The following is a 115343-nucleotide window of genomic DNA, read 5'->3' as shown; positions in this document are numbered from 1 at the left end:
AAGGCGCAGCCATATGGGGATTTTTCGGCGGCGGAAAGCGCCTCGGGAACAGGCGCCCAAAACCCGGACCTTCCGGCAACTTACAGCGCGCGGAAGGCCGGGCCAATAATTCGTATCGATGGGCTCAGCCGAAATTGGGTCATGGTTGGCGGTTCATAGGCGCTTTTTGCATGGAAAGAAAGAGGGATCAGCCGCCGCAAGGTATAGAAAAGCCGATCGGAGCTGGCCCAACAGGCTGTGCTGCTGCCCTGCGAACGTGGCGCTCAAGAAAAGGCGATGAACAGGTCGATGTCCCCAAGTGGCCGCACGCCGGCGAGGAGCGCCCTCGCCTCTTCCTCGTCCTTCCTGATCTGGGCGACCAGCGGGTCGAGGCCGTCGAACTTCAGTTCGGGCCGGAGATAGCCGAAGAAGGAGACGGAGCAGACCTGGCCATAGAGATCGCCGCTGAAGTCGAACACGAAGGTTTCGAGCAGCGGCGCGCCATTGTCGGTCACCGTCGGGCGCCGGCCATAGCTGGCTACTGCATCGCGAATGACGCCGTCGGCGGCGCGGAAGCGCACAGCGTAGATGCCGGCCTTTAACTGCACCTCGGGTGGCAACCGCATATTGGCAGTCGGGAAACCAAGCGAGCGGCCGAGTTTTTCGCCGCCGATGACCTCTGCTTCGACTGTGTAGCGATAGCCGAGCAGACCTGCGACCTCCGCCACCTCGCCTTCCGCCAGCAGTTCTCGGATGCGGCTTGACGAGACCACCTCGGCATTTTCATCGCGGTAAGCATCGATCAGCGTGACGCCGAAGCCGTTTTTGCTGCCGGCGTTCATCAGGAAAGCCGGGCCGCCCTGGCGGTCATGGCCGAAATGAAAATCGAAGCCGGTGACCACTTCCGACGCATGCAGCCAGTCGATCAGAATCGAATGGACAAATTCGTCGGCGGAACGCTGCGAAAAGGCACGGTCGAAGGGATATTCGATGACGGCATTGAAGCCGATTGCCTCCAGGAGGCGCGCCTTCAACGGCGCCGGCGTCAGGCGAAAAACAGGCTGATCGGGCTTGAAGACGGTTCGCGGATGCGGCTCGAAGGTCAGAACCAGCGCCGGCACGCCGCGCTCCCTGGCGATTTCCAGCGCGCGATCGAGTACGGATTGATGGCCGCGATGCACGCCGTCGAAATTGCCGATGGCAATGACGCCGCCTTTGAGATTATCCGGCAGCGGTTCGCGGGTCTCATTGCGATGGAAAACCGTCATCGGCTACCACTCTCCTCAGACAAGGCGCGGCATCCACCACTTCGGCGACGCCTGTTCGCGCGCCAGAAAGGCGCCAAGCGCTGCCTCGTCGGTGTGACCGTCGACAACATATTCGCGGGCATGAATGCCATGGCTTATATAAAGAAGATCGAGGCCGTAATCGAGCGCGCCGCGCACATCGGTCGGCATGCCGTCACCGATGGCGACAACGCGCGACAGCGGGAACTCGCCGCGCGCTTCGCGGGCGGCAGCAATCGAGGCATCGTAGATCGGCTGATGCGGTTTGCCGGCAATCCGCGTCTCGCCGCCGAGCCGATCGTAATAAGCGGCCATGGCGCCGGCGCAGGGGATCATGCGGTGGCCACGCTCGACAACGAGATCGGGATTGGCGCAGATCAACGGCACATTACGGGCCGACCAGGCCTTCAGCATGTCGGTATAGTCGTCGGGGGTCTCGGTTTCGTCATCGAAAAAGCCGGTGCAGACGATGCTCTCGGCCTCTTCAGCCTCGACGCGCACGACATCCAGCCCCTCGATGATGGCGATGTCGCGCTCGGGACCGAGCAGAAATACCTTTTTCGGACCCTCGGCAATTAGGCGGCGGGTAACGTCGCCGGAGGTGACGATGCGGTCATAGGCACTGTCGGGAACGCCGATCTCCCGCAGTTGCTGGACCACCTTCGGCGCCACGCGGGGAGAATTGGTGATGAGGACGACCGTCAGTCCTTCGGCCCGTGCAGCTTCCAGCGCAACCGGCGCGTCCTTATAGACGGAGACGCCGTTGTGCAGCACACCCCAGACATCGCAGAGCGCGACGTCATAAAGTTTGCCGATCTCGCGGAAGCTTTCGATACGCTGGCCCATGCAGTCCTCGTGGTCAAAGAAATCACGGGCTGACATCGCAAACCGGCCGGCAAATTACAAGAGCGGAGCTCAGGTTTTTGCATCGCACACAAACTGCGTTCGTTTCATCCCGCGAAGCGCAGCAGGCAACCGACCAAGGCAGATATGCCAAGCACGGTTGCCACCCCTGCCCGCTGACGGAAGACCAGCACAATGGCGAGAATGAAAAGCAAAAGCGCGGAAATATCCAAGGTAACCCAGGCTGGCCAGGCGACGGCAGCGATCGGAACATTCGCATAGTCGCCACCCTGAATCTTCACGCGATGGCTCAAAAGAATGAGCCGCCCGGTATCGGCGAAGAGCACATGCAGGCCGAACCAAACCGACAGATTGGCCATGACGCCGACGATCGCAGCCGTGATCGCGGCAAGAGCCGCCGACAGGCCAGAATGACCGCGCAGCCGCTCGATGAAAGGGGCGCCGGCGAAAATGAAAAGGAAGCTCGGCGTGAAAGTCGCCCATGCCGTGAGGCCGGCGCCGAGGAAGCCAGCGGTCAACGGATCGAAGCCGAAGGGGTTCCGGAAGCCGGCGATGAAGCCAACGAAACAGAGAACCAAGATCAGCGGTCCCGGCGTCGTCTCCGCCAGCGCCAAACCATCCAGCATCTCTCCCGGCCGCAGCCAGGCGTAATGCTGGACGGCGGTCTGCGCGACATAGGCAAGCACGGCATAGGCACCGCCGAAGGTAACGACGGCCATGCGGGAAAAAAAGGAGAAGATGGTGCCGAAGACATTGCTTCCGCCGCTGAGCGTTTCGGCGATGATGTCCCTCGGACCATCTATGGCTTGGATCAGCAACAGCGGCGCCTGCCAGATCACCAGCCAGCATAAGAGTGTGATAATGGCGGTCCGCAGGCGGTCACTTCGCAGCGCTCCAATGCCGATATTGGCGACGGCAGGCCGCGGCAACCGCGGCCGCCAGTGGTCATCCTGGTAAGCCCGATAGAGCACGCGGCTATAGCCCGAGAGGCCGGCCAAAAGCACCACCAACGGAAATGGCAGGTCAAAGACGAAGAGCAGAACGAAGCTTGCGATCGCGACCGCGATATGGAACCGCGTCTTCAAGGCCCGGCTGCTCAGCCGGATCAGCGCCTGCAGCACGATCGCCAGCACGCCGGCCTTGATGCCGAAAAAGACGGTCGCAAGCAGGGTTGTATCGTGAAACACGGCGTAGAAGGCCGATAGCGCCAGGATGACGGCGAAGCCCGGTAGGATGAACAGGAGCCCGGCTATCAGACCGCCGCGGATGCCGTGCTGCAGCCAGCCGATATAGGTGGCGAGCTGCTGTGCCTCGGGGCCCGGTAGCAGCATGCAATAGCTCAGCGCATGTAAAAAGCGCTCTTCATCGATCCAACGCTTCTCATCGACCAGGATGCGATGCATCAACGCGATCTGCCCGGCCGGGCCGCCGAAGCTCAATACGCCGATGCGCGCCCATATGCGTGTGGCCTCGCTGAGGGAGGGAGGCGCGGCGAGAGCGTCAACCAAAACGGTTTCGCTCACGATCTTTTAGCTCCATGCGAGACCCAATCATGCTTTTCCTGCGTCGCGTCGCGCGCCCAGCGATAAAGCGCGTCATAACACAACATGCCTGCATCCAACTGTTCGATGTCGTCAGCGTACATACGCGACAGTCCGAGCGAAATCGCAAGCAAGCCGGCCGCCTGCGGTTCGAGATCGGGCCGGTTGGTATCGGCGCCCCTGACGATGCGGGAAAGATGATGAAGCGCCGGGAGTTCGAGCCGGAATTCCTTGACCATCGTATCGAAAGTGCATTCCTCCTCGCGATGGCTCCAAAATACCCCCTCCACGTCGAAGGGCGTCGCGCCGAAACGTTCGGCAACACCGTCGACTTCCTGCGGCGTGACAAAGAGAAACGACGCGCCGGGATCAATGAAACGGCGGATCAGCCAAGGACAGGCGATGCGATCGATCTTCGGCCGGGCGCGGGTCACCCACACGGTTGCACCCGACGCATTGGCCCCGGGCAGGATCGAAACAGGGATCAATGGCAATCCGGCTGCCCGCCAGGCATCGAGGCCACCATCGAGGATTTCCGCCGCAGCGCCGGCCAACCGCAGCCAGGCGGCGACGCCTTCGCTGAGCTTGCCGCCATGCTGACAGAGGCAGACGACATTTCGGTCGCGAAATTCGGCGGCCCAAGCCTCGACGTTCTCATGATCCCGGCGTCGCGAGGCCGGCAGCAGATAAGGATCGGCATCGAAATCATCGGTGTCGCGAACGTCCAATATGGCGGGCGCTTTCGGCGTACCGAGCAGACGAAGAAGCTTTTCGGGGGTGATGGCGTTGAACGAAGTCATGTTACGTCCCTTCCAAAAGAGATGGACGCGAAACTCCGGCATGACGCCTCGTGGGGTATTCGCAAACCCCATACTTCAGATTTTCCGGCAAAAGCCGCGGCAAGTCAACGAAGAGCTGTCCGAAAAAATTCACGGACACATTCTTGACTCGTTTAGCGGCCAATCCTAAATCACCGTCCGCTAGCACTCGCTAAGGCAGAGTGCTAACAAAGCCCCATACGGATCCCCCGCTGATCCGTGAATGTCATTTGATCGAGGGATTAGACAATGGCAAGCACCAATTTCCGCCCCCTTCATGACCGTGTCGTCGTTCGTCGCGTCGAGTCGGAAGAAAAGACCAAGGGTGGCATCATCATTCCGGACACCGCCAAGGAAAAGCCGCAGGAAGGCGAAATCGTCGCCGTCGGCTCTGGCGCCCGCGATGAATCCGGCAAGGTCGTAGCACTCGACGTCAAGGTTGGCGATCGCGTTCTGTTCGGCAAGTGGTCCGGCACCGAAGTCAAGCTCAACGGCGAAGACCTTCTGATCATGAAGGAAGCCGACATCATGGGCATCATCGGCTAATCCGGCCGATTTCCCCTTTTCCGATAAAGCTGACGGGCCATAAACCCGGACAACGCGAATTCAGGAGTTTCAAACATGGCAGCTAAAGAAGTAAAATTCGGCCGCAGCGCCCGCGAAAAGATGCTTCGTGGCGTCGACATCCTCGCTGACGCAGTGAAGGTCACGCTCGGCCCGAAGGGTCGTAACGTCGTTATCGACAAGTCCTTCGGCGCTCCGCGCATCACCAAGGACGGCGTCACCGTCGCCAAGGAAATCGAACTCGAAGACAAGTTCGAAAACATGGGCGCTCAGATGGTCCGCGAAGTTGCTTCGAAGACCAATGACATCGCCGGCGACGGCACCACGACCGCAACCGTTCTCGCCCAGGCCATCGTTCGCGAAGGCGCCAAGGCTGTTGCAGCCGGCATGAATCCGATGGACCTGAAGCGCGGTATCGACCTCGCCGTTGCTGAAGTCGTCAAGGATCTCCAGGCCAAGGCCAAGAAGATCAACACTTCGGAAGAAGTCGCACAGGTCGGCACGATCTCGGCAAACGGCGAAAAGCAGATCGGTCTCGATATTGCTGAAGCCATGCAGAAGGTCGGCAACGAAGGCGTCATCACGGTTGAAGAAGCCAAGACCGCTGAAACCGAACTCGAAGTCGTCGAAGGCATGCAGTTCGACCGCGGCTACCTCAGCCCCTACTTCGTGACCAACCCGGAAAAGATGATCGCCGACCTCGAGGACGCGTTCATCCTCCTGCACGAGAAGAAGCTCTCGAACCTGCAGGCCATGCTCCCGGTTCTCGAAGCCGTCGTTCAGACCGGCAAGCCGCTGCTCATCATCGCTGAAGACGTCGAAGGCGAAGCTCTCGCAACGCTCGTCGTCAACAAGCTGCGCGGTGGTCTGAAGATTGCTGCCGTCAAGGCTCCGGGCTTCGGCGATCGCCGCAAGGCCATGCTGGAAGACATCGCCATCCTGACGGGCGGCACTGTCATCTCCGAAGATCTCGGCATCAAGCTCGAGTCTGTCACCCTCGACATGCTCGGCCGCGCCAAGAAGGTTTCGATCTCCAAGGAAAACACCACGATCGTCGACGGCGCTGGCGCCAAGTCCGACATCGAAGGCCGCGTTGCCCAGATCAAGGCTCAGATCGAAGAAACCACCTCCGACTACGACCGCGAAAAGCTGCAGGAACGTCTTGCCAAGCTCGCTGGCGGCGTTGCCGTTATCCGCGTTGGCGGTTCGACGGAAGTCGAAGTGAAGGAAAAGAAGGATCGCATCGACGACGCTCTCAACGCGACGCGCGCTGCTGTTCAGGAAGGCATCGTACCGGGCGGCGGCACAGCTCTGCTGCGTTCCTCCGTCAAGATCTCCGTCAAGGGTGAAAACGACGATCAGGAAGCCGGCGTCAACATCGTCCGTCGCGCTCTGCAGGCTCCTTGCCGCCAGATCGCTGAAAACGCTGGTGATGAAGCTTCCATCGTTGTCGGCAAGATCCTCGACAAGAACGAAGACAACTGGGGCTACAACGCTCAGACGGGCGTCTATGGCGACATGATCTCCATGGGCATCGTCGACCCGGTCAAGGTCGTTCGCACGGCTCTGCAGGACGCAGCTTCGGTTGCTTCGCTGCTGATCACCACCGAAGCCATGATCGCCGAGCTGCCGAAGAAGGACGCTCCGGCTATGCCGGGCGGCATGGGCGGCATGGGTGGAATGGACATGATGTGATAAGGCATTAGCCTTATTACGACTGTTCAATCCGGCATCCGGAATTGACGAAGGGCGGCTCTCGGGCCGCCCTTTTCATTTATGTTGAACCGGCTGCCACGCAAGTTTCAAAAGATATTGCAACTATGCAAATTTACGCAAATTGCCCCATTGCCGTTTTTATAAAAGCCCCTATAAATCGCAGCGCAATGATGTTCGAGGGATTGTTGCAGAGCACGTAAATTTTACTTGTTTTTGTTTCGCGTTAGCCGCAACAAAGCGTGATCCTAACCTTTTATATAGATTGCGCGCGTAGCTTCATTACTTGAAATGACTTGATAGATTGAATTGACGATCCGGAAGCACGCCTGGGCGTGAATGGATTCGGCGAAGGTGGGGTTTTGCCGGTCCATAGCTGTGCAACATGCAGAGCGGCGCTCCGCCCCATAATGCATGAAATTCGGTTGAAGCGCGCGCAGGGGAACCCGCGCCTCAGGGTGGGGAATATCTTGTTCAAGATCGCCAAAGCCAATCTTGCCGCGCCTTTCGCTCCGGGGTCGTTGGAGTTTAGCGGACATGGCCCTGATCTTCTGGCGCAGTTCTGCGTTTCCGAAGGTTGGACCGGCGATTTATCGAGCGGCGTCATCAAGCTTGGTCAATGGGGCACCATGCTGCATGGGTTGACCTCGTCCGAATGCGGCCTGTTGAGCCTGATGCATTGCTACGAAGCCCATGACCGCGCCCGCATCCTCGACCTGTTCGAGCAGGCAGCAACCGCATCCTCCAGCTTCTGCTACTCCACCACCGCACTCGGCGTCGGCGGGCATCGCCAACCTATCTTCTGCGTCGGTGAATCTATCGGCGCGGAAGGAAAACATGCCGGTAGCATGGTGGGCGTCTTCCTGTTTCCGCGCTTCAAACTCGAGCCKGGCAGCCAGTTGGCGAGCCGGCAATAGGGCATCGTTGTTGATGACAGTCAGGTGAGGTCTGTCACCGCCTCATCTCTGTGCCTGGCMCCTCACCCCCACCCCCTCCCCGCTCGTGCGGGGAGAGGGAGCCCATCGGCTTCGTATCTGTCGAAGAAACCCTATTGAAAATTCGGATCGATCCCCTCGCCCCGCAAGGCGGGGAGAGGGTTAGGGGCCAGGCACACAAGCGCGGCAAAGTTGGACGCGCCTGACCTGCCTTAAGCCCATCAATCCCGCTTCGGAATATTCAGCCCGCGCTGGCTCGCCGGGCGGGCGATGGCACGTTCAAGCCAATCCATGACCGCGGGGAAACTTGTGAGTTCGAGAACCTCCCGGCCGCCATAAAAGACGTCGACGCCCCGGACCCACGGGAAGGTGGCAATGTCGGCGATGGTGTATTCGTCGCCCATGATCCACTGGCGGCCCTGCAAGCGGCTTTCCAAGACGCTCAGCAGGCGCTTGGCTTCATCGCGATACCGTTCGACCGGATAGGGATTGTTGGCGACCTTGTCGGCGGCGAATTTGAAGAAGTGGCCGAACTGACCGAACATCGGACCAATGCCCGCCATCTGGAAGAATACCCATTGCAGCGTTTCATAACGCCCGGCCGCGTCCCTGGACATCAGCTTGCCGGTCTTTTCGGCGAGATAGACGAGGATCGCACCGGATTCGAACAGGCCGATCGGCTTGCCGTCAGGGCCGTTGGGATCGATGATCGCCGGGATGCGGCCGTTCGGGTTGAGCGAGATGAATTCCGGCGACTTCTGGTCGTTCGTGCTGAAGGAAATCAGATGCGGCTCATAGGGAAGGCCAAGTTCTTCGAGCGCAATCGATACTTTGACGCCGTTTGGTGTTGGCAGCGAGTAAAGCTGGACGATATCCGGATTGCTGGCAGGCCAGCGCTTCGTGATCGGAAATGAAGACAGATCGGCCATAGGGCTTCCTTCTGAAGATCATGATTTGGCGAATAAATTCGCGCCAACATAGCCGATATCGGGCATATGGGAAGAGTGCCAGCCGCAGGAGATTGTTCAACAATTGTGAACTAATCGTACGCTTTTGTTTATCTTTCCAATCTCACGAAAATCGCAAATAAGGGATCCCAGGAATTGTCACTCGGCACCCGCCACCTTTACTGGAGACCGTCATGTCCAACACCAATAACATCATCATCCTCGTGGCGCGCATCCTGCTCGCCTTCATGTTCATCTTCGCTGGCTTCGGCAAGCTGACCGATCCGACTGGCACCGCTGGCATGATCGCCGGCGCCGGCATGCCGGCCGCTACGCTGCTCACCTATCTTGCCGGCGCCTTCGAATTCGTCACCGGCGTCTGCGTTCTCATCGGCTTCCAGATCCGCATCGTCGGCTGGCTGCTCGCCGTTTTCTGTGTCTTCACCGGCATCGTCTTCCATCTGCCGACCGTCAACGTTCCGGATTTCCCGGCGGCCGCCAATGGCTGGATCAATGGCCTGAACTTCGTCAACTTCCTGAAGAACATCACGCTCGCCGGCGCCTACGTCATGCTCGCCACCAACGGCCCGGGCGTCTATTCGCTCGACGCACGCCGCGGTGCCTACGCAGCCGCCTGATTGCGCAAGACCTCCCAAGCATGAAAAGCCCGCCGGTTCCCCGGCGGGCTTTTTCGTATCATTGAACAGAGCAGGAGATATCAGAGCGCGGCGCGCACGGCATCGATGATGCGCTGAACCAAGGGATCGCTCTCGTGGCTCTCCTTGCGCGCGCGGACGAGGCAGGCCTCGGAGCGCAGGATCGTGCCGTCGGAAAGCACCTTCAAATGGTTCGCCTTCAGCGTCGAACCGGTCGAGGTGATATCGACGATGATATCTGCAGAGCCGGCGGCAGGCGCCCCTTCCGTGGCGCCGAGGCTTTCGACGATGCGATAGAGCTGGATACCGTGCTGGCTGGAGAAGAACTGCTGCGTCAGCCGCCAATATTTGGTGGCGATCGTCAGCCTGCGGCCGCGCCGCGCGCGGAAATCGGCAGCGACGTCGCCAAGATCGGCCATGGTATCGACATCGAGCCAGATATCCGGAACGGCAACCACGACGTCGGCATGACCGAAGCCGAGGCGGGCGCAGAACTCGACGCGCCGATCAGCATCGGCCAAGCCCTCACGCACCAGATCCTCGCCGGTGACGCCGAAATCGACGCTGCCATTGCCGATCTCGCGCGAGATTTCGGAAGCAGAGAGGAAAGCGACCTCGACATCGTCCCAGCCTTCGACACGACCGCGATAGGAGCGGTCATTGCCGACGGCAATGATGGGCATGCCGGCGCGTGCGAAGATATCGGAGCAGTCGTCCTTCATGCGACCCTTGGAGGGAAGCGCAATGGTGATGGTCATCAGGCGGCCCTCGCAGTTTCGATCCGGTCGAGCCAGAGCGCGAAGCCGACGGCTGGGATGTGGTCCTTCGCGCCGAGCAGTGTCAGCAATCGGTCAAAACGGCCGCCACCAGCGAGCACTGCCGGCGATCCTTCCACCATCACCTCGAAGACGAGACCGGTGTAATAGTCGAGCGGACGACCGAAGGCGGCGCGATACTCGATCCGGGAAGCATCGACGCCGGCATTGGCAAGAGCCGCGACGCGGGCATCGAAACGCTCAAGCGCCGTGCCCAGTTTCAGCCCGGCCGCATCGGCAAAGCCGGCCAGCGCCGAAGATGCATCGGCGAGCGGCAGGCTGAGCGACAGGAATTCCTCCAGGACACCGAAAGCCGCATCATCGAGATGGGTTTCCGAAAGGACCAGCTTTTCGCGGAGACGGCGAGCGATCTCCAATGGCGAGCGGCTGGCATTGGTGGAATAGCCGGTCGCCTTCATGGTGCTGTCGATATGCGTGACCAGCCCCTGCTCGTCGCCGCGCGTCAGAAAGTCCAGCACATGCGGATCAAGGCCGGTCACCGGCTGCGGGCTTGCGAGCCGTGCCAACAGCGTTTTGAGATGCGTCATATTGCCGAAAGCATGGATCAGCCGTTTCTGCCAGCCGGAGGGCAGACCGAGCGCCTGTACGACCGCCTCGAACACGGCTTGATCGCCGAGCGTCACGGAGAGCGCCTTGCCCGGCACAAGCCGGTTGAGAATGCCGATGGCATCGCCAATGAGGCGGGCGTCGGCGCCGGCGATATCGCGGTCGCCAAGATCCTCTATCCCCGCCTGATAGAATTCATTGCCGCCTTCGCGACGCTGGCGGAAGATTTCGCCGAGATAGGAATAGCGCTTCGGTGTGCCMGTCGCGGTCTCGATATGGCGCAGGCAGACGGGGATCGTAAATTCCGGACGCAGGCAAAGGCTGGCGCCGGTTTCGCTTTCTGTCATGAAGATACGCCGGCGAAGATCTTCGCCCGCCATGTCGAGGAACGGTTCGGCCGGCTGGATGATCGGCGTATCGACCCGTTCGGTCCGGCGGCCGGCAAACTCAGCCAGGAGATCGCCGGCGAAATCGGGGAGGTTGATCAGGGGCATTTATCCCGCCCTCTTCCGATCTTCCGCCTGCGCTGCCAAAATCTCTAGCACCTTGGCCACCAGATCGGCTTCCGGCACGGTCTCCTGCGCAACGCGGGCCTCGCGCCAGCTTGCATTGTCCTCGATCTCGCCGGAGAGACGCTTGCCTTCGATCAAGTCCTTGAGCTGTACGACGCCCTGGGCGCGCTCGTCGCCGCCCTGGATGATGGCAATCGGGCAGCCGCGGCGATCGGCGTATTTCAGTTGGTTGCCGAACTTCTTCCAATTGCCCTGGAACATTTCGGCACGGATGCCGGCGGCGCGCAGTTGCTGCGTGAAGCGCTGGTAGCGGCCCATGGCCTCGACATCGCCATCCATGACGGTGACGAGCACGGGTTCGATCACCTCTTCCGTGCCGAGCTTGCCGAGATTCTTCAGCGCCGTCATCAGGCGCGACACGCCGATGGAGAAGCCAGTGGCCGGCACCGGCTGGCCCATGAAGCGCGAGACGAGCCCGTCATAACKACCGCCGCCACCGACGGAGCCGAAGACGACCTTTTCGCCCTTCTCGTTGGTCACGTCGAACAACAGCTCGGCCTCATAGACCGGGCCGGTGTAATATTCGAGGCCACGCACGACGGACGGGTCGATCTTGATACGATCGGAATGATAGCCAGCGCTGGTGACCAGCGAACCGATCAGGTTCAGCTCCTCGACGCCTTCGCCGCCTTTGGATGTGCCGGCGACAAGCTCAGCGAGCCGGACAGCACTTTCGGCATAATCCTTGATGCCGACGAAGAAGAGCACTTTTTCGATCTGATCCGCGTCCAGCCCGGCACCCTTGGTGAAATCGCCGGACTCGTCCTTGCGCCCCGGTCCAAGCAGCAGTGCAACCCCTTCCGGGCCGAACTTGTCGAGCTTGTCGATGGCGCGCAGAACGTTCAGCCGCTGGGCGGCCTTGTCGTCGCCGCCAAGACCGATCGCTTCGAGCACGCCGTCGAGGACCTTGCGGTTGTTGACGCGGATCACATAGTCGCCGCGCTTGATGCCCAAGGCCTCCAGCGTGTCGGCCATCATCATGCACATTTCGGCATCGGCCTGCACGCCCGGCGCGCCGACCGTATCGGCATCAAACTGCATGAACTGGCGGAAACGGCCGGGACCCGGCTTCTCGTTGCGGAAAACATAGCCGGCACGATAGGTGCGGTAGGGAAGCTGGATCTCGTTGAAATTCTCCGCGACATGACGGGCGAGCGGCGCCGTCAGGTCGTAGCGCAGCGACATCCACTGCTCGTCATCGTCCTGCAGAGAAAACACGCCCTCGTTCGGCCGATCGCTGTCAGGCAGGAATTTGCCGAGCGCATCGGTATATTCAAACAGCGGCGTTTCGACGGGATCGAAACCATAATGCTCGTACACGGCCCGGATCTTGGCGGTCATTTCGTTGACGGCGCGAATATCGCTCGCCGAACGATCGACAAAGCCACGCGGCAGGCGGGCTTTGAGCTTTTGCGGTTTCTTTTGTTTATCGCTCATTTGCAGGATAATCCGGTACGAGAACAGTGGCGGTTAACTAGCGGATAGCGCGGGATGCGGCAAGGATTGTTGTATGCTGCTGTCCGTCAAAACCGACAAAAGCAACAGAAGCAGATGACTGGGACGTGGAAGCCATGCCCTACGCGATCAGCCTGAAATGCACCAACAACACGGCGCTGCCCGTCTTCGATCTGTGGCGGCAAGCCGGCGCCTTCGAAACTGTGCCGTCAATGCAAGGGCTGAGCTATCCTCCGCATCTGACTTTTGTCATCTACGAAGATATCTTGCCTGAGCACCTCTGCGAGGCCGTTGCCAAGGCTTTTCACAATATTCCGGCGATTTCGGTGGAGTTCTCAGGCATCCGGCACTTCAGGAACGATGTGCTGGTGCTTTGGGCGAGTCCGGTCGACGACAGCGCTTTGCGCCACGCCCACCATGCCATTCATCAGGAAATCGATCCCACCCTCTGTGATGAGCACTACCGGCCCGATCATTGGCAGCCTCATTGCACGATCGCGATGAAAATACCGATGGCATCGGCGGAAACAGCGCTGACATGGGCTGCGGAAACGCCGGCGAGATTTACCGTGACTTTCGACGCTGTCGATTGCGTGAGATTTCCTCCCGTCGAAATTCTGAGCGAGATCAAATTGGCGCCACGATATGCTGCCAACCATCGCTAAGCGCGATTTCCGCTTGCCTTTTGCGACCACAAATTTAGATTTTTGCTCATGCGCTTCTTCGCGATCCTGACAATGCTCATTGCCTGGCTGTTCTACGGCGCCATGCCGGCGCTGGCGAAATGTCCCATTTGCGATTCCGCGATGACGATGCCGGCTATTTCCAGCAAGAGCATGCATACCGCCATGGCTGATATGTCCGGCATGACGGATCACGGTTCCATGGCCATGCACACGGACAAGAAACCGGACAATCCCTGTGCCGACGGTATGGCGCATGTGCCTTCCTGCGCCGCCTGCCTTGCGGTCGCGCCGGCGCTTGCTGCGGATAATGGCAAGGCTCTGGCATTCTCCTATCCCGCGCCCACGCATGGCCAACGGCTGCATGATTCCCGACCGGCTCCCACAGCGCCGCCCCCCCCGTTTCGCCTGACGCTCCTGATTTCCATTCAACAACGCAGCGGACTTTTCCGCACACGACTTCAGATGCCGTTCAAAAACGGAAAGGAATTCTCATGCCTGTTTCAAAGTCCATCATTCTCGCCGGCGCTTTTGCTATCGCCCTTGCCATCCCCGCTTTCGCCGACGACATGTCCGGCATGGATATGAGCAAGCCCATGGGTAACCAAGGCGCATCCAGCAAGGCATTCAACGATGCCATGGGCAAGATGCATAAGGATATGATGATCACCTACAGCGGCGACGCCGACGCGGATTTCGTCCGCGGCATGATCCCGCATCATCAAGGCGCCATCGACATGGCCAAGATCGAACTCAAATACGGCAAGGACCCGGAACTGCGCAAATTGGCGGAAGGCGTCATTAAGGCGCAGGAGGCCGAAATCAAGGAGATGAACGCCTGGCTGAAGAAGCACGGTAAATAAGTCGGGTAAAAGCCGAGCCAGAGGCGACATCCATACCGCCTCTCGTCGCGATTAGAGCTTCTTGGACTGTGTCAATCGAGCCGCGATGAATGGCGCCACCGCCTCACCTATGCGAGACGGCGGCGTTTCATTCATGAACCGGCTCAAGCCTTCGGTTCGAAGGGCTGCGGCACGCGCTGGACACCCTGGCGGGCGAGCATCCAACCGGGATATTCCGCAGCCAGCGCGCTAACCTCGTCGAGCTTGGCGAGATCGTCTGCATCGAGCTTCAGCTTGACGGCGGCCAGGTTCTGATCGAGTTGGTMGAGACGCTTGGCGCCGATGATGATGCTGGTGACGAAAGGCTTTGTCAGGATCCAGGCGAGCGCCACGGTGGCGACGCTTGCACCGTGTTTCTCCGCCACGTCGCGCATGGCGGCAACGCAGGCCCAGGCGCGGTCCTTGTCAACCGGCGGGAAGTCGAAGCTGGCGCGGCGCCCCTCGCCATTACCGGGTGCGCCCGGGCCGTACTTGCCGGAAAGCAGACCGCCGGCGAGCGGCGACCAGACCATCAGGCCKAGCTTTTCTTCCGCCATCAGTGGCACGATTTCGCGCTCCAGATCACGGCCGGCGATGGAATAATAGGCCTGCACCGTCTCAAACCGAGCAAAGCCGCGGCGTTCGGAAACGCCAAGCGCCTTGGCGATGCGCCAGGCCTGCCAGTTGGACACGCCGACATACCGCACCAGTCCGCGAGAGACGAGATCGTCAAGCGCACGCAGCGTCTCGTCGATCGGCGTCACTGTGTCCGTGGCATGGATCTGATAGAGGTCGATGTGATCGGTCTGCAGCCGCTCCAGGCTGGCTTGGACCGAGTCCATGATATGGCCGCGCGACGCGCCGCGGTCGTTCGGCTTGTCGCCCATGACGCCATAGACCTTAGTGGCGATGACGACGTCCTTGCGTGGCACGCCGAGGTTCTTCAGGGCCTGGCCGAGCAGCTTTTCCGAATTGCCGAAGGAATAGACGTCGGCGGTGTCGATGAAGTTGACGCCGGCCGCGAGCGAGCCTTCTACGATCTTGTCGGCCAGCGCCTGATCGACGTCTGCTATCGAGCCCCAGAGGCTGTTGCTGGGATTGGCTTCGCCGAAGGTCATCGTACCCAGGCAAAGTTCTGAGACGAACATGCCGGTATTACCGAGTTGGTTATAACGCATTTGAAGAAATCCCTTGTGATCCGCCGGAAGCGGCTTCCGGCCGGTGAATTCTTGTCTCTTGGCTATTGGCCTCGGCATGACAGCCGCTCGTCCGCGCTGCCTTGGGAGGTCCGGAGAAGGTCATCGAAGAGCGATCTTGGCACCGCTTTCATCGAGACAACATCGACATAATGCACCGGAATTCGATTTCAACGCGATACCCGGCACCGATCACGATGCAGTTACCAGCGCTTCACCCTTGCCTCCGTTTCGGCGCGCGATAGACTCTCGCATCCATGCAATCCGCAAGAGCACGAAATGTCCATGACGCAACGCCCCTTGACCACCATCGGCTTCGATGCCGACGATACGCTCTGGCAAAACGAACAATTCTATCGTCTGACGGAACGACAGTTCATCGAACTGCTTGCCGATTATGCCGAGAGCGAGAACATTTCCCAAGGGCTGCTGGAAGCCGAGAAGCGCAACCTGCATCATTACGGCTTCGGCATCAAAGGTTTCACGCTGTCCATGATCGAGACGGCGATCGAGATCACCAAGGGCGAAGTGCCGACGACCGTGATTGCGCAAATTCTCGACATCGGCCGCGATCTGCTTGCCCATCCMGTCGAAACGCTTCCCAATGTACGGCAGACATTGGAAGCTCTGACGGGCAGCTACCTGCTGGTCCTGATCACCAAAGGCGATCTTTTCGATCAGGAGCGCAAGCTTGCGCAATCCGGCCTCGGCGACCTCTTCGATGCCATCGAAATCGTCTCCGACAAGAATGCCTCCACCTATCGCCGCATCTTCTCCAAAGTCGGCGACGGGCCGGAACGGGCGATGATGGTCGGCAACTCGCTGAAGTCAGACATCGTGCCCGCGCTCGCCGCCGGCAGCTACGGCGTCTTCGTACCGCACGAACTCACATGGGCCTTCGAACATGTCGCCGAACCGACCGAGGCGCCGAGATTTCGAAAGATCGAGCATCTGGGGGAGCTGCGAGGGGTAATCGACGGGTTGGGTTGAAGGTCTTCAAAACCTGCGAATGAAAAACTTACTGCGGTTGCGAAGATCTTTTGGGAAATAGCGACGGCGCCTGATCCGCCGGCTGGTTCGATTGCTGTGTGGCCGACGGATTGGGATCGATGAGGATTTCATAGGGTGCGCCGAGGCCGCGGCGGCGGGTGACGCGGGAGTAATAGGGCTTGATCAGCCATGTCGTGTCCTCATTGACGGTGACATCGGCGACCATGCCATCTTCGTCAGTGCCGAAGAAGGATTCGTCATCGTTCGAGGAGAGATCGAAGATCGCCATATAGGCGTATTTGCTCTTTGAGCTGAAGGTGATCCGCACATGCTGCCCCTTCTTGAGCGGCAGCGTGTAGACCTTGCCCTTGCCGAACTTCGTCCAGCCCGTCAATTTCTCCAGGACGGCCGGGAAACCAAGCTTTTCCACGGTCTCGCCGCGATCGACTTGCGGAAGCGCCGTCTGCTGGGCACCCTGGCTGCTGTCATCGTTCTGGGTGTCCTGCGCATGGGCGAACTGACCGCCGAGCAGGGCGAAAGTGAGCAGGGAAAAAGCAAGCACCAGACGTTTCATGGCCGTACCAATGCACTGCGCATCGCCTCCACCTCTTTCCGGCAATAGCAGCCTTCGATGTGATCGTTGACAAGGCCCATGGCCTGCATGAAGGCATAGACCGTGGTGGGGCCGACAAAGGTCCAGCCGCGTTTCTTCAGGTCCTTCGAGATGCGCACCGAGACCGGAGTCGTTGGATTGGCGACGAGGGTCGGATAGTCGACAAAGGCCGGCCGCTCCTCGGCTGATGGCTCGTGGCTCCAGAAATACCGGGCGAGCGAGCCGAATTCCTGGCGCAACTCGATGGCGCGGCGGGCATTGTTGATGGTGGAGACGATCTTGCCGCGATGCCGGATGATGCCGGCATCGCCCAGGCAGCGCTCGATGTCAGCCTCACCGAACTCCGCCACTTTCTCGAAATCGAAATCGGCAAAGGCCGCGCGGAAATTCTCGCGCTTGCGCAGGATCGTCAGCCAGGACAGGCCGGATTGAAATCCCTCCAGGCAGATCTTTTCGAAAAGCCTGATGTCGTCGATGACGGGCCGGCCCCATTCCTGATCGTGGTAGCGCTGATACTCCAGCAGATTGCCGTGCCAGAAGCAGCGGTCCTTGCCATCCTCACCGGTGATGATGCCTGTTCCGGCCATTGTTGCAGTTCGTCCCCTGTTTCAGAACCCAATCCCGAAAACTGGCGGGCAGCTTTCGGATAAGATCATGCCAATCAAATACTTAAGATCGAGAGAACGATTCGAAGGCAAGTCATCCCGATTCAAGGTTTACCACTTGCAAACCGTCTTTCCAAACCAAGCGGTAACCCTGACAAAGGTTTATCGGCTTCGCGGCATTTTGATGAATAGATGTTTACCATTCGCTGGCGCGCAAGTGGCACCATGTTCCTGACCGGGCGCAATTACGCCCATCCTCGGCCCGTTTGTAGAGAGTTTGTCCGATGATGAAACAATGCATTTTATTTGCTGTGGGCGCTTTGAGCCTGCTTGCTTCCAGCGCCTTCGCCGACGATCGTTACCAGTCGCGTCCGCCTGTCATCGTCAGCCCCGATCTGACCGCCCCTTGGGTGATGCAGCTCGGCGGGGCCAGCGTACAGCCGGCCGTCTATCCCGGTCGCCCCATGGCGCGTCAGGCCGTCAACCCGATGAACGATCCGGCGGATAGCCAGGCCGCCAATCCGCAGGTACGGCGGGTGGTCCAGCCGCGCGGCCTGTTTTCGCGTCCCGTCGTGCAGCAGGTCGCTGTCGTCCGGCCGCAATATCCGGCGGTCCACGGCCAAATCGACCCGCAGTTCCTGCCGCAGATCGTCGACTACCAGACAAAAGAGAGGCCGGGCACCATCGTCATCGACACCAACGATCGCTTCCTTTACCTGGTGATGGACGGCGGCAAGGCACGGCGCTACGGCGTCGGCGTCGGCAAACCCGGCTTCGAATGGGCCGGTGCCCATACCATTACCCGCAAGCAGGAATGGCCCGATTGGACGCCGCCATCGGAAATGTTGTCGCGTGAAGCCGCGAAGGGGCACTATCTGCCGGCCCACATGGAAGGCGGCGAAGCCAACCCGCTCGGCGCCCGAGCCATGTATCTCGGCTCTACCCTCTACCGTATCCACGGCACCAATGCGCCCTGGACGATCGGCAACGCCGTGTCTTCCGGCTGCATCCGTCTGCGCAATGAAGACGTGATCGATCTCTACAATCGTGTAAAAGTCGGGACACGCGTTATAGTGATGTGATTGCTACCAAGATTGCTGCGCACGGCATAATCGGGCGCAGCAACCCCATTGTAAGCATTGATATAAATCGACAATAACGCTCTTTTGGACGCGGAACAGACAGCCGCCCAACCGGCTCGATCTTTGTCTTTCAGCGATTTCATCTTGATCCTCTCGCAAGTTTCGTTAGTTTCTCGCCGAGTAAATCGAGAGGGGAATGACGGATGAAATCAATACTACCGGTCGCGGCGGCGGCGGGAATGGTGATGTCGTGCCTTTTGGCGGCATCGGATGCGGCAGCCTTCAGCGCTTCCGCACCTAACGCTGCGCAAGTTGCGCACACCGATGTGGTCCGCGTGGCAATGCAGCCGCAGGGACAGATCAAGCCGCAGTTTCAGCGACGGGTCGTGCGATTGGTGACCAATGAAGCACCAGGCACGATCATCATCGATACCAACAACAAATATCTTTACCTCATTGAAGGCGACGACCGGGCGCGGCGCTACGGCATCGGTGTTGGCCGCGAAGGCTACGGCTGGTCCGGCGTCGTCAAGATCGGCCGCAAGGCGGAATGGCCCGGCTGGACCCCGCCGCCGGAAATGATCGTTCGCGAAGCCAAGAAGGGCCACAAGCTGCCGGCCTATCAGGAAGGCGGTGAGGGCAATCCGCTCGGCGCGCGCGCCATGTATCTCTATCGCAACGGCAACGACACGGCGTTCCGCATCCACGGCACCAACCAGCCCTGGAGCATCGGCCTGAACATGTCGTCCGGCTGCATCCGCATGATGAACAAGGACGTGATCGATCTCTACGATCGCGCGCCCGTCGGCACCAAGGTCATCGTCGTCGGCCCCGGCAACAAGCAGGGTGAGGTCAGCTACCAGGATCGCGGCATCGACGTGCTGCGGACGATATTCGGCGGCTGAGAAACCGCAGGCTTTCCCGACCAGGACGTTCGACCATGACGAACGTCTGATACCTCTCTGTCGCTATCGCACCGTCTCCCCCATCTTGGGGGAGACAGATAATGTATGCCGCCTTCTTTATGGCTGCGGCGCATCTGTCTGACCATGCACTGTGGCGCAGGTGTAACATCTCCAAACTTATCGCATCTGGCGCCCGGCAAACTCCCCGTTTTATTCAGTTTCGTGTCAGCTTTCCCACCTAAGCCAGTCCAAACACGGAACGCTGCAATAGAACTGTCACAAAAGCACGCTTAGATAGCGACACTTTGCCATTTGGGGCCACTTGGGGATTTCATATGCATCGGGCATTTCGCATTAGGCAGCCGGCCGTCGCCGCGCTTGCGGTTTCAGCTTTTGTCTTTGCAGCCGGTTCGGCCTCAGCAGAGATGCAGTTTTCGGTTTACGGCGGCTTCCAGGGCGCGACCGGCGACAACGTCAAGACGTCTGACGGCGCTGACTTCGATCCCAACTGGTCAGGCAAATCCTTCAAGATGCCGCCCTATTTCGGCGTTCGCGGCATCTGGTGGCTGGACCAGTTCGACAAGTCGAACTGGGGCGTCTCGCTCGACTACACCCATGCCAAGGTCTATGGCGATCTTGGCAACACGCCCGGCTGGTCGCATTTCGAGTTCACCGACGGCCTGAATATGCTGACGCTGAATGCGCTCTATCGCTTCCAGGATCCGAGCCGCAAGTGGACGCCCTTTGTCGGCCTCGGCGCCGGCATCAACGTGCCCCACGTCGAAGTAACCCGCGCCTCAGGCCGCACCTTCGATTACGAATTCGGCGGCGCATCGCTGCAGGCGCAGGCTGGTGTCAGCTATCAGTTCAGCCAGCGCTGGTCGACCTTCGTCGAATACAAGGGCAACTACAACTTCGTGAACGTCCCGATCGATAGCGGCGCTAACCTGAAGACCGATGTCTTCACCCATGCCATCGATTTCGGCGTGTCATTCAGCTTCTAAGAGTCGCGGCCATTGTCGTTGCCGGTGCCCCTAAATCAGTTTCGATTTAGGGGGTTAGCCGCAAGACGGAACTGTTTCCTACTTTTCCCCGGACCGGCCTTAAGAGGCTGCCACCTTGAGCCGGCGCACCTTAGCCGGCATCTCGCCGCCATAGGCCCAATCCAGCAATTCGACCGTGTGCAGGATCGGCATGTCGGTTCCTGTCGCGATCTGCGTGATGCAGCCGATATTGCCGGTCGCGATGATATCGGCCTTCGTCGCCTCGAGATTCCTGACCTTACGCGCCCTCAGCTCGCCGGAAATTTCCGGCTGCATGATGTTGTAGGTGCCGGCCGAGCCGCAGCAAAGATGCCCCTCCGCCGGATCGCGCACGGTGAAGCCTGCCGCCTTCAACAGCAGTTTCGGCGCCATGGTGATCCTTTGGCCATGCTGCATCGAGCAGGCGGAATGATAGGCGACGGTGATGCCACGCGGCATATGCGATGGCAGATCGAGGCCGGCGAGATATTCGGTGATGTCCTTGGCGAGCGCCGAGATTTTTGCAGCCTTGTCCGCATAGGCCGGATCGAGCCGCAGCATATGGCCGTAGTCCTTGATCGTCGTGCCGCAACCCGATGCGGTGATAATGATCGCGTCGAGCCCTCCGGCTTCGATCTCGCGCATCCAGACATCGACATTGGCGCGGGCGCTGGCCAGCGCCTGTTCTTCCCTTCCCATGTGATGCACCAGCGAGCCGCAGCAGACCTCGCCTTCCGGCACCACCACTTCGACGCCCAAGCGGGTCAGTAGCCGGATGGTCGCCTCGTTGATGGCGGGATCGAGCACCGGCTGGGCGCAACCGGTCAGGATCGCTACCCGTCCACGCCGCTCCTCCTGCGGCTGATGCCGGCCGGGCTTGGCGAAGGACGACGGCGCCGGGATGGAGCGTGGCGCGAGATCCAGCATGGCAACAAAGGGGTTCAACGCCGGAATGCGCTTCATCAAACCCTTAAAAGGCTGCCCCCAGCGAGCAAGGTTGAGCGCAAAGCGAAACCGGCCGGGATAAGGCAGGACCGCAGCCAGCACGCTGCGTGTCAACCGGTTCATCAGGGGTCGTTTGTAGGTCTCTTCGATATGGATGCGGGCGTGATCGACCAGATGCATATAGTCGACGCCGGAGGGACAGGTGGTCACGCAGGCGAGACAGGAAAGGCAGCGATCGATATGCGTCACCACCTCCGCGTCGGCAGGCCTGCCGTTTTCCAGCATGTCCTTGATCAGATAGATCCGTCCGCGCGGACTGTCGAGCTCATTACCGAGCGTTACATAGGTCGGACAGGTGGCGGTGCAGAAGCCACAATGGACACATTTGCGCAAAATCGCCTCGGATTCCGCAACGTGCGGATCGGCAAGCTGGGCTGGGGTGAAGTTGGTTTGCATCAGGCTCTCCCTACCTTCGCCACAGCAGGGCCCGGCGCTTTGCGCCACCCCCTCATCCGCCCTGTCGGGCACCTTCTCCCCCTCGGGGAGAGGGTGAGCGTGAGGGGGGCCTGAGCAAAAGATTCCATCCGCATCACCCCATCTTCCCCGGATTGAGAATCCCAGCAGGATCGAACTTTTCCTTCACGCGCGCCGACAGCAAAGCCACGGCCTCGGGCTGCGGCTGGAAGGCGGACGTCGTGGCGCGAGCGGCGGGCGTAGCACGCAGCAAAGTGGCGTGACCGCCGCCAAGCACATGGATATAGCGACGCAGCAATTCACCCTCCGGCTCTGCCTCCATGCGCATCCAGACCAGGCCGCCCTGCCAATCATAATAGGCGTTGACGCCAGCCTCGAGGCGCAGCGCTGCGACGAGCTGGTGACCAATGCTAGGGGCGACGGAAACGCGCCAGACAGGGCGCATCGTGTCGTCGGCGTAGGGCTTCACATTGCGGATTTCACGCCAGAGACGGTGGCTTTCGGCTTCGGCAAGTCGCGCGACTGGGCCAAGTCGACGCATCGCGGCGGCCAGCTTCTCCGCCCTCACCGAGACGGAGCCAGCCAAACCTTCGACGCGCAACGCCGTCGCCGCTCCGTCCGGCAACCCGCCGTCCAGAAGCGTCCAAGTGACGGTCAGCGGCAAATGCGCAGCACCCGACACATCGACAGGCAACGCCATGGCGGCCGCCATGACATTTGCCGCCTCGGCATCGTTGAGGCCGGAAACGATGATCGTCTCCTCCGTCTTCGGTCGCGGCGGCACCCGGAAGGTGACTTCCGTCAGGAGACCGAGCGTACCGTGCGAACCGGCCATCAGCTTGACAAGATCAAGGCCGGTGACATTTTTCATCACGCGCCCGCCGGCCTTGATGATTTCGCCCTTGCCGTTGACGAAGCGAACGCCGAGCAGGCTGTCGCGTGCGGCGCCGCTTACGAAACGCCGCGATCCGGAGATATTTGCAGCGAAAACGCCGCCAATCGTCGGCTCGCCATCGGTCGCCATCAACGGCCGGTGGTCCATCGGTTCGAAGGCCATCATCTGACCGTTCTCAGCCAACACCGCTTCGATATCGGCAAGCGGCGTCCCCGCTCGCGCGGTCATCACCATCTCGCCCGGATTATAGGCGATGATACCGGTAAGTTCACACGAACATAGCGTGGCCTCCGCGGCAACGGCATTGCCGAAACCGGCACGGGTGTTACCGCCGACTATGGCCAATGCCGCGCGGCGCGCAGCGTGATCGCGGATGATGGCGGCCGCCTCGTCTTCCGTCTTCGGCAAAAATTCTCTCATACGGCGTTGCGACCATCCAGCGGGAAGACTTTAGAGGGATTGAGGATCCAGCCGGGATCGAAGGCAGCGCGCACCGACATCATCTGGGCGAGATCGGCCTCGGCATATTGGTGCCGCATCAGGTCGCGCTTCTCGATACCGACGCCATGCTCGCCCGTCAGGCAGCCGCCGGCATCGACACAGAGCCGGAGAATATCGTTGCCGGCTGCTTCCGCCTTGGCGGCATCCTCGGGATCATTGGCGTTGAACAGGATCAGCGGATGCATATTGCCGTCGCCGGCATGGAAGACATTGGCGACACGCAGGCCGTAGCGATCGACGATTTCGGACGTCTTCTTCAGGACATAGGAGAGCTGGCTGAGCGGCACCGTGCCGTCCATGCAGATATAGTCGGCAATGCGGCCGGTGGCGCCAAAGGCGGATTTACGTCCCTTCCAGATCAGCGCCGCTTCAGTCGCCGACTGGCATTCGCGCACCGTCTTCACCTGATGAGTACGGGCGATCTCGACGATACTTTTCAGCATGTCGTCCATCTCCGCTTCCGACCCCTCGACCTCGACGATCAGCAGCGCGCCGACATCCAGCGGATAGCCAGCATGGGCGAAAGCCTCGCAGATTTCGATCGCCGGCTTATCCATGAACTCGATGGCGACGGGGATGATGCCGGCGGCAATGACATCGGCAACACAGGCGCCCGCTTGCTCCGATGTGTCGAAACCGAAGAGAACTGGCCGCGCGCCTTCCGGCTTGGCGATCAACCGCACTGTCGCCTCAGTGATGATGCCAAGTTGCCCCTCAGAGCCGCAGACGAGCCCCAGCAGGTCATAACCCGCCGTATCCAGGGCCTTGCCGCCGAGATCGATCACCGTGCCATCGGTCAATACCAGCTTGACGCCCAGCAGATTGTTGGTGGTGACGCCGTATTTCAGGCAGTGCGCGCCGCCGGAATTCATCCCGATATTGCCGCCGATGGTGCAGGCGAGCTGCGAGCTCGGGTCGGGCGCGTAGAAAAATCCGTCCGCTGAGACGCTTTCGGAAATATGCAGATTGGTGACACCGGCCTGCACGGTCGCCGTGCGGTTGGCGAGATCGACGTCGAGAATGCGGTTCATCTTGGAAAGGCCGAGCACGACGGCATCTTCCTGCGGAATGGCGCCGCCGGAGAGCGACGTGCCGGCACCACGCGGCACGACGGGAATGCCGTAGCGATGGCAATATTTCATCACAGCCGCGACTTCGGCCGTCGAGCGCGGCAAGGCGACGGCGAGCGGCATGCGGCGATAGGAAATGAAAGCGTCCGTCTCGAAGGGCATGAGTTCGCGCGGCTCATGAACCAGACATTCCGGGGGCAAGAGATCAATAAGATCTGCGACGATCTCACGGCGGCGGGCAAGGACATCGGCGCGCGGCGCCAGAAATGAAATGGCCTCTGCCATGGCGTTCTCCTCTTGCACCCGAATATGGACGCCCCTCTTTTTAACGCCATATCATGCTTACCACTTTCCCGAAATTGGCGTAAATGACAAGCATTTATGCCAAAATAGGAATAAATTGCACCATGACCAATCTTGGGGATCTCGAAATCTTTGCCAGTGTCGTTACGACCGGCAGCATGTCGCTCGCCGGCCGCATACTCGGCTTTTCGCCGGCGGTGATTTCCAAGCGAATCAAACGGTTGGAAGATCGGCTCGGCACACGGCTTTTGCAGCGCACGACGCGGCAGATTTCGCTTACGGAGGCTGGCCAGGGCTTTTATGACCGGGTGCTTGCCATCCTCGCGGGACTGGAAGAGGCTGAGGCCTATATTGCCGGCCGGTCCGCGCAGATGCAGGGCACGCTGAAGATTTCCGCCCCCACATCGTTCGGCCGGCTGCACATCGCCCCGCACCTCAAGACGTTCATGCAGGCGCATCCGGATCTGGCGATCAATCTGACGCTGACCGACGAATTCACCGACATCGTCGGCGGTGGCTACGATCTCGCCATCCGCATTGCGGAGCTCACCGATTCCAGCCTTGTTGCCCGGCGCCTGGCGCTGGTGCGCCGCGTGCTCTGCGCCTCGCCAGCCTATATCGCTGCCCATGGCATGCCGGAGGATATCGATGATTTGCGGCGCCACACCTGCTTGCCGCCGCACAATCATGACCCCTGGCGGCTGGACKGACCGAAGGGCCCGCTGACCTTTCGGCCGGAAGGCAAGCTGATCACCAATTCCAGCGAGGTGATCCGCGAAGCCGTCATTGCCGGCCTCGGCATTGCGCTGCGCTCCACCTGGGATGTCGGCCCCGAACTCAAGGACGGGCGTCTGGTGCAGGTGCTGCCGGCCTATGAAGGCTCGCACAGCGTCACGCTCTCGGCCGTCTATCCCAGCCGCCAGTTCCTGCCGGCAAAGGTGCGCGTCTTTATCGATTTCCTGGCGGAACTTTATGGACCGGTTCCCTATTGGGAACGATAGCCGGCCACAACCTCACCCTAGAGATTGGAGAGTGTCATCATGCCCGCTTTTGAAACCATCCGCTCCGATCTTTCCGCGGTCTCGAATACACGCTTCACCATCATCCTCGGCGACATCACCAAGCTGGACGTCGATGCCATCGTTAATGCAGCAAACAGCAGCTTGCTTGGCGGCGGCGGCGTGGATGGCGCCATCCATCGTGCCGCCGGGCCGGAACTGGTGGCGGAATGCCGGATGCTGAATGGCTGCAAGACCGGACAGGCCAAGATCACTAGGGGATATCGCCTGCCGGCAAAACATGTGATCCATACGGTCGGCCCCGTCTGGAATGGCGGCGGGCGTGGCGAGCAGGATTTGCTCACAAGCTGCTATCGCAACAGCCTCAGCCTTGCCATGGATCACGGTCTCAAGACCATCGCCTTTTCGGCCATCTCTACCGGCATCTATCGTTTCCCTGTCGAGCCCGCAGCGATGATCGCGACACGCACCGCTGTTGCCGAGAGCATGCGCGGCGGTTTTAGTGAGATCATTTTCTGCTGCTTTGGCGATGAAATGGCTGGCATCTACGACCGGCTACTACCTGGGGCGCTGGCGAAGGCTTAGTCAGTTCGCCAACCGTTCAATCACCAGATCCAACAGTGCCCGCAGCCGTGCGAGCCGCTTGAGATCGCGGTGATAGCCGACCCAGGTATCGCGACCGGGCGGGGTTTCGCCGATGTCCACCCGCTCGATACCGGCGATCGCGTCGCCGAGAGGGCGGGGCAAGACGGCGAGGCCTGCGCCCCGGGCACAAAGTGTTGCCTGGACATCCCTGTTGTTGCTGCGCATCGCCACTTCTGCCTTTGGAAGCACGCGCTTCAACCAGGCAACATCGGGCATGCCGCCGAAGGCTTCATCCATGGTCACCAGCCTTGCGCCCCCGCCATCGCCTCGACGCGGATGCTCGGACCCGCTCGGCCGGCAAGATCGTGCCCAGGCTCGATCCCCACCGTTTCACGCTCGCCGATGTCGACAAGGCGCATGCCCTGATCGAGAACCGCCAGGCGCACGGGAAAATCGTTGTAGATGTGAATGGTTGATGCGGGAGGTGCCGTGTGTCGGCGAGATCACATGCGTCCTTGCCTACCCCGCCCTTGCGAAATCTAGCACTTAGCCTGCCGGCCAAATGCTGATTTCGCTTTCCCACTCGCCAAGGGCGGGATCGGCTTCGGGCTCATCTCGCCAGATCGAGATAGGCCGATGCCACCATGGCGTCGATATCCGCCGGTACGGGAATGACGCAGGACTCTTTGCCGAGACCGCCCTTTGCCACACGCTCCAGGCAGCGGGATTGCAGCGCAAAGCCGAGATCCATGGATTCAACGGTATTGCCGAGCGGGCGCGGGCCGGCGAGGTTGGCCATGTGGCCGGCGCCGAGGATGTGGAAAGAGCGTCCGTCCCGCATGCGGATGGTCTCGATATGCTCGGCCTCATAGCGATCGATGCCTGCAACATCCGGACTGTTTCGGAAGGCGGCGACATCGATCTCATGCGGGAAATGGCCGCCGTTCATCAGGATCGCGCCATCCTTGATCAGCGGCAGGTCCGCCGTGGTCACGATACCGGGATAGCCGGTGACAGTAATGAGGATATCGGCGGAGCGGATCGCCTCGGCGCGCAGCGGCGTGACGAAGCCGTCCAGATGCGCCTCCAGCGTCGTCACGGGATCGATGTCGACCACGCTGACCGTCGCATAAGCGTTGCGGAAACAGGCCGCCGTGCCCTTGCCGCAGGCGCCATAGCCGAAGACGGTGACGCGCTTGCCGTTGGTGGAGCGGTTGGTGAAGCGTAGATAGCTCTCGAACAGGCTTTGGCCGACCGCGTGCTTGTTTTCGGCGAACTGCTTGATCGGACTGTCATTGATGACGAGGATCGGCATGGCCAGCCTGTCGCGCATCTGCAGCAACCGCGTGCGGCCCGAGGTCGTCTCTTCGGTGCCGCCCAAGAGGTTGGCATAGGGCCTTTCGGCGGCGCGCGCAAAGAGATCGCCGCCATTATCGAGCAGCAGATCCGGCTTTTCCGCCAGGATGGCATCGAGGCTGGCGCCGTGCTCGGCGGCATCGGTGGTCTGGGTGGCGAAAACGGCGATGCCCTGCGCTCGCAAATAAGAGACGGTTTCCGGCTGGGTGCTGTTGAGATTGCCGGTGCAGACGAGGCGTGCGCCGCCGGCCCGCAGCGTCGTCAACAGCGCCACCGTCTTCGGCTCGAGGTGAATGCCGGTTCCGATCGTCAGACCGTCAAAGGGTCTGGTCTCGCGGAATTCCGCTGCCGTCGCCGCCAGCAGTCGGCAGCTTCGGGCAACCCAATCAATGCGGGAAAGAGAGGAAGGCTGGTCCATAACGCACTCCTGGCGGCGGTCTGTCATGCCTTGATCTCACATAGGAAATGACAGGCCGTCTATGGACATTAAAATGAGCGATAGGGCAGAAAAAGTGCCATAGGCACGAGGCTTATCTCGCCCTTGGCGGGATAGGCTCAGCGCCTGCCTTGACTAGCCAATCGGCCAGCCTGACAAAAGCCGCGTCCTTCGCATCGCCGCTGCGGATGCTGAGGCTGTATCCGGCGGGTCTTTGGATGAAGCCAAAGGGCGCCACCAGCAGGCCGCGATCGATATCGTCACCGATGGCCGTGCGTGGGACGATGGCGACGCCGACGCCGGAGCGGGCGGCGCCGATCGCCAGAAGCAGATCCTCGAATTCGCGAGTACGGGCGAAGCGGATGGGCGCGTGGCCGCTCTCGGCAAACCAATCATCCCATAGGCGGGGGGCGGAACGGCTGGTGAGGGCGACGGCGGTCGCAAGGGCCTCCACCCCTGCGGCAAGGCCGAGACGGGCGGCGAGGTCCGGCGTCGCCACCGGGCCGAATTCGTCTTCCATGAAACGGATAGCAGTGATGTCAGGCGTTGGCCGATATTCTCCGCCCATGATCACGGCGTCGAGATCGGGATGGCGCTCCAGTGGCTCAACCACCGCCATCGGGATGATATCGACATCGACGTCGGGAAGCGCTGCTTGCAAATCCGCAACACGCGGCATCAGCCACCAGACGGCGAAGGCGGAAGGGACGCCGAGGCGCAGTGTCCGGCGCTCACCGGCCACAAGCTCGGCCGAAGCTCGCGCCAAGATGCCGAAAGCGATTCCGACTGAGTCGGCGAAGGCCCTGCCCTTCTTCGTCAGGACGAGGCGGCGGCCATCGCGTTGGAACAAAATTATACCGAAAAATGTTTCAAGCACGGCAAGTTGCTGGCGTACGGCGCCACGCGCGACGCCCAGTTCGTCAGCCGCTTTTAAAATGCTACCACGACGGGCAACGGCATCAAAGGCGCGCAGTGCGTTCATCGGCGGAAGGCGTAGCAGCGGAGAACGTTCGGACATAACGGAGATTTAGCTTATTTTCCGGTAAGATAGGAAGAAGGTATAGGGTGACTGCGCTATCTGCGGCATATTGAAAGCATTCGATGTCGCTATCAGCATAGTCGCTGGCGAATATCAGAGACCGCTTCCTCACATTTTTATCTATTGAGCACTGAACGAAAGTGTGTGGAAATACCATATAAAGTCATATGGAATGCACAATTTTTCCATGTAATGCTAATATGAGACTGATTCTAAACTCGAACTTTTAAAGGTGACCCGACCCTTGGCCATTCTCGCCCGTATCGCAAATGATGTGCAGCTCATGTTTCGGCGCCCGCCGCGACAGCAATATGCAGCGCTCTGCTATCGAGTGAGAAAGAAGACGGATGAGTTGGAAGTGCTGCTGCTGACCAGCCGCGATACCGGCCGCTGGGTCATTCCCAAGGGCTGGCCGATGCCGGGCAAGCTGTCGCATGAAGTGGCCGCCCGGGAAGCCTTCGAAGAGGCCGGCGTACGCGGCACCGTGGAAACCGATCCGCTTGGCGCCTTCAGCTACGACAAGGTGCTGAAGGACGGCATCCAGGTGCCTTGCCGGGTTCAGGTCTATGCGCTCGACGTCAGCGATCTCGCCAAGAATTTCAAGGAAAAGGGCGAGCGCACGATCGAGTGGGTTTCCTGCAATGAAGCGGTCAAACGCGTCCGTGAGCCGGAGTTGCGCGACATCATCCTCGCCTTCGAGCTGCGGATGACGACAAGACTTGTGACAGCAGCGGCCAAATAGGCCGTAACATACTCCCATCACACTATACTGAAATAATTACCAGACATTGCGCGGCCTGCCGGGCAGCGTAAAATTATATATTTCGACTCAGAGAATGGCATGCCCGACCGACCGGCGAAACTGACAAAAAGGACGCTAGACAAGGATCTCGACAAACTCACCTATGTCGAGGATGCGGCCTATCATGTCACGAAACGGCTGGTCGCTCCCGGTATCGGCCTGGTCTTCCTTGGCCTTGCAATGATCTTCGCCGGCATCAACGTGCTGAACCAGCCGGGCGCGACGCTGGCAATCGCCGCCGTGGCACTCGCCGGCTACATGGCCATGAATATCGGCGCCAAGGACGTCGCCAACAATGTCGGCGCGGCGGTGGGGGCGCGTGCCATCACCATGACGCAGGCCCTGGTCATGGCGGCGATCTTCGAAATTCTCGGCGCCGTCATCGCGGGCGGACCGGTCATCAAGACCATCTCCTCGCATATCATCGATACCGACCGCATCATCACCAGCGGCAAGCTCGCCTGGCTGATGATGGCGGCACTGCTGGCCGCCGCGCTCTGGATCAACTTCGCGACTTGGCTGAAAGCACCGGTTTCGACCACGCACACGATCGTCGGCGCCGTCGTCGGCGCAGGGGCTGCTGCCGTCGGGCCGGAGATGGTCAATTGGCGCGTATTGGGAGCCATCTCCGCCGGCTGGGTCGTCACCCCTTTCCTCGGCGGCACGATCGCCGCCGGCATTCTGTTTTTCATCAAGACCTTCATCATCTATCGCAACGACAAGATCGCGGCCGCCAAATACTGGATTCCCATTCTGATCGGCCTGATGGCCGGCGCCTTTACCGCTTATCTGGTTCTGCAACTMGCGCCCAAAGACACCGTCGCGGGCTTCTCGACCATCGCGATCGGCGTCGTAGTCGGTTTGGCGATCTGGTTTGCTGCCAGGCCGCTGGTGGCGGCGCAGTCTGTCGGTTGCGAAAACAAGAATAGCTCGCTGCGTAAGCTGTTCCGCCTGCCGCTGATCTGTTCGGCGGCGCTGATGTCCTTTGCGCATGGCGCCAACGACGTCGCCAACGCCATCGGCCCGCTGGCGGCGATCATACGCAGCGTCAGCCTGGGAAGCAGTCTCAGTGTCGTTGGCGGTGCAGCGGGATATACCGCGCCCTATTGGGTCGTACTGATCGGCGGCTGCGGCATTTCCGTCGGGGTGCTGCTTTACGGTCCGCGCCTCATCCGCCTCGTCGGCGAGCAGATCACCAAGCTCAATCCGATGCGGGCCTATTGCGTGGCGCTCTCGGCGGCTCTCACCGTCATCGTCGCCTCCTGGTTCGGCCTTCCCGTCAGCTCCACCCATATCGCCATCGGCGCGGTCTTCGGCGTCGGCTTCTTCCGCGAATGGTACACCAGCCACTCGAAGCGCCGCCTCGCCTATATGCGGATGAAAGCCGAGGCTTCAGGCATAACATGGGCCGAGATGGTGGAAGCCGACGAGCACAATCCGGACGAAATCCATCGCCGACGCCTCGTACGCCGCTCGCATTTCATGACCATCATCGCCGCCTGGGCCATCACCGTGCCGGTCTCGGCCATGCTTGCAGCCGCGGTATATTGGGCTATGGTCGCGCTCTTCATTTAAGGGATTACCCATGCGCGCCAATTTCCGCATGCAGCGGCTGTTCGTGGTTTCGGATATCAAAGCGAATATCGGCATCGAGGCCGATCGCGATCAATTCAACTATCTCGCCAATGTGCTGCGCATGGAGGACGGCGCCGAGCTGTTGATCTTCAACGGCCGTGACGGCGAATGGAAAGCCAGCGTCTCCTTTCCCTCCCGCAAGCGCATCCTGCTGACGCCTAACGAGGAGACGCGGCCGCAGCCCGCCCCTTCCGATCTGCACTATCTCTTCGCGCCGCTGAAGGTCGGACGGCTCGACTATCTCGTGCAGAAGGCGGTGGAGATGGGCGCCGGCCTACTGCAGCCGGTGATGACGCAGCACGTGCAGGGCAAGATCACCAATCTCGACAAGCTCAAGGCCAATGTCATCGAGGCGGCCGAGCAATGCGGCATTCTCGGCGTCCCCGACGTGGCGGAGCCCGTAAGGCTTGCCGATCTCCTGGCACGCTGGCCGAAGGAGCGCCGCATCATCTATTGCGACGAAGGCGATGCCGGCCAGAACCCTCTGCCGCTCCTGGCAAAGGTCAAAGAGAAACATCTGGCGCTGCTGGTCGGTCCGGAGGGCGGGTTTTCGGAAGAGGAACGCGCTCTGCTGCACAGCCTCGATTTCGTCACCGCCATTCCCTTGGGGCCACGGATATTGCGCGCCGATACGGCAGCGGTGGCGGCCATGGCCGTCATTCAAGCGGCGATTGGCGACTGGAACTAGCTCGCTCGCCTGTATGACTGTGAACGTGCGCCGTCTGTTTTTCAACCCGCTAGCGCGAGCGCGGTCGTGATGACCAGCATAGCCGCCAGGGCAACGTTTACGATGCGCGAAATGGTTGGGTTCTGGAGGAAGCGGGACAGCGAGGTCCCGACCAGAAGCCAGCATAGGTGAATGACGACAATCATCCCGCTGAGCAGCGTTATCTTGATGACCGCATCCAGCGTGCGCTGATCCTTGAAAAGGCTGACCCCCGCGAAGACGGCAGCGATCGCCAGATAGGCCTTGGGATTGGTGACCGCCAATAGGAAACCGCCGGTAAAGGCGGGCGTCGCGACTTGATCACCGCGGCCAGCGAGCGGCGGAGCCGTGGCGATCCTCAAGGCCAGGTAGGCGATATAGGCTGTAGAGACGGCGGTAAGCGCCGACGCGCCGTACGGCACTGACAACAGGATTGCGACGACGCCGACCGCAACAGCCAGCAGCACGACAACCGTACCGGCGATGAGCCCGCAGACGTAGCCGATCGACCTACGGAAACCATAGGCGGCGCCAACCGCCGTGGCGCTGATGGTGGATGGACCGGGGCTGCCCATGATGACCAGAGATGCCAGAAGCAGCGTCAGGATCGGATAAAATACGGTCTGCTCGAACATCGATATGCCCTTCCGTCATCAGTGGAACGGCAAGACTATTTCGAACGCCGGTTGGGCGTCTTGAACGCTTGTGCAAGCGTGCAGGCATCAGCCGCCACTACAGCGTCGCTTCCAGGTCCCAAATCCTATTTTTTTGAACTGCTCTTGAAAGAAATTCACTTGCACCGTACCTCATTCCGCGTCAATCACGCTTCCTATTGGCTTGCGGCTTGCGCGGGCCTCCTTCCGAGATCAAGGTAATACCATGGCGCGCGATACCACCGACCAGACTCCGCTCTCTTCGGTCTCGGACATGACGGCCTATTTGGCGGCCGGCAGCAAGCCGAACGAGCAATTCCGCATCGGCACGGAACACGAAAAATTCGTGTTCTTCCGGGCCGACAACCGCCCTGTGCCTTATTTCGGCGATGCCAGCATTTCCGCGCTCTTGAAGGGCCTGCAGGAAAAGTCCCACTGGGAGCCGATCATGGATGGCGACAACATTATCGGGCTGGGCGAGCCGACCGGTATGGGCGCGATCTCGATCGAACCCGGCGGCCAGTTCGAACTGTCGGGCGCGCCGCTCGAAACCATTCATCAGACCTGCAAGGAATCGAACCAGCATCTGGCGACATTGCGCGAAATCGCCGAGCCGATGGGCATCCGCTTCCTCGGCATCGGCGGCAGCCCGAAATGGACGCTGGCCGAGACGCCGCGCATGCCGAAATCGCGTTACGACATCATGAGCCGCTATATGCCAAAGGTTGGCACAAAGGGCCTCGACATGATGTACCGCACCTGCACCATCCAGGTGAACCTCGACTTCTCTTCGGAAGACGACATGCGCCGCAAGATGCGCGTGTCGATGAAGCTGCAATCGCTGGCGACCGCGTTGTTTGCCTCCTCGCCCTTTACCGAAGGCAAGCCGAACGGCCTCTCCTCCTGGCGCGGCGACATCTGGCGCGATACCGACAACCGCCGCAGCGGCCTGCTCGACTTCACCTTCCGCGACGATTTCGGCTTTGAAGACTATGTGAAGTGGGCACTCGACGTTCCCATGTATTTCGTCGTCCGCGACGGCCGTTATCACGACTGCACTCACGTCACTTTCCGCCAGTTCATGAATGGCGCGCTGAAGGGCGAGATCGCCGCCTGGGAGCCGACGATGGGCGACTGGACGAACCATCTCTCCACCCTCTTCCCCGATGTGCGCCTCAAGCGCTTCCTGGAGATGCGCGGTGCGGACGGCGGCCCCTGGCGCCGCATCTGTGCACTGCCGGCCTTCTGGGTCGGCCTGCTCTATGACGACGCTGCACTTGCCGCGGCCGACGAGTTGACCAAGGATTGGACCTTCGATGAGGTCAACGCACTGCGCGATATCGTGCCGGTGCAGGGCCTGAAGGCGGACATCAAGGGCCATAAGCTGCTCGACGTGGCGCGCGAGGTTGTCGGCATTTCCCGCGATGGCCTGAAGAACCGCGCCCGTGTGAATGGCGACGGCCAGGACGAAAGCGTCTTCCTGGCGCCGCTCGACGAAGTGCTCGCCAAGAAGGGAACGCTCGCCGACGATCTGCTGATGCTCTATCACGGCCGCTGGAATGGATCGGTCGAGCCGGTCTTCGAGGAATATCAATACTGACAGCCGGCTTCGGCCTGGATTGTTGCGGCGCACACTGTCAGAAACCGGTATGCGCCGTTTTTTTTCCCGCTATACTACCAGAATTGCACGCTTTCTGATTCCAAAGCGGCATGATTGCGGGGAAAGGAACTTCGATGCTGCCACTCTTCGACATGATGATGCAGGCACAGAACGGTGCTGCCACGGAGGCGATGGCCAAGCAGTTCAACCTCGCGCAGGAACAGGCGACGAAAGCCATGGCGGCGCTGATGCCCGCCTTTTCCTCGGGGTTCAAGCGCAGCGCGACGAACCCCTATAATTTTATGGGCGTGATGCAGGACATCACCTCCGGCAACTATGCCAAATATTTCGAGGATATGAGCAAGGCCTTCACGCCCGAGGGCATTGCCGACGGCAATACCGTACTGGCCCGTCTGTTCGGCTCCAAGGACATGTCTCGCGCCATTGCCGCGCAAGCAGCGCAGATGACCGGCATCGGCCAGGAAATCTACCAGCGCATGCTGCCCGTCATGGCCGATACGCTGATGGGCGGCCTGTTCAAGGAAACCAGCGGCCAGATGCCTCAGATGGCCAATCCTTTCCTCAACACCGCAATGGGCGAGATGATGCAGAATTGGCTGCAGACCATCGGCTTTGCGCCGAAACAGCAGCCGACGCCGCAGGCGAGCATCTTCGATAACCCGTTCACCCAGGCGATGGAACTGATGTTCGGCACGCAGCCGGTCGAGCGCGAAAAGCCCGCTGCTGCCAATCCTTTCCTCGACAATCCCTTCGCCAAGGCGTTCCAGGATATGATGCGCAACTTCCCCATGCCCGCCGAGCCGCCGAAGGAAGCACCGAAAGCCAAACCCGCCGCTGCGCCTGGTGTCGATATGGCCGCCTATACCGAGATGTTCAACGCCATGTTCGACAGCGGCCTGGAAGTGCAGAAGAGCTATCAGAAGAACATGGAATCGATCTTCGATAGTTATATGCCGACGGGCGATAAGCCCGCTCCGAAAAAGGGCTGACCGGGACATATTTCCCGAGCCGCGAGCCGGTCCGCGCGATTTTGCCAACAAGTCGACTGTTCGTGATTCCGCACAACCCGTGCGGATTACACCCCGTTTTCATACACTCCGACGGCCTCTATCTCTATTTCATCTTCAAAGGAGATAGTCATGTCCAACATCGATCAATCCAGCAGCTTTACCCTCGGCGATCGCCGCGTCAAACGGCTCGGCTACGGCGCCATGCAGCTCGCAGGTCCCGGTGTGTTCGGCCCGCCAAGGGATCATGATACAGCCATCGCGGTGCTGCGGGCAGCGGTTGCGGCCGGCGTCGACCATATCGACACCAGCGATTTCTATGGTCCACATGTCACCAACCGGCTGATCCGCGAGGCGCTCCATCCTTACAGCGACGATCTCGTCATCGTCACCAAGATCGGCGCCCGCCGCGGCACTGACGCGTCATGGCTTCCGGCCTTCTCCCGCGAAGAGCTGATCCAGGCCGTGCACGACAATCTCCGCAATCTTGGTCTGGACGTGCTCGACGTCGTCAACCTTCGCATCATGCTCAATCCACATCATCCCACCGAAGGGTCGATCGAAGCGCCTTTGACGATCCTGGCTGACCTGCAGCGGCAGGGCCTGATCCGTCATATCGGGCTGAGCAACGTCACGGCCAAACAGGTGGCGGAAGGCCGGAGGATCGCCAAGATCGTCTGCGTGCAAAACCAATATAATCTGGCGCATCGGGCCGACGACGCCCTGATAGATGAGCTTGCCCGCGACGGGATCGCCTATGTGCCGTTCTTTCCGCTTGGCGGGTTCACCCCGTTGCAATCCTCCACCCTCTCGGATGTCGCCGCCCGCCTCGGTGCCACGCCCATGCAGGTGGCGCTCGCCTGGCTCCTACATCGTGCCCCGAACATCCTGCTGATCCCCGGCACCTCCTCTATCGAGCACCTGCAGCAGAACCTTGCCGCCGCCGGGCTCGGGCTGCCCGATCACGAGATCGCGGAGCTCGACCGGATCGCAGACGCCAGCGCCGACTGAACTGATATGCCCGCTCTTGGAAGGGAACTTTAGAGAGCGTCGAGAAAGCGGATGACGCGGCTCCATGTGAGATCGGTCGCCTTGGCATCGTAATCGGGCAGGCTGGCGTCGGTATAGAGGTGTCCGGCGCCTGGATAGGTAAAGACATCGGCTGCGATCTTCGACCGTACGGCTGCCGATCGCCATGCGGCGACATCTTCCGCAGGCTCGAAACGATCCGGATCGGCAAGATGGACCTGCACGGGCAAGCCCTCACGAGGGTTTTCCGGGATTTGGGCAATGCTGTGAAGGAAGAGCACGCCGGCGGTCTGGGGCCGCTTCGGCCAAAGACTTGCCGCAACCGCCGCGCCCATGGAAAATCCACCCAGGACCGTTGATGGCGGCAGGCCGGCCATCGCCCATTCCGCCCGCTCGCAGATGGTCGGCCAACCGATCTCATCCTTCAGTTCGAAGCCTTCGTCGATCGAGCTTGCAACCCAACCATCATAAAGATCGGGCGCGAACGCCTTGTGACCCGCCGCCTGCAAGCGCTCGACAGCGTCCAGTTCGAGAGGACTCAACCCATAAACGGAATGGAAGAGGATCACCGTCGCCATTGTCACAGACCTCGCATCTCAGCCAGGTGCTAACATAAGGCATTTGAAAGACATGGCAATTTCCCGGCCGTCCTTCGTCTCCCAAAAAGAAAAAACCCGGTGTCGGTTGGGAACCGAACACCGGGTAAGAGGCAGGGCTTATTGGCTATCACCCTGCGGGGAAACGTTTAGTCGGCCTCAAAGACGGAAGCTGGTAAGGCCGAAGGAGCGCGTACGGCGACGCGCAGAGTTGGTCAGATGGCTGGACGGGTCCTCGAAGAAGGTCGAAGTATTGAGCGCCGCCGTGACGTCGAGGCGGGTCAAGCCGATGTCCTTCAATTGGCTGTCATTCAGCTCATGCAGATAATTGATCTCGCGGCGGTTGCGGAGTGCTCGCCAGACGGATGCCATCTTATCGAAAGCAAGCGTCAGACGTGCCGTCAAGGGCAACGACGGCCTTGCGTGGCCGAGATGTAGTGTCCGATCTGTCGTGCGCATTTCAATGGTCCTTTCTTTCAGGCACACGCTGGCCAAGCCCCTTCCCGGAAGTCCGGAGAAGGAGCGTGGTTTGGGAGGAATTCGGCAGGAGTTCTGTCGATTGGTATGCTGATTTGCATTAGGAAGATGCCAAAGCCCTATTGATCAGTCCAACGAATGTTTCTAATGATAATTATCAAACTCCTTTATAGGTGAGATCATGGCCGCGCCGCTTGATATCGATCAGTTGCAGACCTTCATCGCCATCGTGGATTCGGGCAGCTTCACCAAGGCCGCCGACCGGGTCTTCAAGACGCAGTCGGCGGTCTCCATGCAGATGCGCCGGCTGGAGGAACGCGTCGGCAAACAGCTTTTCATCAAGGACGGCCGTGGCAACCGGCTGACGGCGGAAGGCGAAAAGCTGCTCAACTATGCGCGCCGCATCATCCGCCTGAACAATGAGGCGATTGCCGCCTTCGACGACAACAGGCTGGAAGGCACGCTGCGCATCGGCACGCCAGACGATTATGCCGATCGCTACATGCCAGAAATCATCGGCCGCTTCGCCAAGACGCATCCGAACGTCGAGCTCTATATCGTCTGCGAACCCTCGGTCGATCTCGCCGAACGCATGCATCGCGGCGAGCTCGATATCGCGCTGGTCACCCACAATCCGCGCGAAAGAATGTCCGATGTCGTGCGCACCGAGCCGCTCTGCTGGGTCGGTTCGGCCAATCATCCACTGCGCGACGATGCGCCGATTCCGCTCGCCGTCGGGCGGCGCGACTGTCAGTGGCGGCAGCTTGCCTGCGCAGCACTCGACGCCGGCGGCCGCGACTACCAGATCCTGTTCACCAGTTGGTCCTGCACGGTGGTTGCCGCTGCGGTGCTTGCCGGCATGGCGGTATCGGTCATGCCGGAATCGGCGCTCCGCACCGGCATGAAGGTGCTGAGCCAGGCGGATGGCTTCCCGCCACTGCCGCCAGTGCAGATCGGCATCATGAAGCGGCCGGGCCTCTCGGTATCGCTGATGAACGCTATCACCGCCCACATCTCCGCGTGCCTCGACAACATCACGCCGGCTGTGGTCGACGACGATCTCGACGGCGATGTAAAGACCTTCGCGCGCTACCATCCGCGCCTGCGCGCGGGGCATATCCTGCCGGGTTGGTGATTTCAGAAGTCGGGCGCGAACCCTGCGCTCGGCTTAGCCCATGGAACGGATGTCTCGCGCGACGTCGCTCATATCGTTGTTGAGCTGGTGATCCCTGTGGTCGAACACGCGGATCACAGCGTGCGGAATTGCTTTCGCATAGAGCTGAACATGGGCAGTCGGCACCACGTCGTCATCAGCGCCATGATAGAAATAGATGGGAACGCTGGGCGGAAGGCGTTCTGAAAAGTCCTTGCGACCATCGATGTCATCGCTCGGCCAGCCACCTTCACCGATGAAGGGTGCAGCGATGATAAACAGCCCTCCGAGCCCGGCTTTCGGTGGATGTTCGGCAAGCACATGGAGCAAAATAGTCCCGCCGATCGAGTGGCCGACGAGGAGCACCCCGTCCTCCAGCGAACCGAACTCCCTTATCAGCGCAGCCCTCCAAGCCGAATAGTGGGGATCGTCCTCGCCGGGCATTTGGGGATAGCGGACGGCATAGGTTTCGCCGAGTTCGCGCTCAAGGCACGCCACAAGCTTGCTGTCCCAGCGGGCGTGAGCGCCTTCGCCGGCTCCTTGAACGAAGAGGACCTGCTTAGCCATGGAGGCATTTTATTCTATGGATAGAGACCGGTGCAAGACCAGCGCTGTTCTAGGCGCACCTAGTGCCTGTTGCCGATTGCCACGCTGCTCGGCTCGGCAAACAGCGTCGTGCGGATCACCTGTTTCCATTCATTGAGCATGCGGATGGCAAGGCTCCTCTCGCTCATGATCGCGAGGCGGACGGAGGCGCCGATGAGGTGGCTGAAGAATTGGGCGCGAGCCTGCAGGTCTATTTGACTGTCGGCGGGAATGTGGGCTTCGATGCCCTGCAAGAAGATTTCGGCGACGCGATTGCTGTGCTGAATGTTCAGCTTCATAAGATCCTGATCCATCTCCGTCCCCAGCCACACGCCCATATAGGTCGGATCGCCGCGGAATTCGCGATAGTACCAGTCGACCATGCCGCAGACGAGATCGATGGCATGATCGAGGGATTTGACGGCGACGAAGACTTCCGCCGTCTTTTCCTGGACGAGAACGGCGTGGCGGTCGAACAGCGCAGTGACGATCGCAGCTTTCTCAGGAAAATATTGGTACACGGAACCAATCGGCACGCCCGCCACCGCGGCGAGTTCCGTCATCTTCATGGCGCTGACGCCTTTTTCGGCGATTAGTCGCGCGGCAGCCGATAAGATGACATCGACACGGTGGATGCTGCGTTCCTGCTGGGGCTCCTTGCGGAATTTGATGCGGTCGGGTTTGTCCGGGCTCATGAATTTCCCATTTTATTGTTCACTCGGAGCGACGCCGGGGCGTAAGGCAGCTTATGTCATAGGCATATTCAATGCGCGTAAAAGGGAAAAGTTCAATTTTAAGTGTTAAGTATTGTTAAGGTCGCAATAGAGCAACAACGGCTGGAGGATACCTTCCGCCGTTGTCACGTCCAGTCCTTGCTACCCGCGCTCTAGGCTAGATACTTTTTCAGGAAATCAACCGTCCGGCCCCAGGCGAGATCGGCGGCCTTCTTGTCGTAGCGGGCAGCCGAGGTGTCATTGTTGAACGCGTGGTTGGCGCCGTCATAGACGAAGATTTCGAAGGTCTTGCCGCCGGCCTGCAGCTCTTTCCGATAGGCGTCGATGCCGGCATTGGTGCGATCGTCGAGGCCGGCATAATGCAGCATCAGGGCGGCTTTGATGTCGGGCACATCGGCCGCGGCGGGCTGCATGCCGTAATAGGCAACGCCGGCCTTCAGCTCCGGTGATTTGGTGGCGAAACGGTTGATGACACCGCCGCCCCAGCAGAAGCCGACCGCGCCGACCTTGCCGCTGGAGCCGTCGAGCTTGGCGAGATAGGTTAGGCTTGCTTCGGCATTGGCAACCGTTTGCGCGGCGTCGAGTTTGGTGAACATCTCGCGCGCCTTGTCCTCATTTTCCGGCGTTCCGCCGAGCGGCGACAGGAAGTCCGGCGCCAGGGCGATGAAACCTTCCAACGCCATGCGGCGGGCGACATCGCGGATATGCGGGTTGAGGCCACGATTTTCATGAATGACGATCACGCCGCCGAGCTTTTCGCCCTCGCCCTTAGGTCGGGCGAGATAGCCCTTCATTTCACCGCCGTTGCCAGCATAGGTGACGTCTTTCGTCTCCAGACGGCTATCATCGGCGGCAATGATCTCGGCGCTTGCCTTGTTGGCCGCAAGCAACGGCGCGATCACGGCTGCGGCCCCCGCCGAGCCTGCGAGCTTCGTCAGCTTTTCCATGAAACCACGGCGATCGAGCGTCAGATGCGTGTATTCGTCATAGGCATTGATCATCGCCTGCGTCACGATGGGCTTATCTATGCTCATGGTGTGTTCCTCCTTATCTTTCCCCGGCAGCCAGCGTCCCAAGGCTCGGCTTCCGAGGACAAGATAGGTCAGCGGAGCGAGGTACGAGGGTCAAGGAAGAACACAAATACGTTATCGCAGGTTGCTTTCCGCGACAATGCAAGTCCGATCAGGAGAACACCATCCAGACGGCAAGCCAGGCCCACATGCCGGCAAGGGCAATATAGCCGAGCGCGAAGAGCGGGCTGCGGTAGCGCAGATCGTTGCTGGTGACATGGACATAGGCATGAGCATAGCGCGAGGCGACGAAGATCCAGGCCAGGATGACCGCAGGCAGATTATCGGCTTGGGCGACGAACAGCGCGATCGAGCAGGCATGGAAAAGGACGGGGAGTTCGAACTGATTGGCGATGCTGTTGCGCACAACCAGGCTTTCGGCCGGCTCATCGGCGGCATGGTTCTCGCGAAACTGCGAGCGTTTGATCTTGCCCGCTTTCACCGCACTTTGGCGGCGCAGGCCTAGCAGCGCATAGAGAATATAGACAAGCACCGCATGGGCCACCATGGGCCAGAACATTTCATAGCCGGTCACGCCGCCAACTCCTTAGAGCAATTCCCGGAAAAGGGCGAAGCGGCTTTCCGTCCGGAATTGCGTAAAAACAAAGGGATAGAGCGGGAAAGCGATTCCGTGAAACGCTGAAACCGCTCTAGGGATTGCTGAACGGCAGAACGCCCGCTCAGGACGGCTTGGAACCGTCCGCAGACAGGTAGCGAAGAATCGCGAAACGGGCCAGTAGAATGATAGTGATGACCAGCGAGAGGAACTTTAGCCGCACGACGATCGGCAGCAGGCCGGCGAGCAACGTCACTGTGGCATCCGATGGCGCGGCCGGCGGATAGAGCAACAGGCCGGCGATATTTTCGGCATAGTCCATGACGCCGTAGAAGACCGGCAGGCAAAAGATCAGGGCAATCACCGCAGGCGAGATCGGCCGCTTGAAGAAAGTGCCGCCGGGGCCAACCAGCCGCAACAGGCAAAAGAGCAGACCGGCCAGCACCAGCGGAAAGATGAGTTCCGGCCCGAGATACATGGAATGCAGGATAGCGGCCGGATCGGGATGATCCTTGAGGTAGCGCTGCATGGCGATGACATCATCGCGCTCATAGCCGCCGATGCGCGCATCGAGCATCTGCTCGCCGGCCGCGGCATCCCTGAAGGCTCTCACGAAGCCGGCATAGATCCAGGCAAAAAGCGCCAGGGAAAGAGCCGCAAGGATCGCCGTCAGGCCCTGCAAGGACCTGACGTCACCCTGAGCGTGATCGGCCATCGATCAGCCGCCAGCGCCCGGATAGTTCGGGCTTTCGCGCGTGATCGTGACGTCGTGGGCATGGCTTTCGCGCAGGCCCGCGCCGGAGATGCGTACGAAGGTGGCGCGCTCCTGGAACTCCTTGAGATCGGCGCCGCCGACATAGCCCATGGCAGCCTTGAGGCCGCCCGCGAGCTGATGCAGCACGCCCGAGACAGAGCCCTTGTAGGGCACTTGGCCTTCGATGCCTTCCGGCACCAGCTTCAGGGTGTCGCGCACCTCGGCCTGGAAGTAGCGATCGGCCGAGCCGCGCGCCATGGCGCCGACGGAGCCCATGCCGCGATAGGCCTTGAAGGAGCGGCCCTGGTAGAGATAGACCTCGCCCGGGCTTTCATCCGTGCCGGCGAGAAGCGAGCCGACCATGGCGGCCGATGCGCCGGCGGCGATCGCCTTAGCGAGGTCGCCCGAGAACTTGATGCCGCCATCGGCGATGACCGGGATGTTCTGGTCCTGCGCGGCCTGAACTGCCGACATGATGGCGGCAAGTTGCGGCACACCGACGCCGGCGACGATACGGGTCGTGCAGATGGAACCCGGGCCGATGCCAACCTTGACGGCATCCGCACCGGCATCGATCAGCGCCCGCGTGCCGTCATAGGTGGCGACATTGCCGGCCATGACGCGGACGGAATTGGAGAGCTTCTTGACGCGCGTGACAGCGTCGAGAACACGCTGCGAATGGCCATGGGCGGTATCGACAACCAAAAGGTCGACGCCGGCCTCGATCAGGCGCTCGGCGCGCTCATAGCCGTCGTCACCGACGCTGATGGCGGCAGCGGCGCGAAGGCGGCCCTGCGCATCCTTCGAGGCGTGCGGGTTGAGCTGCGACTTCTCGATATCCTTGACCGTGATCAGGCCGACAAGACGGCTATCGCCATCGATGACCAGCAGCTTTTCGATGCGGTGCTTGTGCAGCAGGCGCTTGGCCTCCTGCTGCTGGACGCCGTCCTTGACCGTGACCAGGTTTTCGCGGGTCATCAGCTCGTAGATCTTTTGCGAAGGATCGGAGGCGAAGCGGACGTCGCGGTTGGTGAGGATGCCGACGAGGCGGTGCKACTTTTCGACGACCGGGATGCCGGAAATGCCGTGCGCCTTCATCAGGCTGAGTGCTTCGGCAAGCGTCGCATCGGGGCCGATCGTGACCGGATTGACCACCATGCCGCTTTCKAACTTCTTGACCTGCCGGACCTCTTCCGCCTGTTCGATCGGCGTCAGATTGCGGTGGATAACGCCCATGCCGCCGGCCTGGGCCATGGCGATAGCGAGACGGCTTTCCGTCACCGTGTCCATGGCAGCGGAGAGGATCGGCAGGTTGAGTTCGATGTCCTGGGCGATGCGGGTGGCGATATTCGTCTGGCCCGGCATGACCTCGGAGTGCCCCGGCTGCAGGAGCACGTCGTCGAATGTCAGAGCATCCAACCCGGTTGACGTTTCAATGATGCGTGCCATGGCCAATTCCTTCGTCTGTGAAAAACAGGAAAGCCCGGAACGAATCGTCTACCGGGCGATCTTGCAAGTGTTGCTTGGAAGTTGGCGAGGGCTGGTAACACGTCTATGACAGGAAGGGAATAGGGAAAACGCGCCCGGCCAAGATGCCAACGCTTTCAGAAAGAGATGACCGGATGCCATTCATCCCGCTTTCCTTTGTCGTCGCCATCCTGCTCCTCATCTTGTTCGTCACAGTGATGAAAAGCAGCGATGAGTCAGCGTCGATTGGGAGAGCACCTAACGCCCCCTTTCTTGTATTGATCCTGCTGAGCGCTTTCCAAGCCTTTCTCTCAGGGTTGCGCTGGGGATACGGCATCGAGGAAGTGATGTATGTCGCCCCGGTGGGCGCCGCCCTCGTGCCACCATTGGTCTATTGCGGTGTAGCCAAGCTGGTCCAGAAAAGCGGCGTCTCCTCCGGCGCCCGTCTCGGCCTGCATGCGATCCCTGCCATCCTTGTCGTTTTGCTGATGACTGTCTGGCGAAGTGCGATTGACGTGGTGCTGCCTGCAATCTTCATCGGGTATGCCGGAGCGATCCTGCTTTTGATGCGATCAGGACCAGACGCTCTGAGGCGAACCCCGTTCGAGAGTGCGACATCAGTCTATCGGGCGCTGATTTTCGCCGCTGTGACGCTACTTCTGTCGGCCGCCCTGGATCTGTTGGTGTTCCTGGATTTTTCCTGGACCCAGGGCAGGCATGCCCCAGCCATGGTGGCGATCGGCAACCTCCTCGCGCTGATCATACTGTCGATCGCCAGCGCCGTGGCCGTACGCGGCCGGGCACCCGCCGAAACCGACGACGTGAAGCCTCCTGTCGACGAGCCGACCGACAAAGAAACACTCGGCGCAATTCGGTCTCTGATGGAGACAAAGCGGGTCTACCGCGACCCAGATCTCAATCTCGATCGCCTGGCGCGCAAAGCTGTCCTTCCGGCCCGGCAGATTTCGACGGCGATCAATCGCACCACCGGCAAGAACGTTTCCCAGTTCGTCAACGATTTCCGCATCGCCGATGCATGCCGGCTACTTGCCGACACGGACAAATCCGTAACCGAGGTGATGTTTGAAGTCGGTTTCCAGACCAAATCCAATTTTAATCGCGAATTCCGCCGAGTGACTGACATGACACCGGTGCAGTGGCGACAGACCCGGCCAAATCCCACCTGAGCCGGCCATCCTGACGTACAAGATCGCGATTCGGTACGACCAGAAACGTGTTCGAGGTCGAGATCAGGGCCGAAGCCGCCCTTGGTGACGCTATGAAAGCGCTCACAAAGGAGATTTCGATGAGAGTCCGGGCCATGCTTTGCGTTGTTGCAATCCCCATGATGATGCAACACGCAGCCGGCGCCAACGAATACGTTGGTGTACATCAAATCGTGGTGCCATCCAAAGAACGCGGCAACAATCTCAACGTAACAGTTTGGTACCCGGCAAAGTCGGGTGGTGAGCCCGTCGTGCTTGGCGAGAGCGTGTTCTTTGCAGGAACGCCGGCCATGCGCGATGCGCCAATCTCCGACGGAAAATTTCCGCTCATCCTTCTTTCCCATGGTGCTGGCCTGGCCGGAAACCCGCAAGCTATGAGTTGGATTGCAACGCCCTTGGCTCAGCAGGGCTTCGTGGTGGCAGGTCCGACGCATCCGGGAAATTCGGGTGAGAACAGGTCCGCAGCCGAAACGATGAAGATCTGGTTGCGACCTGGCGATCTCACCGAAACCTTGAATGCAATGGAGACGGATTCGTTTTTCAAAGCCCACCTTGACCAAGGCAAGATCGGTGCGCTCGGTCTTTCCATGGGTGGCAACACGGCTTTGGCAATAGCGGGTGCCCGCATAGACCCAAAACTCCTGGCAAGCTATTGCGATACGGACGCGCTCAATTCCTCTCTTTGCGAGTGGGTCAGGCAAAGCGGCGTTGATCTTCACACCATGAATTTACAATCCGCCGGTCGCGACAATGAAGACAAGCGCATTCGCTTCGCAATGGCGATCGATCCTGCCCCGATCGATATCTTCGAATTCAAAAGTTTTTCTGGCATTTCTATCCCGGTCGACATCGTAAATCTCGGTCAGCCAGGGAAAATTCCGCCGACAGCAGAGGCTTCCGAGGTGGCGAAAGCCATTCCAACGGCGAGTTATACGGCGATCGGGGATGCGAGCCATTACAGCATGTTTGCCGAATGCAAACCCGGTGCGTCAGAGATCGCGGCATCTGAAAAGATCGGTGATCCAATCTGTACAGACGGCGGAGGGCGGTCACGAAACGAGATTCATGCGCAACTGATTGACATGACCACCGTTGCTTTCAGCCACGCGCTAAAGACAGACCCGTAAAGCCGCGCAGTCGTTTCACAAATCGAACTGATAGGTTTTCGGGACATAGCGGAGCCCTTCCGGCTGCTTCTCGACGAAGCCGACGGCGGGGAATGGCATGTGGAAGCCGAGGAAAGGGATGCGGTCCGTGGCGATCATGTCGAAGATGCGGCGGCGGGTCTTGGCGGCCTGCGCCTTATCGATATCAAAACGTACTTCCCAATCCGGACGTCCGAGCGAGAGGATGTAGTGATTGGCCGTATCGCCGGTCATGACCAGCTGCTTGCCGTCCGATTCGAGATGGAAGACGAGATGACCGGGCGTGTGGCCGGGAGCGAGCATGGCGGTCATGCCGCTGACKATCTGATCGCCATCTCTGAGGAAAGTCATCTTTTCGGCAAAGGGCACGACATTGGCTAGCACGGCTTTGTGACCGCCTTCGGCGGGCGTTCCTTCGCGTGACTTGTCAGTCCAGAACTCATATTCGATCGCGCCTGTGACATAGCGCGCATTCGGGAAGGCCGGAGCGCCGTCCTCCATCAGGCCGTTGATATGGTCGCCATGCAGATGTGTCAGGGCGACGACGGTCACCTGCTCCGGCGTGTAGCCGACAGCCTTCAGGCCTTCGCGAAAGCGGCCCAAACCGCGGGGGCGGCCGGCAGCGCCAAAGCCGGTGTCGACGACGATCACGTCTGAACCGGTATCGATGATCGCAGGTGCATAGCTGTTGACTAGCTTTTCGGTCGGCAGGAAGTTCTGCGCCAGAAGCTTCCGCACCGTTTCCGGAGCCTGGTTCGACCCGAAGGTTTCCCAGGGATTATCCAGAATGCTTGCGCCATCCTTGACAACGGTGATGGTGCAGGACCCCAGCTTGAACTGATGGGTCTCGGGCGGCAGAACAACGGCTGTCATGATCTCATTTTCTCCAATGGTGGCAGCGTAAGCTGCGCCTGTCACCGTCTTCGGCGGCGGCAATACGAGCTTTCATGGCCGATAATTCGCCATGACATCTCGATCCAAATCCGCTAATACGCCAAACGACGTTTTATGCGCTTAGCATTTCTATGCGTTTAGCATATGTCGAACTTGGTAGCCTATACCGTGCGGCAACGGCATCACCAAGACGTGATCTCCAGGAAGCCAAAGGGCGGAATCGGAGATTGGCAGAGGCCGCACATAGGACTACAGAGCGGGTGCCCGTCTCATGCGGACCCCTTCCCCGAAGACACGACTCACCCAAGGCATATGCCTATGAATCGCATCGTTCCCCTGATCCTTGCCGTCGCGCTTTTCATGGAGCAGATGGATTCCACCGTGATTGCGACCGCCTTGCCGGCCATCGCGGCGGATCTCCATGTTGGTCCGATCACGCTGAAACTGGCGCTGACATCCTATATGGTGTCGTTGGCGGTGTTCATTCCGATCAGCGGCTGGATGGCGGATCGCTTCGGCGCGAAGAACATCTTCCGGCTCGCCATCTGCGTCTTCGTCATCGGTTCGATCATGTGCGCCTTCTCGGGCGGCCTCCTGGAATTCGTCGCCGCCCGCTTCCTGCAAGGTCTTGGCGGCTCGATGATGACGCCGGTCAGGCGCCTTGTGCTGGTGCGCACGACGCAGAAAAGCGATCTGGTCTCGGCCATGGCGCTGCTTTCCATTCCCGCCCTCGTCGGTCCTCTCGCCGGGCCGCCGCTCGGCGGTTTCATCACCACTTACGCATCCTGGCACTGGATCTTCCTGATCAATGTGCCCGTCGGCGTTCTCGGCGTCATCCTGTCATCGATCTTCCTGCCGGATGTCGAGGCGACCATGCCGCCGAAACTTGATTTCATCGGCTTCCTGCTGACATCCTTCGCCGCCGCCGGCGTCGTCTTCGGTATGTCGGTCATCAGCTTGCCGGCCCTGCCGCCGTTCATCGGCATATCGGCCATCGCTATCGGCTTCCTCTGCGGCTTCCTTTACGTCGGCCATGCCCGCCGCCATCCGGCGCCGATCCTCAACCTGTCGCTTCTGAAGAATGCCACCTTCCGCGCTTCCGTCACGGGCGGCACGCTGTTTCGCATCTGCATCGGCGCCATGCCGTTCCTGACGCCGCTGATGCTGCAGCTCGGCTTCGGCCTCAATCCGTTCCAATCGGGCCTCATCACCTTCGCCGGTGCTATCGGCGCCATCAGTACCAAGTTCATCGCCCGCCGCGTCTTCACTGCCGTCGGCTTCAAGACGGCGCTGCTGTCGGCGGCAGGCATCACGACGCTGACGACGATCTGCACCGGCCTGTTCCAGCCCTGGACGCCGCATCTCATCATCATCGGCGTGCTGCTGATCGGCGGTTTCTCACGCTCGTTCTTCTTCACGGGGATCAATGCGCTCGCCTACGCCGATATCAGCGACAAAGAGGCAAGTCAGGCCACATCGATGAGCTCGGTCATGCAGCAGATCAGCCTGGCGCTCGGCGTTGCTGTCGCCGCCATGATCCTGGAAACGTCGACCTTCTTCAACGGCACGGAGCTGCAGGTCCGCGATTTCCACATCGCCTTCTTCTGCATCTCGGTCCTGACCGTGCTTGCCACCATCCCGTTTATCCGCATGGACCGCAGCGCCGGCGCCTTGGTCTCCGGCCACAAGGCCAGCCTGAAGCGCGTGGCCGCGACGCAGCCGCAGGTGCCGATGGTGAAATGATGCGATCCTACCTTCTCCCCAGCGAGGAGAAGGCAAAAAACCTACTCAGGCCGCTCGCAGACGGCGCTGAGCTTGTTGCCGTCGGGATCGCGCACGTAGGCCGCATAGAAATTGGCATGGAAAGAGCGCAGGCCCGGCTTACCCTCATCGGTGCCGCCATGGGCAAGGGCTGCGGCATAAAAGGCGTCGACATCGGCGCGGCTTTCTGCGTGGAGAGCCACCATGGAGCCGTTGCCGATCGTGGCCTTGCGGTGATTGTAGGGAACCACGACCCAGAAACGGCATCGTGTATCGCCATCGGCCGCATAGCCGATTTCCTCATCCGATTCGCGTTGGCGCCGGTAGCCGATGACCGGCAGAACCGCGTCATAGAAGCTGCGTGCACGCGGAATATCGTTCGAGCCGAGAGTGACGTAGAGAAGCATGAAGAATGCGCTGCCTGCTGCCGATGGGACTGTATCATCGGACAAAAGCGATGGCTAAATCAAGCACTCGTTGCTTCGTCGTCTGTCTTGCGGCCCTTGAAGCCCTTCGCCAACAGGAACATCTCCACCGATTCGGCCCTGGATGCGCCCGGCTTCACATGAACGACCTGGCGGAAATTCTGCTTCAGGAAGGCCAGCAGGTCACGCTCCGTACCGCCCTGGAAGGTCTTGGCAAGGAAATGCCCGCCTTCGGCCAGGACTTCGACGGCGAAACGCGCCGCGACTTCGCAGAGATGCATGGTCCGCAGGTGGTCGGTGCGATGATGGCCGGTGGTCGGCGCTGCCATATCGGATATCACGAGATTCGGCGTGCCGCCGACGGCATCGATCAGCCGCTGCGGCGCTTGCGGATCAAGGAAATCGAGCTGCAGGATGCTGACMCCCGGGATCGGCGCCATTTCGAGAAAGTMGATGGCGGCAACGCGGATATCCTCTTCGGTCGAATCGGTCACCTTGGCGGCGATCTGCGACCAGCTCCCCGGCGCCGCACCCAGATCGATGATGCGGCGTGCGCCCTTGAGGATCTGGTGCTTCTCGTCGATTTCCAGCAGCTTGAAGGCAGCACGGGCGCGATAGCCCTCAAGCTGCGCACGCTGCACATAGGGATCGTTGATATGCCGCTCCAGCCATTGCCGCGAGGAGGCCTTCAGCTTCTTTTTCTTGACGCGTTGGCCGAGTTTGCGGCCCGTACGGTTACCGGCGATGGTTGGCTTGGTCACGTCTGCGGCCCCTTCATATCCCTCGGTCGATGACCCCGGCGCGAGCGGCCCCGCCGCCACACGCCATCGTCTGCCATCATGTCGGTCAGCAATCCTTCACGCAGGCCGCGATCGGCGACGCGCATGCGCGGGCTCGGCCAGCGGCGGCGGATCGCCTCGAGAATGGCACAGCCCGCCAAAACGAGATCGGCGCGGTCCGGCCCAATGCAGGGATTGGCGGCGCGGCCGGCGAAATCCCAGGAAAGCAGCTTCGCCTGCATCGCGGTCACTTCGTCGTCTGACAGCCAGACACCATCGACACGGCGCCGATCGTAGCGCGGCAGATCGAGGTGAACGCCAGCAAGCGTCGTCACCGTGCCGGACGTGCCGATGAGATGGAAATCGCCGCTGTCGCGGGCAGCGCCCTGAACCGGCGGGCAATCGAAGCGTTCGAGCATGCCTTCGACTTCACGCACCATGGTCTCGAATAGATCCGGCGTGACGTCGCGGCCGCCATGGCGTTCCGAAAGCGTCACGACGCCAACCGGCAGCGAGGTCCAGTGGGTGATGTGATTGGCGAGCCGACTGGAGCGGTTTTCGCCAATGCGGATGACGGCGATTTCCGACGAGCCGCCGCCGATATCGAAGAGCACAACCGAGCGCGCCTCGGGACCGACCAGCGACGAGCAGCCGGAGACGGCAAGCCGCGCCTCGGTCTCCCGATCGATGATTTCCAGCCGCAGGCCGGTTTCTTCCGTCACGCGGGAGAGGAACGCTTCGCCGTTCTCCGCCGCACGGCAGGCTTCGGTGGCGATCAACCGCATGCGGCGGATCTCACGCGTCTTCAGCTTGCCGGCGCAGATGCGCAAAGCCTCGACGGCCCGATCCATGGCATCGCTCGACAGCCGGCCGCTGGCGCCAAGTCCCTCGCCGAGACGAACGATGCGGGAAAAAGCGTCGACAACGCGGAACTGGCCAGGCCTCGTCGGCTGCGCGATCAGCAGACGGCAATTGTTGGTGCCGAGATCGAGTGCCGCGTAGAGATCGACGGGACGGTAGTCACCATCGGCATGATGATGCGGCGCGTGGCCGTCACGGCGCTGCTGGGGTGGATGCCGATTATCATGTTCATTGCGGGCAGGCGCCTGTTCGGCGGTAGCAGCAGCGGCCGGGGCGACGATCTGCGCCGTCTTCTCATGCACCAGCGGGCGACCCTGCAAACCGCGCTTGCTACGATGCTTGCGCCTGTTCTTGCCGTTCTTGTGCGACGGCCCGGCCGCAGCGCGCTGTTCCGGCGCTGAAGAAGCCTGTTGCTGCTGGGTTGAGGAAGCGTGCTGCGCACCATCATGCGCCCCGCCACGGGAACGCCGGCGACGCTTGCGCTTTTTGCCCGGAGAACCGGTGTCGTTGTCTATCGGGCGTGTCGCCGCCGGGCCGGACGTGCCGGTCTGGTTGGCCTCCGCAGAAAAAGCGTTCGGACGGGCGGGACCGCCACGCTTACGCTTACCGCGCCGGGAGGATTTACCCTTCCTGCGCTCTGCTACCGACGCCCCGTTTGCCTGCGGCGCTCTGCCGCTGTCGGGGTCACTCACGTATCTTTTCCACCGCGCCGCGCAAGGCCCCAGGGCATGCTGCAGGCGCTCATTCGATTTTCGTTGGGCGGAGAATATCAGCAGGAAGAGTTTTCGCCAAATTCTTTTTGAATCGCGCGATTTACGGAGCGCTAACTCTTCCTACGCGTTGGGAAAAAGGCTCGATCTCAAACCGCCAGGCTTCCCCGAACGCCATCCGCCAGCGCCTTCATCCGGTCGATCGGCAGATGGCCGATCAGCATGAAGGCGTGGGTGGCGTTCGACCAATAGACGACATTCATGCCGCGGCGGTTTTCCATGTCCGGTGCGGCAGCGCCTTTGGTCGAGGGGATGATGCAGAGCGCCATCGGACCGCTTTCGGGATCGAGATAAGCGATCTGCGCCAAGGGTTTACTGTCGTAATTCAATAGCTGGGCGCGCTTGAAATCGATGCCCGGCAGAGCAACGGTTTCGGGCGTCAGCGTGAGGCCGAGCTTGGAGCCTACTTCGCTCAATTGCGCGGCTTGTTCTGCATGATCGCCAGCCGGTGCGCTGAGCGTATCCGGCGTATAGAGCGAAAGATATTCGGCGACGACGGCGCGCCAGTCACTGCCCTCTTCCGGTTTGTCGATGCTGCGGCGGATACCGATCGCGGCGCGGTCGATGGCGACGCCCACGACAAGGCACGCCGCGATTGCGGACAGGAAACCACGGCGGCTAACGCCGGAAACGGCCTTCTTTTGCTCGTTTGTGAAAGGAATCGCGGCAAGCATGGCGGTAAGCTTGGCGCTTGGGGCGGCGGCAAGCACGGGCTCGAATGCCTCACGGAAGGGCAGATCACCGCGCGACAAAAAATCGAAGCGTTCCGCCACCTGGGCGTCGCTGGTGATCAGCTTTTCGATCTTTCCGCTCTCGGCGGCATCCAGCTCGCCGTCGATGAAGGCGGTGAGCAGCTCGTCCGAGGGCATGTTGCTGTTGTCCAATTCACTCATTCCCGTTCCCCAGTCGCCCACCCCCAGAAAGTCGCGCGCCATCCGCCGATCCCGCACCATCGGCAAGCTTCGCCCGCGCCGCCGCCAGCCGGCTCATCACCGTTCCGATCGGCACATCCAAAACCTCCGCCACCTCGCGATAGGAAAGCCCTTCCACATAGGCGAGGAACACGGCGGTGCGCTGCGCTTCCGGCAGCGCCTGCACCTGCTTCAGCACCTGACCGGCGAGAATATGCGTCTCCGTCTCGCGGGCGCCGTCAAAGACCAACGTCTCGTCGGCATCGACAAAACCCTGGCCCATGCGCACGCGGCGCGCCCGGATCTCGTTCAGCCAGATCGAATGCAGGATCGAAAACAACCATCGATCGAGCCGCGTACCGGCTGCGAACTGACCAGCCCGCTCCAGTGCTCTAACGCAGGTCGCCTGCACCAGATCGTCCGCGACGTCGCGTTGGTGCGACAGCACCACCGCATAGCGCCAGAGCCGCGTCAGATGCTGCGACAGACCGGCCCTGATATCCTCTTCGCTGGCTATGGCACCCTCCGCGAGGTTCGCGTTTTTGGGAATCGCCGGTCGTGCCGGCGGTTCCGATCTTACCCGACTATAAGCAGAAATTGTGGAATGAGCGACTGACACTCGTATATCCCTCTAAATGCTGACTGCTTATAGATCCGACGCCTGAAATCAGAGGCTCGACGGATGCTGGATGGCCTGGTTCAGGTCCTGGTATTCCTCACAGGACGTGTTGCCGCAGAGCGTCTTGATCGTGCTCAACTGATCCTTGGCGAGGTCGATCTGGCCCTTGATGACGTAGGCTTCGCCGAGATATTCGCGAACAAGCGAATATTTCGGGTCCATTGCGACCGACTTCAGGTAATAGGAAATGCCTTCATCCGTGCGGCCGAGCTTGCGGGTGGCGTAGCCGCGATAGTTCAGTGCTTCCGCCGTGTTCGGGTTCTGCATGGTGTCTAGAACTGCCAGCGCTTCTTCATAGCGGTGGTCCTCCTTAGCGAGCGAATAAGCATAGTCGGCGCGGTTTTCGTCGGTGATATTGGCGCCCTGCTGTTTCACGCACTTCTTTGTCTTCGTGTCGTAGATTTCGCCCTTCTTGCAGGTCGGCGTCGTGCTGCTGTTGTCGCCAGCCGCGAAAACCGGAACGGTGAAGGCACCGAGGGTGAGGCAGGCGCCGAGAGCGACAGAGGCCAGGCGGAAAGCGGTAGTCGTCATGGGATTGCTCCTTGGCAAATGAACGTTGCGATGGGAGAACACGCCATCCGTTCATTTTATTCGCGGGCGACAAAGATTTTTCTCGCGCTCTCACCCGCAACCTGCCGTCACTCTTTCGTGACCGCTGCCACGCCGAATAATTTCTGGTGCTGGCGTGTTTCTACCTGCGTACCCGCCGAGGGTCGCAAGGAGAAACAAGTGACCGATACCGTCAAGCTTGTCAGTCTGGCTGTCGCTACGCCCGACAACATCATCTACCAATCGGAGGCCGCCGAGACCGCCGGCCGCCTGTTTTCCGATCGCTTCCGCGATTTCAAGCATCTCGCCCGCGTTTTCGAAAGCGCCGGCATCCGCAAACGCTATGTTGCCCGACCGCTCTCCTGGTTCGAGCAATCGCATGGTTGGCAGGACCGCATGGAAGCCTATGCCGAGGTCGCAAGCCAGCTCTTCACGAAGACCGCGACTAGCGCGCTGGATCGCGCCGGCCTGAGGGCGGAAGAGGTTGATTGCATCGTAACGGTGTCGTCAACCGGCATGACCACGCCGAGCCTGGAGGCTCGGCTCTCGCGCGAGCTGGGCTTCCGCTCCGATATCGAGCGCGTGCCGGTCTTCGGCCTTGGCTGTGCGGCCGGCGTTTCCGGCCTTGGCATCGCCTCGCGCATGGCAAAGAGCCGGCCCGGCGCTGTCGTGCTCTTTGTTGCCCTCGAACTCTGCTCGCTTGCCTTCCGGCTGGACGAGCTGACGCGGCCGAACATTGTTGCGACAGCATTGTTCGGCGATGGCGCGGCCGCCTGTGTCCTGCGCGCCGGCAAGGATGGTCTCGCGGAGATCGAATCGACGGGCGAGCATCTCTTTCCCGATACGCTCGGCATCATGGGTTGGAAGATCGACGATACCGGTTTCGGCATCATCCTGGACCAAGCGCTGCCGCCCTTTGCCGAAGCGAATATCAAGCCCGCCGTCGCCGGCATTCTCGAACGCGCCGGCCTAACGATATCCGATGTCGATCGCTTCATCTGCCATCCCGGCGGCGCCAAGGTGCTGGTGGCGCTCGAGACCGCCTTCGGTCTCGAACCCGGCTCGCTGGATATAGAACGCGAGGTGATCAGCGATTACGGCAACATGTCGTCGCCGACCGTACTCTTCGTGCTGGAGCGAGCGATCAATGCCGGCCTGCCACCGCGTTCGGCTCTCGTCGCCATGGGTCCCGGCTTTGCGGCAAGTTGCGTCACGCTGAAGAGGGCAGCCTGATGGTCTGGCCATCGATCGCACTTTTGACCTTCGTCACCCTGCAGCGGCTGGCCGAGCTGCTGCATGCCCGGCGCAACACCGCCGCCCTCCTTGCGCAAGGCGCCCGGGAGATTGCCCCGGAACACTATCCCTATATGGTCGCGATGCACGCGGCCTGGCTCGTCGGTCTGTGGCTTCTGGCCGCAGACCGACCGGTCAGCCTGATTTGGTTTCTCGTCTTCATGGTGCTGCAGAGCTTACGCGTCTGGGTGCTGGCGACCCTGAAAGGGCGCTGGACGACGCGGATCATCGTGTTGCCGAGCGCAGCCTTGGTAACACGCGGACCCTATCGTTTCCTCAGCCATCCGAACTATGCGGTGGTCATCGGTGAGATCGCCGTGCTGCCGCTGGCGTTCGGCCTTCCGCTCTTCGCCTTGATCTTCTCCCTGCTCAATGCCGCCATTCTCACCATACGCATTCGCGCTGAAAATGCGGCTTTGAAACAGGTCGTGGCTTGATTGCATTTTTCATTTGCGCCGCAGCATTTTGGCAGGCATTTTCGATGCTTGAAGCGTGGTTCTTGAATAAGATCATGCGCAAATACAAGAAGCACGCGGATAGCAGGGAACATGACAAAAGACGCAATCGTGCTCGGTGCAGGCATCGTCGGCATCTCGACGGCCATCCATCTCCAGCGGCGCGGGCGCCAGGTCATCCTCGTCGACCGCAAAGCCCCAGGTGGAGAGACCTCCTTCGGCAATGCCGGACTGATCCAGCGCGAAGGCGTCGTGCCCTACGGCTTTCCGCAGCAGTTCGGTCTGCTCCTGCGCTATGCCTTCAACAACCGCATCGACGCGCATTATCACCTGCGCGCGCTGCCGGGGCAGATTGCCTTTCTCGCCCGCTATTGGTGGAATTCCAATACCAAGCGGCATGAGATGATCTCACGCGCCTATGCGCCGCTGATCGAGCATTCGATCAGCGAGCACAACGACCTCATAGAAGCGTCTCACGCCGAGGAACTGATCCGCAAGAACGGCTGGATGGAGATTTTCCGCACGAACGAGAAACGCGATGCGGAATTCGCCGAAGCCGAACGTCTCAATCGCGAATTTGGCGTTACTTACGATGCGCTGACCGGCGCCGATATCGCGACATTGGAGCCGCATATCAGGGGCAGCTTCTCCGGCGGCCTGCGCTGGCGCGATCCCTGGTCCGTACTCGATCCGCATGGGCTGACCGCTGCTTACCGCGCTTATTTCGAGAGCATTGGCGGGCGTTTTGCGATCGGAGACGCCGCCTCGCTCGGCCGGTCCGGCTCCCACTGGAAGATGGTGACGTCGGAGGGTTCGATCGAAGCCGAGGATGCGGTCGTCGCTCTCGGCCCCTGGGCCGATCTCGTGACGAAGCGTTTCGGCTATGCGTTTCCGCTGGGCGTCAAGCGCGGTTATCACATGCATTACGGCGCCGAGGGCAACGCCATCCTCAACAATTGGACGCTTGATGCCGAGCGCGGCTATTTTCTGGCGCCGATGAACCGCGGTATCAGGCTGACGACCGGGGCGGAATTCGCCCTGCGCGATGCGCCGAAAACACCGATCCAGCTCGACCGTGCCGAAGCCGTCGCCCGCACCGTCTTCCCGCTCGGCGAGAGGCTCGATCCGGAGCCCTGGATGGGCGCCCGCCCCTGCACCCCGGATATGATGCCGATCATCGGCAAGGCGCCGCGTCACGACGGCCTGTGGTTCGCCTTCGGCCACGCCCATCATGGGCTGACGCTGGGGCCTGTGACCGGGCGCGTGCTCGCCGAGCTGATTACCGGAGAAAAGCCGTTCATCGACATCTCGGCCTACGCACCGAACCGGTTCGCACCCTGATACATTGAATTTAGCGGATTGCGTCGAGACCCTTGAGCGCGGCCTCGACGATGCCGTCGACCGTGTMATCGATGCCGACCGTCACGACGCCGGGTTCGCCGGTCGGCACTTCCAGCGTTTGCAGTTGGCTTTCCAGCAGTGAGGCCGGCATGAAATGGCCCTTGCGCTCGCCCATGCGCTTGGTCAGCAGTTCCTTCGAGCCATCGAGATAGACGAAATAGAGGTGCCCGCCGGCGGCGGCGCGCAGACGCTCACGATAGCTACGCTTCAAAGCGGAACATGACACGGCGATCGCTTGGCCTTTCGCAAGACTGGCGGCGATCTGCTGGCCGATCAGGTCGAGCCAGGGCCAACGATCCTCATCCGTCAGCGGAATGCCCTTGCTCATCTTCTCGACATTGGCCGCGGGATGCAGCGCATCACCCTCGACAAAATACTGACCCCGCAGCGCCGCCATCTTTTCGCCGATGGACGACTTGCCGCTGCCGCTGACGCCCATGATGATGACGGCGATCGGGGCTTTTGACATATCGCTCATGGTGCTTCCAGCCATCAATCGAGCGGATAGAAACAGGAGAATTTATGCGTTCCCTCGCCGAACAATTCCGGCGTCACCTGGCGGCATTTATCCTGCGCACGCCAGCAACGCGGATTGAAGTGACAGCCGGTCGGCGGATTGAGCGGAGACGGCAATTCACCCTGCAGGCGGATGCGGTTCTTCTCGCGCTCGGGATCGGCGATCGGCGTCGCCGACAATAGCGCGGCGGTATAGGGATGGCGCGGGCGGGTGAACACCTCTTCCGCCGTACCGGTCTCGACCGGCCGGCCGAGATACATCACCATCACGTCGTCGGCGATATGGCGAACGACCGAAAGACCGTGGGAGATGAAGAGATAGGCTAGCCCCATTTCCTTCTGCAGGTCCATCAGAAGGTTCAGCACCTGCGCCTGGATCGACAGGTCGAGCGCGGAGACCGGCTCGTCGAGCACCAGCACCTTCGGCCGCAGCATCAGCGCACGGGCAATGGCGATGCGCTGGCGCTGGCCGCCGGAGAACATGTGCGGATAACGGTCGTAATGTTCCGGGCGCAGGCCGACACGCGCCATCATCTCCTCAGCCTTGCGGCGGCGGGTGGCGGCATCATCGTCGGTATTGATCTTCAGCGGCTCCTCGAGAATGGAGCCGACCTTCTGGCGCGGATTGAGCGAGCCATAAGGATTCTGGAAGACGATCTGCACGGCGCTGCGCAGGCTGCGGTCGCCGAGCTTCGCCGGCTTACCATCGATCAGCAGTTCGCCCGCCGTCGGGTCCTCGATCATCGTCACCAGGCGGGCGAGCGTCGACTTGCCGCAACCGGATTCGCCGACGACAGCAAGCGTGCGGCCGGATTGGAGGCTGAAGCTGACGCCGTTCAACGCCTTGACGGTCGCCTCCGGCTTGAAGGCGCCGCGCTTGACGGTGTAGAAACGGGCGAGATCGCGCCCTTCGAGAACAGCGCCCGTCATTAACGGCCTCCTGCTGCTTGCGTGGCGGCAAGGCCGGGATGGCCGTGCGGCTTGCCGTGTTCCAATGGATAATTGCAGAGTGCCACGCCGAGTTCCGCGCCCTGACGCTTGACGCCACGGTCGCATTCCGGCGTCGCAAACGAGCAGCGCGGCGCGAAAAGACAGCCCGTGGGGCGATCGTGCTGGCCGGGCACGACGCCGGCGATCGACGGCAGGCGCTCGCCGACCACGGCGCGTTCTGGCAGAGCTGAAAGAAGTGCTGCCGTATAGGGATGATGCGGATCGCGGAACAGGGCCTTCACCGGCTGCTCCTCGACCTTCTGGCCAGCATATTGCACCTGCACGCGCTCGGCGGTTTCTGCTACCACGCCCATGTCGTGGGTGATCAGCACCAGCGCCATGCCCTGCTCTTTCTGCAGCCGCGCAAGCAGATCGAGGATCTGTGCCTGGATGGTCACGTCGAGCGCGGTGGTCGGCTCGTCGGCGATCAGAAGCTTCGGATTGCAGGCAAGCGCCATGGCAATCATGACGCGCTGGCTCATGCCGCCGGACATCTGGTGCGGGAAGTTCGACAAGCGATCCGCAGGCGCCGGGATACCGACAAGATTCAAGAGCTCGATCGAGCGCTCACGGCGCGCCTTGCGGTCGAGACCCATGTGGATGCGCAGGGTCTCGCCGAGCTGAAAGCCGACCGTGAAGCACGGATTGAGGCTCGACATCGGCTCCTGGAAGATCATCGCCATGTCCTTGCCGATGATCTTGCGGCGCTGGCGCGAGGAGATGCCACGCAGGTCCTTCCCATCGAACGTCATGCGGTCGGCGGTGATCTTCGCCGTCCAGGGCAGAAGCCCCATCATGGCCAGCATGGACACAGACTTGCCGGAACCGGATTCGCCGACGATCGAGAGTATTTCTCCCTTATCGCAGGTGAGAGAGACGCCATCCACCGCACGGAACAGGCCGGATGCGGTCTGGAATTCAACGGTGAGGTTTTCAATATCGAGAAGCGGCATCACGACCTCTTCAGCTTCGGGTCGAAAGCATCGCGCAGGCCATCGCCCATCAGATTGATGGCGAGAACCGTGATCAGGATGCAAAGACCGGGAAAAGTGACGAGCCAGGGATTGCTCTGGAAGAATTCACGCGAATCCGCGAGCATCGTTCCCCATTCCGGCGTCGGCGGCTGCGCGCCCTGGCCGAGAAAGCCGAGGGCGGCGGCATCGAGAATCGCGGCCGAGAAGGCCAGCGTCGCCTGCACGATCAACGGCCCCAGACAGTTCGGCAGGATGGTTTTGAACATCAGGCGAAGCGAAGTGGCGCCGGAAACCCGCGAGGCGATGACATATTCCTTGTCGCGCTCGGCCATCACCGAGGCGCGCGTCAGGCGAACGAAGTGCGGCTGGTTGACGATGGAGATCGCGATCATGGCGTTGGTCAGGCCAGGTCCCAGGATCGCCACCAGCACCAGGGCGAGCAGCAGCGAGGGAATGGCAAGGATGATGTCCATGATGCGCATGATGATCGTATCGGTGCGGCCACGAACATAGCCGGCGACGAGGCCGATCAGGACACCGGCGAGCGCCGAAAGCGAAGCAACCACCAGGCCGATGAACAGCGAAAACCGCGTGCCATAGATCAGGCGCGAGAGAAGATCGCGGCCATTGGCATCGGTGCCGAGGAGAAAGTCGCTATTGCCGCCTTGGGCCCAAGCCGGCGGCAGGCGCTGCATGGTGCCGCCATAGGCGTAGTTCGGATCATGTGGGGCGACCACACCGGCGAAGATCGCCAGGAACAGAACGAAGACGAAGATCACCAGCCCGATGACCGCGCCCTTGTTACGCGAGAAATAGTACCAGAACTCCGCGAGAGCGGAGGGGCGGTCGGATTTGAGACTTACCGTGCTCATGGGCCGCTCCTAGTGACGAATGCGTGGATTGATGAAGCCGTAGAGCAGGTCGACGGCGAGATTGACGAGCATGACGATGCCCGCGATCAGCAGCAGACCGCCCTGCACCACAGGATAATCGCGCTTGAAGACGGCGTCGATCATCCACTTGCCGATGCCCGGCCAGGAAAAGATGCTTTCCGTCAGGATGGCGCCGCCGAGCAGCACGCCGACCTGCAGGCCGATGGTGGTGACGACTGGGATCATGGCATTGCGGAGCGCATGCACGGAGACGACGCGCAGCGGCGCGAGGCCTTTGGAGCGGGCGGTGCGGACATAATCCTCACCCAGAACTTCCAGCATGGCCGAGCGCGTCTGCCGGGCGATGACGGCGAGCGGAATGGTGCCGAGCACGATGGTCGGCAGGATCAGCGAATTCAGCGCCGAGGCGAAGGCGCCCTTTTGACCGGACAGGAGGCTGTCGATCAGCATGAAGCCGGTGACCGGCTTGAAGAAATAGATGAGCCCGATGCGGCCGGAAACCGGCGTCCAATGCAGATAGCCGTTGAAGACGATGATCAGCAGCAGGCCCCACCAGAAGATCGGCATGGAATAACCGACAAGGGCCACGCCCATCACGCTCTGGTCGAACCATGTGCCGCGCTTGACGGCGGCGAAAACGCCTGCCGGAATGCCAAGACAGATCGCCAGGATCATAGCGCAGATCGACAGTTCCAGCGTTGCCGGGAAGAAGGTCAGGAAGTCGGTCAGCACGTCGCGCTTGGTGGTGATCGAAGTCCCGAGATCGCCGTGCAGCGCACTCCAGATGTAGTGGCCGTATTGCATGACCAGCGGCTGGTCGTAGCCGAGATCATGAGAGATCTGGGCATGGCGCTCAGGCGACATGACGCGCTCGCCCGACAACAGCATGACGGGATCGCCGGGAAGCAGGCGGATGAAGGAGAAAGCGACGATCGATACGCCGAGGAATGTCGGGATCAGCACCGCAAGGCGGCCGAAAAGAAATCGCAACATGGCAGATGTCCAAAGTTTTCCGGCGGTCAAGCAAATTGCCTGACCGCCGGTTTCACCCGGCTCTCGACCGGGTATTTCAGAGCGTGTCCGTTATTCGGCGATATCGACGCCGTCGAAGCGGTGAACGCCGACCGGATCCTGCACGTAGCCAGAAACCTTGGTGCTCATGGGAACGAACTCCTCGGAATGGTCGATGGTCATCCACGGAGCTTCGCGCTTGAAGACGACCTGCGCCTGTTCGTAGAGCTTAGTGCGCTCCTTGACATCGGCAGTCTGCTTAGCCTTCTTCACGAGACCGTCGAATTCCTTGTTGCACCACTGGGCGCGGTTGTTACCGCCGACTGCGTCGCAGCCGAGCAGCGTATCCAGGAAGTTATCCGGATCGCCGTTGTCGCCGGTCCAGCCGAGGATAGCCGCGCCATCGCGGTCCTTGGCGGAGGAGAGCTTCAGGTACTGAGCCCAGTCATAGGTCACGATCTCGGCCTTGACGCCGATCTTGGCGAGGTCAGCCTGCATCAGCTCGGCAGCACGACGTGCATTCAGCATGTACGGACGCGAAACCGGCATAGCCCAGATCTTCATGCTGAGGTTCTTGACCCCAGCCTTTTCAAGCATCTTCTTGGCTTCTTCCGGGTTGTACGGATCGTCCTTGATGTCCTTGTTGTAGGACCACATGGTCGGCGGGATCGGGTTGGTAGCGACCGAGCCGGAACCCTGGAAGACGGCATCGACGATCGCCCGCTTATCGACAGCCATGTTCAGCGCCTTGCGCACTTCGGCCTTGTCGAAGGGAGCAACCAGCGTGTTGTAGGCGAGATAGGAGACGTTCAGGCCCGCCTGTTCGAGAACCTTCAAGCTCTTGTCGGTCTGGAGATCCTTGATGTCGGCGGCGTTCGGATACGGCATGATCTGGCATTCGCCGGACTTCAGCTTCTGCGCGCGAACGGATGCGTCAGGGGTGATCGCGAAGACGAGATCGTCGATCTTTTCCTTGCCCTTGAAGTAGGTTTCATTCGCCTTGTAGCGGATGACGGCATCCGGCTGATAGGCGACGAAGGTAAACGGACCAGTGCCGAGCGGCTGCTGGTTCATCTGCTCCATCTTCTTGTCGGCCTGCAGCTTGTCTGCATATTCCTTCGACAGGATCGAAGCGAAGTCCATGGCCAGGTCGGCGATGAACGGCGCTTCCGGACGATTCAGCACGAACTTGACGGTGAGGTCATCGACCTTGTCGACCGACTTGATGAGGGTCGGGAAGCCCATGCCCGCAGCATATTCATAGGAACCGCCGGCGACGTACTTGGCCCACGGGCTGTCTTCCTTGAGCTGGCGGTTGAACGAGAAGACGACGTCGTCAGCATTGAGATCGCGCGTCGGGGTGAAGTAATCGGTGGTCTGGAACTTCACGCCCTTGCGGAGCTTGAAGGTGTATTCCTTACCATCCGGGGAAACAGTCCAGCTTTCGGCGAGGCCAGGCTCAACTTCGGTGCTGCCGTGCTTGAACTCGACGAGGCGGCTATAAACCGTACGCGAAGAGGCATCGAAGGTGGTGCCGGCGGTGTAAATTCCCGGATCGAAACCTTCCGGCGAACCTTCCGAGCAATAGACGAGCGTTTTGGACCAGGCGGACGTCGCCATGACCGAAGCCAGGGCGGTCACTGCCAACAGGACAGAGATCTTTTTCATGATGTCGTTTCCCAGGTTTGTTATTCTTTTGAAGCCGTGGATCCCCTGAGGTTCCCTTCCGGATCGCGCCGATGGAACGCTATTTAATGTGTGAAAGCAACACGCCCCGCCCAAAATTTTTCCAAATTATAGAGTTTGGAAATTTTCCTATAAAAATGGTCTTGGATTGGTAACAATCTGACGAAATCGCGCCTCTTTTCGACGCATTTCGGATAATTTTACCCTTGCCTCTTCGCAAACATTAACGATTGGCGACAGAATTTACCTGACGGCACAAACGAAAAATCCGCGGACACCTCAAGGCGCCCGCGGATTGGGAAACTGCGTAAATTTAGGGAGGATCAGGCGGCCGGTGCCGTGATCGCTGGCTTCTTGGCGATTGCTCTGTGATCGTTCTCGGTCAGACCGAGCAGGAAATTGATCTGCGGACGGGCCTTGACGAGATCGTCGATGGAATATTCGGTCAGCACGTCGAAGAAGGCGTTGAGCGCCTTGCGCAGCGCCGAGTTCAGGCCGCAGCTATCGACCAACGGGCATTCGACGACACCTTCCTCGAAGCATTCCGCCATCGCGAAACTATCTTCGGTCACCTTGACGACATCGAACAGGCTGATGCTGGCCGCCGGCTTGCCGAGACGCACGCCGCCATTGCGGCCACGCACGGTCTCGACGAGACCAGCCTTGGTGAGCGGCTGCAAAATCTTGAACAAAAACAGCTCGGAAACACCATAGGCTTTTGCGATTTCCGGGATGCGGCTCAAGTGGCCATCGTTGGCGGCGCAATACATGAGCATGCGCACTGCGTAGTTGGTCTGCTTGGTCAAGCGCATGCCGATCTCCTGGAATCAAGGCCGCATAGGACGGTTCGACTGGTATATAGTGCCTTTCGTAGTTTTGAACAATTCCAAAATATGAAAATCACATTCACGTTATTCTGATGGGGGGACTCAGCCCTTTCCTGCTCCCGCCCTAAGCTCCCTGGCGTAATCGAGAATAGCCTGCTTGCGCTCCGGCGTACCCGGATGGGTCGACAGCATGCTGGTATCGGAATGATCGCCGAGTTTCGTTTCCAGAGTATCGAAGAAGCGCGACAGTGCTGTCGGGTCCATGCCCGCTTCCTGCATCAACTCGACCGAACGGCGATCGGCTTGGGCTTCGGCAGAGCGGGAATAGGCAAGCGCCAACAAGCCGCCCCCCTGGGTCAAAACATCCTGCACGCCGGAACCGACGTCGCCGGCAATCAGCAAGACCAAACCGGCGACGCCGGCGGCGCGGTAAAGTTGGCGGAGGCTATGCTTGTATTCGACATGGCCGATCTCGTGGCCGAGAACGGCGGTGATCATTTCCGTATCGCCGCCGGCAAGGTTCACCAATTCGTCGGTCAGGACCAGATTGCCGTCCGGCAACGCGAAGGCATTCGGGCCGACGACGCCACCTCCGCGAAAGTTCAGCTTATACCGGCCGACACCGCCCTCCGCATGGGTTGCGATCTTTTCGAATTGATCGGCTATTTCCTTACGCCTGGCTTCGGGCAGCTTGCTCGGGCTGAGCGTCACCTGATCCAGCGTCTTCAACGTCCCCGCGGACATCATCTCCGGCACGACCGGCGGCGTCACCAGAACGGCGACCTCCACCAGCGCCGGCAAAGCGTAGTGATAAATGGTCGACGCCAGCACGATCGTCGCAACGGCGAAGGCGATCATGCGCGGGCGCACAATCTCCAGCCGGTGTACAAAACCGCTGCGCCCCTCACCGCGGCCTTGGAGATAAGCGTCGACGGCATCATTATCGCGCGTTTCGAACACCGACTCGTTGCCGAAAACAATGCGCCGCGGAATGGAGCCCACGCGTGGACTGATTTCGATATCGGAACGGATGCCCCAGGCGAGGCGCTTGTCCTTTTCGTCGTCCTCATCCGAGAGGACGGTGAGCGAACCACCGATGTCAACCAGCCGGGCGGCAACCGCCCGGCTGGAATGGGGCGGATGCCAGGTGCCCGTGGCAATTGATGCCGGATCAGAAACCAAAGTCGAAGCCATCGACATCAAGATATTCCGCACTAATGACGCCGCCAGTCGAGCGGATCTGGTCGAAAACCACGCCGATCTCGCCGTCAATGCTTATTGCGGTGTGTTCTGCTAAAAGCCGCTGCATCTGTACCGCAGCCCATGGACGCATCAGGCCCAGCGTTACGAACGTCAGCACCGTATTGACGACGACAACCCAAATATACTCCCCGCGACCAAGGTTGCTACGGAGCTGATGGCGATGATCGATCATTGCTGCCGACCAGACGATGTTGCGGATCGAGGCCCGATAATAAAGGCCGGCGAATACGTATCCGAGCAGGCCAATGGCAAGCCCGACATATGCCGGACCAAGACCAGCATCTGAACCCATTGGGACATTGCGAAAGGCGCCTAAAACGCCCAAAACGAACCCCATGACTGCACCGCCTGCAATGGCGATCGCGATCATGGCACCGAAAACCTTGTAAATCGCACTCAATCGAGGCTCGGTCGAGAATGATCGGTCTCCATAACGCAAATTGTCGAAGATGTACTTATAAAACCAACGACTTGCGACTGGAGACGCCAACCCGAACGAGATCACCGTTACCAAGGCACCTAAGAAGATCGCCTTAAATGCACCTCCATAGGTTCCGACGAAATCGAAGCGCACATTGCGATAGCTCGTCACGCGCGCATTGAACTTCAGGCCGCGCATGAGAAACCATGGGAATACCACCAGCATCACCGGCCAAATTGCCAAGGCGGCCAACGGTGCCACATGCGAAAGGATATTTAAGGCGATGAGAAAGCCGAACACGATCAGCCGTCCGATCAGTATCTGTTTGCCCTTGGCATGATATTCAAAGGTGTGGCCCAGCAGGACCGTATTCCCATAGAAATACCGGTTGCGGCGTACCTTCGCCCAGGCGGAATAAATGCCCAGCGTAACGATCGTCAGCAGGATGTTGACGATCCAGATGCCGAAATACTCTTTGCTGCTTCCAGTAAATGATGCACGTTGAAAAAAGTGCTTATTTCCAATGGGATAATGCTGTTCAACAACTGCCATAATTCCCTGCCCCCACTATTGCCGTTTTCTGGCTGCTTACGGGAAGCAGCCAGAACGATTACCAGCTACCGCGACACATCCATCCCTTGCGTCAACAGATGTGTCGCCGCTATAAATTCTCTCTATCGTTGCATTTGAGAGCAGGAAATTCAGCTATAGGCAATGGGAAAATTAAGAACCGGGATAGGCAATGCGGCCGTGTCACAACTCAGACTGAGACTGCGACTTCAATGCCACACCCCCCGACCCGCCTTTAACTCACCGAAACCCAGACCGCCATCTCACAGCCGCCGGGCTCGCGGAAATGAAAGCGCCGGCCGCCGGGGAAGTCGAAGGCGGGCCGTGTGACGACCCCGCCGGCGAGTTCGACGGCGCGCTGTGCCGCTTCCAAATCCGTCGTGCGCACGACGGGAAGCGGTGCGTCGGTTGCCGCTGCCGCGTCACCCTGGATGCCGGCGTCGATGCCCGCCGCTTCGATGGCGTGATAGGTCGGTCCGTAGCTGACGAAGCTCCACTCGAAAGCTTCCTCGAAAAAACGGCGGGTCTTCAACCCGTCGGTCGACGGAAATTCGAGATAGTCGATCTGATAGGTCACGGGCATCACACCGTCCTCCGGTTGTTCTTGTTTTGTTCTAAAACAAAATACACCGTCCAGCAAGATGACTCAGCAGAAAATAACCGCAACAAAAAACCGCCGCCCAATTCAGCCTCAAATCGGCATTGGACGGCGGCTCGTATCAGACGATATCGAAGAACGTTACTTCATCGTCGGCATGACGAATTCAGCCCCGCCCTTGATGCCGGACGGCCAGCGGGCGGTGATCGTCTTGGTGCGGGTCCAGAACTTGATCGAGTCCGTGCCGTGCTGATTGAGGTCGCCGAAGCTGGACGCCTTCCAGCCGCCGAAGGAGTGGTAGGCGAGCGGAACCGGGATCGGAACGTTGACGCCGATCATGCCGATGTTGATGCGCGAGGCGAAATCGCGGGCGGCATCGCCGTCGCGGGTGTAGATCGCGACACCATTGCCGTATTCGTGCTTCATCGGCAGATCGAGCGCTTCTTCGTAGTTCTGGGCGCGGACAACCGAGAGGACCGGTCCGAAGATTTCGGTCTTGTAGATGTCCATGTCCGGCTTGACGTGGTCGAACAGCGTGCCGCCGACGAAATAGCCGTCCTCATAACCCTGCAGCTTGAAGCCGCGGCCATCGACCACGAGCTTGGCGCCTTCCTCGACACCGCGGTCGATCAGGCCGTTGACGCGGTTATACGCATCCTTGATGACGAGCGGGCCCATATCGGCCTTGTCATCGGTGTAGGGGCCGATGCGCAGGGATTCGATCTTCGGCACGAGCTTTTCGACCAGGCGATTGGCGGTGTCTTCGCCCACCGGAACGGCAACGGAGATTGCCATGCAGCGCTCACCGGCCGAACCATAGCCTGCGCCCATCAGGGCGTTGACGGCCTGATCCATGTCGGCATCCGGCATGATTATCATGTGGTTCTTGGCGCCGCCGAAGCACTGCGCGCGCTTGCCGTTCATCGCCGCCGTGCCATAGACATAGCGGGCGATCGGCGTGGAACCGACGAAGGAAACGGCAGCGATATCCGGATCGGCCAGGATGGCGTCGACGGCTGCCTTATCGCCATTGATGACGTTCAGGATGCCTGCGGGCAGACCGGCTTCGATCATCAGTTCGGCGAGGCGGAGCGGCACGGACGGATCACGCTCGGACGGCTTCAGGATGAAGGCGTTGCCGCAGGCGATCGCCGGGGCAAACATCCACATCGGGATCATGGCCGGGAAGTTGAACGGCGTAATGCCGGCGCCGATGCCGACCGGCTGGCGGATGGAATACATGTCGATCGCCGGGCCGGCGCCTTCGGTGAACTCGCTCTTCTGCAGATGCGGGATGCCGCAGACGAATTCGCAGACTTCCAGGCCACGGAGAACGTCGCCCTTGGAGTCCTCGACCGTCTTGCCGTGCTCCTTGGAGAGCAACAGAGCCAGCTCGTCCATATGCTGGTTCAGGAGTTCGACGAACTTGAAGAAAACGCGAGCGCGGCGCTGCGGATTGGTGGCGGCCCATTTCGGCTGCGCGGCCTTGGCGTTTTCGACGGCTGCGCGGATTTCCTCGACGCTGGCGAGCGCGACGGTCGCCTGCACTTCGCCGGTTGCCGGATTGTAGACGTTGCTCGTGCGGCCGCTGGTGCCAGCGACGTGCTTGCCGCCAATGAAATGACCGATCTCTTGCATGGATGTGCCTCCTCGTTTTCTGGAATGGTGACAGGATCGCACTTCAATTTGCACAAATCAATGAGCTGTTATAAGCAACCGTTGTGCAGAAATTAAAGCCCTGGATGTGCATATGGATTGGGATGATGTCCGCATGTTCCTCGCTGTTGCCCGCACGGGACAGATCCTGGCGGCCTCGAAACGGCTTGGGGTCAACCACGCGACGCTCTCCCGGCGGGTGACGACGCTGGAGGAGCGGCTGAAGACGCGGCTGCTGGTGCGCCGCACCAATGGCTGCGATCTGACCGCCGAGGGCGAAATCTTCCTGCATGCAGCCGAGCGCATGGAAACCGAGATGCTGCGCGCCCAGGCAAGTGTCGGCCATCTCGACAGCGCCATTACCGGCACGGTGCGCATCGGCGCGCCGGACGGTTTCGGCGTCTCCTTCCTCGCCCCCCGTTTGGGCCGGCTGATTGCGCGCTATCCGGAACTGCGCATCCAACTGGTGCCGGTGCCCCGCTCCTTTTCGCTGTCGCAGCGCGAGGCGGATATCGCCATCACGCTGGAACGCCCCGAACAGGGTCGTCTGATCTCATCCAAGCTGACAGACTATACGCTCGGCCTTTACGCTTCGAAGGCCTATCTCGATCAGGCAGGCCTGCCGGACAGCGTGGAGGCACTGAAATTGCACCCGCGCATCGGCTATGTCGAAGACCTGATCTTTACCGCATCCCTGAATTTCTCCGGCGAGATCATGCGGAGCTGGGACGCATCGTTCGAAATCTCCACCTCCATCGGCCAGACGGAAGCGGTGCGCTCCGGCGCCGGCATCGGCATTTTGCACGATTACATCGCCAGGCAATATCCGGAGCTGATCCGCATTCTTCCCGATGTCTCGATCAAACGCGCCTATTGGACCATCTATCACGAAAGCGCCCGCGATCTGGTGCGGGTGCGCACCGTCGCGGATTTTCTGCAGGAGTTGGTGAGCGAGGAAAGGCGGATGTTTTTCTGAAGCAGTCAGGCCTCTAAAGCTCGTCGCGATCTTTCAGATTCGCTCCCGCGCTTTGGCTGCTTGTTTTTGCATGTCGTTTTCGCAAGACCGCCGGACACTTTTGCGCAACATGCGTTAGGCATGCTTCGGCGGCTCTTCGTTCTCATCGGGATTGGGAACGGGAATTTCATCCGGCAGCCTGTCGGGATCCGGCTCCTCTATCGGCGGCACGGGTGCCCAGCCGGGACCGGGCATCGGTGGCTTTTCGGGAATCGGCTCGCGTGGCACGGACATGGCCAGGTCCTTCTGTCTTATTGTTGATATGAACAGAACGACGGCGAACAGGCAGGGTTCCACAGGAATTCCAGCCGCCCACCGAGAACGCCATGGCCTGGCTCCCCTGCCCCGGCATGAATTCCCGTTTCATTTGCGCACGGAACCAGTTCGTGCATAAGTAGAATAATAGACTTTCGTTTTCATCCAGGCAGGGTCCGAGGGGCGCTTGATGTTGAAAGGCGGGGTATTCTTCGCGGCGCTCGCCGGCGGTCTCAGCGCATGCACGAGCATCGACTATTCGCAGCTCCCCCCGGAAAAGGTTCKACCAGGTGCGCAACGTGTCGTTCAAGGACTCCGCGGATATCCTCGGCGAAGCCATCCAGGGATTGGTGAAGGCGAACAAGGTTCAGCGAAACGATGTGGCCGGGACGGCCATCACTGCAGCGGTCGGCAGCAGCATCGCCGATAACCTCTGGAACAAGAAGGGGGCGTGTGCCGCCTCCAAGGTCAGCCCCGAGGATATCGCGGCGGTCAAAAAAGCCATCCCTGGCGCTGCCCAGCCCGCCGCCAGAAGGACATTCAGGGTGCCGCCCGAAACGCCCGCAATACCGCCCCGCGGCCGCGCCAAGATCGTCTCGCGGATCACGTTCTAGGAGTGTCTTTGGGCGAGCACCAGAGATGCGCGACCGCATCGAGGTGACACGGCGCTGGACAAGGGCCGGTCGTGGCCTAGAATCCTAAGAACGTCTCAGGGAGCAAAGATCATGAGCGAGAAAAAGAAACCGAAGCTGACCGAGAAAGAACGCAAGGAGCAGGACGATTATCTCGAAGAGGCGCTTGAGGAGACCTTTCCTGCGAGCGATCCAATCTCACCGGGACATGTCGCAAAGAAGCCTGAGGACAAGAAATAGCCCGCCGCTGATATCCGGCTGCCTGCTATCGTTTGATCTATGGGGAGAAATGGTACGGTTGGGGGGTCTCGAACCTCCGACCTCAGGTGCCACAAACCTGCGCTCTAACCAACTGAGCTACAACCGCACATGCTCGCGTCGCCGCGAACGGGGGTGACATACGAGGACTTTGAAATTATTTCAAGTCCTATCTCCCTGCAATATGAAAAAGCTGGGCATGACCGCCTTCCAAAGCACATATCGCAGTCGGACGAGCCTGCGAAAAGCGTTGTGAGGCTGAATCAAAAACGTCCCGTTTCCAGTGTTCACCTGAAAACGGGACGTTCCGATCTTGGGAGGTTTTTTAAGAATTAGGCAACCTTGAAGGAGGACATGGCCTTTTCAGCAGCGTCCTTGGCCGGCTTTGCCAGCTTTTCGGCAACCTTCTTGGTGGTTTCCTGGATCGACTTGGCCTGCTCGACGGTAACTTCAGCCTGCTTGCGGATGAAGGAGGTCTGCAGTTCGAAGAGTTCGGCGACGGACTTGACGCGAAGCAGAGCTTCCATGTGCGCCAGCGAGCTTTCAGCATTGGCGCGCAGCACGTCGATGGTCTTGAGCCCGATTTCCACGGAGCCAGCCTGGGCGGTCTGGACAGTGGCCTCGAGGGTCTTGCCAGCGTCTTCGGCAGCCGTCTTCATCTTGGCGAAGGCTTCCTTGGACTGTGTAGCGCCCTTTTCGGCGAAGTCGCGGAAGGATTCAGAGAGCTTGGACGGGTCGAATGCAGCCGTTGAAAAAACGTCGTCTTTCTTTACAGTAGCCATGATAGCGCTCCTATACGGGCCCTCCTCAGAGGCGCCCTTGGTGAATTGATTGAGCCCTATATAATATAAACTATTGTGCAGTGCAACATCTTTTTTGCGATGCACAACGCGTTAACCCTTCCAGTCAAAAACCTGGCCCGTCGCTGGACCTGAAACCGGGGCGCCGTTATTAATAAAGCGTTAAAGTAAGAGAGGCGATCACGCCCGCAAAACAGGTCGGAACATGCCCGCAATTCAGTATCCGTTCATTGACATTGCCGTGCACCCCCGCGTTCGGGAGCGTTTTGCGCGCGGCGAAGCCATGGTGCTGTTTTCGACCGGCTTGGATCGCGTGCTCTGGGCCAACGGCGCCGGCGCCAACCTCTTCGGCTACGATATCATCTACGATTTCCTCGACCAGGGACCGAAGACCGGCGATGTCTCCTTCCGCCAGATCGAGGCGACGGCGCGCGGACTTGGTGCGGTCGGCGACCAGCGCACTTTCCTGATCCGCATGGCCTCCGGCTTCCAGCGCTCGGTCGTCAATGCCGCGGTCGAAATCATCCAGGTCCAGGCCGGTGAAGAGGCGGTCCTGTTTTCTTCCCCGGTCTCCTCCAAACCGCTCGCCGCGGCCGAGAGTGCAAAACGGATGATCGACGGCTTCGACGATCCCGATACGCATATGGCCGTGATCGGCCGCGACGGCGAAGTCATCGCCGCTTCCGCCCGCTTTGATGCACTGGGCGTGACGCCGCAAACCGCAAGGATGTTGACGACCATGGCGGGGGCACAGGCGGAGCGGCTTATCAAGCGGCCGATCCCGACCGGCCATGGCTATCTGCCCGCCGCCGTCGGCAAGCTGTCGGAAATCCCTGCCCTGCATCTGCTCTTCGTCGTCGATACCGCAGCCGGTGGTCTCGACCCGACGGCAAGCCTCGGGGCCGAAGCATCTGCCGGCTCCGCAACGGGCGCCGCGATCGAACCGGAAGCGGAAGAGGCGCGGAATGAGCTGGAGACAGCAGCGGCTGAGGAGATGCCCGTTGCCGACGCAGCGCCTGCCCCAGAAGTTCTCTCCCCTGAGGTCATCGACGCGGTGGCCGATATCGAGGACATCGAGCATGCGCCGGAAACATCTGGCGCCGACCATGAAGAGGTACATGCACACACCGATGCCGTCGGTCAGAATATCGACGCGCTGGTGATGATGGATGGCGTGACGCCCGAACAGATCGAGGCGGCCGCCCATGCCGACGAGCTTGTACCAGAGGCCGATGACGATCTCCGACCGAGCACCGGAGAAAAGCGGGCGGAGGATGCTGAAGCCGGCGCTGAGCCCGTCGCAGCCGAGGCAGGCGTTCCCGAAACCGACCAGTTGGAGGGTTTCACCTTCAAGCGCAGCGGCCGCGCCACGCGCTTCGTCTGGAGGATCGACGCCGAAGGCCGCTTCAGCGAAGTCTCGCGCGAGTTCGCTGAAGCCGTCGGCCCACATGCCACGAAAGTAACCGGCGTCGCCTTCGCTGACATCGCCAAGCATTTCAATCTCGATCCGGACGGCAAGATCGCCGAGCTTCTGGCCCGGCGCGACACATGGTCCGGTCGGACGATCTACTGGCCGGTGGAAAATACCAACCTGGTAGTGCCGGTCGATCTGGCTGCGTTGCCGACCTATACGCGCAGCCGCGAATTCGACGGTTTCAGAGGCTTCGGCGTCGTCCGCCTGTCCGATGCCATAGAAGATCCGATGAAGCTTGGCTTGCGGCTGGATGGAGAGGACGAACAGGCGGCACCGGGCACTGTTGACAAGCCAACCGTCGAGACGGCTGCGCCGGCAATTACCGAAGAAGCATTGCATGACGCGACGGAGGAAAATGTCGCCGCAGAAGAGGAGACGGCTCGCGAAGCAGGACCCGAGGCAACGAACGAACCCGTTGCCAGGGATGACGAGCCGCCTGCCCTGAAGATTGCCGAGACGCCGAACCGCCGGGAATCCGACAAGGTCATCCGGTTGCACGAGCGCCGCATGCAGACTCCAGGCGGCTTGTCATTGAGCGAACAGGCAGCCTTCCGCGAGATCGCCCGGCAGCTCGACCCCTTCGGCAAACGCGCCGAGCCGCCGAGCGGCGAGCCTGAAACGACAGAACAGTCCGAAGAGGTGGTGAGCATCTCCCCGCTGCCGAATGCTGCGGATGAGGTTCTGTCCGATGCTGTCGAGGCGCCGGCCGACGATATTGCTGCCAAAGATCAGTCGGAAAGCGGCGACACTGCACAATCCGAACAGGACATGCCGGCGCCTGTGGCCGAGGCAGAAAAGCCTGAAGAAAACATCGACCCGCTTGAAGTCTTGAGCACCGCCATTCCGCCGCGCGTGAAAATGCGTGACGGCCTGTCGGCCGAGATCGTCGATCAACTGCCCCTCGCCATCCTCGTGCATGCCGGCGACCGGCTGATCCACGGCACCCCGGAATTCCTGCGGCTGACGGGCTATGAAAGCCTCACGGACCTGGACCATGTCGGCGGGCTGGATGCGCTGCTGCAGCGCCATGACCTCGAAGGCAAGACCGAGCAGCCGGGGACGATGATGGTGGTGCGCGCCGACGATACGCTCGTGCCTGTTACCGCGCGGCTGCAATCGATCCGTTGGGAAGACGGCACCGCTTTGATGCTGGCGCTGATGCCGCTCGAAAAGAGCGAGGCCCCTGCGCCGGAGCCCGTGCCGGAAGAAGCGCGGCCGGAACGCATGGTCGAAAAGCTCGCCAAGCTGCAGGTCGAAATCGAAGAGCTGCGTTCGACGCTGGAAACGGCAACGGATGGGGTCATCATCATCGGGCAGGAGGGCGAAATCCGGTCGATGAACCGCTCGGCAAGCGCGCTCTTCAACTATGACGACCAGGAAACCCGTGGCAAACCTTTCGTCATGCTTTTTGCACATGAGAGCCAGAAGGCCGTGCTGGACTATCTCGGCGGTCTCTCCGGCCATGGTGTCGCAAGCGTGCTGAACGACGGCCGTGAAGTGATCGGCCGCGAGGCATCGGGTGGCTTCGTGCCCTTGTTCATGACCATGGGGCGCCTAAACTCCTCGAACGGCTATTGCGCCGTCATTCGCGACATCACGCAGTGGAAGCGCACCGAGGAAGAGTTGCGCAATGCCAAGCGCGCGGCGGAGACGGCCAATGCCCACAAGACCGATTTCCTTGCCCGCGTCAGCCATGAGATCCGTACGCCGCTCAACGCCATCATCGGCTTTTCCGACATGATGGCCGGCGAGCGCTTCGGGCCGATCGGTCACTCCCGCTATATCGAATATGCTGCGGATATTGGCCGCTCGGGCCGGCATGTGCTCGACATCGTCAACGATCTCTTGGACATCTCCAAGATCGAAGCCGGTGAGATGGACCTGGAATTTTCGTCCGTCGGCCTCAACGAGGCAATTGCCGAAGCCGTATCGCTGGTGCAGCCGCAGGCCAACAGCCAGCGTGTCATCATCCGCACGGCGCTGTCGCAAGCCGTGCCGAATGTCGTGGCCGACCTGCGCTCGATCAAGCAGATCGCGCTCAACATCCTGTCGAATGCCATCCGCTTCACGCCATCAGGCGGCCAGATCGTCGTGTCCACCTCTTACGAAGGCAATGGCAGCGTCGTCATGCGCATCCGCGATACCGGCGTCGGCATGACCCGCAGCGAGCTGGAGCAGGCGATGAAACCCTTCCGACAGGTCTCGACCAATGCCCGCAAACGCGGCGACGGCACCGGCCTCGGTCTGCCGCTGACCAAGGCCATGGTCGATGCCAACAGGGCAACCTTCTCGATCAATTCCGCGCCGAATGAAGGCACGCTGGTCGAGATTACCTTCCCCTCGCCGAGGGTGCTGGCGAACTGAGAGAGATCGCCAGCTCGTCATCAGAACCAGAGATCGCGCACGCACCGTCCTTTCGAAGGAAGGTCTTCAAACGTGTCGAGCCCATCGAAGTGATCGATAGGCAGGTCGGAGACGAGATCCGGTGGAGCAAGCCGGAGATTGACGGCAATGCGTCGGCGGCCATCCTTTTGAAGCCTCAGGCCGCGCCAGCCTTCGAGCGTCCAGCCTGCCTTGCCGCAGTGACATGAGCCGATCAGCATGAGCATGCCGCTCCATTCCGGTGCCCGTTCGAAGGCGGCATTCTGCCCCAGTCGCGAGATCCCTGCAAATCCCCTGTCAGCTCGCCAGAGCCAGCCCGCCGTAACGGCTGATTTCGCTTTCGATCTCCGCCACAAGCGTATCGAGCGCCGGATTTCTCACCTTGCGGCCGCGGCGCACCACATAGGCCAAGGCAGGCGGTGCCGGCAGGCCATGAGTGATGATCTCCATTTCGGGCTGCAGGTGACGGCCGTTCAGAAGCGCCACGCCCAAGCCCGAAGTAACAGCCGCGACGATCCCCGCCGCGCTCGCGCATTCGAATACGGTTTCGAGAACCACCCCGCCGTCCTGTCCGATATCGAGCGCCCAGCGGCGATAGAAGCATTCATCGTCGAAGGACAGAAAAGGAACTGGCTCGCCTGGCGGCAAGGAAAGGTCCGGATGCTTGACCCAATGAAGCGCCTCCCGGAAGAGAACGACATCGGTCGGGCGGACCTCATGGGCGAAAACCTGCACGATGGCGGCGTCAAGCTCTCCCCGCTCGAGCATGCCCCTGAGAATCAAGCTCATGCGGACCTTGGTGCGAACAGAGACATTCGGATGCAGCCGGCGAAATCGCCCCAATATCCGGGCAAGGTCTGTGCAGGTCGTATCCTCGGTCAGGCCAAGGGCGACGCGCCCGGCAAGCGATGTCTTCGACAGGCTCAACAGCGCCTCGTCATGCAGGCCGAGGATGCGCCCGGCATAGTCAAGCAGATCCTCCCCGGCCGCGGTGAACATCGACGCTCCAGGCTTGCGGCTCAGCAGATCGCAATCGAGGCTCGTCTCAAGCCGCTTGATTTTATGACTGACGGCGGATTGCGACAGGCCCAGGGCTTCGGCCGCGCGGGTAATGCCGCCGTGATGGCGGATCGCCCATAGCGCGCGCAACGCGTCGATTTCCAAACGTCGGCTGGTGAACTCGGTCATGGCAAACTCGGCCCGCATGATAGTCTCGCAGAGAGAATGCATATTCCGACAGCATCTGGCAAATATTCATTAGTTCTAAGACTGATATGTCATGCGATGATCGATATTTGTCATGTGTAATCGAATTGGCCCTGGCCTATGGCTGAAAGGCAGGTGACATTCAACCGAGAGCCTTATGACTGACCAGCCCCTCTCCCGGCCCATATTAAATAACAGCCGCTTCCTTTGGCCGTTGATGGCGACGCTGCTGATCTTTAGCTGGAGTTCCGGCTTCGTCGGTATTCGTTATGCCAGCCAGGAGGCCAGCGTCATACTGGTCCTGTTCTGGCGGACGCTGCTGTCGGGATTGGTCCTGCTGCCTTTTGCATTGGCGATCGGGCCACGGATGCGGCTGCGCGCGATAGCGGATCAGATGTTGTTCGGCGTGATGTCTGTCTTCCTCTATCTCGGCGGCTTTGCGCTGGCGATCGAACAGCGGGTACCGACGGGGCTAGTGGCGCTGATCTCCGATCTCCTGCCGCTGGCGATTGCGGCCTTGTCACAACCCGTCTTGGGGGAACGGCTGAGCGGGCGCCAATGGCTGGGAACGGCGATTGCTGTGGCCGGCGTGTTGATCGTGTCGCTAGACAGCCTCAACTTCGGCGCGGCCCCGTTTTGGGCCTATGGATTGACGGTCGGCTCGATGCTCGTCTTTGCCTTCGCATCGGTTCTGCACAAAAGGCGGCGGACCAGGCTTATGCCCGTTCACCAAAGCCTCTGCATCCATACTCTTACGGGCTCGGTGCTGTTCGGCGTCTGCGCCATGATGCAGGGCGATCTTGCGCCACCGATGACCCGCGGTTTCGCGATCGGCATGATTTGGCTGGTGCTGATTGCAACCTTTGCCGCCTACTCGGTCTACTATACGAGCCTGCGCCTCTTCCCGGTGGCGCAGGTCAGCGCGGCCATCTATCTCAGTCCACCCGTCACCATGCTGTGGGCCTGGGCCTTATTTTCCGAACCGCTGACAACGGCGATGTTCGTAGGATTGGCGGTGACGCTGGTGGGGGTCTGGCTGACCTCGCGCGGCCCTTCAGTGGAAAAGGTCTGACGTATCCTCTTGTTCCGAAGCAGACATTTCTGCTGCGTCCGCGGACCGATCAACGGCAAGCGGCTCGTTGCAAGAAAATATCCCAGTCGTCTACTGTCATCGCGCCGTCATTGACGACGGGGATATGGACCGAGCGAAATTGGGAGACGTAGTCGTGGACGCAAACGAGGCAGCCGAAGACGGAGCGGTAGTTCCACCGGCGGGCACGCCTTGGGAGGTCTTCGGCGCATTCCTTAAGCTCGGCCTCACCTCGTTCGGCGGGCCGATCGCGCATCTCGGATATTTCCGCGACGAACTCGTGGCGCGGCGGAAGTGGATCGACGAAAAGGGTTATGCCGATCTCATTGCCCTCTGTCAGTTCCTTCCGGGACCTGCCTCGAGCCAGGTCGGCTTTGCCATGGGCTTGTTGCGGGCTGGCCCGCTGGGCGCGCTTGCGGCATGGAGCGCTTTTACGCTTCCATCGGCACTGATCCTCTTTATCTTCGCCACCGCGGCCACTGCCCTCGACAATCCCCTCGGGCAGGGTTTGCTGCATGGGTTGAAGCTCGTTGCCGTGGCTGTTGTCGCCCAAGCGGTCTCGGGCATGGCAAAATCGCTGACGCCAGACCGGCCGCGCGCCGGCATCGCGCTCGCGGCGATTTTCATGGTGACGTTTGGCGGGACGCTCGGCCAGCTCGGAGCCATTGTGCTGGGTGCCGTTTCAGGACTTGCACTTTGTCGCGGAGCTGTGGTCGGGCACAAGCCAAGTCTTTCGTTCGGAATATCCAGATCTGCAGGCCTCTTTTGTCTGCTGGCGTTCGTGCTTTTGTTATTCGGGCTGCCGCTCGTTGTTTCGGCTCTGGATTGGCAGGGGCTGCGTCTCTTCGATGCCTTCTATCGTTCCGGCGCACTCGTGTTCGGCGGCGGGCATGTCGTGCTGCCGCTGCTTCAGGCAGAGGTGGTGAGGCCGGGCTGGATATCGGAAAACGCCTTCCTTGCCGGCTATGGCGTTGCGCAGGCCGTACCCGGCCCGCTCTTCACCTTTTCGGCCTATCTCGGGGCGGCGATGGTGCCCTCTCCCCAGGGCCTTGCAGGCGCAGTCATCTGTCTGCTCGCTATTTTTCTGCCCGGCTTTCTGCTGCTCGTCGGCACCTTGCCTTTCTGGGACAGGCTCAGCACCTATCCGCTGGCTCAGGCGGCCATGCGCGGCGCAAACGCAGCCGTGGTCGGCGTGCTGGGCGCCGCCCTCTATAATCCCGTGTGGACCAGTGCGGTCCTCTCATCAGCCGATTTTGCCCTTGCCCTTTCCGGCTTTCTTCTACTGGTGGTGTGGAAGGCGCCGCCATGGATCGTCGTTGTACTAATGGCCGCCGGCGCGCTTATTTTGCAAATGGCGTAGTTTCCGCATGTTATGGGCTGGGCCTACTCTCCGAGGGCTTGGTCACCCGGGCGACGGTGCCCGTCACGAAACAAAGACGGTCCAGCCAACGCCCAAAGCGGCAGATGCCAATAGGGTTGTTATCACCGACATCCTCAGACGGAAGATGGCTGTCGCGGCCAAGAGAGTCAGTACCAGCGAGGGCAATGAAAGTGAGGTTAGGACGGGTGCATCCATCGTCCAAGAGCCATAGGTGAAACTTGTGGTCTCGCGGAACAGCACATGGAGCCCGAACCAAATCGCGAGGTTCAAGATGACGCCTACGACCGCTGCCGTTATCGCTGACATGACACCGGTCAGAACGACATTGCCGCGCATCTTCTCGATGAATGGCGCGCCTGCGAAAATCCAAAGGAAGCTCGGTAGGAACGTGACCCATGTTGTGAGCACGGCGGCGAAAGTTGCTGCTGTAAGAGGGCTGAGAGTCCCGGGATTACGATAGCCTGCCAGGAACCCAACGAACTGCGTCACCATGATCAACGGTCCAGGAGTCGTTTCCGCCATCCCCAGACCGTCCAGCATCTCACCCGGCCGCAGCCAGCCCAACTGCTGTACCGCCTCCTGTGCGACATATGCCAGCACGGCATACGCACCTCCAAAGGTTACGATTGCCATCTCGCTGAAGAATATCCCGATCTTGGAAAAGACGTTGTCGGGGCCGAGCGTGATCAGGATGGCAGCAACCGGGATAAGCCACGCGGCGGCCAGCGCACCTGAGGTCTTGAGAGACCAGGCGAGGTTTGGTCGAGCGTGCAGAGGAATCTCCTCGCCAAGAACGGAGTCCTTGTCTTCCAGGATTGCCTCGGAGCCCGACTTGTGCCCGCCGCCCGCCTTGAAGGCCGCTACCCCTCCGCGAGAGGCAAGGTAACCGATAAGTCCCGCCCCAACGATGATTAGCGGAAACGGAACGTGCAGGAAGAAGATCGCAACGAAGGCGGCAGTGGCCAATGCAATCATAGTCCTGTTTTTGAGGGCTCGGCTACCGATGCGGAAGACGGCCTGGATTACGACCGCCAGCACGGCGCATTTGAGCCCGAAGAACATGCCTTCAATGAAGGTCAAGTTCCCGAACAAGACGTAGATGTAGCTGAGTGCGAGGATCGCAAGGAAGCCTGGCAGGACGAACAAACTGCCCGCGATCATACCGCCCAGGGTCCTGTTCAGCAGCCAGCCGATATAGATGGCAAGCTGATGTGCTTCTGGCCCCGGCAGCAACATGCAGTAGTTCAGAGCATGAAGGAATCTATGCTCTCCTACCCACTTCTTCTCGTCAACGACGATGCGGTGCATAACGGCGATTTGTCCAGCAGGCCCGCCGAAGCTCAGGGCGGCAACACGGGTCCAGACCTTGATAGCCTCGCCGAGCGGGACAACATCCCAGTCAGCCGAGTTTGATCGCGCTGCCGCGTTCTTTACGAGGTCGGTCATAGGCTCTCATGCCTTCCTCGGGTTGGGCCAATTGTGCGTCTCTTCTGTCGCATCACGACACCAACGATAGAAGGCATCATATAACGTCATGCCGGCTTCCAATTGCTCCAAGTCGTCGTTGAACATCCGCGAAAGCCCGAGCGAGGCTGCGAGCAGTCCGGATACTTCAGGTGCCAGGTCGGGTCGGGCGGTATCGGCGCCTCGAACGATGGTTGCAAGATGAAGGAGGGGCTCGGTGCCGAGGCCGAACTCTTCGATCATGACATCGAAGGTGCACAGCTCGCCGCGATGTCTCCAAAAGACATCCTCGATGTCGAAGGGCATCGCCTTGAAGCGATCAGCGACCGCTAAAACTTCAACTGCCGGGGCGAACAGAAAGATCGCTGACGGATCGATAAAGCGCCGGATCAACCATGGGCAAGCGATGCGATCGATCTTCGGCCGTGCTCTTGTGACCCAGACGGTTCGTCCCTTGGCATCTCGGGGCGGCAACTTCTCCTCGGGGACCAGTACACCCTTCGCGCTCCGCCACGCCTCGAAACCGCCTTCGAGAACCTCCGCCTCCTTTCCGAAGACACGAAGATAGGCAGCGACTCCGTGACCGAGTTTCTGTCCCTTCTGACAGAGGACGATGGCTGGCCCAGCCAGTTCGTTCGTCCAGTCGGTTACCGTTCGATAATCGCGACGGATCGAGCCGGGAATAAGACGGGGATCAGCAGCGAAATCCTCGTCGTTGCGGACGTCGATGATCGTCGGCGAGTTGGGCGTGCCGATAATACGATTCAGCTTGTCGGGTGTAATTTCCAGAAATGACGGCATAACGCGTCCTCCGTTGGCTCGGGTTCCAGGACGCGATTCTTCAGCCGTGGCCTCATGGGGTGATCGCAACCCCATGGACAATCTTCTGCCGGACGTGATCCAAATGTCAAGCCGAATAACCGCCTACCGCGCTCAGCAGACATTTTCTCAACTTCCGCAGCCGACTCCTATGGTGACCGTGACATGGCTGTCGCGGCAAAATATCTGCGATAGAGTACGCCGCGCCCCTATGGAGCGCGGCAGCCGGGATTACTCCCCGCGAGACTTCGCAGCCTTGCGCGCGGCCCTTGAGTTCGGCTTGCCACCCTTGGGAGGGCCGTCGTTCTTGGCGAAATTCGGCTTGCCGGGCTTCTTTGCCCAAGGCTTCTTGTCCGAACGCTCGGAAACTCTGCCCTCGCCTGCATGCGCCCGTTCCGGCTTGCGGTCGGACTTCCATTTCGGCTTGCCGCCGTCCTGTGGGCGGGCATCCCTGTCGGCGAAGGGCTTCGTCTTGCCGTAGGTTCCTTCCCGCTTCGCCTGCGAAAAATCCGGTATGCCAGCGAGCGGCTTGACGCGGATGCCTCTTTCCAAGGTCTTGTCCGGGCCGATGGCCGACAGGAAGCGTTCGGCGCCTTCTTGTGAAAATTCGACGAAGGTTTCCTCGGGCTGCATCTTGATTGCGCCGATGTCGCGCTTGGTCAGGTTGCCATTGCGGCAGAGCATCGGGATCAGCCAGCGCGGCTCGGCATTCTGCTTGCGGCCGACCGAGAGCGACACCCAGACGCCGTCGGTGAAGTCGTTGCGTCCGGCGGACGGCCCGTCGTGGTGAGTGACGGGGAAATCGTCGCGGCGTGGCTTTCTGCGCTCGCCTTCGGCGGGCACGTCCTGCAGTTCTTCAGGCGCGGAGTGGCCGGCCCGATATTGCCGCAGGAACGCAGCGGCAACCTGCTCGGCGCCATGGCGCTCCAGCAATTGTTGCACGATCGATTGCTCATCTTCAGCAAGCGGCGCGGCAAAGACCGGATCGGCGAGAAGACGCTCATCGTCACGCAGGCTCACCTCGTCGGCTGACGGCGGCTTTGCCCAGGTGGCGCGGATGCGGGCAGCTTCCAGCAGGCGTTCGGTACGGCGACGGGCGCTGAGCGGCACGATCAAGGCGCTGACGCCCTTGCGGCCGGCGCGGCCGGTGCGGCCGCTGCGGTGCAGCAGGGTTTCCGGATTGGTCGGCAGGTCGGCGTGAACCACCAGTTCCAGGCCCGGCAGGTCGATGCCGCGGGCGGCGACGTCGGTCGCGATGCAGACGCGGGCGCGACCGTCGCGCATGGCCTGCAACGCGTGTGTGCGTTCGCTCTGGCTAAGCTCACCAGAAAGCGCAACGACGGAGAAGCCTCGGTTGTTGAAGCGCGCCGTCAGATGGTTGACCGCGGCACGCGTCGAGCAGAAGACGATAGCGTTCTGCGCTTCGTAATAGCGGAGAACATTGATGATGGCGTTTTCCCTGTCGCTCGGGACGACCGTCAGGGCGCGATAGTCGATATCGACATGCTGCTTGGTTTCCGAAGCGGTGGCGATACGCACGGCGTCGCGCTGGTAGTTTTCGGCGAGCTTTGCGATCGAACGAGGCACGGTTGCCGAAAACATCAGCGTCCGCCGGTCGGCGGGCGCAGTTTCCAGAATGAATTCGAGATCCTCGCGGAAGCCGAGATCGAGCATCTCGTCGGCCTCGTCCAGCACCACGGCCTTGAGCCCGGAGATATCAAGCGAATTGCGGCGAATATGATCGCAAAGGCGGCCTGGCGTACCGACGACGATATGCGCGCCGCGCTCAAGCGCCCGCTTTTCGGTGCGCATGTCCATGCCGCCGACGCAGGAGGCAATGGTCGCGCCCGTCAGTTCATACAGCCATTCCAGCTCACGCTGCACCTGCAGCGCCAGTTCGCGGGTCGGCGCGATCGCCAATGCCAGCGGCGTGCCGGCCGGGCCGAAGCGCTCGGCACCTTCCAGCAGGCTGGGCGCCAGCGCCAGGCCAAAGGCAACTGTCTTGCCAGAGCCTGTCTGGGCCGAAACCAATGCATCCTTGCCGGCAAGGCCGGGATCGAGCATGGCCTTCTGTACCGGCGTCAGCGCTTCGTAACCGCGCTTTGCCAAAGCCTGGGCGATCGCAGGAGCGATGCCTTCGAATTCGGTMATATCTTGTCTTTCGGAATTCTTCGCGCGCCAGCCGGCGCGGATCGTCGTGGCCCGCACGTTGCAGGCCTCTTCTTCAGGCGTGCACATACTTGGTCGGCAAGCCATTGTACAGAGCAGGCGCGTATTTGTGCGGCGCACAACGAAAAAAAGGCAGCGGATGGCGCTGCCTTTGAGGTCTATGCTGCCTAACGAAAGCTCGAGTCAATCAACGTCATGTCTCGGGAGCCTCACGGCTCCAAGCCGTCCTAACTCATACGAACAGCCCCAAGTTGGACTTTACCTTTGACCAATCTCTCTTAACGCCGGGTTACCGCCGATAGGTCAGCGTTTGCCCATGAGTTTTAAGGGACTATCAGTTTTTGAGCTCCTCCAGCCCGGAAAAGAGGTCCAACGCCTCGGGATTGGCGAGCGCTTCCTTGTTCTTCACCGGCCGGCCATGCACGACGTCGCGGACAGCAAGCTCGACAATCTTGCCCGATTTCGTGCGCGGAATATCGGTGACGGCGATGATCTTGGCCGGTACATGCCGCGGCGAGGCGCCGGTGCGAATGCGGGCCTTGATCGCCTTGGCCAGATCTTCGGTCAACACCGCGCCCGCGGCCAGGCGGACGAAAAGCACGACACGCACGTCGTCATCCCAATCCTGGCCGATGCAGAGCGCTTCGAGGACTTCGGGCATCTGCTCGACCTGATTGTAGATCTCGGCCGTGCCGATACGCACGCCACCGGGATTGAGCGTTGCGTCCGAACGGCCATGGATGACCAAGCCACCATGCTCCGTCCATTCGGCAAAATCGCCATGGCACCAGACGTTGTCGAAACGCTCGAAATAGGCGGCGTGATATTTGACACGATCAGGATCGTTCCAGAACATCACCGGCATCGACGGAAAGGTTTTGGCGCAGACAAGCTCGCCCTTTTCGCCGCGCACCGGCTTACCCTCTTCGTTCCAGACATCGACGGCAAGGCCGAGGCCAGGCCCCTGGATTTCGCCGCGCCAAACCGGCTGCAAGGGATTGCCGAGCACGAAGCAGGAAACGATATCGGTGCCACCCGAGATGGAGGCAAGCTGGATGTCGTCCTTGATGCCCTCATAGACGAAGGAGAAGCCTTCCGGCGACAACGGCGAGCCGGTGGACGTCATCAGCCGCAGGCTGGAAAGGTCGTGCGACGTCTTCGGCGTCAAGCCGCTCTTGCGCACTGCATCGATATATTTGGCCGAGGTGCCAAACACGGCGAACTTCTCCGCCTGCGCATAGTCGAACAGGATATTGCCATCCGGCGCGAAGGGCGAACCGTCATAGAGGCAGAGCGTAGCGCCAGCGGCAAGCCCGGTCACCAGCCAATTCCACATCATCCAGCCGCAGGTGGTGAAGTAGAAGACCTTTTCGCCGGGGACCACGCCGCAATGCAGGCGGTGCTCCTTGATGAGCTGCAATAATGCGCCGCCGGTCGAATGGACGATGCATTTCGGCACGCCCGTCGTGCCCGAGGAAAACAGAATGAACAGCGGATGCGAAAATGGCAGCGGCACGAATTCGACGGACTTCGCCTCGAAGGGCGCGATGAACGCATCCAACGTTCTTGCATCCGGCGTCACAGCCGCGACCGCATCGGCATCGCCGGCGTAGGGAACAATGACGGCAGGCGCGCCGAGGCGCTGCGCGATGGCACTGACCTTTGCCGTCACATCCTGCAATTTGCCGCTGTACCAATAGCCGCTGCAGGCGATGAAGAGTTTCGGCTCGATCTGGCCGAAACGATCCAAGACGCCCTGCTCGCCGAAATCCGGGGAGCAGGAGGACCAGATGGCGCCGATCGAGGCGGCGGCCAGCATGCAGGCGATGGTTTCCGGCATATTCGGCATCATCGCCGCGATGCGGTCACCCTTGCCGATGCCAAGGGCGCGATAGGCCTGCTGCAGGCGCGATACCATGGCCGAGAGCCGATCCCAGGACCAGCGGTCGCGCACCTTGTCTTCGCCCCAGAAGACCAACGCATCGCCCTCGCCGCTTTTCGACAAAAGGTTCTCAGCGAAATTCAGCTCGGCATCGGGAAAGAAACGCGCCTCCAGCATCAGGTCGCCATTAATTAGCGCCCTTTCGCCGCGTTTTCCCTTGATGCCACAGAAATCCCACACTGCCGTCCAGAAGGTTTCACGGTCGGCAATCGACCAGGCATGCAGGCTGGCGAAATCGGAGAGCGAAAGGCCGAAGCGTCGGTTGCAGTCTTCCATGAAGACGAACATCGGGCTCTGCCGGCGAAATTCATCCGATGGCGTCCAGAGCGGCTGACTGTCTCGCATATTATCTCCTCCGGTTTTCGGCTTATATACCATGCTGCAGCGCATTATAAAGTCACTGAGTTGTCGGCATTCCCGCTGTACAATGTTTGCATCCGCCGATCATTTCCTATATCCGGCAAACGCAGGCATATCAGCGCTATCCGTATGAAAGTCTGAGTTGGATCATGAGAGCGTCGAGGAACAAGAAGTGGTTGATAACGATGCGATCGGCCTCGCGCTGGCTACCTGCCGTTGCGCGCACCACGGGTATTGTCCTTCTCACCATCATCATCGTCTTCGCCGTCTTCAGAGCAACCGCTCCTTTCCTGATTTCCAGCGGCCTGGTTCGCGCCGGCATCGAGAACGCGCTGTCGGACTGGACGGGATATCGCGCCCAGATCGAGGGCACGCCGACGCTGGAATTCTGGCCGACGCCGCGCGTGACGCTCAACCAGATCACCATCCGCGAACCGACGAAAAACGGCAAGGTGCTCGGCCACGTCGACAGCCTCTCGGCGGATTTCTCGCTGTTTGCGGCACTGCGCGGACGCGCGCATTTTCATGAATTCCATTTCGTGCGGCCGGTGATCTATATCCGGCGCGACGAGACCGGTCTGATCGACTGGACGAATGAGGGGCTGCTGTCCAAAGCAATCGAACGGGTGGAGACATCCTCCAACCAGAGCACGCCGATAAGCAAGGATCAGGATGCCGTCATCGGCATGCTGACCATCGAGGACGGCAGCGTCGAGATGACGGACGATCGCAGTGGCAATCTCTACAAGATGACCAGCGTCAATGCCGACATCTCCTGGCCGCGGCTGTCTGGGGCGATGACTGCCGTCATCCTGGCGCGGCTCAACGGTCAGGACGTCAAGATCGATTTCAATTCCGCCCAGCCCCTGCTGCTCTTTGCCGGCAAAAGCGTCGATGCGAAGACAAGCTTCTCCTCTTCGCTGATCAATTGGGCCTATACCGGCGCCACCAGTATTTCCAATTTTTCCGCGCTCGCCGGAAATCTGGATCTGAGTGTGCCGAATGTGCCCTCCTTCCTGACCTGGAGCGGAGAACATCTGCCGGGCGCCGATACGCTGCGAAACGTCTCCCTCAATGCCGACGTCGCGGCAATCCCGAATGGCCTTCGCTTCAACAATCTGAGCTTCAAGGTCAACGATTCCGCTGCCTCCGGCGTCATGGACCTAAGCTATCCCACGGGTGGCAAGCCGAAGATTTCCGGAACGCTCGCCTTCKACCAGATGAATCTCAATCCGTTCCTGGCAGCCTTCTCCATGCGGCTCGCTGCCGATACCGCCATCGACGCCTTGCTCAACGGCAATCCGCTGCAGCGCCTCGATTTGGATATGCGGCTCTCGTCGAACAAAGCCGTGCTCGGTCCCTTCCAGTTCGATGATATCGGCGCCAGCCTGCTGGTCGCGGGCGGCAAGGCAAAATTCGATATCGGCGATAGCGGCTTCGAGGGTGGAGAACTCACCTCGCATCTGGAGGTCACGCAAAATGACTTCGATGGCGGCGGCAAATTGCAGATCTCCATCCACGATGCCGATTTCGGCGGGCTGTTCACCCGGCTCAACCTTGTAGGGCCTCTGCCGCTGACGACCGGATCTCTCGATCTTTCGCTCAGCACTTCGAAGCCGATCTGGGCCGCCAATCTCAGCGATGTCGCCGGCAAGATGCATTTCACCTCGGCCACCGGTTCCTTCCGGCAGTTCAACATCTCCACCTTCCGTGCGCTTGCCTCCCAAAAGGGCTTTTTCCGGATGAGCGATATCGGCGATACATCCTTCGACTTCGACAGCGTCGATGTCGATGCGAGCTTTGCCAAGGGATCGGTCGAAGTTCACAGTGCCAAGATCGTAGGCCGCAACGAAACGGTGACGCTGAACGGCGTCATTCCCTTCCGCAGTAACGGACTGGCGCTGTCGGGCACGATGCAGGCAAGCAACCCGGCCAATGCGGCGGAGCTGCCAATGCTGCCCTTTTTCATCGGGGGCACCTGGCCGGACCCGGTGATCTCGCCGGTCACGACGCTGCTGCAAAAACCCGGTCAGCAGCCACAGCAACAATAGGCGCCACCTACGGCGGGCTTGCCCTATGCCGCGGCGGCCGCCTGCTCGTCCCTCTGGCGCTGTACTTCGCGACGCTTGGTCACGATCGAGGCGCAGATGACGCCGACGGTGACGACACCGATCAGGATGGTGCAGATGGCGTTGATCTCAGGCGTCACGCCGAGCTTCACCTGGCTGTAGATCAACATCGGCAAAGTCTTGGCGCCGGCCCCCGAAGCAAATGTGGCAATCACCAGGTCATCCAGCGACAGCGTCAGCGCTAGCACCCATCCGGAAAACACGGCCGGCGCGATGATCGGCAGCGTAATCTCGAAAAAGGTGCGCACCGGCGGCGCGCCGAGATCGAGCGCTGCCTCCTCGATCGAGCGGTCGAAGCTCAGAAGCCTGGACTGCACGACGACCGCGACGAAGCACATGGTCAGCGTCGTATGCGCCATGACGATCGTCCAGAAGCCGCGATCGAGGCCGGCGGTGACGAAGAGCAGCAACAGCGACAGGCCGGTGATGACATCAGGCATGACCAGCGGAGCGTAGATCATGCCGGAAAACAGGATGCGGCCGTTAAAGCGCGTGTAGCGCACCAGCGTCAGCGCCGCGAGCGTGCCGAGGACGGTGGCGATCGTCGCCGAAAACAGGGCGATGCGCACCGTCAGCCAGGCGGCGTTGAGCATGTCGTTGTTTCGAAGCAGATGGCCGTACCATTGCGTCGAGAAGCCGCCCCAGACCGTGACCAGCCGCGAGGCGTTGAAGGAATAGATGACCAACAGCAGGATCGGCAAATACAGGAAGGCGAGACCGAGTGTCACGGATACGATGTTGAAGCGGGACCAGCGGGTCATGGCTTACCTCCCCTTCTCATCGGCTTTCGCCTGTATATGCTGGAAGAAGACGATGGGCACGACCAGCACGAGCAGCAGGATGGTCGCCACTGCCGACGCCAGCGGCCAGTCGGTATTGCCGTAGAACTCGCTCCACAACACCTTGCCGATCATCAACGTTTCGGAACCGCCGAGCAGATCGGGGATAACGAACTCGCCGACCGCAGGGATGAAAACCAGCATGCAGCCGGCGATGACGCCGGGGATCGACAGCGGGAAGGTCACGCGCCAGAAGGCGCCGATCGGCGTGCAGCCGAGATCCTGCGCCGCCTCGATCAGGGTGCCGTCCATCTTTTCCAGCGAGGAATAGAGCGGCAGCACCATGAAAGGCAGATAGGAATAGACCATGCCGATATAGACGGCGGTATTGGTGTTCAGGATCACCAGCGGCTCGTGGATGATGCCAAGCGCCATCAGCAATTGATTGAGCAAGCCCGTCGTGCTCAGGATCGACATCCAGGAATAGACGCGGATCAGGAAGCTCGTCCAGAACGGCAGGATGACCAGCATCAGCAGCGTCGGGCGAATGCTGCGCGGCGCCTGCGCCATGCCGTAGGCAATGGGATAGGCGATGATCAGCGTCAGGATCGTCGATATGCCTGAAATCTTCAGGCTCTGGACATAGGCGTTGAAATAGAGCGGATCGCCGGCCAGCCAGGTGTAGTTGTCGAAGGACATGCTCTGCAGCTTGTCCCACCAATCGCTGAAACTGTCCGACCAATTGAAAGCCGGATCATAGGGCGGAACCGAGAGCGCCTTCGTCGACAGCGAAATGCGGAAGACGATCAGGAAGGGCGCGAGAAAGAAGATCAGCAGCCAGGCATAAGGAACGATGATGACGAGGCGCTGGTAGATGGATGAGCCGAGCGTCCTCATGATCAATCCTTCAGCAGCACGCCGGCATTTTCATCGAAGGAGACCCAGACGTCCTGATCGTAGGCGAAAGGCTCCTCGACAGCGCGTACCGCATTCAGCGACGAGGCCTTCACGACCTGCCCGCTCTTCAGCTTGACGTGGAGCACCGTCATGTCGCCGAGATAGGCAATATCCCAGATCTCGCCCTCTGCGGCATTGACCGAGGCGTTGGCGGGCGGCCGCGGCGTGACACGTAGCTTTTCCGGCCGAATGGCGAAGCCCGCACGGCTGCCTTCGGTGGGCATTTCGCCGGTTGCCGTGCGCAAGGTGAAGCCATTGTCGACGGCGATCTCGACCGTGCCGCTATTTGCGCGCGTGACATTGCCATCGAGAATGTTCACGTCACCGATGAAGTCGGCGACGAAGCGGGAATTCGGAGCCTCATAGATCTCCGCCGGCGTCGCCACCTGCACGACCCTGCCATGGCTCATAACCGCGATGCGGTCAGCCATGGTCATCGCCTCCTCCTGGTCGTGCGTCACGACGACGAAGGTGAGGCCAAGGCTCTGCTGCAGGTCCATCAGCTCGAACTGGGTTTCCTCGCGCAGCTTCTTGTCGAGCGCGCCGAGCGGCTCGTCGAGCAGCAGCACCTTCGGCCGTTTGGCGATCGAGCGGGCGAGCGCCACGCGCTGGCGCTGGCCGCCGGAGAGCTGGTTCGGCTTGCGCTTGGCAAATTGCTCCAGCTTCACGAGCTTCAGCATCTGCGCGACGCGTTCGGCGATCTCCGCTTTCGGCATGCCGTCCTGGCGCAGCCCGAAGGCGATGTTCTTTTCCACCGTCATGTGCGGGAAAAGCGCATAGGATTGGAACATCATGTTGACGGGACGGCGATAGGGTGGCGTGCCAGCAAGGTTCTGGCCGTCCAGCACGATCTCGCCCGTCGTCGGCTGCTCGAAGCCGGCCAGCATGCGCAGCAGCGTGGACTTGCCGCAGCCGGATGCGCCGAGCAGGGCGAAGAATTCGCGGTTGTAGATATCCAGGGAAAGATTGTCGACGGCGGTGAAATCGCCGAACTTCTTGGTGACGTTCTTGAAGGAAATATAAGGCTTTGCCGAAGGATCGGCCCAAGGAGCGAAGGAACGCCGGATATTGCCGAGAGACTTCATCATCTATCCCCGAAATGAATGCCGCTCCGGCTTTTCCCCATCCGGTAGCGCTTCAGATTTCATATTATTCCATCCAGAACTGCGCGCCCTGGATCACCATTGCACTAGAGCGGCAAAGCGTTTCACGGAATCGCTTTCCCGCTCTATCCTTGTTTTTGCGCATTCCGGACGGAAAACCGCTTCGCACTTTTCCTGGAATTGCTCCAAGGAAAGGCCCGGGCGTTTCCGTCCGGGCCTTTGTCTGACTTACTGACCGGTCACGACCTTGGTCCACAAGCGCGTCGCCAGGCGCTGCGTTTTCGGATCCCACGGCGTCACCGTGAACAGGTGCTTCATGATCTCATCGGTCGGATAAACTGCCGGATCCTCAAGGATTTCCTTGTTCACGAACTGCTGCGAAGCCTTGTTGCCATTCGCGTAGGCGACAAAGTTGCTGGCCTTGGCGATGACTTCCGGCTTCATGATGTAGTTCAGGAACGCATGCGCCTCGGCCACATGCGGTGCATCGGCCGGGATCGCCATGACGTCGAACCACATCTGCGCCTGTGCTGGGATCGAATAGTCGACATGGACGCCGTTCTTCGCCTCTTCGGCGCGGTTGCGCGCCTGCAATATGTCGCCGGAATAACCGAAGGCGAGGCAGATATCGCCGTTGGCGAGCGCATTGATGTATTCGGACGAATGGAACTTGCGGATGAAGGGCCGGATCGACGTCAGGAGCGCTTCCGCCTTCTTGAAATCCTCAGGCTTGGTCGAGTTCGGGTCGAGGCCGAGATAGGCCAGCGCCGTCGGGATGACATCCTTCGGCGCGTCAAGCATGTAAATGCCGCAATCCTTGAACTTGGCAGCGACCTTCGGGTCGAAGATCACGTCGAGGGTCGGCTTGTCGTCGGTGCCGAGGATCTGCTTCACCTTGTCGACATTGTAGCCGACGCCGTTGGTGCCCCACATGTAGTCGACGGCATATTGGTTGCCGGGATCATAGGTGGAGATGCGCTTCATCACCATGTCCCACATGTTGGAAATGTTTGGCAGCTTCGACTTGTCGAGCTTTTGGAACACGCCTGCCTTGATCTGGCGTTGCATGAAGTCCGCCGTCGGCACGACGATGTCGTAGCCGGTCTTGCCAGCAAGGAGCTTGGTCTCCAGCGTCTCGTTGGAATCGAACGTGTCGTAGACGACCTTGATGCCGGTTTCCTTGGTGAAATCGGCCAGGATCGAATCATCGATGTAATCCGACCAGTTGTAGATATTGACGACCTTGTCTTCGGCCTGAGCTGCCGTCACCAGCGAAACGGCGGCAAAAGCCGTTGCTGCCAGCCGTGCGAACATGGACTTCATGGTCTCTCCTGTTTGTTCAAGGGCATCCCGGCGATACCCAACCCTCTGTTTTTCCCGTCAGACTAGAAAGGAATTCCGAAGGCCACAAGGGGGAAAAGCAAGGCAGTATGAGCTTTGGCGGATTTGCCGAAAATCGGCAGGCGACACCCGCGGAAACGGCAATATGCGGAGCGCACGTGATTGTGAACGCAAGACCCGCTTCCCGCGTGAATGCCGGGATGAGCTTTGCTAACATCGGGCCGTCTCATCCTACAAATAGCCTCCCGCCTATTTCGCCGCCCTGCCCCAAGGGCAAAATCAACCCGCGTGTCCAAGGGTTTCCATCATGCAGTATCAAAAATTCGGCAATACCGGTCTCAGCGTCTCCCGCCTGTGCCTGGGCACCATGACCTTCGGCCTGCAGATCGAGCAGGAAGACATCGCGCATGCCATTCTCGACAAGGCGACCGATGCCGGCGTCAACTTCATCGATACGGCCGACGTCTATCCGCTCGGCGGCGGCGAACAGCTTGCCGGCCGCACCGAGGAGATCCTTGGCCGCTGGTTGAAGGGCAAGCGCGACCACTTCATCGTCGCCACCAAAGCGGTTGGTAAGGTCGGTCCCTCTCCCTGGGACCAGGGCGCATCGCGCAAGCACCTGCTCGACGCCATCGATGCGTCGCTGCGGCGTCTCGGCACCGATTACGTCGACCTTTATCAGCTCCATTCCGACGACCGCGAAACACCGATCGACGAAACGTTGGAGGCGCTCGACGTCATCGTGCGTTCGGGTAAGGCCCGCTATGTCGGTGTCTCGAATTTCCTTGCCTACCGGCTGGCGCTCGCACTCGGCCGCGCCGATGTCCTGCACACCGCCCGCTTCGTCTCCGTGCAGCCGCGCTACAATCTGCTGTTCCGCCAGATCGAGCGCGAGCTGTTGCCGCTCGTGGAGGAACAGCGCATCGCCGTCATTCCCTACAATCCGATCGCAGGCGGCCTTTTGACTGGCAAACACAGGCATGACGTCGCGCCGACGGAAGGCCGGTTCAGCTCGCAATTGCGCAGTGCCGGCGCCAACTATCTGCAGCGCTACTGGCACCAACGCGAATTCGAGACCATTGAGAAACTGCGCGGCATCGCCGATGAAGCCGGCCATTCGCTCACCCAGCTTGCCGTCGCCTGGGTGGCCGCCAATCCGGTGATCACCTCCGCCATCATCGGCGCCAGCCGCCCGGACCAGTTGACCGACACGCTTGCCGCCATCGACCTCAAGCTCGATCCGGCGCTGAAGGCAAAGCTGGACGACGCGACGGTGGAATATCGCTGGGGCGACGCGGCTCGCTGAACATTGGTCCGTTATCCGGGATCAAGATACCGGCGGCGACCATGGCCGCCGGTTTTCATATATAGGTAGGCCGGTTGCCGGCGAAGAGATCAGCATGGCTCTTCAGCAGTCGCGTCATGCGATCGACCACGGTGCGGATTTCGCGGCGATGGCGGTCGGCATCGTTCATGACGATCCACTGCCCGTGACGAAGCGACGCAACTTCCTCGCCGACCCGCTCCAGCCGCGGCTCCAGATCGCCAACGAAGCAAGGGAGAACGGCGATGCCCGCTCCCGCAAGCACGAGATCGTAGAGGGAGCGTGGCCGGTTAACGGTCACCGCGATCGCCTCGCGCTGGTTCTGATGCGGCCAGCGCAGGTAGGCGGAGATCGCATCCTCTTCCGCGACTGCGATCCAGCGTCTCGGCCCGGCGAAACGCATGTTGCGGGCTTGATAGGCCGCATAGGCGACATCGCCGGTCTTGACGGCCGCCAGATTGGTCTCCTCCGGCTCGAAGGCGCGGATGCCGATATCGCTTTCGCGATGGGCAAGGCTGGCACGGCGTTCGGCGAGATTCAGATCGATGCGGAAGCCGTCGCGTTCGGAGCAGATCGATGGCATGTTCTGGCTGAGCAGCCAGCCGACCCAGGTGCCCGCCGCGATCCGGACGATTGCCGCACCCTGGGCGTCGCGCTGCCAGCTCTCGATCTTACGCGCAGCCGCTTCCATCTCCAGCAGTTGATCGAACAGCTCCTGGCCGTCGCCGGTCAGCACATAGCCCGTCTGGCTGCGCTGGAAGAGCGAACGCCCGATCTGGCTCTCCAGGTCCAGCATGCGCCGGCCGATCGTTGCCGGGCTCAACCCGCTTGAAGATGCAGCGCCCGTCAGCCCGCCGCCGCGGGCGACATCGAGGAAAAGTTGATAGGAATCCCAAAGAGCATTTTTCATAACTGAAAAATATAAGGGGAAAATGGTCGTTTATAAAGAAAATTCCTCTGTGTAATTGAAGGGATGCCTCCCAATATGGAGACTTCCCATGATCGATTGCATCGCCTTAGCTAGAATTATCCAACTGGAGAACGACGCCCGCCAGGCGCAATGGCGCCGCAACGAGGACGCTTTCTATCAGGAATATGGCCGCGACCCCTGGGCGCTATTTACCTGGTTCGCGAACGCTCTCGATGCCGGCTATGCATGGTTCAAAACGAAAAAGGCGGACCGGCCTGATATCGGCCGGTCCGCCTGTGATGGTGACGATTGCTGCGGTCAGGCGGCTTCTGCTCGCATATAGCCCACGCCCTGCCCGCCTTCGATCTTGAACTGCTGGATGAGATAGAGCAGCGCGTCCGCTTCGGAGGCCAGTTCGCGGCTGGCCGCCGTGGTTTCTTCGACCATGGCCGCATTCTTCTGTGTCATCTGATCCATCTGGTTGACGGATGAGTTGACCCCCTGCAGCGCGCTTGCCTGGTCGTGGCTGGCGCGCGCGATCATTTCCACATGCTGGCTGATGGTGACGATCTGGCCGCTGATCTGGGCGAGCACGGAGCCCGCCTCCTGCACGAACTGCGAGCCGGAATTGACCTCGTGGGTCGATTTGTTGATCAGCCCCTTGATCTCCTGCGCCGCAGCGGCTGAGCGTTGCGCAAGTTCGCGCACCTCCATGGCCACGACCGCGAAGCCCTTGCCGGCTTCGCCCGCGCGGGCAGCTTCGATACCGGCATTCAAGGCCAGCAGGTTGGTCTGGAAGGCGATCTCGTCGATGACGCCGATGATCTGCTCGATCTGGCGTGAAGCATCTTCGATACGCCCCATGGCGTCGATAGCGTTACCGACGACGACGGAGCTGTCGTCGGCGCTGCGCTTGGCTTCGCGCACGATCGCATCCGCTTCCTTGGCGCGCTCGGCGGAGGAGCGGACGGTGACGGTGATCTCATCCACAGCGGCGGCGGTTTCTTCCAACGCGGCCGCCTGCTGCTCGGTGCGCTTCGACAGGTCCTCGGCCGAGGCTGCCATCTGGCTGCCGTTGCTCTGGATCATCTCGACATTGTCGCGCACCTGGCTGAGCGTCTGCTGCAGACGCGAGAGCGAGCTGTTGAAATCCTGGCGGAGCTGTTCGAGGCGGCCGATGAAGGGCGTTTCGATGCTCGAAGAGATATCGCCCTGAGCCAGGCGCTCGAGGCCGGCGGCAAGCTCGCTGACGGCGAAGTCGATCTGGCGGTCGAGCTCGCGCTTTTCGGCATCGTTGCGCTGGCGCTMGTGCTCGGCGGCGGTTCGTTCCTCGTCGCTCTGTTCTTCGATGCGGATCTTCGAGAGCGCGTTTTCCTTGAAGATACCGAGCGCGCGGGCCATGTCGCCGATTTCGTCGTAACGCTGCTCGCCGGAGATCGCGGTTTCCAGCATGCCGTCGGCAATGCGGCGCATGGCGGCGGTGATCTGACCGATCGGACGCTGCAGGGTCAGGACCAGGGCGATGCCGCCGGCGACCGAGAGGATAATGCCGAGCGTGGTAGCGAGGATCGAGATGTAGTTCGCCTGGTCGCGCTCCGTGCCGGCGCTTTGCTTCTGGGTTTCGGCAAAGGCGGTGAGCTGACCCCAGACCTGATCGAGCTGCTGGCGGGCGCTGGCATATTCGGTGATGCGCTGCGCGATGGTATCGACCAGCTTGCCACCGGCATCATCCATCGACTTGATCGCCGGACGGATGGCCTTGTCGATATCGCCGGCAAAATCCATGTTCTTGGCGCTCTGGTTCAGGGTATCCATGTCGCCGCCAAGCTTGGAGACTTCCTGACGCAGACGAACGAGATTGTCCTTGTTAGTATTGGTGGTGAAGTCGGCAAGCACGAGCTGCAGCGAATAGATCGAAGCTTCGAGACGGCGGGTGTCCTGCAGAATGGAATTGGTCTGGACGACACGAGCATCCAGTTGAACGAAGGTCGTGGTCGCCTGGCGCATCATCTGCGTCGCCGTGAGCTGCGTATAGGTAGACATCTGCCGGAAGCGAGAAAGCAATCGACCGATCGAGGTGATGGTATCGTCCGTCGGAGCATCGGCGCTTTCGGCGAAAGGCGTCAGATCCTTGATGGTGCCAGCCAGCGACTGCACGACGCTTTTCTGGTTCTGCGGCACAGCGAGATCGATCGCGCGTAGCGCCTTGTTGAGGTCAGGCAATCGGTCCTTGAGCAGCTTGACCTTGTCGGCAGGCGTTGCGGCCTTGTTGAAATCTTCGGCGACGGAGACGAGCGAATCGCCCCCCTTCAGCAGGCGGTCGGCGGCGCGCAACGTCGCGGTCGCGTCGGCCTCATCCTTGCGCATCTGGTCTTCCAACTGCTGACCATCGTAGTCGACATTGAAACGGGCGCTGATCAGCGCCCTCTGCGCGTCTTCGATCACCTTGCGAAAGGCGACTTCCTGCTCGTGCAATGTCCAGAGCTTGGCGACCACGTTCGAGGTGTCGGCGGTCTTGGTCGTCGCGTCCATCAGATTGTCGCGGCCCTCCGCTTCCTTGCCGAGCTGGGCCATCGTTGCGTTCAGAACGCCCTGCTGCGACTTGATATCCTGATAGAGCTTGTCGCGTTGCTGTTCGTTGGTAATGCGCAGGAAGTCATCCATCGAACCGTAGAGGTTCTTGAAGCCCGTCAGCGATTGCAGCACGCTGTTGGAAATTTCCATGCGCCCCTGCAGCAGGCCGGAAGCGTAGAGCCCGGTGAGGCCTACGGCGGAAATGCTGATGACGAAAGGCAGGACGAAGATCAGAACCTTCGTCTTGATCTTGAAACGGGACAGGATCTTGTCAATGAACATGGTGCCTCTGGCCTCTCATACGCCGCACTCACCCTGCCGACGCCGCCACGGCGCTGACCGGATACACAACCATCAATCTTAAAATTTTTCGCAGACGGGGTCCCAACCATGTCGGGAGGCAATCATTGCTTCGGCTCTACGTTGTAGAAGCACGCCCCAGAAAATCTTCGGGGATTGTGAGTTCGATTAATTAATTTTCGGATAAGGCGGCGTGCCAATGAGCGACAGGGCGTTTGATAGCGACAGAAAGCCTTGAAATGCAGGGATGCGAGGCCTCAGCCGAGAGGATGTCGGGCGTATGCACACATGACGGCCGCCGGGAAGGCGGCGGCCGAAGCCGATCAGGCCGATGATGTCAGAAGCTGCGCACCGCGAGGTAAGCAATGCAGGCAGCCGTGGCGCCGGTCGCCAGCATCAGCAGCCGGATGGCCACCAACTTGGCATTGTCACGGGTTTGAGCAATTGCAATAGCGCGAGCGCGACGTTGTGTTCTATTCATGAGCCTAAATCCCATTTTCGCACTGACACGATAACCGGCAAAAGGTCGTTCCGGCAACTGCCAATGTGGACAATAAAGATGTAGGAAAGGAAAATGCCGGAACCAGAGCCTAGCCGCAATTGTCGCACCCAGCGAATATTTGTCCGAAAGGTGTAGGATTCCTTGCCCGGCAGTTCTACTTCAGTAGCACCTCAACGAAGATGCTTCCGTTACGCGGCCGCGTGTGGCGTTGGACGAAGTCAAAGCGAGCGCTTCAAGCTGCCTCGCCGGCGACATGGCCCGAGGCCCAAGCCCACTGAAAATTATAACCGCCGAGCCAACCGGTGACGTCGACACATTCGCCGATGAAAAAGAGGCCGGGGATGGTTTTTACCTGCATCGTCTTTGAATCGAGGCAAGCCGTATCGACGCCGCCAAGCGTGACTTCTGCTGTCCGATACCCTTCGGAACCCGACGGCTTGACCGGCCAGGCCTGGACCGCGGCGGCAAGCTGCTGCAGGCGCCTGTCGGGTTGATCGGCCATATTGCCCGACATGCCCTCTCCCTCCGCGAAATGCTGCGCCAGCCGCTTCGGCAATATCTCCGCCAAAGCCGTCTGCGCCGATTGCCGGCCGTTGGCTTGGCGAGCTGTTTTCAGGGTGATGAAAATGTCGATTTCGGGCTCGATCGCGACGGTGATCTCATCCCCTTCCCGCCAGTAAGAGGAGATCTGCAGGATTGCCGGGCCGCTCAAGCCGCGATGGGTGAAAAGCAGGGCTTCGCGGAATGCGGTCTTGCCATGGCGGATTTCGGCAGGCGCGGCAATGCCGGCAAGCGGTGCCAGGCGCTGAAGAAGCTGGGGATCGAGGGTCAGCGGCACGAGGCCGGGGCGGGTCTCGACAAGCGGCAGGCCGAACTGTTCGGCGATGCGATAGGCAAAGCCGGTGGCGCCCATTTTCGGGATCGACTTGCCGCCGGTGGCGATGACCAGAGAGCTTGCCTCCAAAGCACCCTCCGATGTGGCGATCCGGTAGCCCCCGCCGGCGATCGGTTCGATGGCACCGAAATCGGTGCGCAGCCGTAACTCCACGCCGGCCGCCCGCATCTCGTCGATCAGCATGCGGATGATGTCTTTGGCGCTGTTGTCGCAGAAGAGTTGCCCGAGCGTCTTCTCGTGCCAGGCGATGCCATGGCTTTCGACCATGGCGAGGAAATCCCTTGGCGTGAAGCGCGCCAATGCCGATTTGGCAAAATGCGGATTGGCCGAGAGGAAGTTCTTCGGGCCAGCATGGATATTGGTGAAATTGCAGCGGCCGCCGCCGGAAATCCGGATCTTCTCGCCCGGCGCTGCGGCGTGGTCGAGCACCGCGACAGAGCGCCCGCGCTGGCCGGCGCGAATGGCGCACATCATGCCCGCGGCACCTGCGCCGAGGACGATAACATCATATCTGCCGGCCACGTTTCATTCCTTTACCCATTGCTGCGCCGCATCATCGCTTTTCCATCATATGGCGAAAGTCCGAGCGGTTTCCCCCTCGCCAATTGGCAAACTGCCGTTATGATGCAATCACCGATCAACGCAAATACGGTGTTTTATGGCCGCGAAAAAGACCCCGCTGAAAGCTTCCTTGCAGGTCTCGAAAGTCGCAACAGTTCCCCCCAGCTTACGATCGGCGCGCGGCGTTGCAAATTGGAAGGAAGCGGCTCAATGGCTGCGGGCACGCGGGATCGAAGACATAGAGTGCATTACGCCGGACCTTGCGGGCGTGCCGCGCGGCAAGATGATGCCCACCTCGAAATTCACCTCCAACACCTCGCTGGCCCTGCCCTCGGCGATCTATCGCCACACGATTTCGGGCGAATATCCCGAGGAGACCGAAAGCTTCCGCTATGAGCCGCGCGACAGCGACCTGAAGCTGGTGCCCGATCTTTCGACGCTCTCGGTGGTGCCCTGGGAGAGCGATCCGACGGCGCAGGTGATCTGCGATATCGTCAATTCCGATGGCGAGGAAGTCTCCTACACACCGCGCAATGTATTGAAGCGCATCATGAGCCTCTACCGCGAGCGTGGCTGGAAGCCGGTCGTGGCGCCGGAAATCGAATTCTACCTCGTCGCCAAGAACGACGATCCGGACTATCCGCTGCATCCGCCGAAGGGCCGTTCGGGCCGCTCGATCCTCGGCGGCCAGGGTTATTCGATCGCTGGCATCAACGAATTCGACGAATTGATCGACGACATCTATCACTTCTCGGAGAAGCAGGGCCTGGAGATCGATACGCTGATCCATGAAGAGGGTCCGGCACAGCTCGAAATCAACCTGCGTCATGGCGATCCGATCGAGCTTGCCGACCAGGTGTTCATGTTCAAGCGCACCATTCGCGAAGCGGCGATGAAGCACGGCATCTATGCCACCTTCATGGCCAAGCCGATCCAGAGCCAGCCGGGCTCGGCGATGCATATCCACCAATCCGTGGTCGATATCGTGACCGGCAAGAATGTTTTCACCAATCCGGACGGCAGTCCTTCGCCGGAATTCTTCCACTTCATCGGCGGCATGCAGCGCTACGTGCCGAATGCGCTGGCGATGCTTGCGCCCTATGTGAACTCCTATCGACGCCTGGCGCCCAACATGTCCTGCCCAGTCAACAACGCCTGGGGCTACGACAACCGCACAACGGCGTTCCGCGTGCCGGTCTCCGATCCGCAGGCCCGCCGCGTCGAGAACCGGTTGCCGAGCTCGGACGCCAATCCCTATCTGGCGCTCGCGGCCTCGCTCGCCTCCGGCTTGCTCGGCATCATGAAGAAGGTGGAGCCGACCGCACCGACCGAAGATTCCGCCAATGAGGGTTCGATCGACCTGCCGCGCGGACTTCTGGAGGCCATCGCACTGCTGGAGGACGAACCAGCTTTCGAAGAGGTGCTGGGCAAGGACTTCATCGACCTCTATGTCGGCGTCAAACGCGGCGAATTCGAAACCTTCATGCAGGTGATCAGCCCCTGGGAGCGTGAATTCCTTCTGCTGAACGTGTGAGGGGGCGCCCATGACATTGCAGGAAGCGTGGCAGAGCCCGATAGCGCCTGGGCTTTCCTGGTATCAGGCAACCGTCGGCCCTCGCCCGGCCTATCCAAAGCTCGACGGCTCCCGGCGCGCAGACGTTGCGATCATCGGCGGCGGCTACACCGGCCTGCAGGCAGCCTACAATCTTGCCAAGGGCGGCGTCGATGTGGTGCTGATCGATGCCAACCGCTTCGGCGACGGCGCATCCGGCCGCAATGGCGGCCAGCTCGGCACCGGCCAACGCTCCTGGCCCGAGGAGCTCGAAGAGAAGATCGGCTACGAGCGTTCAAAGGCACTGTTCGATCTTGCCGAGGACGCCAAGCGCCATCTTCTCGACTTTGCCGCCGAGCAGGGCATCGACATCGACTTCATGCCCGGCCAGATGAATGTCACCCACAAGCGGAGCTACAAGCGCGCCTATATGGAGAACGCCGAAATCGCCGCGACGCGCTATGGCTATCCGCATGTGAGCTTCATGGATCAGGCCGAAACCCAGGAGCGGCTCGGCTCAAAGCTCTATCTCTATGGCGTCAGGGATATGGGCACGGGCCATATCCATCCGCTGAAGCTTCTGATCGGCCTCGCGCGGGTAGCGCAGGCCGCCGGTGCTTCGCTCTTCGAAATGACGCCGGCGAAGGCGATCCGGCAATCCGGCGGCAAGACGCTGATCGAGACCGACAGCGGCACGATCACCGCCGACCGCGTGCTGATTGCCTGCAACGGCTATATCGGCAATCTGGAGCCGGTGACCGCAAGCCATGTGATGCCGATTCGCTCTTTCATCGGCGCTACCGAGCCGCTCGACAAATTTCCCGATGTCCTGCCCGGCGGCGAAGCAGTGGCGGATTCGCGATTCGTGGTGCGTTATTTCCGCAAGTCGAAGGATGGGCGTCTGCTGTTCGGCGGGCGCGAGGCCTATACCGCAGATAACCMGCGCGACATAACGCAGCACATCCGCCGCCAGATCGCCGAAATCTACCCTGCCCTCGGCAATATCAACATCACCCATGCCTGGGGCGGATCTGTCGGCATCACCATGCCGCGCCAGCCTTTCGTGCGCGACGTCATGCCAGGCGTCACGTCCATCGGCGGCTATTCCGGACACGGAGTCATGCTGTCAAATTATTGCGGTAAACTCTATGCGAAAACGGTTCTCGGGAACGCCGACGACCTTGCGCTTTTCAAGGCGTTGAACATCCCGCCCTTTCCCGGCGGTGCCCGCATGCGGGCGCCTCTCCTGTTCCTGGCGCTCTCGTGGTTTGCGTTGCGCGACAGGTTTTAGATCCGGAGCGGATTTCCTCTTTCGGCAATCCGCTCTAAAAAGCCGAGTCTGAATTTTGCGATGCACACTGGCCTTTTTAAATCGATTAGATTAAAAGGGGCCTCAACCAAGACCGATTGAGAGATCCCTCATGAGCAGCCAAATCATTCCCGTTGAACCATTTGACTATGTCGTTTTCGGCGGCAGCGGCGATCTTGCTGAGCGCAAACTCCTGCCTGCCCTTTATCACCGTCAAATCGAAGGCCAGTTTTCCGAGCCGACTCGTATCATCGGCGCATCGCGCAGCGCGCTGTCGCATGAAGAATACCGCAAATTCGCCGAAGCGGCGCTGAAAGAGCACCTGAAAAAGGGTGAATACGACGATGCGGAAGTGAAGAAATTCTGCGCGCGCCTGTTCTACGTGCCGGTCGATGCGCGCAGCGATGCTGGCTGGGATCATCTCAAGAAGCTTCTGGACGAAAGCAAGGACCGCGTCCGCGCTTTCTATCTCGCCGTCGCTCCCGGCATTTTCGGCGACATCTCGCAGAAGATTCACGAGCACAAGCTAATCACCAAGCAGACCCGCATCGTCGTCGAAAAGCCGATCGGTCGCGATCTCGCTTCCGCCCTGCAGCTCAACGACACGATCGGCAAGGTCTTCAGGGAAGAGCAGATCTTCCGCATCGACCACTATCTCGGCAAGGAAACGGTGCAAAACCTGATGGCGCTGCGCTTTGCCAACGCGCTTTATGAGCCGCTGTGGAACGCCAACCACATCGACCATGTGCAGATCACGGTTGCGGAAGCGGTCGGCCTCGAAGGGCGCGCCGGCTACTACGACACGGCCGGCGCGCTGCGCGACATGGTGCAGAACCACATCCTGCAGCTCCTCTGCTTGACCGCGATGGAAATTCCGTCCTCGATGGACTCCGAAGCCGTTCGCGACGAAAAGCTGAAGGTTCTGCGCGCCCTGAAGCCGATCGACGCTTCCAATGTCGAGCAGGCGACGGTTCGCGGCCAGTATCGCGCCGGCGCTTCGGCAGGCGGCCCAGTCAAGGGCTATCTCGACGAGCTGGAAGGCGGCGTTTCCAACACCGAAACCTTCGTCGCCATCAAGGCCGAAATCGGCAACTGGCGCTGGGCCGGCGTTCCCTTCTACATCCGCACCGGCAAACGTCTTGCTGGCCGCATGTCGGAAATCGTCATTACCTTCAAGCCGATCCCGCACAACATTTTCGATCAGGCCGCCGGCCGCATCGTCGCCAACCAATTGATCATCCGCCTGCAGCCGGACGAAGGCGTCAAGCAGTCGCTGATGATCAAGGACCCGGGTCCGGGTGGCATGCGCCTGCGCAATGTCTCGCTCGACATGAGCTTCGCTTCGGCATTCAATGTCCGTAACCCGGACGCCTATGAACGCCTGCTGATGGACGTCGTCCGTTCCAACCAGACGCTGTTCATGCGCCGCGACGAAGTGGAAGCCGCATGGGAATGGGTCGATCCGATCCTCAAGGGCTGGGAAGCCACCAGTCAGCCGGTGCAGGGTTATACCGCCGGCACTTGGGGTCCGAGCCAGGCCATCGCTCTGATCGAGCGTGACGGCCGCACCTGGCATGACGATATCTAACCTGGGACGAGGACGATGACAGCGAACATGCATGCTTTCGCCAATGGCGCCGAACTCGCCGGCAAGCTCGCGGACAAGGTGGTCGAGGTTCTCTCGGCCGCCATCGCCGCCCGCGGCTCGGCAAGCATTGCGGTCTCCGGCGGTTCGACGCCGAAGGTCTTCTTTCAAACGCTGTCATCGCGTTCGCTCGATTGGAGCAAGGTGACGATTACCCTTGTCGACGAACGGTTCGTGCCGGCTGACAATCCGCGCTCGAACCACCTGCTCGTTCAGGAAAACCTGCTGAAGGACAAGGCGGCGGCGGCACAGTTCTTTCCGCTTTACCAGGACGTGCCTTCCGTCGAGGAAGCCGCCGTCATCGCCACGGAAAAGACCAAGTGCATCGGCTTTCCCTTTGACGTCGCCATCCTCGGCATGGGCAATGATGGCCACACGGCTTCGTTTTTTCCGGGCGGGAGCAATCTCGTAGCGGCGCTCGATGCGAAGAGCCCGCGCGGCATCATTACGATGGAAGCCGAAGGAGCCGGCGAACCCCGGCTGACCTTCACCTTCTCCAGCCTTCAGGATGCCAGATTGCTGGTGCTCCATATCGAGGGAGAAGGCAAGAAAGGCGTTCTCGCCAAAGCGGAAGCGCCGGGCGAAGAGACCGAGATGCCCATCCGCGCCGTTCTGCGCCGGGCTGCCTCTCCGGTCGAGATTTATTGGGCTCCCTGATACGGCCGACAGGCCTCGTCATCGAACCCTGAAAGACACAGCAACATGTGCTGCGCCATGTGCCCGTAAGGGCGCACCGGCAAAGCATTGACTTTTGAACCTCGCGCCACGCCCTCCACCAAGACAGATCGAAGCGATCTTCAGGGCACCGCGCAACAGACGGAGGCAGATCGACCATGGCCGCTGACGCCCGCATTTCCGCGATCACTACACGCATCATCGAGCGCTCGAAGCCAACACGCGAGCGCTATCTGGACCGCCTGCGCAATGCCGCAACAGTGGGCGCACAGCGCGCCGTGCTCGGCTGCGCCAACCTCGCGCATGGCTTTGCCGTCTGTTCCCCCACCGAGAAAGAGGCATTGGCGGGCGACCGCGTGCCCAATCTCGGGATCATCACGTCTTATAACGACATGCTCTCGGCGCATCAGCCCTTCGAGACCTATCCCGCGATCATCCGCGAGGCGGCCGCAGAGGCAGGCGGCATCGCCCAGGTTGCCGGCGGCGTGCCGGCCATGTGCGACGGCGTCACGCAGGGCCAGCCCGGCATGGAACTCTCGCTCTTCTCGCGCGACCTGATCGCCATGTCGGCCGGTGTCGGCCTGTCGCACAATATGTTCGATGCGGCCGTCTTCCTCGGCGTCTGCGACAAGATCGTGCCCGGCCTCGTCATCGCCGCTCTCTCCTTCGGCCATCTGCCGGCCGTCTTCATTCCGGCCGGGCCGATGACCTCGGGCCTGCCGAACGACGAGAAGTCCCGCGTGCGCCAGCTCTATGCCGAAGGCAAGGTCGGCCGCGCCGAGCTTCTTGAAGCGGAATCGAAGTCCTATCACGGCCCCGGCACCTGCACCTTCTACGGCACGGCCAATTCCAACCAGATGCTGATGGAGATCATGGGCTTCCATATGCCTGGCGCCTCCTTCGTCAATCCCGGCACGCCGCTGCGCGAAGCGCTGACGCGCGAAGCCACCAAGCGCGCGCTCGCCATTACCGCCATGGGCAACGAATTCACGCCTGCCGGCGAGATGATCGACGAGCGCTCGATCGTCAACGGCGTCGTCGGCCTGCATGCGACTGGCGGCTCGACCAATCACACGATGCACCTCGTCGCCATGGCGCGGGCAGCCGGCATCATGCTGACCTGGCAGGACATTTCCGAGCTTTCGGACATCATCCCCCTGCTCGCCCGCGTCTATCCGAACGGGCTTGCCGACGTGAACCACTTCCATGCCGCCGGCGGCATGGGCTTCCTGATCAAGGAGCTTCTGAAGAAGGGGCTGCTGCACGACGATGTCCGCACCGTCGCCGGCCAGGGGCTTTCCGCCTATTCGATCGAGGTGAAGATCGGCGCCGATGGCGGCGTCGTCCGTGAACCGGCACCGGAAAAGAGTGGCGATCCGAAGGTCCTGGCAAGCATCGAGACGCCCTTCCAGGGCAATGGCGGCCTGAAGATGCTGCGCGGCAATATCGGCAAGGCGGTCATCAAGATTTCCGCCGTCAAGCCGGAGCGCCATATCGTCGAAGCGCCGGCCGTCATCTTCCACGACCAGCTCGAAATGCAGCAGGCCTTCAAGGACGGTAAGCTGAACCGCGATTTCGTCGCCGTCGTCCGCTTCCAGGGACCGAAGGCGAACGGCATGCCGGAGCTGCACAAGCTGACGCCCGCACTCGGCGTGCTGCAGGATCGCGGTTTCCGCGTGGCGCTGCTGACCGATGGGCGCATGTCCGGCGCGTCCGGCAAGGTCCCGGCCGCCATTCACGTCACCCCCGAAGCCGTCGAGGGCGGACCGATTGCCCGCATCAAGGAAGGCGACATCATCCGCATCGATGCGATTGCCGGTACGCTGGAGGTGCTGGTCGACGCCGCCGACATGGCCGAACGCGAGCCCGTCGTTGCCGATCTCTCCGAGAATGAATTCGGCATGGGCCGCGACCTCTTCGCCCCCTTCCGCCGCGCCGCCGGCCCGGCCGATCAGGGCGCCAGCGTCCTGTTCCGTCATTGAGACAATAACAGCCCCAAAAAGAGCCCGCGCAGCATCTGCCGCGCGGGCTCTTTTTTTCGGTCGAAATTAAGCGCGGATATCGAGCACGCGGTCGCGATGCGACGGATGGGTGCTGTAGACGAAGATCTTGTTCATTTCCTTTTCCGACAACAGGCGCAGGAAACGGACCTCGATGGTGTTGTTGGGATAAACCTTCATCAGGATGCAACCGACCTTGGTGATGCGGGCATCGGGGATGTCGAGATAGAACTGCTTTGGCAGATTATATTGTGTGAGGATCGCCAGGACTGCGCTGCTCTGCGAGATGCGGATGATATCGCAGCGGCGCGACGCCAGGTTCATGACGCCTTTTTCGGTATATTCGATCCGCGCGGCGTTCATCGTGTCCTCCATCCGATACCGCACCTCGCGGTCGTACATGAAGGACTCTTCCTTGTTGAGGAAATGTTGGCCTGGGTTAGCGGTGCCGGAAGCTGCCATTATCGTAAATCCCTGAAGTATATTACGAACCTCAGGCTATCAGCGGGTATTTAACAGAAGGTTTGGAAGCGCTAGACCAAGTTGCATTTTATTGTATTTCTACACTTGGACTAGCGCTCCCGCACCCTTGGGAGGATGCCTTATTGCTTACGATAGGTGTGGCCATCAGCATCGAAGAGATGCAGCTTCTGCCTATCGGCCGCAAAGCGCATCTTCTGCCCGCGCTTAACGTCTGCGATGCCCGGTATCTTGACGATGATCGGCTCACCATCCACCAGGCCCTCGATATAAAGTTGCGTAACCTCGCCCAGGGCTTCGACGATGGAGACCTCGCCCTCGAAGAGGTAGTTCTCGTCAGTCGCGATCCGCAGGTCTTCCGGGCGAACGCCGAAGCTTGCGGTCTTGCCTTGCTCGGATGCCGCCGTCGCAATGTCGAGCATCACCGTCTTGCCGCCCGTCAGCGTCACCGTCGTCGTTGCGCCGGTTCCGGTGACCGTCGCCGGGATGATGTTCATGGCCGGCGAGCCGATGAACTTCGCCACGAAGAGGTTGGCCGGGTGTTCATAGAGTTCGAGCGGCGCGCCCACCTGCTCCACGCGACCGGCCGACAAGACGACGATGCGGTCCGCCAAGGTCATGGCTTCCACCTGGTCGTGGGTAACGTAGATCATCGTCGTCTCGGGCATGGAGTCGCTGAGTTTGGCGATCTCGATACGTGTCGCGACGCGCAGCGCGGCGTCGAGGTTCGATAGCGGCTCGTCGAACAGAAAGACCTTGGGGTTGCGGCAGATGGCGCGGCCGATTGCAACACGCTGGCGCTGACCGCCCGAAAGGGCCTTGGGGAGACGCTCAAGATATTGCGTGAGCTGAAGGCTCGCTGCGGCAGCGCGAACGCGGCGGTCGATCTCCTGCTTGCTTTCCCCGGCAATGCGCATGCCGAAAGCCATGTTGTCGAAGACCGTCATGTGTGGATAGAGAGCATAGGACTGGAAGACCATCGCGATGCCACGTCTTGACGGCGGCACCTCGTTGACCTTTTGCCCTGCGATGAGCATGTCGCCGGAGGTGATGCTCTCAAGCCCGGCGATCATACGCAGCAATGTGGATTTGCCGCATCCGGACGGGCCGACGAAGACGATGAATTCGCCCTCTTGGATATCCAGATCGATGCCATGCAGAACATGCACATTCCCGTATGATTTTCGGATGTCCTTTAGAACAAGCCCTGTCATCTATGCTCTCCTCCTCCCAAACACTCAGGCCAGACGCGCGAAGTAAGCGCCCCAAGCCGGAATATCGATCTTGTTGCCATAGTTATTGCTTGCAAAACCGTGACCGGCCAGTGCCTGCCAACTCCCCTCGGGCAGGGTTGCCGTCGTCTCCGTCGCGCTCATGTTGAACACGCAGAGAATGGTTTCGCTGCCATAGTGACGCGTATAAAGCAGCACGTCGCCCTGCGGTTCCGTAAACGCAATCTCGCCCTTGGCGAAGGCCGGGTGCTGCTTACGGAAGGTGAGGAAGCGGCGATATTGCTCCAGCACCGAATTCTCATCTCCATTCTGCACGCTGACGGCGCGCAGGATATGCTCTACCGGCACCGGAAGCCAGGGTTTCACGGTCGAGAAACCACCCTGGGTGACCTGGCTGTCCCAGACCATCGGCGTGCGGCAGCCATCGCGCCCCTTGAATTCCGGCCAGAACTGGATGCCGTAAGGGTCCTGCAGATCCTGATAGGCGAGATCGGCTTCCGTCAGGCCAAGCTCTTCGCCCTGATAGAGGCAGACCGAGCCGCGCAGTGTCAGGATCAGGGCCGCATATTGCTTGGCAAGCGCATCGCGATCGGCAACCAGGCTGCCCCAGCGGCTGACATGGCGCACGACGTCATGGTTTGAAAATGCCCAGCAGGCCCAGCCTTCCGGCGCGGCAACAGCAAAATCCTTCATGACGTCTTCCACGCGATCCGGCGACAGCGGGTCCGGCGCCAGGAACTCGAAGGCGTAGCACATGTGCATCTTGTCGCCGCCGGAGGTGTATTCGCCGACGATTTCGAGCCCGCGCTGGCTGTCGCCGACTTCGCCGACGGCGGCGATCGCCGGATATTCGTCGAGCACGGCGCGGAAACGCTGCAGGAACTTCAGGTTCTCCGGGCGGTTCTTGTCGTAGAGATGCTCCTGGAAGTTATAGGGATTGACCGCCGGGGCGGTGGAAGCATTGCGGCGCGACGGCTCCAGCGCGGGGTTGTCGCGCAGTTCCCGGTCGTGGAAATAGAAGTTGATGGTATCGAGGCGGAAGCCGTCGACGCCGCGATCGAGCCAGAAGCGCACGACATCCAGCAGCCGGTCCTGAACCTCGGGATTATGCAGGTTGAGGTCGGGCTGCGAGATCAGGAAGTTATGCATGTAATATTGCATGCGGGTCGGATCCCAGGCCCAGGCGGAACCGCCAAAGATCGACAGCCAGTTGTTGGGCGGCGTGCCGTCCGGCTTGGCATCGGCCCAGACATACCAGTCGGCCTTGAGATTGTCCTTGCTCGACCGGCTTTCGACAAACCAGGGATGGCGGTCGGAACTGTGCGACAGCACCAAATCGATCATCACCTTGATGCCCAAGCGATGCGCTTCAGCCACCATCACATCGAAATCGGCAAGCGTACCGAAGATCGGATCGACATCCTCATAGTTGGAGACGTCATAGCCGAAATCACGCATGGGGGAGGTGAAGAACGGCGAAATCCAGATCGCGTCGACGCCCAGGGAGGCAACGTGTGGCAGGCGGACGGCGATCCCCTTCAGATCGCCGATGCCATCGCCGTTGGAGTCCTGATAGGAGCGCGGGTAGATCTGATAGATCACCGCTCCGCGCCACCAGTCTTTGTCCACCGTCGAAATCGATTGAGAGGCAATGCTCATTCTGCGTAGGTCCTGTATGAGTAGAAAGGTCTTCGGTCAGCCCCCCTTCACCGACCCGGCGAGCAGACCGCGCACGAGATAGCGCTGCAGACCGAAGAAGACGAGGAGCGGAATAATAATGGTGACGAAGGCGGAGGCCGTGAGGATTTCCCAATTGCCGCCGCGCGAGCCGAGCAGAGCGTTCAGGGCTGCCGTCAGCACCAGATGATCCTTGTCGGTGCCGAGGAACACCATGGCGATCAGAAGGTCGTTCCAGACCCAAAGGAACTGGAAGATCGCGAACGAAGCGAGCGCCGGGAAAGACAAGGGCAGGATGATCTTGACGAAAATATCGAAGTCGCTGGCGCCGTCGACGCGGGCGGACTCGATGATTTCCTTCGGCAGGCCGGCAATGTAATTGCGCAGCAGATAGATGGCGAGCGGCAGGCCGAAGGCGGTATGCGCCATCCAGATGCCGGGATAGGTCTTCGACGGCACGCCGAATATCTGCCCGATCTCATTGTAGATGCGCAACAGCGGGATCAGCGACATCTGCAGCGGCACGACGATGAGGCCGACGACCAGCGCGATCAGGAGTGCGCGGCCGGGAAACTCCATCCAGGCAAGCGCATAGGCCGCGAAAGCCGCGATCAGGATCGGGATGATTGTCGCCGGAATGGTAACGGTCAGCGAGTTGATGAAGGACTGACCGATGCCCTCGCCCGTCAGAACGGTGCGATAATTCTGCAGGGTGAATTGCGGCGGGGTGGCGATGGTCAGATAGATGCGCTTGCCGCGCGTATCCGCGTCGAAAGCGGCATTCTTCTGATAGCGGTAGCGGCCGTCGGCATTGACTGTGAGCGTCTCGCCATTGCCAATATCGGCAGGCGCACCCGCCTTGAAGGCTGCCGGGTCCTGCACGCGCAGGCCGAAGGATTGGATCTTGCCATTACCGCCGTTGCCGTCGCCGGATACATTGCCGGTGATCACGTAATTGGGACCGTCCTGCGTTGCCTTGTCGGTGCCGGCGAGGCGCACGGCCGTCGTCCGCGTCGAGCCGGCAAAGGCCGTCCACCACCCGGAGACGACGATCTGATCCTTGTCGCGCAGCGCCGTGATGAAGATGCCGAGCGTCGGCAGCAGCCAGATGACGACGATGAGCACAACCGCGAAATGGACGAAGAGGCGGGCGGGGCCGATGCGGCCGAGATTTCCGAGCATATCAGCGACCCTTCGTTTCTGCGTTTGCACGACGGATGTTCCAGATCATGATCGGCGTGACGGCGACCATGATGACAAGCGCGATGACGGCACTTCGGCCGGAATCGCCGCCGCCGCGGAACAGCCAGTTGAACATCAGATTTGCAAGGACCATCGTGTTCCACTGACCGTTGGTCATGGTGAGCACGATATCGAACACCTTGAGGACGAGGATGGTGATGGTCGTCCAGACCGTCGCGATCGTGCCCCAGACCTGCGGCACCATGATCTTCCAGAAGATCTGCCAGCCATTAGCGCCGTCGATAACCGCGGCTTCGATCGTCTCTTCCGGAATACCACGAAGGGCGGCCGACAGGATGACCATGGCAAAGCCGGTCTGAATCCAGATCAGCATGACCATCAGGAAGAAATTGTTCCAGAAGGGGATGGTGATCCAGACTGCCGGCGTACCGCCGAAGAGCTGCACGACGGCATTCAGCAAACCAATCTGCGTGTCGTTGCCGCCGCGATATTCGTAGATGAATTTCCAGATGACCGATGCGCCGACAAAGGAGATCGCCATCGGCATGAAGATCACCGCCTTGGCGATGTTACCCCACCAGATGCGGTCGGTCATGACGGCGATGACGAGGCCGAAGAAGGTGCAAGCCGCCGGCACGACGGCGAGCCAGAGGATGTTGTTGAAGATCGACTGGCGGAATTCGGTGTCGTTGAAGGCCCAGACATAATTGGCGCCGCCAACGAATTGATTGCCGTCAGGACCGTAGAAGGACAGGATGAGCGTCGCTACAACCGGATACATCAGGTAGACGGCGAGGAGGAAAAGTGCCGGTCCGAGGAAAAGCCAGGGGCGGATGAGGCTGCGGCGACGCAGATTGACCGCGGCGCGGTGAACATCGTCACCTTCTTTCGCCGGAAAAATCAGGTCTAGCAGCTTGTTGGAAAACAGAAAGTAGGCGGCGCAAACGGCAACGCCGAATATCATGGCTCCAATCGCCGTCAGTATCTGCGAAATCATCCTTCCCTCCCGAATAATTGCTTGCATCAAGCCACCTGTCCGGCGCCGTCGGCACCCCCCAAGGCGTCGGCTGCGACAGGGTAGAGTGGCGGCGCCGGCAGATACCGGCGGCGCCCTTCTGCGATGTTGTGATTACTTGATGGAGTCCCATGCCTTCTGGATTGCATCAGCGGAGTCCTGAGCGGACTTGCCGCCGACGAAGTCCACCATGCCGGTCCAGAATGCACCTGCGCCGATCTTGCCCGGCATCAGGTCGGAACCGTCGAAACGGTAGGTGGTAGCGCTCGTCAGGATTTCGCCTTCTTTCCTCAGCGTATCGTTGGCGTAAGCTGCGGTGTTGACGCCCTTATAGGGGGTCAGGAAGCCGGACTGCGCCATCCAGACTTCCTGGGCGATGGGCGTCTGCAAGAACGCGATGAAGGCACGAGCGGCCTTCGAGTCCTTGGTGATCGCTGCTAGCGTGCCGGCGCCGAGAACTGGCTTACCAAGTTCCGGATGCGACGCATAGGGCGGGAAGTAGAAGAAGTCGGCATCCTGGCCGAGCTTCGTGCCCTCCGGGAAGAAGGACGGGATGAAGGAAGCCTGCTTGTGCATGTAGCACTTGGGCGGAACCGCAAAGAGGCCCTTCGGGCTGTCGCGGAAGTCGGTTGACGCCACGGCGGCGACACCACCATCGACATATTTGGGATTCTTAGAGAACTTGCCGAATTCCTCGATGGCGTTGACGACCTTGGGGTCGTTGAACTTCAGGCTGTTGTCGACCCAGCCGTCATAGTCCTTCGGCGCAACGGTGCGCAGCATAAGGTCTTCGACCCAGTCGGTCGCTGGCCAGCCGGTGGCGCCGCCCGAACCGAGACCGATGCACCAGGGGGTGCCGCCGTCCTTGACGATCTGATCGGAAAGCTTGATCAGGTCTTCCATGGTGGTGGGGACCTTATAGCCGGCTTCCTCGAAATTTTCCGGCACGTACCAGACGAGCGACTTCAGGTCGGCCTTGTACGGGAAGGCATAGAAGGCGTCCTTGCCGTCCTTGCCCTTATAGGTACCGTAGCCAACCCAGCTATCGCCGGCGCCGTAGTTGGTTTTCACCCAGCTTGCGAGATCGTCGCCGAGGGGCGTCAGATAGCCCTTGCTGGCGAGGTTGGCGAGGAGGCCAGGCTGCGGCAGGATCGCGACGTTCGGCGGCGAGCCGGCCTGGGTGTCGATGACGATCTGCTGCTCATAGTTTTCCGAGGACGAATACTTCGCGTTGACCCCGGTCGCCTCGGTGAAATAGTTCAGGACGCTCGTGAACAGTGCTTCGTCTTCGCCGCGCCATGGGCCGAAGATCGTCATCGTTTCACCTTTCAAGTCCGCATGAGCGGCCTTGAAGTCGTCATAGCTCTTCCAGTTGAACTTGGAATCCTGGCCGGGCTGGAACTTCAAATCTGCAGCCATCGCCGTACCAGCGGCCAGGGCCGCAACGGCAACGGTCATCAAAAACAATTTCTTCATGTGGTTGTCCTCCCAAATACAAATCCCACGAGCCCGAACACGTTGCGCGTGTTGCGCGCTCATTTCTCAAAGCGCTTTGGCTACTCACTCATTCCATTGCGGGCAGAGCAAAGTCAAGCGAATTTGTGAATTCGGCTAATATACACCGAAATCTCGCGATGCAGCATGGAATGACACCAATATTTCGCAAATTGTCTTGTTTCGAATGGCTCGCCTGCTACATAGTCTAAAGCGCTTTGGAAATCAGTCGCATGGCAGGAGGAGCCTTTGCGACCATTGGAAATGGGCATATGGAGGAGCAGAGACACGTGAATCTGAAGCAGCTATCGCAAATGTTAGGCCTGTCGCAGACCACAGTCAGCCGTGCCTTGAACGGATATCCGGAGGTCAATCGCGAAACGCGCGAGCGCGTGCTCAAAGCGGTTCGGGAAACCGGTTATCGGCCGAACAAGGCCGCGCAACGGCTGGCGACCGGCAAGGCCGGCTCAATTGGCCTGGTGATGCCGATGGCCGCTGGCCATCCGTCCGACCTGCATTTCAGCGAATTCCTGACCGGCCTCGGCGAAGAGGCATTGCGGCATGATTTCCATTTCGTCCTGACGCCGGCCGATCCGAACGACGAAGTCGGTGCTCTGAAGCGGCTTGCCGCCAGCGGCAATGTCGACGCCCTGTTCATCACCTATATGCGCGGCCATGATCCGCGCCTCGAAATGCTGAAATCACTGTCCATACCCTTCCTGGTGCATGGACGATCCTTTGGGACGGAGCCGGACTACCCCTATCTCGACATCGACAACGAGGGCGCCTTCTACGACGCCACAAAGCTGCTGCTACAGCTTGGCCATAAGCGTTTTGCGCTGCTGAACGGTCCGATCTATCTCGATTTCGCCATCCGGCGGAAAAAGGGCGTGGTCACGGCACTTGCCGAACGCGGCCTGGTGCTGGACGAGGCCTATGTCAGCCACACGGCGATGACCGATGAACAGGGCCTGTTCGCCATGGAGCGCATCCTGCAGCTCGACGAGCGGCCAACCGCCATCCTCTGTTCCAGTACGGTGCTGGCGCTCGGCGCAGTGCGCGCCATCAACCAGGCGAAACTGAAGCTCGGCGAGGATATTTCGCTGATCGCCCACGACGATGTGCTGACGTTGCTGAAGCCGGAGAATTTCACCGTGCCGTTGACAACCACGCGATCGTCATTGCGCGCCGCCGGCGTGCGCGTCGCCGAGCGCCTGATCGGCGAGATCAAACAGCTCGAGACATTTCCCGAGCAGGAGCTTTGGAAAGCCGAGCTGATCGTGCGTGCCTCGACCGGCGTGGCGCCGGCCGAGTAAGATGCTCTGATGGGCACGATCTATTCCGAAACCGCTTGATCGGTTTCGGGATCATGCCGACGACTTTAGAATTTCGGCGGCGTCTGACCGGCGGCACGATGGGCGGCGATCGAGGTATTGGCCATCAGCATGGCGATGGTCATCGGCCCGACACCACCCGGAACCGGGGTGATGACGGCGGCAACTTCGCCGGCTTCCGCAAAGGCGACATCGCCGACCAGACGGCTCTTGCCCTCGCCTCTTTCCGGTGCTGCGATGCGGTTGATGCCGACATCGATGACCGTCGCACCCGGCTTCACCCAATCCGCCTTCACCATTTCCGGCCGGCCGACCGCCGCCACCAGGATATCGGCGTTGCGGGCCACCGTGGCCAAGTCCTTCGTCCGCGAATGCGCCGTCGTTACCGTCGCAT

At 60.6% G+C, this 115343-nt stretch carries 106 protein-coding genes, 1 tRNA gene and 2 pseudogenes; 41 read left to right on the top strand and 68 right to left on the bottom strand.

Annotation, left to right across the window (positions count from 1 at the left end):
• Positions 1 to 263: 263 nt before the first annotated feature.
• The 4 genes from QD357_RS22160 to QD357_RS22145 form a co-directional block, all read right to left on the bottom strand.
• Positions 264 to 1247 carry a bifunctional riboflavin kinase/FAD synthetase gene (locus tag QD357_RS22160; RefSeq protein WP_107107146.1) on the bottom strand — a complete coding sequence of 328 codons (984 nt, stop codon included), beginning with the start codon at positions 1245 to 1247 and terminating at the stop codon, positions 264 to 266.
• Positions 1248 to 1262: 15 nt separating this feature from the next.
• A complete protein-coding gene (locus tag QD357_RS22155; protein WP_107107145.1) occupies positions 1263 to 2111 on the bottom strand; it encodes a TIGR01459 family HAD-type hydrolase in 849 nt (282 codons plus the stop codon).
• 104 nt (positions 2112 to 2215) lie between these two features.
• Entirely contained in the window at positions 2216 to 3652 is a 1437-nt protein-coding gene (gene chrA / locus QD357_RS22150) for a chromate efflux transporter (RefSeq protein ID WP_181316008.1), read from the bottom strand.
• Positions 3649 to 4470, bottom strand: a complete 822-nt coding sequence (locus tag QD357_RS22145; protein ID WP_107107143.1) for a chromate resistance protein ChrB domain-containing protein — start codon at positions 4468 to 4470, stop codon at positions 3649 to 3651. The genes chrA (QD357_RS22150) and QD357_RS22145 overlap by 4 nt, the downstream gene beginning before the upstream one ends.
• Before the next feature lie 267 nt (positions 4471 to 4737).
• Here QD357_RS22145 and groES point away from each other — a divergent pair, with 267 nt between their 5' ends.
• The 3 genes from groES (at position 4738) to QD357_RS22130 (ending at position 7682) form a co-directional block, all read left to right on the top strand.
• Entirely contained in the window at positions 4738 to 5034 is a 297-nt protein-coding gene (gene groES / locus QD357_RS22140) for a co-chaperone GroES (RefSeq protein WP_004109735.1), read from the top strand.
• A gap of 75 nt (positions 5035 to 5109) precedes the next feature.
• On the top strand, positions 5110 to 6747 hold the full coding sequence (gene groL / locus QD357_RS22135; RefSeq protein WP_107107142.1) for a chaperonin GroEL: 1638 nt from the start codon (positions 5110 to 5112) through the stop codon (positions 6745 to 6747).
• Positions 6748 to 7175: 428 nt separating this feature from the next.
• Positions 7176 to 7682, top strand: a complete 507-nt coding sequence (locus tag QD357_RS22130) for a hypothetical protein (protein ID WP_107107141.1) — start codon at positions 7176 to 7178, stop codon at positions 7680 to 7682.
• A gap of 239 nt (positions 7683 to 7921) precedes the next feature.
• On the opposite strand, the gene QD357_RS22125 is transcribed toward QD357_RS22130, so the two are convergent.
• The gene (locus tag QD357_RS22125; RefSeq protein WP_107107140.1) at positions 7922 to 8629 is read right to left on the bottom strand and encodes a glutathione binding-like protein; all 708 of its coding nucleotides are present in this window, start codon (positions 8627 to 8629) and stop codon (positions 7922 to 7924) included.
• A gap of 212 nt (positions 8630 to 8841) precedes the next feature.
• Between QD357_RS22125 and QD357_RS22120 the strand changes: the two genes are divergently transcribed.
• Positions 8842 to 9285 carry a DoxX family protein gene (locus QD357_RS22120; RefSeq protein WP_107107139.1) on the top strand — a complete coding sequence of 148 codons (444 nt, stop codon included), beginning with the start codon at positions 8842 to 8844 and terminating at the stop codon, positions 9283 to 9285.
• Positions 9286 to 9365: 80 nt separating this feature from the next.
• Here QD357_RS22120 and hisG read toward each other — a convergent pair whose 3' ends face one another.
• The 3 genes from hisG to hisS are packed head-to-tail and all read right to left on the bottom strand — an operon-like array spanning position 9366 to position 12694.
• The gene (hisG, locus tag QD357_RS22115) at positions 9366 to 10061 is read right to left on the bottom strand and encodes an ATP phosphoribosyltransferase (protein ID WP_107107138.1); all 696 of its coding nucleotides are present in this window, start codon (positions 10059 to 10061) and stop codon (positions 9366 to 9368) included.
• A complete protein-coding gene (locus tag QD357_RS22110) occupies positions 10061 to 11179 on the bottom strand; it encodes an ATP phosphoribosyltransferase regulatory subunit (RefSeq protein WP_107107137.1) in 1119 nt (372 codons plus the stop codon). Before QD357_RS22110 ends, hisG begins: the two co-directional genes overlap by 1 nt.
• On the bottom strand, positions 11180 to 12694 hold the full coding sequence (gene hisS / locus QD357_RS22105; RefSeq protein ID WP_414125031.1) for a histidine--tRNA ligase: 1515 nt from the start codon (positions 12692 to 12694) through the stop codon (positions 11180 to 11182).
• Positions 12695 to 12828: 134 nt separating this feature from the next.
• Between hisS and QD357_RS22100 the strand changes: the two genes are divergently transcribed.
• Complete coding sequence (locus QD357_RS22100) at positions 12829 to 13377, top strand: 2'-5' RNA ligase family protein (RefSeq protein ID WP_107107135.1); 549 nt, start codon at positions 12829 to 12831, stop codon at positions 13375 to 13377.
• A gap of 512 nt (positions 13378 to 13889) precedes the next feature.
• Positions 13890 to 14258, top strand: a complete 369-nt coding sequence (locus QD357_RS22095) for a DUF305 domain-containing protein (protein WP_107107134.1) — start codon at positions 13890 to 13892, stop codon at positions 14256 to 14258.
• A 143-nt stretch (positions 14259 to 14401) separates the two neighbouring features.
• Here QD357_RS22095 and QD357_RS22090 read toward each other — a convergent pair whose 3' ends face one another.
• Entirely contained in the window at positions 14402 to 15454 is a 1053-nt protein-coding gene (locus QD357_RS22090) for an aldo/keto reductase (RefSeq protein ID WP_414125030.1), read from the bottom strand.
• A gap of 303 nt (positions 15455 to 15757) precedes the next feature.
• On the opposite strand from QD357_RS22090, the gene QD357_RS22085 reads away from it, so the two are divergent.
• The gene (locus QD357_RS22085; RefSeq protein ID WP_107107132.1) at positions 15758 to 16462 is read left to right on the top strand and encodes an HAD family hydrolase; all 705 of its coding nucleotides are present in this window, start codon (positions 15758 to 15760) and stop codon (positions 16460 to 16462) included.
• Between the two features lie 28 nt (positions 16463 to 16490).
• Here QD357_RS22085 and QD357_RS22080 read toward each other — a convergent pair whose 3' ends face one another.
• Both QD357_RS22080 and QD357_RS22075 read right to left on the bottom strand, forming a co-directional pair.
• On the bottom strand, positions 16491 to 17036 hold the full coding sequence (locus QD357_RS22080) for a hypothetical protein (RefSeq protein WP_107107131.1): 546 nt from the start codon (positions 17034 to 17036) through the stop codon (positions 16491 to 16493).
• Entirely contained in the window at positions 17033 to 17662 is a 630-nt protein-coding gene (locus QD357_RS22075; RefSeq protein WP_107107130.1) for a DNA-3-methyladenine glycosylase I, read from the bottom strand. The genes QD357_RS22080 and QD357_RS22075 overlap by 4 nt, the downstream gene beginning before the upstream one ends.
• A gap of 302 nt (positions 17663 to 17964) precedes the next feature.
• Between QD357_RS22075 and QD357_RS22070 the strand changes: the two genes are divergently transcribed.
• The 3 genes from QD357_RS22070 (at position 17965) to QD357_RS22060 (ending at position 20671) form a co-directional block, all read left to right on the top strand.
• Entirely contained in the window at positions 17965 to 18762 is a 798-nt protein-coding gene (locus QD357_RS22070; protein ID WP_107107129.1) for a L,D-transpeptidase, read from the top strand.
• Between the two features lie 203 nt (positions 18763 to 18965).
• Entirely contained in the window at positions 18966 to 19667 is a 702-nt protein-coding gene (locus QD357_RS22065; protein WP_107107128.1) for a L,D-transpeptidase, read from the top strand.
• Positions 19668 to 20002: 335 nt separating this feature from the next.
• The gene (locus tag QD357_RS22060) at positions 20003 to 20671 is read left to right on the top strand and encodes an outer membrane protein (RefSeq protein ID WP_107107127.1); all 669 of its coding nucleotides are present in this window, start codon (positions 20003 to 20005) and stop codon (positions 20669 to 20671) included.
• Between the two features lie 99 nt (positions 20672 to 20770).
• Here QD357_RS22060 and glcF read toward each other — a convergent pair whose 3' ends face one another.
• From glcF to QD357_RS22045, 3 genes are all read right to left on the bottom strand, one after another.
• Entirely contained in the window at positions 20771 to 22090 is a 1320-nt protein-coding gene (glcF, locus tag QD357_RS22055; RefSeq protein ID WP_107107126.1) for a glycolate oxidase subunit GlcF, read from the bottom strand.
• 133 nt (positions 22091 to 22223) lie between these two features.
• The gene (locus tag QD357_RS22050; protein ID WP_414125029.1) at positions 22224 to 23423 is read right to left on the bottom strand and encodes an FAD-binding protein; all 1200 of its coding nucleotides are present in this window, start codon (positions 23421 to 23423) and stop codon (positions 22224 to 22226) included.
• The gene (locus QD357_RS22045) at positions 23420 to 24859 is read right to left on the bottom strand and encodes an FAD-binding oxidoreductase (protein WP_107107124.1); all 1440 of its coding nucleotides are present in this window, start codon (positions 24857 to 24859) and stop codon (positions 23420 to 23422) included. Before QD357_RS22045 ends, QD357_RS22050 begins: the two co-directional genes overlap by 4 nt.
• A 122-nt stretch (positions 24860 to 24981) precedes the next feature.
• Here QD357_RS22045 and QD357_RS22040 point away from each other — a divergent pair, with 122 nt between their 5' ends.
• Together QD357_RS22040 and QD357_RS22035 are read left to right on the top strand one after the other, a co-directional pair.
• The gene (locus QD357_RS22040) at positions 24982 to 25878 is read left to right on the top strand and encodes a LysR family transcriptional regulator (protein WP_414125028.1); all 897 of its coding nucleotides are present in this window, start codon (positions 24982 to 24984) and stop codon (positions 25876 to 25878) included.
• Positions 25879 to 25917: 39 nt separating this feature from the next.
• Positions 25918 to 26481, top strand: coding sequence for an O-acetyl-ADP-ribose deacetylase (locus QD357_RS22035; protein ID WP_107107122.1), 564 nt, complete (start codon positions 25918 to 25920; stop codon positions 26479 to 26481).
• Here the strand turns inward: QD357_RS22035 and QD357_RS22030 are convergent.
• Positions 26482 to 26829, bottom strand: a pseudogene (locus QD357_RS22030) (LysR substrate-binding domain-containing protein); the annotation flags it as partial.
• On the opposite strand from QD357_RS22030, the gene QD357_RS22025 reads away from it, so the two are divergent.
• Complete coding sequence (locus QD357_RS22025) at positions 26721 to 26957, top strand: zinc-binding dehydrogenase (RefSeq protein ID WP_107107244.1); 237 nt, start codon at positions 26721 to 26723, stop codon at positions 26955 to 26957. The pseudogene QD357_RS22030 and the gene QD357_RS22025 overlap by 109 nt on opposite strands.
• A 134-nt stretch (positions 26958 to 27091) precedes the next feature.
• Here QD357_RS22025 and QD357_RS22020 read toward each other — a convergent pair whose 3' ends face one another.
• The gene (locus QD357_RS22020; RefSeq protein ID WP_107107121.1) at positions 27092 to 28255 is read right to left on the bottom strand and encodes an adenosylhomocysteinase; all 1164 of its coding nucleotides are present in this window, start codon (positions 28253 to 28255) and stop codon (positions 27092 to 27094) included.
• Positions 28256 to 28367: 112 nt separating this feature from the next.
• The gene (locus tag QD357_RS22015) at positions 28368 to 29291 is read right to left on the bottom strand and encodes a LysR substrate-binding domain-containing protein (RefSeq protein ID WP_107107120.1); all 924 of its coding nucleotides are present in this window, start codon (positions 29289 to 29291) and stop codon (positions 28368 to 28370) included.
• Between the two features lie 265 nt (positions 29292 to 29556).
• Between QD357_RS22015 and QD357_RS22010 the strand changes: the two genes are divergently transcribed.
• The 3 genes from QD357_RS22010 to QD357_RS22000 all read left to right on the top strand — a co-directional run bounded on the left by QD357_RS22010 (position 29557) and on the right by QD357_RS22000 (position 32437).
• On the top strand, positions 29557 to 30054 hold the full coding sequence (locus QD357_RS22010; RefSeq protein WP_181316009.1) for an NUDIX hydrolase: 498 nt from the start codon (positions 29557 to 29559) through the stop codon (positions 30052 to 30054).
• A gap of 99 nt (positions 30055 to 30153) precedes the next feature.
• Positions 30154 to 31689 carry an inorganic phosphate transporter gene (locus QD357_RS22005; RefSeq protein ID WP_414125027.1) on the top strand — a complete coding sequence of 512 codons (1536 nt, stop codon included), beginning with the start codon at positions 30154 to 30156 and terminating at the stop codon, positions 31687 to 31689.
• A gap of 10 nt (positions 31690 to 31699) precedes the next feature.
• Positions 31700 to 32437 (top strand): 16S rRNA (uracil(1498)-N(3))-methyltransferase, encoded by a 738-nt coding sequence (locus QD357_RS22000; RefSeq protein ID WP_107107118.1) that lies wholly within the window; start codon positions 31700 to 31702, stop codon positions 32435 to 32437.
• A gap of 41 nt (positions 32438 to 32478) precedes the next feature.
• Here QD357_RS22000 and QD357_RS21995 read toward each other — a convergent pair whose 3' ends face one another.
• Positions 32479 to 33090: a LysE family translocator gene (locus QD357_RS21995; protein ID WP_107107117.1), complete on the bottom strand. Its 612-nt coding sequence runs from the start codon at positions 33088 to 33090 to the stop codon at positions 32479 to 32481.
• A gap of 244 nt (positions 33091 to 33334) precedes the next feature.
• Between QD357_RS21995 and QD357_RS21990 the strand changes: the two genes are divergently transcribed.
• The 3 genes from QD357_RS21990 to QD357_RS21980 all read left to right on the top strand — a co-directional run bounded on the left by QD357_RS21990 (position 33335) and on the right by QD357_RS21980 (position 36747).
• Positions 33335 to 34708, top strand: a complete 1374-nt coding sequence (locus QD357_RS21990; RefSeq protein ID WP_107107116.1) for a glutamate--cysteine ligase — start codon at positions 33335 to 33337, stop codon at positions 34706 to 34708.
• A gap of 134 nt (positions 34709 to 34842) precedes the next feature.
• Positions 34843 to 35718 carry a DUF937 domain-containing protein gene (locus QD357_RS21985; protein ID WP_107107115.1) on the top strand — a complete coding sequence of 292 codons (876 nt, stop codon included), beginning with the start codon at positions 34843 to 34845 and terminating at the stop codon, positions 35716 to 35718.
• A gap of 150 nt (positions 35719 to 35868) precedes the next feature.
• Positions 35869 to 36747, top strand: a complete 879-nt coding sequence (locus QD357_RS21980; protein WP_107107114.1) for an aldo/keto reductase family oxidoreductase — start codon at positions 35869 to 35871, stop codon at positions 36745 to 36747.
• Between the two features lie 29 nt (positions 36748 to 36776).
• On the opposite strand, the gene QD357_RS21975 is transcribed toward QD357_RS21980, so the two are convergent.
• Entirely contained in the window at positions 36777 to 37343 is a 567-nt protein-coding gene (locus tag QD357_RS21975) for a dienelactone hydrolase family protein (protein ID WP_107107113.1), read from the bottom strand.
• A 177-nt stretch (positions 37344 to 37520) separates the two neighbouring features.
• The gene (locus QD357_RS21970; RefSeq protein ID WP_107107112.1) at positions 37521 to 37820 is read right to left on the bottom strand and encodes a DUF1127 domain-containing protein; all 300 of its coding nucleotides are present in this window, start codon (positions 37818 to 37820) and stop codon (positions 37521 to 37523) included.
• 199 nt (positions 37821 to 38019) lie between these two features.
• Here QD357_RS21970 and QD357_RS21965 point away from each other — a divergent pair, with 199 nt between their 5' ends.
• The gene (locus QD357_RS21965; RefSeq protein WP_107107111.1) at positions 38020 to 38973 is read left to right on the top strand and encodes a LysR substrate-binding domain-containing protein; all 954 of its coding nucleotides are present in this window, start codon (positions 38020 to 38022) and stop codon (positions 38971 to 38973) included.
• 33 nt (positions 38974 to 39006) lie between these two features.
• Here QD357_RS21965 and QD357_RS21960 read toward each other — a convergent pair whose 3' ends face one another.
• The 6 genes from QD357_RS21960 to guaB all read right to left on the bottom strand — a co-directional run bounded on the left by QD357_RS21960 (position 39007) and on the right by guaB (position 44139).
• Positions 39007 to 39558, bottom strand: a complete 552-nt coding sequence (locus QD357_RS21960; RefSeq protein WP_414125026.1) for an alpha/beta fold hydrolase — start codon at positions 39556 to 39558, stop codon at positions 39007 to 39009.
• 59 nt (positions 39559 to 39617) lie between these two features.
• Positions 39618 to 40271 (bottom strand): TetR/AcrR family transcriptional regulator, encoded by a 654-nt coding sequence (locus tag QD357_RS21955; RefSeq protein WP_107107109.1) that lies wholly within the window; start codon positions 40269 to 40271, stop codon positions 39618 to 39620.
• 191 nt (positions 40272 to 40462) lie between these two features.
• Positions 40463 to 41344, bottom strand: coding sequence for a dienelactone hydrolase family protein (locus tag QD357_RS21950; RefSeq protein WP_181316007.1), 882 nt, complete (start codon positions 41342 to 41344; stop codon positions 40463 to 40465).
• Between the two features lie 148 nt (positions 41345 to 41492).
• Entirely contained in the window at positions 41493 to 41915 is a 423-nt protein-coding gene (locus QD357_RS21945; RefSeq protein WP_107107108.1) for an MAPEG family protein, read from the bottom strand.
• A 145-nt stretch (positions 41916 to 42060) separates the two neighbouring features.
• The gene (locus tag QD357_RS21940; protein WP_107107107.1) at positions 42061 to 42651 is read right to left on the bottom strand and encodes a hypothetical protein; all 591 of its coding nucleotides are present in this window, start codon (positions 42649 to 42651) and stop codon (positions 42061 to 42063) included.
• A gap of 3 nt (positions 42652 to 42654) precedes the next feature.
• Positions 42655 to 44139: an IMP dehydrogenase gene (gene guaB, locus QD357_RS21935; protein ID WP_414125025.1), complete on the bottom strand. Its 1485-nt coding sequence runs from the start codon at positions 44137 to 44139 to the stop codon at positions 42655 to 42657.
• Between the two features lie 173 nt (positions 44140 to 44312).
• Between guaB and QD357_RS21930 the strand changes: the two genes are divergently transcribed.
• Positions 44313 to 45344, top strand: coding sequence for a helix-turn-helix domain-containing protein (locus QD357_RS21930; RefSeq protein ID WP_107107105.1), 1032 nt, complete (start codon positions 44313 to 44315; stop codon positions 45342 to 45344).
• Positions 45345 to 45463: 119 nt separating this feature from the next.
• The gene (locus QD357_RS21925) at positions 45464 to 46510 is read left to right on the top strand and encodes an alpha/beta hydrolase family protein (protein WP_107107241.1); all 1047 of its coding nucleotides are present in this window, start codon (positions 45464 to 45466) and stop codon (positions 46508 to 46510) included.
• 15 nt (positions 46511 to 46525) lie between these two features.
• Here the strand turns inward: QD357_RS21925 and QD357_RS21920 are convergent, their stop codons facing one another.
• A complete protein-coding gene (locus QD357_RS21920) occupies positions 46526 to 47401 on the bottom strand; it encodes an MBL fold metallo-hydrolase (RefSeq protein ID WP_107107240.1) in 876 nt (291 codons plus the stop codon).
• 339 nt (positions 47402 to 47740) lie between these two features.
• Here QD357_RS21920 and QD357_RS21915 point away from each other — a divergent pair, with 339 nt between their 5' ends.
• Entirely contained in the window at positions 47741 to 49165 is a 1425-nt protein-coding gene (locus QD357_RS21915; protein ID WP_414125024.1) for an MFS transporter, read from the top strand.
• Between the two features lie 41 nt (positions 49166 to 49206).
• Here QD357_RS21915 and QD357_RS21910 read toward each other — a convergent pair whose 3' ends face one another.
• The 6 genes from QD357_RS21910 to QD357_RS21885 form a co-directional block, all read right to left on the bottom strand.
• The gene (locus tag QD357_RS21910; protein ID WP_107107103.1) at positions 49207 to 49590 is read right to left on the bottom strand and encodes a VOC family protein; all 384 of its coding nucleotides are present in this window, start codon (positions 49588 to 49590) and stop codon (positions 49207 to 49209) included.
• 59 nt (positions 49591 to 49649) lie between these two features.
• Complete coding sequence (locus tag QD357_RS21905) at positions 49650 to 50369, bottom strand: RlmE family RNA methyltransferase (protein ID WP_414125023.1); 720 nt, start codon at positions 50367 to 50369, stop codon at positions 49650 to 49652.
• Entirely contained in the window at positions 50366 to 51940 is a 1575-nt protein-coding gene (locus QD357_RS21900; RefSeq protein ID WP_107107101.1) for a Ppx/GppA phosphatase family protein, read from the bottom strand. Before QD357_RS21900 ends, QD357_RS21905 begins: the two co-directional genes overlap by 4 nt.
• 167 nt (positions 51941 to 52107) lie before the next feature.
• Positions 52108 to 52887 carry an anti-sigma factor family protein gene (locus tag QD357_RS21895; RefSeq protein ID WP_107107239.1) on the bottom strand — a complete coding sequence of 260 codons (780 nt, stop codon included), beginning with the start codon at positions 52885 to 52887 and terminating at the stop codon, positions 52108 to 52110.
• 16 nt (positions 52888 to 52903) lie between these two features.
• Positions 52904 to 53548 (bottom strand): RNA polymerase sigma factor, encoded by a 645-nt coding sequence (locus tag QD357_RS21890; protein ID WP_107107100.1) that lies wholly within the window; start codon positions 53546 to 53548, stop codon positions 52904 to 52906.
• Between the two features lie 48 nt (positions 53549 to 53596).
• Positions 53597 to 54139 (bottom strand): tetratricopeptide repeat protein, encoded by a 543-nt coding sequence (locus QD357_RS21885; RefSeq protein ID WP_107107099.1) that lies wholly within the window; start codon positions 54137 to 54139, stop codon positions 53597 to 53599.
• A gap of 18 nt (positions 54140 to 54157) precedes the next feature.
• Between QD357_RS21885 and QD357_RS21880 the strand changes: the two genes are divergently transcribed.
• The 3 genes from QD357_RS21880 to QD357_RS21870 all read left to right on the top strand — a co-directional run bounded on the left by QD357_RS21880 (position 54158) and on the right by QD357_RS21870 (position 57246).
• Complete coding sequence (locus QD357_RS21880) at positions 54158 to 55390, top strand: type III polyketide synthase (RefSeq protein ID WP_331371071.1); 1233 nt, start codon at positions 54158 to 54160, stop codon at positions 55388 to 55390.
• Positions 55390 to 55887 carry an isoprenylcysteine carboxyl methyltransferase family protein gene (locus QD357_RS21875; RefSeq protein WP_107107097.1) on the top strand — a complete coding sequence of 166 codons (498 nt, stop codon included), beginning with the start codon at positions 55390 to 55392 and terminating at the stop codon, positions 55885 to 55887. The genes QD357_RS21880 and QD357_RS21875 overlap by 1 nt, the downstream gene beginning before the upstream one ends.
• Positions 55888 to 55998: 111 nt before the next feature.
• Positions 55999 to 57246, top strand: a complete 1248-nt coding sequence (locus QD357_RS21870) for an NAD(P)/FAD-dependent oxidoreductase (RefSeq protein WP_107107096.1) — start codon at positions 55999 to 56001, stop codon at positions 57244 to 57246.
• A 10-nt stretch (positions 57247 to 57256) separates the two neighbouring features.
• Here QD357_RS21870 and QD357_RS21865 read toward each other — a convergent pair whose 3' ends face one another.
• From QD357_RS21865 to QD357_RS21815, 11 genes are all read right to left on the bottom strand, one after another.
• Positions 57257 to 57784, bottom strand: a complete 528-nt coding sequence (locus QD357_RS21865; RefSeq protein WP_414125022.1) for a gluconokinase — start codon at positions 57782 to 57784, stop codon at positions 57257 to 57259.
• A 14-nt stretch (positions 57785 to 57798) separates the two neighbouring features.
• Complete coding sequence (locus QD357_RS21860) at positions 57799 to 58752, bottom strand: peptide ABC transporter ATP-binding protein (protein WP_107107094.1); 954 nt, start codon at positions 58750 to 58752, stop codon at positions 57799 to 57801.
• On the bottom strand, positions 58752 to 59765 hold the full coding sequence (locus QD357_RS21855) for an ABC transporter ATP-binding protein (RefSeq protein ID WP_107107093.1): 1014 nt from the start codon (positions 59763 to 59765) through the stop codon (positions 58752 to 58754). Before QD357_RS21855 ends, QD357_RS21860 begins: the two co-directional genes overlap by 1 nt.
• Positions 59765 to 60658 (bottom strand): ABC transporter permease subunit, encoded by an 894-nt coding sequence (locus QD357_RS21850; protein ID WP_107107092.1) that lies wholly within the window; start codon positions 60656 to 60658, stop codon positions 59765 to 59767. Before QD357_RS21850 ends, QD357_RS21855 begins: the two co-directional genes overlap by 1 nt.
• A gap of 9 nt (positions 60659 to 60667) precedes the next feature.
• Entirely contained in the window at positions 60668 to 61672 is a 1005-nt protein-coding gene (locus tag QD357_RS21845; RefSeq protein WP_107107091.1) for an ABC transporter permease subunit, read from the bottom strand.
• Positions 61673 to 61762: 90 nt separating this feature from the next.
• Complete coding sequence (locus tag QD357_RS21840; protein ID WP_107107090.1) at positions 61763 to 63358, bottom strand: ABC transporter substrate-binding protein; 1596 nt, start codon at positions 63356 to 63358, stop codon at positions 61763 to 61765.
• 341 nt (positions 63359 to 63699) lie between these two features.
• Positions 63700 to 64188: an iron-responsive transcriptional regulator RirA gene (rirA, locus tag QD357_RS21835; protein WP_107107089.1), complete on the bottom strand. Its 489-nt coding sequence runs from the start codon at positions 64186 to 64188 to the stop codon at positions 63700 to 63702.
• Positions 64189 to 64305: 117 nt separating this feature from the next.
• Positions 64306 to 65403, bottom strand: a complete 1098-nt coding sequence (locus tag QD357_RS21830) for a M48 family metallopeptidase (protein WP_107107088.1) — start codon at positions 65401 to 65403, stop codon at positions 64306 to 64308.
• Positions 65375 to 66439, bottom strand: coding sequence for a YjgN family protein (locus QD357_RS21825; protein WP_107107087.1), 1065 nt, complete (start codon positions 66437 to 66439; stop codon positions 65375 to 65377). The genes QD357_RS21830 and QD357_RS21825 overlap by 29 nt, the downstream gene beginning before the upstream one ends.
• Positions 66440 to 66692: 253 nt before the next feature.
• Positions 66693 to 67040: a VOC family protein gene (locus QD357_RS21820; RefSeq protein ID WP_107107086.1), complete on the bottom strand. Its 348-nt coding sequence runs from the start codon at positions 67038 to 67040 to the stop codon at positions 66693 to 66695.
• A gap of 156 nt (positions 67041 to 67196) precedes the next feature.
• Positions 67197 to 68693, bottom strand: coding sequence for a CoA-acylating methylmalonate-semialdehyde dehydrogenase (locus tag QD357_RS21815; RefSeq protein WP_107107085.1), 1497 nt, complete (start codon positions 68691 to 68693; stop codon positions 67197 to 67199).
• A 112-nt stretch (positions 68694 to 68805) separates the two neighbouring features.
• Here QD357_RS21815 and QD357_RS21810 point away from each other — a divergent pair, with 112 nt between their 5' ends.
• Complete coding sequence (locus QD357_RS21810) at positions 68806 to 69687, top strand: LysR family transcriptional regulator (RefSeq protein WP_107107084.1); 882 nt, start codon at positions 68806 to 68808, stop codon at positions 69685 to 69687.
• Between the two features lie 114 nt (positions 69688 to 69801).
• Here the strand turns inward: QD357_RS21810 and QD357_RS21805 are convergent, their stop codons facing one another.
• Positions 69802 to 69960 (bottom strand): hypothetical protein, encoded by a 159-nt coding sequence (locus tag QD357_RS21805; RefSeq protein ID WP_181316006.1) that lies wholly within the window; start codon positions 69958 to 69960, stop codon positions 69802 to 69804.
• A 320-nt stretch (positions 69961 to 70280) separates the two neighbouring features.
• Here QD357_RS21805 and QD357_RS21800 point away from each other — a divergent pair, with 320 nt between their 5' ends.
• Positions 70281 to 70595, top strand: a complete 315-nt coding sequence (locus QD357_RS21800) for a hypothetical protein (RefSeq protein ID WP_146143973.1) — start codon at positions 70281 to 70283, stop codon at positions 70593 to 70595.
• A gap of 111 nt (positions 70596 to 70706) precedes the next feature.
• Positions 70707 to 70853 carry a hypothetical protein gene (locus QD357_RS21795; protein WP_181316005.1) on the top strand — a complete coding sequence of 49 codons (147 nt, stop codon included), beginning with the start codon at positions 70707 to 70709 and terminating at the stop codon, positions 70851 to 70853.
• A 50-nt stretch (positions 70854 to 70903) separates the two neighbouring features.
• Here the strand turns inward: QD357_RS21795 and QD357_RS21790 are convergent.
• Both QD357_RS21790 and QD357_RS21785 read right to left on the bottom strand, forming a co-directional pair.
• Positions 70904 to 70980 (bottom strand) — tRNA-His (locus tag QD357_RS21790).
• A gap of 223 nt (positions 70981 to 71203) precedes the next feature.
• Positions 71204 to 71653, bottom strand: a complete 450-nt coding sequence (locus QD357_RS21785; protein WP_107107081.1) for a phasin — start codon at positions 71651 to 71653, stop codon at positions 71204 to 71206.
• 223 nt (positions 71654 to 71876) lie between these two features.
• Here QD357_RS21785 and QD357_RS21780 point away from each other — a divergent pair, with 223 nt between their 5' ends.
• Positions 71877 to 75509 carry an ATP-binding protein gene (locus QD357_RS21780; protein WP_414125021.1) on the top strand — a complete coding sequence of 1211 codons (3633 nt, stop codon included), beginning with the start codon at positions 71877 to 71879 and terminating at the stop codon, positions 75507 to 75509.
• Between the two features lie 20 nt (positions 75510 to 75529).
• Here the strand turns inward: QD357_RS21780 and QD357_RS21775 are convergent, their stop codons facing one another.
• Positions 75530 to 75901 carry a GFA family protein gene (locus QD357_RS21775; protein ID WP_414125045.1) on the bottom strand — a complete coding sequence of 124 codons (372 nt, stop codon included), beginning with the start codon at positions 75899 to 75901 and terminating at the stop codon, positions 75530 to 75532.
• Positions 75825 to 76715 (bottom strand): LysR family transcriptional regulator, encoded by an 891-nt coding sequence (locus tag QD357_RS21770; RefSeq protein ID WP_107107237.1) that lies wholly within the window; start codon positions 76713 to 76715, stop codon positions 75825 to 75827. Before QD357_RS21770 ends, QD357_RS21775 begins: the two co-directional genes overlap by 77 nt.
• Before the next feature lie 175 nt (positions 76716 to 76890).
• Between QD357_RS21770 and QD357_RS21765 the strand changes: the two genes are divergently transcribed.
• Positions 76891 to 77805, top strand: a complete 915-nt coding sequence (locus QD357_RS21765) for a DMT family transporter (protein ID WP_107107079.1) — start codon at positions 76891 to 76893, stop codon at positions 77803 to 77805.
• Positions 77806 to 77929: 124 nt separating this feature from the next.
• On the top strand, positions 77930 to 79183 hold the full coding sequence (gene chrA / locus QD357_RS21760; protein WP_107107236.1) for a chromate efflux transporter: 1254 nt from the start codon (positions 77930 to 77932) through the stop codon (positions 79181 to 79183).
• A 63-nt stretch (positions 79184 to 79246) separates the two neighbouring features.
• On the opposite strand, the gene chrA (QD357_RS21755) is transcribed toward chrA (QD357_RS21760), so the two are convergent.
• The 4 genes from chrA (QD357_RS21755) to QD357_RS21740 form a co-directional block, all read right to left on the bottom strand.
• Complete coding sequence (gene chrA, locus QD357_RS21755) at positions 79247 to 80650, bottom strand: chromate efflux transporter (RefSeq protein ID WP_107107078.1); 1404 nt, start codon at positions 80648 to 80650, stop codon at positions 79247 to 79249.
• 6 nt (positions 80651 to 80656) lie between these two features.
• Positions 80657 to 81469: a chromate resistance protein ChrB domain-containing protein gene (locus QD357_RS21750; RefSeq protein WP_414125020.1), complete on the bottom strand. Its 813-nt coding sequence runs from the start codon at positions 81467 to 81469 to the stop codon at positions 80657 to 80659.
• Positions 81470 to 81718: 249 nt separating this feature from the next.
• Positions 81719 to 83638, bottom strand: coding sequence for a DEAD/DEAH box helicase (locus QD357_RS21745; protein WP_107107235.1), 1920 nt, complete (start codon positions 83636 to 83638; stop codon positions 81719 to 81721).
• Between the two features lie 352 nt (positions 83639 to 83990).
• Entirely contained in the window at positions 83991 to 85943 is a 1953-nt protein-coding gene (locus tag QD357_RS21740; RefSeq protein WP_107107077.1) for an acetoacetate--CoA ligase, read from the bottom strand.
• 164 nt (positions 85944 to 86107) lie between these two features.
• On the opposite strand from QD357_RS21740, the gene QD357_RS21735 reads away from it, so the two are divergent.
• A complete protein-coding gene (locus tag QD357_RS21735) occupies positions 86108 to 88009 on the top strand; it encodes an AsmA-like C-terminal region-containing protein (RefSeq protein WP_414125019.1) in 1902 nt (633 codons plus the stop codon).
• Positions 88010 to 88032: 23 nt separating this feature from the next.
• Here QD357_RS21735 and QD357_RS21730 read toward each other — a convergent pair whose 3' ends face one another.
• The 4 genes from QD357_RS21730 to QD357_RS21715 form a co-directional block, all read right to left on the bottom strand.
• Positions 88033 to 88848: an ABC transporter permease subunit gene (locus QD357_RS21730; protein WP_107107076.1), complete on the bottom strand. Its 816-nt coding sequence runs from the start codon at positions 88846 to 88848 to the stop codon at positions 88033 to 88035.
• 3 nt (positions 88849 to 88851) lie between these two features.
• A complete protein-coding gene (locus QD357_RS21725; RefSeq protein WP_107107075.1) occupies positions 88852 to 89763 on the bottom strand; it encodes an ABC transporter permease subunit in 912 nt (303 codons plus the stop codon).
• Positions 89764 to 89765: 2 nt separating this feature from the next.
• Positions 89766 to 90908 carry an ABC transporter ATP-binding protein gene (locus tag QD357_RS21720; RefSeq protein WP_107107233.1) on the bottom strand — a complete coding sequence of 381 codons (1143 nt, stop codon included), beginning with the start codon at positions 90906 to 90908 and terminating at the stop codon, positions 89766 to 89768.
• Between the two features lie 246 nt (positions 90909 to 91154).
• A complete protein-coding gene (locus QD357_RS21715; protein ID WP_245407419.1) occupies positions 91155 to 92240 on the bottom strand; it encodes a polyamine ABC transporter substrate-binding protein in 1086 nt (361 codons plus the stop codon).
• 334 nt (positions 92241 to 92574) lie between these two features.
• Between QD357_RS21715 and QD357_RS21710 the strand changes: the two genes are divergently transcribed.
• Entirely contained in the window at positions 92575 to 93573 is a 999-nt protein-coding gene (locus QD357_RS21710) for an aldo/keto reductase (RefSeq protein ID WP_107107072.1), read from the top strand.
• 55 nt (positions 93574 to 93628) lie between these two features.
• Here the strand turns inward: QD357_RS21710 and QD357_RS21705 are convergent, their stop codons facing one another.
• The gene (locus QD357_RS21705; RefSeq protein ID WP_107107071.1) at positions 93629 to 94501 is read right to left on the bottom strand and encodes a LysR family transcriptional regulator; all 873 of its coding nucleotides are present in this window, start codon (positions 94499 to 94501) and stop codon (positions 93629 to 93631) included.
• An 88-nt stretch (positions 94502 to 94589) separates the two neighbouring features.
• Between QD357_RS21705 and QD357_RS21700 the strand changes: the two genes are divergently transcribed.
• The gene (locus QD357_RS21700) at positions 94590 to 94844 is read left to right on the top strand and encodes a hypothetical protein (RefSeq protein ID WP_107107070.1); all 255 of its coding nucleotides are present in this window, start codon (positions 94590 to 94592) and stop codon (positions 94842 to 94844) included.
• On the opposite strand, the gene QD357_RS21695 is transcribed toward QD357_RS21700, so the two are convergent.
• The 3 genes from QD357_RS21695 to QD357_RS21685 form a co-directional block, all read right to left on the bottom strand.
• On the bottom strand, positions 94820 to 97357 hold the full coding sequence (locus QD357_RS21695) for a methyl-accepting chemotaxis protein (protein WP_414125018.1): 2538 nt from the start codon (positions 97355 to 97357) through the stop codon (positions 94820 to 94822). The genes QD357_RS21700 and QD357_RS21695 overlap by 25 nt on opposite strands.
• A 355-nt stretch (positions 97358 to 97712) precedes the next feature.
• Positions 97713 to 97856: a hypothetical protein gene (locus QD357_RS21690; RefSeq protein ID WP_162950124.1), complete on the bottom strand. Its 144-nt coding sequence runs from the start codon at positions 97854 to 97856 to the stop codon at positions 97713 to 97715.
• A gap of 253 nt (positions 97857 to 98109) precedes the next feature.
• Positions 98110 to 99294 carry an NAD(P)/FAD-dependent oxidoreductase gene (locus QD357_RS21685; RefSeq protein ID WP_107107068.1) on the bottom strand — a complete coding sequence of 395 codons (1185 nt, stop codon included), beginning with the start codon at positions 99292 to 99294 and terminating at the stop codon, positions 98110 to 98112.
• 136 nt (positions 99295 to 99430) lie between these two features.
• Between QD357_RS21685 and QD357_RS21680 the strand changes: the two genes are divergently transcribed.
• From QD357_RS21680 to edd, 5 genes are all read left to right on the top strand, one after another.
• Positions 99431 to 100867 (top strand): glutamine synthetase family protein, encoded by a 1437-nt coding sequence (locus QD357_RS21680; RefSeq protein WP_107107067.1) that lies wholly within the window; start codon positions 99431 to 99433, stop codon positions 100865 to 100867.
• A gap of 10 nt (positions 100868 to 100877) precedes the next feature.
• Positions 100878 to 102176, top strand: coding sequence for an FAD-dependent oxidoreductase (locus QD357_RS21675; RefSeq protein ID WP_414125017.1), 1299 nt, complete (start codon positions 100878 to 100880; stop codon positions 102174 to 102176).
• A 130-nt stretch (positions 102177 to 102306) separates the two neighbouring features.
• Positions 102307 to 103782, top strand: a complete 1476-nt coding sequence (gene zwf, locus QD357_RS21670) for a glucose-6-phosphate dehydrogenase (RefSeq protein WP_107107065.1) — start codon at positions 102307 to 102309, stop codon at positions 103780 to 103782.
• 15 nt (positions 103783 to 103797) lie between these two features.
• Complete coding sequence (pgl, locus tag QD357_RS21665; RefSeq protein ID WP_107107064.1) at positions 103798 to 104496, top strand: 6-phosphogluconolactonase; 699 nt, start codon at positions 103798 to 103800, stop codon at positions 104494 to 104496.
• A gap of 176 nt (positions 104497 to 104672) precedes the next feature.
• Entirely contained in the window at positions 104673 to 106496 is a 1824-nt protein-coding gene (gene edd / locus QD357_RS21660) for a phosphogluconate dehydratase (protein WP_107107063.1), read from the top strand.
• A gap of 66 nt (positions 106497 to 106562) precedes the next feature.
• On the opposite strand, the gene QD357_RS21655 is transcribed toward edd, so the two are convergent.
• The 6 genes from QD357_RS21655 to QD357_RS21630 form a co-directional block, all read right to left on the bottom strand.
• Entirely contained in the window at positions 106563 to 106976 is a 414-nt protein-coding gene (locus QD357_RS21655; protein WP_181316004.1) for a hypothetical protein, read from the bottom strand.
• 140 nt (positions 106977 to 107116) lie between these two features.
• Positions 107117 to 108208, bottom strand: coding sequence for an ABC transporter ATP-binding protein (locus QD357_RS21650; protein ID WP_107107061.1), 1092 nt, complete (start codon positions 108206 to 108208; stop codon positions 107117 to 107119).
• A gap of 24 nt (positions 108209 to 108232) precedes the next feature.
• Entirely contained in the window at positions 108233 to 109885 is a 1653-nt protein-coding gene (locus QD357_RS21645) for an alpha-glucosidase (protein ID WP_107107060.1), read from the bottom strand.
• 36 nt (positions 109886 to 109921) lie between these two features.
• Complete coding sequence (locus QD357_RS21640; RefSeq protein ID WP_107107059.1) at positions 109922 to 111085, bottom strand: carbohydrate ABC transporter permease; 1164 nt, start codon at positions 111083 to 111085, stop codon at positions 109922 to 109924.
• Between the two features lies 1 nt (position 111086).
• Entirely contained in the window at positions 111087 to 112103 is a 1017-nt protein-coding gene (locus QD357_RS21635) for a carbohydrate ABC transporter permease (protein WP_107107058.1), read from the bottom strand.
• 132 nt (positions 112104 to 112235) lie between these two features.
• A complete protein-coding gene (locus QD357_RS21630; RefSeq protein ID WP_107107057.1) occupies positions 112236 to 113597 on the bottom strand; it encodes an ABC transporter substrate-binding protein in 1362 nt (453 codons plus the stop codon).
• Between the two features lie 308 nt (positions 113598 to 113905).
• Here QD357_RS21630 and QD357_RS21625 point away from each other — a divergent pair, with 308 nt between their 5' ends.
• Positions 113906 to 114931 carry a LacI family DNA-binding transcriptional regulator gene (locus tag QD357_RS21625; protein WP_414125016.1) on the top strand — a complete coding sequence of 342 codons (1026 nt, stop codon included), beginning with the start codon at positions 113906 to 113908 and terminating at the stop codon, positions 114929 to 114931.
• 65 nt (positions 114932 to 114996) lie between these two features.
• On the opposite strand, the pseudogene QD357_RS21620 reads toward QD357_RS21625, so the two are convergent.
• Positions 114997 to 115343 (bottom strand): annotated as a pseudogene (locus QD357_RS21620) (bifunctional methylenetetrahydrofolate dehydrogenase/methenyltetrahydrofolate cyclohydrolase); the annotation flags it as partial.

Origin of the sequence: Rhizobium sp. BR 317, from assembly GCF_047445835.1 — a bacterium.
Lineage (GTDB): Bacteria > Pseudomonadota > Alphaproteobacteria > Rhizobiales > Rhizobiaceae > Rhizobium > Rhizobium paranaense.
This window is presented reverse-complemented; position numbering and strand designations above follow the sequence as displayed.

Bases quoted from the DNA above. Each gene is read 5' to 3' on its own strand.
- QD357_RS22160 (WP_107107146.1), bottom strand. From the start codon at position 1,247: ATGACGGTTTTCCATCGCAATGAGACCCGCGAACCGCTGCCGGATAAT.
- QD357_RS22155 (WP_107107145.1), bottom strand. From the start codon at position 2,111: ATGGGCCAGCGTATCGAAAGCTTCCGCGAGATCGGCAAACTTTATGAC.
- QD357_RS22145 (WP_107107143.1), bottom strand. From the start codon at position 4,470: ATGACTTCGTTCAACGCCATCACCCCCGAAAAGCTTCTTCGTCTGCTC.
- groES (WP_004109735.1), top strand. From the start codon at position 4,738: ATGGCAAGCACCAATTTCCGCCCCCTTCATGACCGTGTCGTCGTTCGT.
- groL (WP_107107142.1), top strand. From the start codon at position 5,110: ATGGCAGCTAAAGAAGTAAAATTCGGCCGCAGCGCCCGCGAAAAGATG.
- QD357_RS22125 (WP_107107140.1), bottom strand. From the start codon at position 8,629: ATGGCCGATCTGTCTTCATTTCCGATCACGAAGCGCTGGCCTGCCAGC.
- QD357_RS22120 (WP_107107139.1), top strand. From the start codon at position 8,842: ATGTCCAACACCAATAACATCATCATCCTCGTGGCGCGCATCCTGCTC.
- hisG (WP_107107138.1), bottom strand. From the start codon at position 10,061: ATGACCATCACCATTGCGCTTCCCTCCAAGGGTCGCATGAAGGACGAC.
- QD357_RS22100 (WP_107107135.1), top strand. From the start codon at position 12,829: ATGCCCTACGCGATCAGCCTGAAATGCACCAACAACACGGCGCTGCCC.
- QD357_RS22095 (WP_107107134.1), top strand. From the start codon at position 13,890: ATGCCTGTTTCAAAGTCCATCATTCTCGCCGGCGCTTTTGCTATCGCC.
- QD357_RS22080 (WP_107107131.1), bottom strand. From the start codon at position 17,036: ATGAAACGTCTGGTGCTTGCTTTTTCCCTGCTCACTTTCGCCCTGCTC.
- QD357_RS22075 (WP_107107130.1), bottom strand. From the start codon at position 17,662: ATGGCCGGAACAGGCATCATCACCGGTGAGGATGGCAAGGACCGCTGC.
- QD357_RS22070 (WP_107107129.1), top strand. From the start codon at position 17,965: ATGATGAAACAATGCATTTTATTTGCTGTGGGCGCTTTGAGCCTGCTT.
- QD357_RS22065 (WP_107107128.1), top strand. From the start codon at position 18,966: ATGAAATCAATACTACCGGTCGCGGCGGCGGCGGGAATGGTGATGTCG.
- QD357_RS22060 (WP_107107127.1), top strand. From the start codon at position 20,003: ATGCATCGGGCATTTCGCATTAGGCAGCCGGCCGTCGCCGCGCTTGCG.
- glcF (WP_107107126.1), bottom strand. From the start codon at position 22,090: ATGCAAACCAACTTCACCCCAGCCCAGCTTGCCGATCCGCACGTTGCG.
- QD357_RS22050 (WP_414125029.1), bottom strand. From the start codon at position 23,423: ATGAGAGAATTTTTGCCGAAGACGGAAGACGAGGCGGCCGCCATCATC.
- QD357_RS22045 (WP_107107124.1), bottom strand. From the start codon at position 24,859: ATGGCAGAGGCCATTTCATTTCTGGCGCCGCGCGCCGATGTCCTTGCC.
- QD357_RS22035 (WP_107107122.1), top strand. From the start codon at position 25,918: ATGCCCGCTTTTGAAACCATCCGCTCCGATCTTTCCGCGGTCTCGAAT.
- QD357_RS22020 (WP_107107121.1), bottom strand. From the start codon at position 28,255: ATGGACCAGCCTTCCTCTCTTTCCCGCATTGATTGGGTTGCCCGAAGC.
- QD357_RS22015 (WP_107107120.1), bottom strand. From the start codon at position 29,291: ATGTCCGAACGTTCTCCGCTGCTACGCCTTCCGCCGATGAACGCACTG.
- QD357_RS22000 (WP_107107118.1), top strand. From the start codon at position 31,700: ATGCGCGCCAATTTCCGCATGCAGCGGCTGTTCGTGGTTTCGGATATC.
- QD357_RS21995 (WP_107107117.1), bottom strand. From the start codon at position 33,090: ATGTTCGAGCAGACCGTATTTTATCCGATCCTGACGCTGCTTCTGGCA.
- QD357_RS21990 (WP_107107116.1), top strand. From the start codon at position 33,335: ATGGCGCGCGATACCACCGACCAGACTCCGCTCTCTTCGGTCTCGGAC.
- QD357_RS21985 (WP_107107115.1), top strand. From the start codon at position 34,843: ATGCTGCCACTCTTCGACATGATGATGCAGGCACAGAACGGTGCTGCC.
- QD357_RS21980 (WP_107107114.1), top strand. From the start codon at position 35,869: ATGTCCAACATCGATCAATCCAGCAGCTTTACCCTCGGCGATCGCCGC.
- QD357_RS21975 (WP_107107113.1), bottom strand. From the start codon at position 37,343: ATGGCGACGGTGATCCTCTTCCATTCCGTTTATGGGTTGAGTCCTCTC.
- QD357_RS21970 (WP_107107112.1), bottom strand. From the start codon at position 37,820: ATGCGCACGACAGATCGGACACTACATCTCGGCCACGCAAGGCCGTCG.
- QD357_RS21965 (WP_107107111.1), top strand. From the start codon at position 38,020: ATGGCCGCGCCGCTTGATATCGATCAGTTGCAGACCTTCATCGCCATC.
- QD357_RS21960 (WP_414125026.1), bottom strand. From the start codon at position 39,558: ATGGCTAAGCAGGTCCTCTTCGTTCAAGGAGCCGGCGAAGGCGCTCAC.
- QD357_RS21955 (WP_107107109.1), bottom strand. From the start codon at position 40,271: ATGAGCCCGGACAAACCCGACCGCATCAAATTCCGCAAGGAGCCCCAG.
- QD357_RS21950 (WP_181316007.1), bottom strand. From the start codon at position 41,344: ATGAGCATAGATAAGCCCATCGTGACGCAGGCGATGATCAATGCCTAT.
- QD357_RS21940 (WP_107107107.1), bottom strand. From the start codon at position 42,651: ATGGCCGATCACGCTCAGGGTGACGTCAGGTCCTTGCAGGGCCTGACG.
- QD357_RS21930 (WP_107107105.1), top strand. From the start codon at position 44,313: ATGCCATTCATCCCGCTTTCCTTTGTCGTCGCCATCCTGCTCCTCATC.
- QD357_RS21925 (WP_107107241.1), top strand. From the start codon at position 45,464: ATGAGAGTCCGGGCCATGCTTTGCGTTGTTGCAATCCCCATGATGATG.
- QD357_RS21915 (WP_414125024.1), top strand. From the start codon at position 47,741: ATGAATCGCATCGTTCCCCTGATCCTTGCCGTCGCGCTTTTCATGGAG.
- QD357_RS21910 (WP_107107103.1), bottom strand. From the start codon at position 49,590: ATGCTTCTCTACGTCACTCTCGGCTCGAACGATATTCCGCGTGCACGC.
- QD357_RS21895 (WP_107107239.1), bottom strand. From the start codon at position 52,887: ATGCCCTCGGACGAGCTGCTCACCGCCTTCATCGACGGCGAGCTGGAT.
- QD357_RS21885 (WP_107107099.1), bottom strand. From the start codon at position 54,139: ATGACGACTACCGCTTTCCGCCTGGCCTCTGTCGCTCTCGGCGCCTGC.
- QD357_RS21880 (WP_331371071.1), top strand. From the start codon at position 54,158: ATGAACGTTGCGATGGGAGAACACGCCATCCGTTCATTTTATTCGCGG.
- QD357_RS21875 (WP_107107097.1), top strand. From the start codon at position 55,390: ATGGTCTGGCCATCGATCGCACTTTTGACCTTCGTCACCCTGCAGCGG.
- QD357_RS21870 (WP_107107096.1), top strand. From the start codon at position 55,999: ATGACAAAAGACGCAATCGTGCTCGGTGCAGGCATCGTCGGCATCTCG.
- QD357_RS21860 (WP_107107094.1), bottom strand. From the start codon at position 58,752: ATGACGGGCGCTGTTCTCGAAGGGCGCGATCTCGCCCGTTTCTACACC.
- QD357_RS21855 (WP_107107093.1), bottom strand. From the start codon at position 59,765: ATGCCGCTTCTCGATATTGAAAACCTCACCGTTGAATTCCAGACCGCA.
- QD357_RS21850 (WP_107107092.1), bottom strand. From the start codon at position 60,658: ATGAGCACGGTAAGTCTCAAATCCGACCGCCCCTCCGCTCTCGCGGAG.
- QD357_RS21845 (WP_107107091.1), bottom strand. From the start codon at position 61,672: ATGTTGCGATTTCTTTTCGGCCGCCTTGCGGTGCTGATCCCGACATTC.
- QD357_RS21840 (WP_107107090.1), bottom strand. From the start codon at position 63,358: ATGAAAAAGATCTCTGTCCTGTTGGCAGTGACCGCCCTGGCTTCGGTC.
- rirA (WP_107107089.1), bottom strand. From the start codon at position 64,188: ATGCGCTTGACCAAGCAGACCAACTACGCAGTGCGCATGCTCATGTAT.
- QD357_RS21830 (WP_107107088.1), bottom strand. From the start codon at position 65,403: ATGTCGATGGCTTCGACTTTGGTTTCTGATCCGGCATCAATTGCCACG.
- QD357_RS21825 (WP_107107087.1), bottom strand. From the start codon at position 66,439: ATGGCAGTTGTTGAACAGCATTATCCCATTGGAAATAAGCACTTTTTT.
- QD357_RS21820 (WP_107107086.1), bottom strand. From the start codon at position 67,040: ATGCCCGTGACCTATCAGATCGACTATCTCGAATTTCCGTCGACCGAC.
- QD357_RS21815 (WP_107107085.1), bottom strand. From the start codon at position 68,693: ATGCAAGAGATCGGTCATTTCATTGGCGGCAAGCACGTCGCTGGCACC.
- QD357_RS21810 (WP_107107084.1), top strand. From the start codon at position 68,806: ATGGATTGGGATGATGTCCGCATGTTCCTCGCTGTTGCCCGCACGGGA.
- QD357_RS21805 (WP_181316006.1), bottom strand. From the start codon at position 69,960: ATGTCCGTGCCACGCGAGCCGATTCCCGAAAAGCCACCGATGCCCGGT.
- QD357_RS21795 (WP_181316005.1), top strand. From the start codon at position 70,707: ATGAGCGAGAAAAAGAAACCGAAGCTGACCGAGAAAGAACGCAAGGAG.
- QD357_RS21785 (WP_107107081.1), bottom strand. From the start codon at position 71,653: ATGGCTACTGTAAAGAAAGACGACGTTTTTTCAACGGCTGCATTCGAC.
- QD357_RS21780 (WP_414125021.1), top strand. From the start codon at position 71,877: ATGCCCGCAATTCAGTATCCGTTCATTGACATTGCCGTGCACCCCCGC.
- QD357_RS21770 (WP_107107237.1), bottom strand. From the start codon at position 76,715: ATGACCGAGTTCACCAGCCGACGTTTGGAAATCGACGCGTTGCGCGCG.
- QD357_RS21765 (WP_107107079.1), top strand. From the start codon at position 76,891: ATGACTGACCAGCCCCTCTCCCGGCCCATATTAAATAACAGCCGCTTC.
- chrA (WP_107107236.1), top strand. From the start codon at position 77,930: ATGGACCGAGCGAAATTGGGAGACGTAGTCGTGGACGCAAACGAGGCA.
- chrA (WP_107107078.1), bottom strand. From the start codon at position 80,650: ATGACCGACCTCGTAAAGAACGCGGCAGCGCGATCAAACTCGGCTGAC.
- QD357_RS21750 (WP_414125020.1), bottom strand. From the start codon at position 81,469: ATGCCGTCATTTCTGGAAATTACACCCGACAAGCTGAATCGTATTATC.
- QD357_RS21740 (WP_107107077.1), bottom strand. From the start codon at position 85,943: ATGCGAGACAGTCAGCCGCTCTGGACGCCATCGGATGAATTTCGCCGG.
- QD357_RS21730 (WP_107107076.1), bottom strand. From the start codon at position 88,848: ATGACCCGCTGGTCCCGCTTCAACATCGTATCCGTGACACTCGGTCTC.
- QD357_RS21725 (WP_107107075.1), bottom strand. From the start codon at position 89,763: ATGAGGACGCTCGGCTCATCCATCTACCAGCGCCTCGTCATCATCGTT.
- QD357_RS21720 (WP_107107233.1), bottom strand. From the start codon at position 90,908: ATGAAGTCTCTCGGCAATATCCGGCGTTCCTTCGCTCCTTGGGCCGAT.
- QD357_RS21715 (WP_245407419.1), bottom strand. From the start codon at position 92,240: ATGTTCGCACGGCTGGCAGCAACGGCTTTTGCCGCCGTTTCGCTGGTG.
- QD357_RS21710 (WP_107107072.1), top strand. From the start codon at position 92,575: ATGCAGTATCAAAAATTCGGCAATACCGGTCTCAGCGTCTCCCGCCTG.
- QD357_RS21705 (WP_107107071.1), bottom strand. From the start codon at position 94,501: ATGAAAAATGCTCTTTGGGATTCCTATCAACTTTTCCTCGATGTCGCC.
- QD357_RS21700 (WP_107107070.1), top strand. From the start codon at position 94,590: ATGATCGATTGCATCGCCTTAGCTAGAATTATCCAACTGGAGAACGAC.
- QD357_RS21690 (WP_162950124.1), bottom strand. From the start codon at position 97,856: ATGAATAGAACACAACGTCGCGCTCGCGCTATTGCAATTGCTCAAACC.
- QD357_RS21680 (WP_107107067.1), top strand. From the start codon at position 99,431: ATGGCCGCGAAAAAGACCCCGCTGAAAGCTTCCTTGCAGGTCTCGAAA.
- zwf (WP_107107065.1), top strand. From the start codon at position 102,307: ATGAGCAGCCAAATCATTCCCGTTGAACCATTTGACTATGTCGTTTTC.
- pgl (WP_107107064.1), top strand. From the start codon at position 103,798: ATGACAGCGAACATGCATGCTTTCGCCAATGGCGCCGAACTCGCCGGC.
- edd (WP_107107063.1), top strand. From the start codon at position 104,673: ATGGCCGCTGACGCCCGCATTTCCGCGATCACTACACGCATCATCGAG.
- QD357_RS21655 (WP_181316004.1), bottom strand. From the start codon at position 106,976: ATGGCAGCTTCCGGCACCGCTAACCCAGGCCAACATTTCCTCAACAAG.
- QD357_RS21650 (WP_107107061.1), bottom strand. From the start codon at position 108,208: ATGACAGGGCTTGTTCTAAAGGACATCCGAAAATCATACGGGAATGTG.
- QD357_RS21645 (WP_107107060.1), bottom strand. From the start codon at position 109,885: ATGAGCATTGCCTCTCAATCGATTTCGACGGTGGACAAAGACTGGTGG.
- QD357_RS21640 (WP_107107059.1), bottom strand. From the start codon at position 111,085: ATGCTCGGAAATCTCGGCCGCATCGGCCCCGCCCGCCTCTTCGTCCAT.
- QD357_RS21635 (WP_107107058.1), bottom strand. From the start codon at position 112,103: ATGATTTCGCAGATACTGACGGCGATTGGAGCCATGATATTCGGCGTT.
- QD357_RS21630 (WP_107107057.1), bottom strand. From the start codon at position 113,597: ATGAAGAAATTGTTTTTGATGACCGTTGCCGTTGCGGCCCTGGCCGCT.